Here is a 97885-nt window from a genome sequence, read left to right on the forward strand (position 1 = left end):
GCGGCCCCGGTGCGAGACACGGCACCGGGGCCGTTGCCGTTGCTGCCGGTGCCGGTGCCGGTGCCGGTGCCGGTGCCGGTGCTGGTGCCGTGTCGCCCGGTGTGACCGACCGCACCGAGGCGAGTGCCGTTAGTGCCCGTGCTGTGTCTGCCTGGGGGCAACCCCCAGACCCCCGGCCGGGTGTGACCGACCGCACCGAGGCGAGTGCCGTTAGTGCCCGTTAACCTGCCTGCATGACCGTGAATCTCGAAGTCGCCGAGGGCGTCGGCACCCTGCGCCTGGACCGCCCCCCGATGAACGCGCTGGACGTCGCCACGCAGGACCGGCTGAAGGAGCTCGCCGAGGAGGCGTCCCGCAGGGACGACGTGCGCGCCGTGGTGCTCTACGGCGGGGAGAAGGTGTTCGCCGCCGGCGCGGACATCAAGGAGATGCAGGCCATGGACCACACCGCGATGGTCCTGCGCTCCCGCGCCCTGCAGGAGTCGTTCACGGCGGTGGCCCGCATCCCCAAGCCGGTGGTGGCGGCCGTGACGGGATACGCGCTGGGCGGCGGCTGCGAACTCGCCCTGTGCGCCGACTACCGGATCGCCGCCGACAACGCCAAGCTCGGCCAGCCGGAGATCCTGCTCGGGCTGATCCCGGGCGCGGGCGGCACCCAGCGTCTGGCCCGCCTGATCGGCCCCTCCAAGGCCAAGGACCTGATCTTCACCGGCCGCATGGTCAAGGCGGACGAGGCGCTGACGCTGGGTCTGGTGGACCGGGTCGTGCCGGCCGCCGACGTCTACACCGAGGCGCACGCGTGGGCCGCGAAGCTCGCGCAGGGGCCGGCGCTCGCGCTGCGCGCCGCCAAGGAGTCGGTCGACACCGGACTGGAGACGGACATCGAGACCGGGCTCGCGGTCGAACGGAACTGGTTCGCGGGCCTGTTCGCCACCGAGGACCGCGAGCGCGGGATGCGCAGCTTCGTGGAGGAGGGGCCGGGCAAGGCCAAGTTCCTCTGAGCCCGCCGGGACCGCTGATCCGCCGGCGGGCTCTGTGAAACCGCCCACAGACCCTTGCAATTGACGGGATGTCTCATCCGGGCCCCTCGGCGGGACGGTTTGTGGGAGCCTTGACGCACCCTTAAGCCTGCCTTGTCGAGGGGGACCGTCGATTGTCTCCAGGTGAGCAGTCACCGCAGGCCGGACCGGCTGCGGGCGGTTCCGAACCGCCCGCGGCACATGTCGGAGGACCTGCCCGGGGCGAGTCATTCCCGAGGGTGTATTCCTCGGGAACGGCCCCGGGGGCCGTTCCGGACGGCCATCATGGGGCCATGGCGGGGCTGGAGGGCATCGGGCAGCCGCGGGGACAAGGCCGTGCGACCACAGGGCGGTGGTCGCCTGCGGTGGAGGACGAACAGGGACTCAAGGCGCTGGAGCTGTACGGCGATCCGACCGACGCGGAGGTCCCGCTGCCGTCCCGCCCGGAGTCCGCGGCGACCGCCCGCCGCCTCGCCCAGGTCGTGGTCCTGCGTCACTGGGGCCTCACCCCCCGGATGGCGGAGGACGCCGTCCTGCTCGTCTCCGAACTCGTCGGCAACGCCGTGCGCCACACCGGTGCCCGCGTCTTCGGCCTGCGGATGCGCCGCCGCCGGGGCTGGATCCGCATCGAGGTCCGCGACCCGTCCCGCGGCCTGCCCTGTCTCCTGCCCGTCCAGGAGATGGACATCAGCGGCCGGGGCCTGTTCCTCGTCGACAAGCTCTCCGACCGCTGGGGCGTCGACCTGCTGCCGCGGGGCAAGACGACGTGGTTCGAGATGAGGGTGACGGACCGGTGATCCCCGGTGCGACCCGCACCGGACGCCAATCGGACTAATCAGCTGTTTTCCGGTCGGATCCGCCTTAAATGGTGCGGTGACCACGACCGATCGTCGCACCGCGCTGCGGACCGGCGCCGGGCTCGTCGCCGGTGGCGTGCTCGCCGCCGGATGCTCCGCCGCCGGCGCGGCCGCCCACCCCGCCCCCACCGCCGCCGCCCCCACAGCCCGCCCCTCCACCCGCCCCCCGGCCCCCGGCCCGCGTCACTACGCCGGCCGGCCCGCCCAGCTCACCCACGGCCCCCGCACCCGACCCCGCGTCGCCCTCACCTTCCACGGCCAGGGCGACCCCGCCCTCGCCCGCGCCCTGCTCACCGAGGCCGAGCAGCACGGCGCCCACGTCACCGTCCTCGCCGTCGGCAGCTGGCTCGACGAACACCCCTCCCTCGCCCGCCGCATCCTCGACGGCGGCCACGACCTCGGCAACCACACCCAGCGCCACCTGGCCGTCAACACCATGACGCAGGCCGACGCCCGCGCCGAGATCACCGCCTGCGCCGACCGGCTCAGGCGCCTCACCGGCTCCATCGGCACCTGGTTCCGTCCCTCGCGCGCGCCCCGCGCCTCCCCGCTCGTCCTGCGCCTGGCCCGCGAGGCGGGATACCCGCACGTGCTGTCGTACGACGTCGACTCCCTGGACTACACCCGGCCCGGACCCGACGCCGTCACCCGCAAGGTCCTCGGCGAGATCCGCAACGGATCCGTGGTGAGCCTGCACTTCGGCCACCCGGACACCGTCGCCGCGCTCCCCGCCCTACTGGACGAACTCGACCGCCGCGGTCTGGCCGCGGTGACCACCACGGAGCTGTTCAGCTGATGCACCGCACCCTCGCCCAGCGCGCCCTGCTCGCCGCCGCCGCGCTCGCCGCCCTCGCCGCCTGCGGCGGCCCCGCCCGCCCCCGTGCCGAGGAGGCCGCCCACAGCAGCGCCGCCGTCCGGCCCGCCCCGCCGAAGGCGGCGGCGGTCCAGGGCCTGCCCGGCATGCCGCCCGTCCTCGACCCGCACGACGTGTACGCGGCCGACCGCCCGAACCGGCTCTCCCCGGTGGTCCGGGACTTCCCGTCCCGCGTCTACGTCCCCAACACCAACTCCGACACCGTCTCCGTGATCGACCCGAAGACCTACCGGGTGATCGAGACGATCCCGGTCGGCACCCAGCCCCAGCACGTCGTCCCGTCCTGGGACCTGAAGACGCTGTGGGTCAACAACGACAAGGGCAACACCCTCACCCCGATCGACCCGAGGACCGGAAAGGCCAGCCGCACGGTCGACGTGCACGACCCGTACAACCTCTACTTCACCCCCGACGGCCGCTACGCCGTCGTCATGGCCTCCCTCGACCGCGAACTGGTCTTCCGCGACGCGCACACCATGAAACGCGTCAAGACCGTCCCGGTCAGCTGCTACGGCGTCAACCACGCCGACTTCTCCCTCGACGGCCGCTACTTCATCGTCTCCTGCGAGTTCAGCGGCGAACTGCTGAAGGTCGACACGGCGAAGATGAAGGTGGTCGGGCAGCAGCGGCTCCCGCACCACGGCGCGATGCCGCAGGACGTCAAGGTCTCGCCGGACGGCAAGAAGTTCTACATCGCCGACATGACCACCGACGGCATGTGGGTCCTCGACGGCGACAAGTTCACGACGCCGGCCTTCCTGCCCACCGGCAAGGGCTGCCACGGCCTGTACGTCAGCCGCGACTCGCGCGAGATGTACGTCTCCAACCGCGGCGAGGGCTCCGTCTCCGTCTTCGACTTCCGGCAGCAGCGGGTCACCAGGAAGTGGCACCTGCCGGACGGCGGCAGCCCCGACATGGGCGGTGTCTCCGCCGACGGCAAGGTGCTGTGGCTGTCCGGCCGCTACCACTCCGAGGTGTACGCCATCGACACCCGCACCGGCCACCTGCTGGCCCGCGTCAAGGTCGGCAGCGGCCCGCACGGCCTCGCCGTGTACCCGCAGCCGGGCCGCTACTCGCTCGGCCACACCGGCATCTTCCGCTGACCCGACGGCGGATCACGGCCGCGGATCACCGCGGCGGATCACGGCCGCGGATCACCGCAGCAGCGCCTCCGAGCCCACGGGACGGTAGCCGGCCGCCTGGAACGCCCGCAGCGAGCGGGCGTTCCCCGCCGCGATCTGCGCCCACACCGGCTCACCCCCGCCCAGATGCCGGGCCGCCGTCGCCAGGGCGCGCCCCAGCCCGCGGTGCCGTACGCCCTCGTCCACCTCCACGGCTGCCTCCAGCCGCCCCGCGACCCCCCGCCCCAGCACGAGCACGCCCCCGTCCGCCGCCCACACCCGGACGCCGTCGCGCCTGCGGCGGGAGGTCACCACCCGCGGATGGTCCGGGTCGGCGATCTCGGTGAGCGCGAGCGGCGGCCCGCCCGGCAGGGCGGAGCCCACCGTCAGCACGTCGACCGTGTCCGCCGTGCGGCCCGTGCGGTCCATGAACGCGGTCAGGAAGCGGGCGTTCATCGTCGCGGCGAGCGCGTCGCAGTCGGTCTCCCGCAGGGCCCGGCGCACCCACCGCGGGTCCTCGTCCGTGAAGACCACGGAGTGCGCGGTGAAGGCGATGACCCCGGCGTCGCGGGGCGAGGGCTGCGGCAGGACCGTCGTCCGCCCGTCCGCCGGCGGGAAGAGACCCCGCGCCGCCGCGTCCAGCATGTCCCGCAATGTCTCCGCCATTCGACCGCTCCTCCAGTCTCCGCCCGCTCCCGGGTGGTCCCCGCACCGCGCACTCACCGCGCCCGTTAGTCTGACCTGCGGCAGAACGCCGGAAGACACGAGAAACGTAACAAGAGGGGTGGATCGGTGGCGGACATCGAAGAGGCGCGCAAGGAGTTCCAGCGGATCGACAGCGACGGCGACGGGTTCATCACCGCCGCCGAGCTGAAGACCGCGCTCGCCCAGGGGGGCGACTGGAACGTCACCGAGTCGGTCGCCGAGGCGATCATCAAGACCCGTGACCTCAACGGCGACAAGGTCCTGTCGTTCGACGAGTTCTGGACGTACCTGAACAAGTGACGTGAGCGCGGACGCGAAAGGGGCCGGCTCGCCGCCGCGACGGTCGACCGGCCCCTTCGTCGTACCCGCCCGTCCGGCCGCCCGTCCGGCCCGGTGTGCGGAATAGCCGTCGCTCCGGGAGGGTTGGTGGTGCTCACGGGCACGACACCACCCCCGGAAGGGCGACCGGCATGAAGATCGGCATCATCGGCGCGGGCAACATCGGCGGCAACCTGACCCGGCGGCTCACCGCACTCGGGCACGACGTCTCCGTCGCCAACTCCCGCGGACCGCACACCCTCACCGCGCTGGCCGAGGAGACCGGCGCGACGCCCGTCCGCGTCGAGGAGGCGGCGCGCGGGGCCGGGATCGTCGTCGTGACGATCCCCCTCAAGGCGATCCCGGACCTGCCGTCCGGCCTGTTCGACGAGGCCGCGGACGGCGTCGCCGTGATCGACACCGGCAACTACTACCCGCAGCGCGACGGCCGGATCGCGGAGATCGTGGACGACGGCGTCACCGAGAGCCGCTGGACGGAACGCCACCTCGGACACCCGGTGATCAAGGCGTTCAACGGCACCTACGCCCAGGACATCCTCGACCGGCCCCTCCCGGCCGGAGACCCGGACCGCATGGCGCTCCCGGTCGCGGGCGACGACGAGGCGGCCAAGCGGAAGGTCAGGGCCCTGATCGACGAGCTCGGCTTCGACACCGTCGACGCGGGCGGCCTGGACGACTCCTGGCGTCAGCAGCCCGGCACGCCGGTGTACGGCCTGCGGGCCGGCGTCGAGGAGGTCACCAAGGGCCTGGCGGAGGCGTCCCCGGAACGCCCGGCCGACTTCCGCGCGTAGCGCCCGTCCGGCGGATCGGGTCGGAGGAGACCGGCGGGGCCCTGCAGCCCGGGTGAGCGGGGCCTGGTGCGTCCGGGTGCAAGGCGGGGGAGGGCGTCGACGCGATGGGGGTCCCCCGCTGGGGGAAGGCGTGCGGGACGCCGTGTCTCCGGCATGATCCGCCGGACAGGCCCCTGGGGCCCCGGCCCGCCGGGCGGGCCGGGGCGCCTCACACGATGTGGAGGGGCCGGTGCGGCCCGTCCGGCAGTTCGACGGTGATCGGGTCTCCGGGCCGCACCACGCCCCCGGCGGCCACGACGCCCATGATCCCGGCCTTGAACCGGACGCTCCCGTCCGCGCCCCGCTCGACGACCTGCTTCAGCAGGCCCTTGTGGAAGCCGTCGATCTGCGCGCACGGATTGCGCAGCCCGGTCACCTCGACGACGGCGTCCTCCCCGAGGCGCAGCCGGGTACCCGTGGGCAGCGCCGGCAGATCGATCCCGCGGGTGGTGACGTTCTCCCCGAGCTGCCCGGCCGCGACCTCGAACCCGGCCGCGCGGACCTCGTCGAACAGTTCCTCGTGCATCAGGTGCACCTGCCGCAGGTTCGGCTGCGAGGGATCCTTCCGCATCCGGGACCGGTGCTTCACCGTCTCCCCGGCGTGTACGTCCCCCTCGACCCCGAGCCCGGCGAGCAGCGTGATGCTCTCCCGGTTCGGCTTGGTGAACGAGTACACCCCGTTCCGGCTGACCGCCCCCACCGTTCCGTCCACGTCGGCTCCCCTCTGCCCCGCGGCGGCCGTCCGCCGCAGGTCACGACCCTACTCGCCAGGCCGGTCCGCTCCCGCGGGACGGGTGCCCGTCACGCGCCGCCCGCCCACTCCCGCAGCGCGTCCTTCGTGGCGAAGGCGGCGACGTCCTTGTCGTGCGGTGTGCCGGCGTACTGGTGGAAGCGCCACTTGGCCTTGATGCGCGGCTCGCCCGCGGTGACGTAGTCGGCGATCCACAGGCCGTCGCCCGCGTACGACGTGGTGTCGATGTTCAGCCAGAAGTTCCGGTTGCAGTAGAGCAGGACCCGGTGGTGCGGCCGCAGCGCCTTCACCTTGCGTATGAAGGAGTCCTTCTGCGCGTTGGACGCGTGCGTGCCGTCGCCGGTGGTCTCCCAGTCGACGGCGAGGATGTCGCCCGCCTTCTCGGGGGCGTGCTTGACGAAGTACTCGGCCTGGGCCTGCAGGTTGCCGGGCCACAGGAAGTGGTAGAAGCCGACGACCAGACCGGCGTCCCGGGCCCGCTTCGTCTGGGCGGCGAGCCTGGGGTTGACGTACGAACGGCCCTCCGTCGCCTTGACGAAGGCGAAGGAGAGACCGTCCGTGTTGAAGGACGAGGACTGATACGCACTCACGTCGATACCGCGCAGCATCGGGGGACTCCCGTAATTTCCGTCGGCGGGACAGGAGTTGTACCCCGTACCTGAACCGTCAACCGCCCGCCCCCGCGTGTCGGCCGCGGGGGCCGGCTCCGGCGCCCTCAGCACTCGATGATGTTCACCGCGAGCCCGCCCCGCGCCGTCTCCTTGTACTTCACCGACATGTCGGCGCCGGTGTCCTTCATCGTCTTGATGACCTTGTCCAGGGACACCTTGTGCGAGCCGTCGCCGCGCATCGCCATCCGGGCGGCCGTGACCGCCTTGACCGCGGCCATGCCGTTGCGTTCGATGCAGGGGATCTGGACCAGGCCGCCGACCGGGTCGCAGGTGAGGCCGAGGTTGTGCTCCATGCCGATCTCCGCGGCGTTCTCGACTTGTTCGGGCGATCCGCCGAGCACCTCCGCCAGCGCGCCCGCCGCCATCGAGCAGGCGGAGCCGACCTCGCCCTGGCAGCCGACCTCGGCGCCGGAGATGGAGGCGTTCTCCTTGAACAGCATGCCGATCGCGCCGGCCGCGAGCAGGAAGCGGACCACGCCGTCCTCGTCGGCGCCGGGCACGAAGTTCATGTAGTAGTGCAGGACTGCGGGGATGATGCCCGCCGCGCCGTTCGTGGGGGCGGTGACCACCCGCCCGCCGGCCGCGTTCTCCTCGTTCACCGCCATCGCGTAGAGCGTGATCCACTCCATCGCGTGCGCCAGCGGCTCGCCCTCGGCGCGCAGCTGGCGGGCCGAGACGGCGGCGCGGCGGCGCACCTTCAGGCCGCCCGGCAGGATGCCCTCGCGGGACATGCCCCGCGACACGCACTCCCGCATCACCCGCCAGATCTCCAGCAGCCCGGTCCGGATCTCCTCCTCGGTGCGCCAGGACCGCTCGTTCTCCAGCATCAGGGCGGAGATCGACAGGCCCGTCTCCTTGGTCAGGCGCAGCAGTTCGTCGCCCGTGCGGAACGGGTACTTCAGGACCGTGTCGTCCAGCTTGATGCGGTCCGCGCCGACCGCGTCCTCGTCGACGACGAAGCCGCCGCCCACCGAGTAGTACGTCTTCGACAGCAGTTCGGCGCCCGAGGCGTCGCGGGCCCGCAGGATCATGCCGTTGGCGTGGTACGGCAGCGCCTTGCGGCGGTGCAGCACCAGGTCGTCGTCGAAGGAGAACGGGATCTCGTGCTCGCCGAGCAGCCGCAGCCGGCCCGACTCCCTGATGTCCGCCACCCGCTGGTCCGCCGTCTCCACCTCCACCGTGCGCGGGGATTCGCCCTCCAGGCCCAGCAGCACCGCCTTCGGGGTGCCGTGGCCGTGGCCGGTCGCGCCCAGGGAGCCGTACAGCTCGCCGCGCACGGACGCGACGGCCTCCAGCAGGCCCTCGTTGCGCAGCCGGCGGGCGAACATGCGGGCCGCGCGCATCGGGCCGACCGTGTGGGAGCTGGACGGGCCGATGCCGATCGAGAACAGGTCGAAGACCGAGACGGCCACGGTGACTCCTCGGGAACGGGGCTGTGGGAGGTGCGGGAAGGTGTTCGCGCGGCGCCCCACTCGCCTACGAGTGTGCGGGGCACCGAGCGGAAAGGAACCACGGGTCCGGGCGCCTTTCCGGACGGGTGCCCGGAAAGGTGCCCGGAAGGGCCTACTTGTTCAGACCGGGGTACAGCGGGTGCTTGTCCGCCAGCGCCTTCACCCGGGCCTTCAGCGCTTCCGCGTCGTAGGACGGCTTCAGCGCCTGCGCGATGACGTCCGCCACCTCGGCGAAGTCCTCGGCCCCGAAACCGCGGGTGGCCAGCGCGGGCGTGCCGATGCGCAGGCCCGAGGTGACCATCGGCGGGCGCGGGTCGTTCGGGACGGCGTTGCGGTTGACCGTGATGCCGACCTCGTGCAGCCGGTCCTCGGCCTGCTGCCCGTCCAGCTCGGACTCGCGCAGGTCGACCAGGATCAGGTGCACGTCCGTACCGCCGGACAGCACGTTCACCCCGGCCTCGCGGGCGTCCGCCGCCGTCAGCCGCTCGGCGAGGATCCGCGCGCCCTCCACCGTACGGCGCTGGCGCTCCTTGAACTCCTCGCTCGCCGCGACCTTGAAGGACACCGCCTTGGCCGCGATCACGTGCTCCAGGGGGCCGCCCTGGAAGCCCGGGAAGACGGAGGAGTTGAGCTTCTTCGCGAAGTCCTTCTTCGCGAGGATGATGCCGCCGCGCGGCCCGCCCAGCGTCTTGTGCGTGGTGGAGGTGACGACGTCCGCGTGCTCGACCGGGTTCGGGTGCAGACCGGCGGCGACCAGACCGGCGAAGTGGGCCATGTCGACCCACAGGTACGCCCCGGCCTCGTCCGCGATCCGGCGGAACTCGGCGAAGTCCAACTGCCGCGGGTACGCCGACCAGCCCGCGATGATCACCTTGGGCCGGTGCTCCTTGGCCAGCCGCTCGACCTCGGCCATGTCGACCAGCCCGGTCGCGGGGTCCACGTGGTAGGCCACCACGTGGAACTGCTTGCCGGAGAAGTTCAGCCGCATCCCGTGGGTCAGGTGACCGCCGTGCGCGAGGTCCAGGCCGAGGATGGTGTCCCCGGGCTGGGCCAGCGCGAACAGGGCGGCCTGGTTGGCGGAGGCGCCCGAGTGCGGCTGGACGTTGGCGTACTCGGCGCCGAACAGGTCCTTGACCCGGTCGATGGCGATCTGCTCGGCGACGTCGACGTGCTCGCAGCCGCCGTAGTAGCGGCGGCCGGGGTAGCCCTCGGCGTACTTGTTGGTGAGGACCGAGCCCTGCGCCTCCATGACCGCGAGCGGAGCGAAGTTCTCCGAGGCGATCATCTCGAGCGTGGACTGCTGGCGGTGCAGCTCGGCGTCGACCGCGGCGGCGACCTCCGGGTCGAGCTCGTGCAGGGGCGTGTTCAGTACGGACATGACGGGGACGACTCCTCAGCCGGTGGTGTGGGCGGCGTACTCGTCGGCGGAGAGCAGGTCGGACGGCTCCTCGGTGACGCGCACCTTGAACAGCCAGCCGCCCTCGAAGGGGGCCGAGTTCACCAGCGACGGGTCGTCGACGACATCCTCGTTGATCTCCGTGATCTCACCGGTCACGGGGGAGTACAGGTCGGACACGGACTTGGTCGACTCCAGCTCGCCGCAGGACTCGCCCGCGGTCACCGTGGAGCCGACCTCGGGGAGCTGGGCGTAGACGACGTCGCCGAGCGCGTTGGCCGCGAACTCGGTGATGCCGACCGTCGCGACGCCGTCCTCGGCGGCCGACAGCCACTCGTGCTCCTTGCTGTAACGCAGCTGCTGCGGGTTGCTCATGGCCTGAATTCTCCTGTACGCGGGGAACTGCTGGTGAGTGGGGGACTGCGAAGAACGTGCGTGAGCAGGCGCGATGTGCGCCGTGTCACGCGCGTGCGGCTACGACGGTGGCACTCGCGCGGTTACGACGGTGTCACTTCTGCCGCTTGTAGAAGGGCAGCGCCACGACCTCGTACGGTTCGTGGGTGCCCCGGATGTCCACACCGACCCCGGGGGTGCCCGGCGCCGCGTGCGCGGCGTCCACGTACGCCATGGCGATCGGCTTGCCCAGCGTGGGGGAGGGGGCGCCGGAGGTGACCTCGCCGATCACCTCGCCGCCGGTGACGACCGGGTAACCGGCGCGCGGGACGCGGCGGCCCTCGGCGACCAGGCCGACGAGGACCCGCGGCGGCTCGGCGGCGGCGCGGTCGGCGGCCTCCTGAAGGGCCGCCCGCCCCACGAAGTCGCCCTCCTTGCCGAACTTCACGACCCGGCCGAGCCCGGCGTCGAAGGGCGTCACCGACGTGCTCAGCTCGTGCCCGTACAGCGGCATGCCGGCCTCCAGGCGCAGCGTGTCGCGGCAGGACAGGCCGCAGGGGACCAGTCCGGCGGGCGCGCCCGCCTCGGTCAGCGCCTGCCACACCTTCTCCGCGTCGGACGGGGCGACGAACAGCTCGAAGCCGTCCTCACCGGTGTAGCCGGTGCGCGCGATCAGGGCCGGCACGCCCGCGACCGTGCCGGGCAGGCCCGCGTAGTACTTCAGACCGTCGAGGTCGGCGTCCGTGAGGGACTTCAGGATGCCGGGGGACTCGGGGCCCTGGACGGCGATCAGCGCGTAGGCGTCCCGGTCGTCGCGGACCTCGGCGTCGAAGCCGGCGGAGCGCTCGATCAGGGCGTCCAGCACGACCTGGGCGTTGGAGGCGTTGGCCACGACCAGGTAGTCGGTCTCGGCCAGCCGGTAGACGATCAGGTCGTCGAGGATGCCGCCGTCCTCGCGGCAGATCATGGTGTAGCGGGCCCGGCCCGTCCGCACGCCGCCGATGTCGCCCACCAGGGCGTGGTCGAGCAGGGCGGCGGCCTGCGGGCCGGTGACGGCGATCTCGCCCATGTGGGAGAGGTCGAACAGGCCCGCCCGGGTGCGTACGGCGTTGTGCTCGTCGCGCTCGGAGCCGTAGCGCAGCGGCATGTCCCAGCCGGCGAAGTCGGTCATCGTCGCGCCGAGCGAGCGGTGCAGGGCGTCGAGGGCTGTGTGACGGAGTTCGGTACTGCTCATCGGGCGGTCGTCTCCCAGGGCGATGGGGGTCCCCCCATGCGAGCGAAGCCGAGCATGGGGGAAGCGAGGTCGTTCCTCCCCATCTGTCATCGGAACCTGAGAGGTTCGCCATGACCAGGGACGGGATCACGGCTTGCACCTTGGGTGGAGCCGCTGGTGGACAGCGGCCCGCTTTTCAGATGTGCCTCGCCCGCGCGGTAACGGTGCCTGAGAGATTCAAGGGAGGGACTTGCTCCTTCGGCGTCCCGGTGAGGCGCACGTGGCGACGCGAAACATGGCGACGCGTACGTGCTGCCGGGAACTCTCCCGCGCGGATTCAAACGGCCGGTATGCAGTTGGCGGGCACATCATCGCACGCCTCGCCGGATGGTGGGCGGTCGGCTACTTGTGACAGGCCTGTGGCCGTAAACGTATCGAACCGGGAGACAGTGTGGATTACCTTCTTTTTACATTCGGTGGGGAGAAGTTCTCTGACCCCCGCAGGGAGGACGATCACGGTGACAAGGCCCACGGCGTATGCGACGACCTCGGCTCTCGCGCTGCCCGACCAGCCCGCGGCTCCGGCCCGCGAGCGGTACGCTGCCCGGCCCGCGCCGGTCGTCCGCGACCTGCGCGAGCGGTCCGGCCGCAGCCCGCACGCCCTGCTGTTCGGTTCCCGCGACGTCGTCGTGGTCACCGGACTGCCCGGCAGCGGCAAGTCCACTCTGATGAAGCGGGCGGTGGTGGGCGTCCGCATCGACTCCCAGGACGCCCGCGACCGCTGGGAGCGCCGCATGCCCCGCTTCCTGCCCTACGCCGTCTACCGCCCCCTGGTCCGCTTCGCCCACTACGCGGGACTGCGCCGCGCCCTGCGCTCCGGCGAGGGCGTCGTCGTGCACGACTGCGGCACGCAGGCGTGGGTGCGCGGCTGGCTCTCCCGGGAGGCCCGCCGCCGCGGCGGCACCCTCCACCTGCTCCTGCTCGACGTCGCGCCCCAGGCCGCGCTGGAGGGCCAGCGCGAGCGGGGCCGCGGCGTCTCCCGCTACGCCTTCGCCCGGCACCGCGCGGCCGTGTCCCGCCTGCTCCGCTCGGTGGAGCGCGGCGATCTGCCCGACGGCTGCGGCTCGGCGATCCTCCTGGACCGCCCCGCCTCCGGCGTCCTCCGCAGAATCGCCTTCACCGGCTGACCACCGCCCCGGCCACCCGCCGCGCCCGGTCACCCGCCGCGGCGTGTGCGTCCGCCGCCGGACGCCACCCGCCGCGGTGCGGTGCGCACGCCCACCGCACCGCGCACCACCGCACCGCGCACCACGGCACCGCGCACCATGTCGTGCGCCCACCCGGCATCACGCGCCCGGCCCCTTCGGCGGTGTCGCCGAACCGGAGCGTTCGGTGACTCGGCCGGCTCCCGGGGCTCAGGGACGGATTCGGCCGGTCTCGCGGCCGGCCCCGGCGGCATGGCGACCGGCCTCCGGCCGTGCTGCCGGACCACCTCCGGCCGGCCCGGAAGGCAAGCACGGGCCGACTGCCGGACCGCCGGCAGCGGCACGCCACTGGCCTCCACCGTCCCGGCACCAGTTCCCCGCAGTCCTGCGGGCGGCCTCGGGCGGTGTGGCCGACGGCTTTCCCGGAGCGCTGCGACCGGCCGGCCGGACCTGCGGGACCGGCCTCCGCCGGCATGGCGACCGGCCTCCGGACGTCGCCGGACCGTCCCCGGCCGACCGGGGGTGCGTGCTCGGGTGGGTTGCCGGGCCGACGGCATCGGCATGCAACCGGTCCCGTCGGTTTCGCGGCCGGTCTCCGGCGGTACTGCCGGGCCGCCCCCGCCCGACCGGGGCGCGAGCACGGGTGGGTTGCCGGGCAGTCGGCAACCGCGACCGCCCGCACCGGCATCGCACCACCCGTCGGCGCCGGTATCGCACCGCCTGTCGGCGCCGGTATTGCACCGCCTGTCGGCACCGGCAGCCCGTCGGCGCCGGTATCGCACCACCTGTCGGCACCGGCGACCCGTTCGGCACCGGCATCGCACCACCCGTCGGCACCGGCGACCCGCCGGGGCCGCCCGAGCCGTCGACCGCGGTGCCGGCGCCGGCACCGCACCCCCCCCGCCGGCACCGGATCGTCGGCCGTCGCAGGCCCGCGTCGGCAGGCCGGTCGTACAGCCCGCAGCCGACGGGGGCTCATGGGCCGACCGCTCGGCGGGCTTCACCCGTTAGCCTTTTCAGCCACAGCAGGTTCCAAGCAGGCGGTAGGCAGATGGACTTCCCGGCGGCGGGCTTCCCCGCGGACATACCGGCACAGGCGCACCCCCATCCGCACGGCGGATGGCCCGGCAACGAGCTGGAGGAGGTGCTCTCCGCCTCCCTCGGCGTGCCCACCGCAGGCGGGCGGATCGTCGAGGTGCTGGGGCGCAGCTTCGTGTGGGTGCCGCTGCCCAACGGCGGCGGCCCGGACAGCGGGCCCCTCGACCTGCCCACCCTGGAGATCGACGGACAGGCGTACGTGCCGGTCTTCAGCTCGGAGGAGCAGTTCCGCCAGGTCGTCGGCAACCACATGTCGTACACCATCGCGCCGGCCGTCGAGTTCGCCCGCGGCCTGCCGCCGCAGGTCGGCATCGCCGTGAACCCGGACGGCGTGGTCGGCATCCCGCTCCCGCCGGCCGCGGTGGCCGAGCTGTGCCGCGCCGGCCGCACCCCGCTGGACGGCCCCGGCGCCGGCGGCCGCGTCCGCCTCTTCGAACCGGACTGGCAGGACGACCCGGTCGACTTCCTCACCGCGGCCGCCGCGGAGTTCGCCGGCACCGGCGTCGTCACCACGGCCCGCCGGTGCCTGGCCGCGATCGAGACGGCGGACCCGGCGATGTTCGTGGGCGTGGAGCTGTCCCAGTGGGAGGGCGACTTCAGGGCGCTGCCCCTGGAGGCCCTCGGCCGGGCGCTGGCCAAGGTCCCCACCCGGTGGCCGGTGAACCTGGTCCTGCTGGACGTGACCGACGACCCGGTCGCGGTCTGGATGCGCGACCAGGTCCGGCCGTTCTACACGCGGGATCACCTGTAACCGCTGCCGCACGGGCAGCCCGCCCGCGGGGACGGGGAAGACCGCGCGACCGGCCACGGCGAACACGTACTCGCCGCCGGTCGCGGGGCCCCGACCCCCCGGGCGCTTAAGCTGGTTTCATATCCGCAGCAACTTTCAGGAGGGGCGGTACAGGTGAGCGCCAGCGGCACCACGACCGGCCAGGTCGAGCACATGCTGCGCCAGGTGACGCCCGGGCGCTACGACGCCTACGAGGCGCTGCTCAGGGCGCTCGCCACCCCGTCCTCCGGCCAGGTCTGGATGCTGCTCTGGCACGGCCAGGCCGGATCCCCCGACGCCCAGTACGGGAACATGGAGGTCGACGGCTTCAGCTACGCCCCCTGTGTGACCTCCGCGCAGGAGCTGTCGGCCAGTGGCTGGAACCGATCGTACGAGGTCGTCGACGGGCTCGACGTGGCCCGCACCCTGTACCCCGACCACTACGGCCTCTGGCTCAACCCGCACGCCCCCGGCGGCGGCGTCGGCATCCCCTGGCTCGACCTGCGCCGCATCGCCACCGGCCTCGACCGCCAGCCGGCGGGCCCGCTGCGCCTGTCGGAGCCCGGGATCGAGATCCCGCAGTTCTACGCGCTGCTCGCGCAGAACGCCCACCGTACCCCGGCGGTCCGCTCGCTGCGCCGCGCCTGGGTGCAGCCCGCGCTCGGGGCGCCGTACCTCGCCATCGGCCTGGACGTGTACGACACCTCGCCGCCCGCGGTGGACTCGGTGCGGGCGATGATGCAGCAGTCCATCGGGGCGGTGCCGGAGGGGCTGCCGGTGTCGACCGTGGCGATGTCCGACAGCCACGACCCGGTCGCGATGTGGCTGCGGGCGAACGCCCGCCCCTTCTACGACCGCGAGGCGCACGCGGCCCCCGCGCAGGCCCCGGCGGCCGGATACGGCTATCCGCCGGCCCACGGCGCATACTGAGACGACCGCACAGCGCGCCCGCAGGGGGTGCTGTTCTTCGCGCGTAGATGGCGGCGTAAGATCCTCCCGTGTCCCATATAGTCACACCCGTCCCTGTCCGACCCTCGCTACCCACTGTCCGGATAACGGAACCCTCCAGCCCGCATCACGTTTACGCATCCATTCACCGTCAAGTCTGGCAACAGATCGCCAAAGCGTTGAAGACTCCCGCTCCAGGGGCCTTCGCCCCTGTGTACGACGGACTGAAGACGCCGCTACAGCGGCAAGTGCGGGCCGGCTACCGCCGGTTGAGAGGGGTCCCTGCCAGATGACGGCACCATTGCACGAGCCGACCGCGGAAGCGGCCCCGAGCGCGGCCGAGGAAGCGGCGGTTGCCAGCGCCGGAGCGAAGGCCGTACAGGGGCGCTCCCTGGGCCGGATCGCCTGGGAGCGCCTGAAGCGGGACAAGCTCGCCCTCACGGGCGGCGTCGTCGTGCTCGTCCTCATCGCGCTCGCCCTGCTCGCGCCGGTGATCACCAGCCTGCTCGGTCAGGACCCGGACGCCTACCACGAGAGTCTGATCGACCCGCTGTTCGGCACCCCCAAGGGCTCGCTGGGCGGCATCAGCGGCGAGCACCTGCTGGGCGTCGAGCCGGTCAACGGCCGTGACATCCTCGCCCGCATCCTCTACGGCGCCCGGGTCTCGCTCCTGGTCGGCTTCCTGTCCGCCGTGGTCGCCGTCGTCCTCGGCACCGTGCTGGGCATCCTCGCCGGCTTCTTCGGCGGCTGGGTCGACTCCCTGATCAGCCGCGTGATGGACGGCCTGCTGGCCTTCCCGCAGCTGCTGTTCACCATCGCCCTGGTCTCCGTCATGCCGTCCAACATGCTGGGCCTGACCGGCTCCAGCGTGCGCGTCTTCGTGATGATCCTGGTCATCGGCTTCTTCGGCTGGCCCTACATCGGACGTGTGGTGCGCGGTCAGACGCTCTCGATGCGCGAGCGCGAGTACGTCGAGGCCGCCCGGTCGCTGGGCGCGGGGCGGTTCTACATCCTGTTCAAGGAGCTGCTGCCCAACCTGGTCGCCCCGATCATCGTGTACACGACGATGATGATCCCCACGAACATCCTCACCGAGGCGGCCCTCAGCTTCCTGGGCGTCGGCGTCAAGCCGCCCACGTCCTCGTGGGGACAGATGCTCTCCAGCGCGATCGACTACTACGAGTCGGACCCCATGTACATGGTGGTCCCGGGCGTGGCGATCTTCATCACCGTCCTCGCCTTCAACCTCTTCGGCGACGGCGTGCGCGACGCGCTGGACCCCAAGGGCTCCCGCTGAACTGCCGTACCGCAAAGCGTCCCGTGGCACCTGCACGGGGTCTCTCATCAAATCCGGAGGATCCGAGATCGTGACTACCCAACGCACCTCAGGGCGGCGTAAGCAGGCTTTGGCCGCTGCTGCCGCGGTCGCCGCGCTGCTGACCACGGCAGCGTGCGGCGGCGGCGACGACGACAGCAACGGTGGTGGGTCGAAGACCGGTGCGGCCGGCTTCGACGCCGCCAACAACAAGGTCGCCCAGGCGTCGCTCGCCAAGAAGGGTGGCACGCTGAAGTTCGGTGGCGCCCAGGACGCCGACTCGTGGGACACCACGCGTGGTTACTACGGCTTCATGTGGAACTTCGCCCGCTACTACAGCCGTCAGCTGGTCACGGGCAAGACCGAGCCCGGCAAGGCCGGCGCCGAGCTGACCCCGGACCTCGCGGACGGCCTCGCCAAGGTCACCGACGACGGCAAGACCTACACGTACCACCTGCGTGACGGCATCACGTGGGAGGACGGCAAGCCGATCACGTCCAAGGACATCAAGTACGGCATAGAGCGCGTGTGGGCGCAGGACGTGCTGTCCGGCGGTCCGACCTACCTGAAGGACTTCCTGGACCCGAAGGGCACGTACAAGGGCCCGTACAAGGACACGTCCAAGGACAAGCTGGGTCTGAAGGCGATCGAGACGCCCGACGACAAGACGATCGTCTTCCACCTGCCGAAGGCCAACTCGGACTTCGAGGAGGTGCTGGCCCTGGTCTCGGCGTCCCCGGTCCGCCAGGACAAGGACACCAAGTCCAAGTACGCGCTGCACCCGTTCTCCTCGGGCCCGTACAAGTTCGCGTCGTACAGCCCGGGCAAGAACCTGACGCTGGTCCGCAACCCCGAGTGGAAGCAGGCCTCGGACCCGGTCCGCAAGGCGTACCCGGACAAGATCACGGTCACCTTCTTCTCGGACGCCAACCAGCTCGACCAGCGTCTGCTCAACGGTGACCTGGACCTGGACATCAACCAGACCGGCATGTCGCCGCAGGGCCGCACCACCGCCCTGAAGCAGCACAAGGCCAACCTGGACAACCCGGTCTCCGGCTACATCCGTTACGCGGTCTTCCCGCAGAACGTGAAGCCGTTCGACAACATCCACTGCCGCAAGGCCGTGATCTACGGCGCCGACCACGTGTCGCTGCAGACCGCCCGTGGTGGCCCGGTCGCCGGTGGTGACATCGGCACCAACATGCTGCCGCCGTCCGTCCCGGGTGCCGAGGGCCAGAAGTACGACCCGTACGAGCTCGCCGGCGCCAACAAGAACGGCAACGCCGCCAAGGCCAAGGAAGAGCTGAAGGCCTGCGGCAAGCCGAACGGCTTCTCCACCACCATCGCGGTCCGCAACAACAAGCCGGTCGAGGTGGCCACCGCCCAGTCGATGCAGGCGTCGCTGAAGAAGGTCGGCATCAACGCCCAGATCGACCAGTACGACGGCTCGCAGACCACCGGCATCATCGGCAGCCCTTCGAACGTGAAGAAGAAGGGCTACGGCATCATCATCATGGGCTGGGGTCCGGACTTCCCGACCGTCCAGGGCTTCGGTCTGCCGCTGTGGGACAGCAAGTACATCGCGCCGAGCGGTAACAACAACTTCGCCCTGATCAACGACAAGACGATCGACGGCCTGTTCGACCAGTACGTCACCACGCTGGACGACGCCGGCAAGACCAAGATCGCCACGGAGATCAACCACAAGGTCATGGAGGGCGGTTACTACCTGCCCTTCGTCTTCGAGAAGTTCATCAACTGGCGCTCGGACAACCTGGCGAACGTCTACACGTCGGACAACTACAGCGGCATGTACGACTTCGTCAACCTCGGTCTGAAGTCCGCGAAGTAAACCCGGTACACCCGCCGTACGGCACGAAAGGCAGGTGAAGGCCGGCGCGGCGTGACCGCGGGTCACCTGGGGAAACCTCCCACGCCCATAAGGCAGTGTGGGGGAGACCGCAGGTGGCCCGCGGTCCGCGGCGGGCCGTTAGCTGTGCTCGCTTACCTCATCAGGCGGCTCTTCGCCGCCGCAGTGATGCTCGTGGTCATCATCATGGTGGTCTTCGGCATCTTCTTCCTCGTCCCCAAGTGGGCGGGCGTGGACATCGCCACGAGCTTCGTGGGCAAGCAGGCCGACCCGGCCGCCGTCGAAGCGGTGCGGCAGAAGCTCGGACTCGGCGACCCGATCTACTCCCAGGTCTGGGAGTTCTTCAAGGGCATCTTCGTCGGCCGCACCTACTCGGGCGGCGGCGACGTCACCCAGTGCGCCGCGCCGTGCTTCGGCTACTCCTTCCGCAGCGAGCAGTCGGTCTGGCCGGTGCTCACCGACCGCTTCCCGGTGACCCTGGGTCTCGCGCTCGGTGCCGCCGTGCTGTGGCTGGTCTTCGGCGTCGCGGCGGGTGTGCTCTCCGCCCTGAAGCGGGGCACCGTCTGGGACCGCGGCGCGATGGTCATCGCGCTGTCGGGTGTCTCCCTGCCCATCTACTTCACCGGCATGATCTCGCTGGCGATCTTCGCCTACGGGCTGAACTGGATCGACGCCCAGTACGTGCCGCTCGACCAGAACTTCGGCGGCTGGTTCGGCGGCATGATCCTCCCCTGGATCACCCTCGCGTTCCTGTACGCGGCCATGTACGCCCGGATCACCCGCGCCACCATGCTGGAGATCCTCGGCGAGGACTACATCCGCACCGCCCGCGCGAAGGGGCTCAAGGAGCAGGTCGTCATCCGCAAGCACGCCATGCGCTCGACGATGACGCCGATCCTGACGATGCTCGGCATGGACCTCGGCGCCCTGATCGGCGGCGCCATCCTGACCGAGTCGACGTTCAACCTGCCCGGTCTCGGCCGCGAAGTGCTCACCGCCATCAAGAACCAGGACCTGCCCATCATCCTGGGCGTCACCCTGATCACTTCCCTCGCGGTGCTGATCGCCAACCTCGTGGTGGACATCCTGTACGCCGTGATCGACCCCCGAGTGAGGCTCGCATGACCGAACTCAGCAAGACCGGAGCAGCCGTGGGCGAGCCCACCTCCGCCTCGCCGGCCCCGACGTCCTTCCTGGAGGTGCGCGACCTCAAGGTGCACTTCCCGACGGACGACGGTCTGGTCAAGTCCGTCGACGGGCTCACCTTCCACCTGGAGAAGGGCAAGACCCTCGGCATCGTGGGCGAGTCCGGCTCCGGCAAGTCGGTGACCTCGCTCGGCATCATGGGCCTGCACACCGCCGGCCAGTACGGCAAGCGCAAGGCGCAGATCTCCGGCGAGATCTGGCTGGACGGCACCGAGCTGCTGTCCGCCGATCCCGAGTACGTGCGCAAGCTGCGCGGCCGCGAGATGGCGATGATCTTCCAGGACCCGCTGTCGGCGCTGCACCCGTACTACACGATCGGGCAGCAGATCGTGGAGGCGTACCGCATCCACCACGACGTCGACAAGAAGACCGCCCGGCGCCGTGCGATCGAGATGCTCGACCGGGTCGGCATCCCGCAGCCGGACAAGCGGGTGGACAGCTACCCGCACGAGTTCTCCGGCGGCATGCGCCAGCGCGCGATGATCGCGATGTCGCTGGTCAACAACCCCGAGCTGCTGATCGCGGACGAGCCGACGACCGCCCTGGACGTGACCGTCCAGGCGCAGATCCTCGACCTGATCCGCGACCTGCAGAAGGAGTTCGGCTCCGCGGTCATCGTCATCACCCACGACCTGGGCGTCGTCGCCGAACTGGCCGACGACATCCTGGTGATGTACGGCGGCCGCTGCGTCGAGCGGGGCCCGGCGGACAAGGTCTTCTACGAGCCCCGCCACCCCTACACCTGGGGCCTGCTCGGCTCGATGCCGCGTCTGGACCGTGAGCAGCAGGACCGGCTGGTCCCGGTCAAGGGGGCGCCGCCCTCCCTGATCAACCTGCCGTCCGGCTGCGCCTTCCATCCGCGCTGCCCGTACGCGGACGTACCGAAGGACAACACCACCCGCACGGTCCGCCCCGAGCTGACCGAGGTCGGCAGCCAGCACTGGGCCGCCTGCCACATGACCAAGGAGCAGCGGGAGCGCATCTGGATCGAAGAGATTGCGCCGAAGCTGTGAGCGAGGACAAAGCAGTGAGCATCCCTGCGCAGAGCGAAGGCGCCGTGGCCACCGCGGAGAACGCCGCCCCCGGCGAGACCCTGCTGAAGGTGACCGGGCTGCAGAAGCACTTCCCGATCAAGAAGGGCCTGCTCCAGCGGCAGGTCGGCGCCGTGCACGCGGTCGACGGCCTCGACTTCGAGGTCAAGTCCGGCGAGACGCTCGGTGTCGTGGGCGAGTCCGGCTGCGGCAAGTCGACCATGGGCCGACTGATCACCCGGCTGCTGGAGCCGACCGGCGGCCGGATCGAGTTCGAGGGCCGGGACATCACGCACCTCGGGGTGAGCGGCATGCGCCCGATGCGCCGTGACGTGCAGATGATCTTCCAGGACCCGTACTCGTCGCTGAACCCGCGCCACACCATCGGCACCATCATCGGCGCCCCCTTCAAGCTCCAGGGCGTCACGCCCGAGGGCGGCATCAAGAAGGAGGTCCAGCGGCTGCTGTCGGTGGTCGGTCTCAACCCCGAGCACTACAACCGCTACCCGCACGAGTTCTCCGGCGGCCAGCGCCAGCGCATCGGCATCGCCCGCGCGCTCGCGCTGAAGCCGAAGCTGGTCGTGGCCGACGAGCCGGTCTCCGCGCTCGACGTGTCGATCCAGGCCCAGGTCGTCAACCTGCTCGACGACCTCCAGGAGGAACTGGGCCTGACGTACGTGATCATCGCGCACGACCTGTCGGTCGTCCGGCACGTCTCGGACCGGATCGCGGTGATGTACCTCGGCAAGATCGTCGAGCTGGCCGACCGGGACGCGTTGTACCGGGCGCCGATGCACCCGTACACCAAGGCGCTGATGTCGGCGGTGCCGATCCCGGACCCCAGGCGCAAGAACGCCAAGAGCGAGCGCATCCTGCTCCGGGGCGACGTGCCGTCGCCGATCTCCCCGCCGAGCGGCTGCCGCTTCCACACCCGGTGCTGGAAGGCGACGGAGATCTGCCGGACGACCGAGCCGCCGCTGCTGGAGCTGAAGCCCGGCCAGCAGGTGGCCTGCCACCACCCGGAGAACTTCGAGGACCAGGCCCCGCAGGACACCGTGCTGCTGACCGCCGCGAAGGAGGCGGCGGAGCTGGTGTCCGACGAGGTGCTGGCGGAGTCGGCGGCGACGTCGGCCGCGGTGGCCGCGGAGGTCGCGGAGGCCGAGGCCGAGGCGGGCGCGGAGGCCAGTGCGGAGACCGGCGCGGAGGCCGAGGCCGGCGACGCCGCGGAGGGCACCGACGGACAGGACCCGCTCAAGAAGTAACCTCCGAGGCAGCGCTCGAAGCAGCCAAACCCTCAGCGAGCCCCCGCCTTGCATTGCAAGGCGGGGGTTTGTTTCTGGGTGAGAATGGAAGGGTGCTTCAGCAACTGTTCAGCCCTTCCGTCCAGCACACGCTCGACGTCGTCGGCATCTTCGTGTTCGCCATATCCGGCGCGCTGCTGGCCGTGCGCAAGAACTTCGACGTCTTCGGCATCGCCGTCCTCGCCGAGGTCACCGCGCTGGGCGGCGGGCTGTTCCGGGACCTGGTCATCGGGGCCGTGCCGCCGGCCGCCTTCACCGACCTCGGGTACTTCATCACCCCGCTGTTCGCGGCCCTCCTGGTCTTCTTCCTGCACCCGCAGGTGGAGCGCATCCAGTCCGCGGTCAACGTCTTCGACGCGGCCGGCCTCGGCCTGTTCTGCGTCGCCGGGACGACGAAGGCGTACGACTACGGGCTGGGCCTCACCTCCTCGGCCGCCCTGGGCCTGGCCACCGCCGTCGGCGGCGGCGTGCTGCGGGACGTGCTCGCCAACGAGGTGCCCTCGCTGCTGCGCTGGGACCGTGACCTGTACGCGGTCCCGGCGATCGTCGGCGCGGCCATGGTCGCCCTGTGCATCCGCTACGACGCCGTCACCCCGGTCACCACCGGGCTCGCGGTGGTGACCGCCTTCGTGCTGCGGCTGCTCGCGATGCGGTTCCACTGGCGGGCCCCGCGCGCCTGGAACCGGCGTTCGACGGTACGGGAGGAGGAGCCGGCCGCGCAGTGACCCCGCTCGAACAAAAGCTACCGCTTAGTATCTGCTTGTTGTAATGTTCACCCATGCCAGAAGCAGCCGCCGCACCTGCCGCGCGGGCCACCATCGGGGACAGCGAGTTCGACCGGGACACCGCGCTGACCCGTCGCGCCCCCGGCGTCTACGACATCGACCTCTCCGCCGGCTGGACGATCATCAACGCCGTCAACGGCGGCTATCTGCTGGCTGTCCTGGGCCGCGCGCTCGCGGACGCCCTGCCGCACTCCGACCCGTTCACCATCTCCGCCCACTACCTGACCGCCTCCCAGCCGGGCCCGGCGGTGGTGCGCACGGAGATCGTGCGCACCGGCCGGACGCTGTCGACCGGCCAGGCGTCGCTGCTGCAGTACGACGAGCGGGGCGCCGAGGTCGAGCGGATCCGCGTCCTGGCCTCCTACGGCGACCTGGGCAACCTCCCCGACGACGTCCGCACGACCGCCCGGCCGCCCGCGATGCCGCCGATGGACCAGTGCTTCGGCCCGGAGGACGGCCCGGCGCCCGTCTCCGGCAGCTCGGCCATCGCCGACCGCCTGATGCTCAAGCTGGACCCGTCCACCCTGGGCTGGGCGCTCGGCGCCCCCTCCGGCAAGGGCGAGATGCGGGCCTGGTTCGGCCTCGCCGACGGCCGCGACGCCGACCCCCTCTCGCTGCTCCTCGCGGTGGACGCGCTGCCGCCCACCGCGTTCGAACTCGGCCTGTCCGGCTGGGTGCCGACGGTCGAGCTGACGGTCCACGTCCGCTGCCGCCCCGCCCCCGGGCCGGTGCGCGTGGCGATCAGCACCCGCAACCTGGCCGGCGGCTTCCTGGAGGAGGACGCCGAGGTCTGGGACAGCGCGGACCGGCTGGTCGCCCAGTCCCGCCAGCTCGCCCGGGTCAGACTCGGCTGAACGGCGTCCGGCCCAGCCAGGCCGCCAGTTCGCCGTAGACGTCGGCCCCCTCGGGGGTCGGCCGCGCCGAGCCGAACGGTCCGTCCGCGTCGCGCCGGGGGTCGGCCAGGACGCGGCGGGCGACGGAGAGCGCGAACGCGCCCAGCTCCGGGTCGAGCGGGAGCGGGCGGCCGAGTGCCTCGGACAGGTCCCAGGTGTGCGTCACCAGCTCCATCGTGTAACCCGACAGGGCCGCTGCGCCGGGTACCTCGCCCCACGGCACCCGCACCGGCGCCTGCATCCGGGCGTCGTCCGCCCAGGCCCGCAGCGCGCGGGCGCGGACCTCCTCGAAGGCGTCCGCCCACCCGTCGTCGGCGACGTCGGCGGACGGGTGCACGGCGAGCCCGTCGCCGCCCTCGCCGGCCACCGCCATGCGCAGGGTGCCGCCGACGACGTGACCGAGCAGGGCGCGCACGTCGTACTCGGCGCACGGCGTCGGAGCGGCCAGCTGCTCCGGCCGGACGGTCCTGATCAGCTCGGCGGCCTGCTCGGTGGCGCGGGCGTAGACGGGGCGGGGGTCGATGGCGTTCATGGCCGGGCCTTTCTGTTCTGCTGTCCTTGCCCCCAGGTTCGCCCGATAACCTGACATCTTCCGTCAACATTTGCCGCGGGTCTCCGGCGGAGGGATCCTGACCCTGTGAAGTCCGGCCGTCTGCTGTCGATCCTGCTGCTCCTGCAGACCCGCGGCCGCGTCCCCGCCCGCGAGCTCGCCGACCGGCTCGAGGTGTCGGTGCGGACCGTCTACCGCGACGTCGAGGCCCTGTCGGCCGCCGGCGTGCCCGTCTACGCCGAACGCGGGCGGCACGGCGGCATCGAGCTGCTGGCCGGGTTCCGCACGGACGTCACGGGACTGACCGCCGACGAGTCCCGCGCGCTGTTCATCCTGGCCGCGCAGGGCGCGCACGCGGCGCTCGGCCTGGACGAGGCCCTCGGTTCGGCGCTGCGCAAGGTGATGGCCGCCCTGCCCGCGCCGCACCGCCCGGCCGCGGAGGAGACCAGCCGCCGCATCCTGGTCGACGCCACCCGCTGGAAGGGCGGCCCGCGACGGGCCGTGGACCTCCAGGTGCCGCAGGACGCGGTCTTCGCCGACCGCAGGCTCCGGCTGCGCTACCGGCACAGCGGCGAGCGGGAGACGCGGACGTACACCGTCGACCCCTACGGCCTCGTCTCCAAGGCCGGCGTCTGGTACCTGGTCGCCGACCGGCGGGCGAGACCGCGGCTGTTCCGCGCCGATCGGGTGCGGTCGGCGACCGTCCTGGACGATCCCGTCAGGCGACGGCCCGGCGTCGAACTCGCCGACGCCTGGGAGGTGTTGCGCCGCCAGGTCGAGGAGCGGACGGGCGGGCTCGACGTCACCGTCCGGGTCAGGCGCGAGCGGCTGGACATGTTCCTGCGCCTGAACGCCGGGCACCTGGCCGCACTCCCCGACGACGCCGGCACCGGCGAGTGGGTCACCGTGCGCCTGTCGTACGGCGTCGTCCGCGAGGCGCGCCAACTGCTGCCGTACGCCGACCAGGTGGAGGTCCTCTCGCCGCCGGAGGTGCGCGAGGAGCTGGCGGCCGCGGCCGCCTCCGTCATGAGGCTGTACCGGCCGGCGGCCGTGGGCGGACCGTGAAGCGGCCGGTGGGCGGCGCGCCTTGAGGTCCGCTTCACCCGATTGACAGCCCGGGGACAGGCCGGCCCCAACAAGCGCCTAACCGCGGTTGGTTGAGTACCCGCCTCAGGACTTCCTCATTCTCCCCCGGAGCTGTCCCTCATGAAGCGTGTGCGTCTCGTCCCCGCGGTCGCCCTGCTGGCGTTCTCGCCGCTGGCCCTGGTGGCCTGCGGCTCGGACGGCTCGTCGTCCTCCTCCGGCAGCGGCGCCTCCGCCCAGCAGTCATGTCAGCCGCCGTCGGGCGCGCCGGGCGGCCGGCCCTCGGGGATGCCGAGCGGTGTTCCGTCGGGCGCCCCGACGGGCAAGGCGACCGACCGGCCCTCCGGCGCGCCGTCGGGGATGCCGAGCGGTGCGCCCAGCGGCGGCCCCGGTGCGGGCCAGGGCGGCCCCGGCGGGGGCCAGGGCGGCTGCGGCGGTCCCGGCGGTGGCGGCGCGATGCCCAGCGGCGCCCCGAGCCGGAGCGCGACCGGGAGCTGACCCGGCGTCGTACGGCAGGGGCGGCACCCGTACGTCGGGTGCCGCCCCGCTCGCTGTCCGGGCTCAGTCCAGCCAGTGGTCCCGGCCGACGGTGATCAGCCGCAGCTGCCGGGTGGCGCGCCGGGTCACGCGGTCGCGCTCCTCCGGCGGGGCCTCCAGCGCCTGGAGGAACAGCGAGGCCGTGATCAGCATCTGGTCGACGTACAGATGGGCCAGCATGAGCAGGTCGTCGTCGCTCCAGCCCGCGCACTGGGGGTCCTTGGCCAGTTCGGTCTTCACCTCCTCGGCGAACCGCTCCAGTTGCTCGCGGATCGCCTCCCGCACCGGCTGCACCCCGCCGTGCCGCTCGCGGGCGATGAAACGGACGTGAGCGGGGTACGCGTCGACATGGCGGGCGATCAACTCCACGGCCCGCGCGATGCGTTGATCGATGTCGTCGGCCGCGGACACCGTCGCCCGGATCATCGGGTGCAGGCTGCCCAGCGCCTCCTCGACCAGGGCCACGCCCAGATCCGCCGTCGAGCGGAAGTGGCGGTAGAAGGCCGTCGGGGCGACGCCGACGGCGCGGGTGACCTCACGCAGGCCCAGGCTGCTCAGGCTCTGCTCCTCCAGCAGGGCGAGCGCCGCGTCCAGGAGTGCCTGCCGGGTCTTCTGCTTCTGGGCCTGCCGGATGCCGAGGGTGTGACTCATGCCATGCAGTTAACAACTGTTCTCCGGAATTTGAAAGGCATGGAACACGCTAGACTCGGTAGTCAGTGAACAACTGTTACTACAATCGTTCACCGAGATGTCATCGAGTGGCGTCCCCGGACGCCCCGGAGGGGGATCGAATCTCATGCTGTTCCTCGTCGCCGCGTTCATGCTGCTCGGCGTCGTGCTGGGCACCGTCGCCCACGCGCCGCTGACCGTCAGTGCCGTCGCGGCCGCCGGCATCGCCGTCTGGCTCGGCGTCTTCGCCGTCCGCGAGCGCCACAACCGCCGCCGGACCTCGGCCCACTGACGTCCGCACCGACGACCGTCCGCACCGACCCACAGGAGCTGAGCACCATGCACCTCACCGCCCCGGCCACCGCACGCCGCACCGAGCCCCGCTCGCCCGCCCGCGACGCCGACGGCATGGCCGTCGCGTCCTTCATCCTCGGCCTGCTCGGCCTGCTCGTGCTGAACGTCTTCCTCGGCCCCGTCGCCATCGTGCTCGCGGCCGTCGCCCTCTGGCGCGGCACCACCCGCCGCGGCCGCGCCTACCTGGGACTGACCCTCGGCGTGGCCGACCTGGTCGTCCTGCTGATCGCCATGGAGATCTCCAACACCGTCTCCTGGAGCCTGTGACCGGGGGAGCCCGGGGGAGCCCGGCACCGCCACACGGCCGACGCCCCCAGGACGACGGGGCACGGCCGAAAACACGGCCCTGCCGCGCCTGCCACGCCTGCCGCGGCCGACGGCCCGTGAGGAGGGCCCCGTAGAATCGGGGCATCATGGCTTACCTCGACCACGCCGCGACCACCCCGATGCTGCCCGAGGCAGTCGAGGCACTCGCCGCGCACCTGAGCGTCACGGGCAACGCCTCCTCCCTGCACGCCTCCGGCCGCAGGGCCCGCCGCACGGTCGAGGAGGCCCGCGAGACCCTCGCGGAAGCGCTCGGCGCCCGCCCCAGCGAGGTCGTCTTCACCTCCGGCGGCACCGAGGCCGACAATCTCGCCGTCAAGGGCCTGTACTGGTCGCGCCGCGCCGCCGACCCGGCCCGCACCCGCATCCTGAGCAGCCCCGTCGAGCACCACGCCGTCCTGGACGCCGTCCACTGGCTCGGCGAGCACGAGGGCGCCACGGTCGAGTACCTGCCGGTCGACTCCTACGGCCGGGTCCACCCCGAGGCCCTGCGCGAGGCGATCGCCCGCGATCCGGCCGACGTGGCCCTGGCCACCGTGATGTGGGCGAACAACGAGATCGGCACCGTCCTGCCGGTCCGTGAACTCGCCGAGGTGGCCCGCGAGTTCGGCATCCCGCTGCACGCCGACGCGGTCCAGGCCGTCGGCCAGGTACCGGTCGACTTCGCCGCCTCGGGGCTCGCCGCGATGACGGTCTCGGGCCACAAGATCGGCGGCCCGTACGGCATCGGCGCGCTGCTCCTCGGCCGCGAGCACAGCCCCGTGCCCGTCCTGCACGGCGGCGGACAGGAACGGCACGTGCGCTCCGGCACCCTGGACGTCCCCGCGATCGCCTCCTTCGCGGTCGCCGGACGGCTGGCCGCCGAGCAGCGCGAGTGGTTCGAACGCGAGATCGGCGCCCTGCGCGACAGCCTGATCGAAGCCGTCCGCGACGCCGTCCCGGACGCCATCCTCGGCGGCGACCCGGTCGACCGGCTCCCGGCCAACGCCCACTTCACCTTCCCGGGCTGCGAGGGCGACTCCCTGCTGCTGCTCCTGGACGCCCAGGGCATCGAGTGCTCCACGGGCTCCGCCTGCACCGCGGGCGTCGCCCAGCCCAGTCACGTCCTGCTGGCCACCGGAGCCGAACCGGCCCTGGCCCGCGGCACCCTGCGCTTCTCCCTCGGCCACACCTCCACCAAGGCCGACGTCGAGGCGGTCGCGAAGGCGATCGGCCCGGCGGTGGAACGCGCCCGCGCGGCGGGCCTGACCTGAACGCTCCGCGGCGGGTGCCGGGTGGCTGTGCCGCGGCCGTCCGCGGGGCCGTCGTAGCCGGTCGCGCAGTTCCCCACGCCCCTTCACAGGCGTGGTCATCCCGCAGCGGACTCCGCCCGGCCTGCACAGCGCCGCGTCACGCCTGTCAGTGATCGCAGCGGCTCGCGGCGCTGCTGATCGGGTCCCGGATCAGGCCCGCGCGCGCCGTACGAGCCGCATGTACCGGTCCCAGTCCCAGTGCGGGCCCGGGTCGGTGTGGTCCGTGCCGGGCACCTCCACATGCCCGATGACGTGCTGCCGGTCCACCGGTATGCCGTACCGCCCGCATATCCCCGCCGTCAGGCGGGCCGAGGCGGCGTACATCGCGTCGGTGAAGTTCTCCGGTCGGTCCACGAAGCCCTCGTGCTCGATGCCGACGCTGCGTTCGTTGTACGCCCGGTTGCCCGCGTGGAACGCCACGTCCAGCTCGCGGATCATCTGCGTGATCCGGCCGTCCCGGCGCACGATGTAGTGGGCCGCGGCCTGGTGGCCGGGATCCTGGAAGACCTTCACCGCGCTGCCGTAGCTGCCCTGGGTGACATGGATGACCACGCGGTCGATCCGGTAGTCGTCCGGCCGGTCCGCCCACCGGAAGTTCGCCGGGGAGGCCGCCACCCAGCGCGCGCCCCGGAAGTCCACCGCGCCCTCCACCCGCGGCCTGCGCACCCCCGGCAGCCGCCACCACAGGTGCGCCAGCTCCTCGCGCGCCAGCGCGACCGTGCCCACGGCGGCCGCCGCCCCGCCCACGAGCAGGGCCCGCCGGCCGATCCGCCGGTCCCCGTCGCTCTTCCTCGTCCCCGCCTCGACCCCCATGTGATCCACAACGGATACTCGCGAGCTCCGGTTCCCGCGGGCCCGTACCCTTGAGGGGCTATGACTGACACCCCGCAGCGCCCCCTCCGCGTCCTCGCCGCCATGTCCGGCGGAGTGGACTCCGCCGTCGCCGCCGCCCGCGCCGCGGAGGCCGGCCACGACGTGACCGGCGTCCACCTCGCGCTCTCCGCGAACCCGCAGTCGTTCCGCACCGGCGCGCGGGGCTGCTGCACCATCGAGGACTCGCGCGACGCCCGCCGCGCCGCCGACGTCATCGGCATCCCGTTCTACGTCTGGGACCTCGCCGACCGCTTCCGCGAGGACGTGGTCGAGGACTTCGTCGCCGAGTACGAGGCCGGCCGCACCCCCAACCCGTGCCTGCGCTGCAACGAGAAGATCAAGTTCGCCGCCCTGCTCGACAAGGCGCTGGCGCTGGGCTTCGACGCGGTGTGCACCGGCCACTACGCCAAGGTGATCCTCAACGAGGACGGCACGCGCGAGCTGCACCGCGCCTCCGACCTGGCCAAGGACCAGTCGTACGTCCTCGGCGTGCTCGACGACCGGCAGCTCGCCCACGCCCTGTTCCCGCTCGGCGACACGGTCACCACCAAGGACGAGATCCGCGCCGAGGCCGAGCGCCGCGGCCTCGCCGTCGCCAAGAAGCCCGACTCGCACGACATCTGCTTCATCGCCGACGGCGACACCCAGGGCTTCCTGGCCCGGCGGCTGGGCCGGGCCGAGGGCGACATCGTCGACGAGTCCGGCGCGAAGCTCGGCACGCACGACGGGGCGTACGGCTTCACCATCGGCCAGCGCAAGGGCCTGCGCATCGGCACCCCGGCGCCCGACGGCAAGCCGCGCTACGTGCTGGACATCTCGCCCGTGAACAACACCGTCACCGTCGGCCCGGCCGAGGCCCTGGACGTCTCCGCGCTCACCGCGATCCGCCCCCGCTGGTGCGGAGCGGCCCCCACCGGCCCCGGCACCTACACCGCCCAGCTGCGCGCCCACGGCGGCGAGACCGAGGTGCGGGCGGAGCCGGTCGACGGCCGCCTGGAGGTCACCTTCACCGAACCGGTCCGCGGCGTGGCCCCGGGCCAGGCCATCGTCCTCTACGACGGCACCCGCGTGGTCGGCTCCGCCACCATCGCCTCCACCACCCGCACGACGGCTTCCGTCGGCTAGCCGCGCCGTCCCGGGACGCCGGTGCCGCGGACGCAGTACGAGGCTTACCTCGTGGCGCGGACGGAGCTGGGTTACACGGCTGGGAGTAATTCGGTCAACGTGGGGTGACGAGCCCTGGCGCATTCGGCGGGTCGTTTCAGGCTATGACGTGCGAATTATTCGCACGTCGGAGCCAACGCCTCCGGCAAGAGCTACGGCCTGGACGTCCTGCGCTTCATGTGGGTCTGCAGCAGTTTCATGGCCAGGTCGTGGCCGTAGTGACTGGCCATGTCGACGGGGGTGCGGCCGTCTGGATCTGCGAGCTCGGGATCGGCCCCGAAGGCCAGCAACACGGCCGTGGTGTGCACAGTCAGCGGCTGCCCGCTCTGCAAGGAACCATCACCCTCGACATCGATCGCGTGCGTCAGCAACGTCATGTTGCCGAAGACCTCATCGGGATCGGAGCCGGCGGTCAGCAACCGGGCCAGCGCCTCGGCGTCCTCCTGCTCGACCGCTTGATGCGCGGGTGTCCAGTAGTCGCTCACCAAGGCATTCAACCGTCCCCCACAGCACGACTGCCAGCGACCATTCGCGCCATCGGTCGTGTGATTCCAGTAGAGGGTCTTGCGGCAGCTACTGGCTGACGGATGCCGATGCTGTGGCCCCGGACCGTATCGCGTCGACGAACGAGGAGAATGCCGTCCGGCCGACGGAGAAGCCACGGGCAGGATGGACGCTGTGCCGTATCGCCACCCGTGCGTCATCACGGAACGCGATCTCGACGCAGGCGTTGCCGGACGCCTCCGAGAACGAGGACTTGAACCACTTCAACTCAGACAAAGAGGGCACCTCTTACAGGTCTCCGATGATTTCAAGGATGACGTCCCTCGATTTCCTCGGATTCAACGCCACCCGTTCGACCAAGTCCAGGCGGGTCCGGAAGTTGGCCAGATGGGTGGGTGAGTCGAAGAAGACGGCGCCGATGGGAGAGTCCACCTGCACGGTGTCCAGGTGGGCGTTGGGTGCCGAGGCGTACATCACGGTGTCTCCGGCCATGGGGAAGCCCTCGGCCGTGAAGGGGATGACCAGTAGTCGGACGTTGTCGCGTTCGCTCTCCTCGAGCAGTCGGTTCAACTGTGCCTTGGCGACGTGGCGTCCTCCGATCCGCATCCGTAGGGCCGCCTCATGGACGTGACCCACGTACGGCACGCCGGGGCTGTTCGCGATCACGCTGTGCCGGCCGAGCCGCTGCGCTACCCGCAGTTCCACTTCCAGGCGGGGGAGTGCCGGGAAGAACAGGTCGAAGAGAGCGCGGGCGTGATCCTCCGTCTGGAAGATTCCTGGAATGTGGGCGGTCTGAAGGGTTCTGAGGCTGGTGGCGTGGTACTCCAACTCCGCTACATCGAGGAAGTCCGGTGGGATCTTTCCCCGGTACTCGTCCCACCATCCTTTGGGGCGTCCGCCGGTCATCGCGGCCAGGGCGTCGACCAGGTCGGGGTCGTTGCACTCGTAGATGCTCGCGAGTCGCCGTAGCCGTTCCTCGCTGATGCCGAACCGGCCCGACTCGATGTTCGAGATCATCGTGCGGTCGACGCCGAGCCGCGTCGCGGCCGCGGGTGCGGCCATGCCGGCGGCTTCGCGCAGCCGCCGTAGTTCGGCTCCGAACCGGCGCTGACGGATGCTCGGCTGGTGCCGTGGTGCCATGAACAACTCCTCGCTCGCGCGCACAGTTTGCCGATCTCCTGGTCTCGGCGTCCATCGAAACTCAAGGTAAAACCCGTTCAGGTGAAGTCGGTAGCACGTGTTTTAGTCGAGGCGCTAGCGTGTGGTCCACGCCACCACTGCATCCCCCAGCGGAAGCGCACCGCCCACCCCACTCCCGTCCCGGGCCCGACGGGAAGAAGGGACCGGCGGCAGGCCACCGCCGGGTGTCGGGGCCCGGGTCCGCGGCGTGGACCGGGATGCGCGTGGCGCCGTATGGGACAGCACCGACAAACCCGACGAACCGAAACCGTGACCGTCGCACCGCGAACACGCACACGTGCACGCACAAGGAGGTGACGCGTGAAGAACGCGGAAGCGGAACACGAGCCGATCCCTGAACTGCCGGGCCCGGACGACCATGTCCTCCCCGCTCCACCCCTCATCCCGTTCGCCGAACCCTGGGAGTGCGAGCTGTACGTCCCGCGTGACCCGCGCGGGCCGGCCGTCGCCCGTACGACGCTCAAGGCCGTGCTCGGCGCGCACGGGCTGGAGGAGTTCACCTACCGGGCGGAACTGCTGACCTCCGAGTTGACCACCAACGCCGTCCGGTACTCCCTCGGCCCCGCCACCGTGCGACTGCGCTGGACGAACCCCGTGCGGGTCAGCGTCATGGACACCTGCCCGGTGTTTCCCCTGCCGTTGGCGCAGGGCGGACCGCACGCGGAGGGCGGGCGGGGGCTGCTGATCCTCGATCTGCTGGCCGACGCCTGGGGCGGATGCAGCCTGGGCGAGTCGCTGTTCGGCGTGGGCGGCAAGACCGTCTGGTTCGAGTTGGTGCTCGGCGGGGGTGACCCGCCGCCCGGCGGCGGGAGCGGCGACGGCAGCGCACCGAAGCCGCCCGAACTGCCGGTGCTCGCGGCCTGAGCGCCGGTGCTCGGGACCGTGCGGACGGCCCCGCGCCATAGGCCTGACCGCGGCCACCTCGATCGGTCGTCCGCCGCGGCCGGCCCGACGGCACCGGCGTGGGACACCCTGCCGGAGTCGGGTGTCCCACGGGGCCGGACGCGCGCGCACCGGCCAGTGCGGATAAGGGCCGGAGCCTCGCGCTAATCCCCGTCGGCGGGCGCGGCCGTGGAGAAGAACTCCGCCAGGACCGGGCCGAGTTCGTGCGGGTCCACCATGTGGGTCTGGCCCGCCAGTTCGCGGTACACGCCCTGCGGCACGTTGTCGGTGACCGCCCGGGCGGCCCGGCGCATCCAGTCCGGGCTCGCGTCGCCCGCGATGGAGAGCACCGGGACCGGGACCGAGGCCAGCAGTTCCTCGGGGACCAGCCCGTCGCCCATCACCGCGTTGTCGTAGGCCAGGCTGGGGGCGAGCGTCTCCATGCCCGGCCACATGGGGGACCGGCGGGCGCCCTGGATCATGGCCTCGGCCAGGCCGGTGGCCCTGAGGAACAGCTCGACCGCGTCCCCGCGGCGGCCCTGGGCCAGCGCCTCGGTGAGGCGTTCGGTGTACTCGGCGCGCTCCTCGGCCCCGCCCTCGTACACGGCGAACGGCACCTCGTACACCGCCGCCGCGCGCACCGGCAGCCCGCTCGCCGCCGCCCGCAGGACCAGGGCGCCGCCCGACGACATGCCGTACAGCGCGGCCTGCCCGCCGACCGCCTCGATCAGCGCGGCGAGGTCCTCCACCTCACGGGCCACCGCGTAGGGCCGCGTGTCACCGCTCTCGCCACGGCCCCGGCGGTCGTAGACGACCACGCTGAAGCGGTCCTCCAGGAACGGGGCGAGGGGCGCCACGGTGGCGCCCGTCGACATCGCGCCGCTCACCAGGATCACCGCGGGTCCCCGTCCGGTCCGCCGGTACGCGATGGGGGTACCGTCGCCTGAAATGGTCTTCTTGTCCATGTCTGACGAGACTGCCGCACCGCGGGCGATTCCTCGCGGTCAACCGCCTACGACACTTCCACTTCGTAGAAGCAGAGGTGGTCCTTGATCTCGCTCACCTCCGGCTTGGGGTCCGGATACGCCCACACGAGGTCCGCCGCGCCGGGCAGCGACCAGTAGGAGGCCGTGCCCTTGAACGGGCAGTGGGTGTGGGTGCCGGACGGGGTCAGCAGGTCGAGGCGGACGTCCTCGGCGGGGATGTAGTACCGCGGCGGACAGCCCGTCTCACTCAGGACCAGGGCCCGGGAGGTCTCCGCGAGGACCTGGTCGCCGTGCACCGCGCGCACGCGCTGGTCGGCTTGCTCGATGGTGATCTTGTGTCCTTCGGTCATACCGGAAAAGCGCTCGCGGACGCCCGGTTCTTCCCGCGTACGGTGACCCTCATGCGAATCTGCGTCTTTCTCTCCGCCGCCGACCTCCACGACCGTTACACCCGCCCCGCCCGCGAGTTCGCCGTCCTGCTGGGCAAGGGCGGGCACACCCTGGTGTGGGGCGGTTCGGACGTCGGTCTGATGAAGGTGGTCGCCGACGGCGTACAGGAGGCGGGAGGCAGGCTGTGCGGGGTCTCCGTGGGCTTCCTGGCGGCGAAGGCACGCACCGGCGCCGACGAGATGGTCATCGCCGCGGACCTCTCCGAGCGCAAGAGACTGCTGCTGGAGAAGTCGGACGCCGTGGTGATCATGGTCGGGGGCACCGGAACCCTCGACGAGGCCACCGAGATCCTGGAGCTCAAGAAGCACGGCCACACCCAGAAGCCGGTCGTCCTGCTCAACACGGCCGGCTTCTACGACGGTCTGAAGGAACAGTTCCGGCGCATGGAGGACGAGGGATTCCTGCCGCGCCCACTGGCCGACCTGGTGTTCTTCGCCGAGGAGCCGGCCGGGGCGCTGGCCTACCTGGAGGAGAGCGGCGGGCTGCGATGATGTGGCCATGGCTACACATGTGATCACCGGGGCGGGCTCCGGCATCGGCGCGGCCGTCGCCCGCCGCCTGCACGCGCGCGGGGACGACCTCGTGCTGCACGCGCGCGACGCGGGCCGCGCGAAGGAACTGGCGGCGCTCTTCCCCGGCGCGCGGACGCTCGTCGGCGACCTGGCCGACCCGGACCGGCTGTCCTGGGCCTTCTCCCACCAGTCGCTCCCGGACCGCGTGGACGGCCTGCTGCACATCGCGGGCGTCGTCGACCTCGGCCCGGTCGGCGAGCTGACCCCCAAGGCGTGGCGCCACCAGCTCGACGTCAACCTGATCGCCCCCGCCGAGCTGACCCGCCTGCTGCTGCCCCAGCTCCGCGCCGCCCGCGGCCACGTCGTCTTCGTCAACTCCGGCGCCGGCCTGACCGCCCACGCCGACTGGTCCGCGTACGCCGCCTCCAAGCACGGCCTGAAGGCGCTCGCCGACGCGCTGCGCCACGAGGAGCACGCGAACGGCGTCCGCGTCACCTCCGTCTACCCCGGCCGCACCGCCAGCCCCATGCAGGCCAAGGTCCACCAGCAGGAGGGCAAGGAGTACGACCCCTCGAAGTGGATCGACCCGGAGTCGGTCGCCACGACGATCCTGATGGCCCTCGACCTGCCCCGGGACGCCGAGGTCAACGACCTCACGGTGCGCCCGGGGCGGTGAACCGGCGGAGATGTTCCGTAGGCTTCCCGGGTGAGTGAAAACAGCCAGGTCACCTTCGGCGCGGCCACCGGCGTCGGCTCCATGCCGGGCGGGGACGCCCGGGAGGCCGCCAAGACCGCGACCGGGACGTTCGAGGACTTCCCGTTCCTGCCCGAGCTGCCCGCCCGGGGGCCCGGCGCCGACATGATCGGCCGGACCGCCGGAATGCTCGTCGAGTTGTACGCGCGCGTGGAGCCCAGCGGGTGGCGCGTCGGCGACCGGCCCGGCCGGGACACCAAACGGGCCCGGTCCTGGCTCGGCGAGGACCTCGACGCGCTGGAGGAGTTCACCCAGGGCTACCAGGGTCCGCTGAAGGTGCAGGCCGTCGGCCCCTGGACGCTGGCCGCCGCGCTGGAGCTGAGGAACGGCGAGGCCGCGCTCTCCGACCCCGGCGCCTGCCGCGACCTGGCCGCATCCCTGGCCGAGGGCCTGCGGCTGCACCTCCAGGAGGTACGGCGCCGGGTGCCCGGCGCGCACCTCGTGCTCCAGCTCGACGAGCCGTCCCTGACCGCCGTGCTGCGCGGACAGGTCAGGACCGCCAGCGGATACCGCACCCACCGGGCCGTCGACCGGCAGATCGTCGAGGCCACGCTCCGCGACCTCGTCGGGGTGCACGGCGACGGCCCCGTCGTGGTCCACTCGTGCGCACCGGACGTCCCGTTCGCGCTGCTGCGCCGGGCGGGCGCGGCGGCCGTCTCCTTCGACTTCTCACTCCTCACCGAGCGTGACGACGACGCGATCGGAGAGGCGGTGGAAGGGGGCACCCGGCTGTTCGCCGGGATCGTGCCCGGCACGGACACCGCATTGTCGGACCCGGCCGGTAGCGTCATGGGGGTCAGGACGCTGTGGCGCAGGCTGGGGCTGCGACCGGGACTCCTCGCGGAGACGGTCACGCTCACCCCGGCGTGCGGACTCGCGGGCGCCTCCCCCGGGTACGCGCGGGCGGCGCTCGCCCACTGCGTCCGGGCGGCGAGATCCCTCGCGGACAACCCAGAGTAACGGGAGGACAACACGGTGGCCGGCGACAAGCAAGCGGAGACGACGGTGCCCGCCGAGGCGCGGGAGAAGCACGCCCAGCTCGCTGAGCAGATCGAGGAGCACCGCCTCCGGTACTACGGGAAGGACGACCCGGTCATCAGCGACGCGGAGTTCGACGAACTCATGCGCTCCCTGGAGGCCATGGAGGAGCAGTACCCGGAGCTGCGCACGCCGGACTCGCCGACGCAGAAGGTCGCGGTCGAGTTCGAGACCGACCTCGCCAAGGTCGAACACCGCTCGCGCATGCTCTCCCTCGACAACGTCTTCGACGACGCCGGGCTCGCCGCCTGGGCCGAGCGCGTCCAGCGCGACGTCGGCACCCCCGACCACCACTTCCTGTGCGAGCTCAAGGTCGACGGCCTCGCGGTGAACCTGACCTACGAGGACGGCCGCCTGGTGCGCGCCGCCACCCGCGGCACCGGGCGGATCGGCGAGGACATCACGCCCAACGTGATGACGATCGCGGAGATCCCGCACCGGCTGAAGGGCGAGCGGGTCCCGCGGTTCGTCGAGATCCGCGGCGAGGTCTACTTCCCCATGGAGGCGTTCCAGGACCTCAACACCCGCCGGGTGGCGGCCGGCGAGAAGCCCTACGCCAACCCCCGCAACTCCGCCTCCGGTTCGCTGCGCCAGAAGGACCCGAAGGTCACCGCGACGCTCCCGCTGCACATGGTCGTCCACGGCATCGGCGTCCTGGAGGGCTTCGACGGCCCCTCCCGCCTGTCCGGGGTGTACGACCTGCTCAAGACGTGGGGCCTGCCCACCTCCCCGCACAACAGGGTGGTCGACGACCTCGACGGCGTAAGGGAGTTCATCGCCCACTACGGCGAGCACCGGCACTCCGTGGCGCACGAGATCGACGGAGTGGTCGTCAAGCTCGACGAGATCCCGCTGCAGGGACGGCTCGGCTCCACCTCGCGCGCGCCGCGCTGGGCCATCGCCTACAAGTACGCGCCGGAAGAGGTCAACACCAGGCTCGTCAACATCCGGGTGGGCGTGGGCCGCACGGGCCGGGTCACGCCGTACGCCCAGGTCGAACCGGTGACGGTGGCCGGTTCCGAGGTCGAGTTCGCGACCCTGCACAACCAGGACGTCGTCAAGGCCAAGGGCGTCCTCATCGGCGACACCGTGGTGCTGCGCAAGGCCGGTGACGTCATCCCGGAGATCCTCGGACCGGTCGTCAGCAAGCGGGACGGCAGCGAACGGGAGTTCGTGATGCCGGCCGAGTGCCCGGAGTGCGGCACGCCGCTGAGGCCGATGAAGGAGGGCGACGTCGACCTGCGCTGCCCCAACGCCCGCGGCTGCCCGGCCCAGCTGCGCGAGCGCCTGTTCTACCTGGCGGGCCGCAAGGCCCTGGACATCGAGCACTTCGGGTACGTCGCCGCGGCCGCCCTCACCCAGCCGCTGGAGCCGAAGGACCCGCCACTGAAGGACGAGGGCGACCTGTTCGGCCTCACCGTCGAACAACTGCTGCCCATCCGGGCCTACGTCCTCGACCAGGACAGCGGCCTGCCCAAGCGCGACCCGGAGACCGGCGAGGAGAAGGTCGCCACCGTCTTCGCCAACAAGGAGGGCGCCCCCCGCAAGAACGCGCTCGCCATGCTGGAGAACATCGAGGCCGCCAAGCAGCGCCCGCTCGCCCGCGTCCTCACCGGTCTGTCGATCCGTCACGTCGGCCCGGTCGCGGCCGAGGCGCTGGCCCGCGAGTTCCGCTCGATCGACCGCATCGAACAGGCCGGCGAGGAGGAGCTCGTCGCCGTGGACGGCGTGGGCGAGATCGTCGCCAAGGCCGTCAAGGAGTGGTTCGCCGAGGACTGGCACCGGGAGATCATCCGCAAGTGGAAGGCCGCCGGGGTGCGGCTGGAGGAGGAGGCCGGCGAGGACCAGGGCCCCCGCCCGCTGGAGGGCCTGACCGTCGTCGTGACCGGCACCCTGGAGCACTTCACCCGCGACGGCGCCAAAGAGGCGCTGCAGAGCCGCGGGGCGAAGGTCACCGGTTCTGTCTCGAAAAAGACGTCTTTCGTCGTTGTGGGTGACAACCCCGGATCGAAGTACGACAAGGCGATGCAGCTGAAGGTTCCCGTCCTGAACGAGGAAGGGTTCGGCGTCCTGCTCGAACAAGGGCCGGAAGCGGCGGCCGAAGTCGCGCTTTCGGCTGAGGAATAGCGGTTGAAGGCCACTCGATCGGCGCATATCAGATGCATACGGGTGGCGAGGGCGCATTCGGGCGACCGTAGGCGACCGCTGCCCGTGAAAGCCTTCTGCGGCCTACTGTTGAGAGGTGCGCCTGCCGCGCCCAGCCGCGGTCGGGGCATCCCCGCTGTCCTCGACGGGTTCGTGAGGACGCGGCAAGGGTTTTCCGACGCGGTGCCGTTGGCGGTTGTCGGGCATCGGGCCGCGGGGCGTGGGCACCGCCGGCTGTGAGAGGGACGGGAATGGAACCGACCGAGAGCGCTGCCCCGGAATCATGGCTGCGCCGGGGCCGGGTGACCGGCGACCGGTGGGCGGGCCGGCGGGGCGTGCGGCCTTCGGAGCGTCAGGGCGGGCGGGGGAGCGCCACCGGACAGTACACCGTGGCGGACGGCCGGGGCGTCCGGCAGTTCACCGCGGTGCCCGCGTCCGGACTGCCGGACGCCGACACCGAACGGCACCTGCCCTGGCCGGCGCTGCCCGCCGCGATCGTCGCGGTCGCCGGGTGCGTCCTCGGCGCCGGCTTCTACCGGGCGTTCACCGGCACCCACGCGCTCTTCCCGGACGGCCCCGTCGGCTGGTCCCTGGCGGTGCTGACCGGCGTCATCGTCGGCCACCTGGTCATGCTCGGGCGGTCCCGCTGGTGGGGCGGCACCGGCTCCGGCGCCGCGCTCACCCTCGCCGTTCTGATGCTGTACGGCTGGGTGCCCGCCGGCATGGTCAGCCTCAGCGTCGTCGTCCTGGTCGGCATCGCCCGGCGGGGCCGCTGGCGGCAGGGCGTGCTGCACGGCTCCGTGGACATCCTCGGCATCGGCGCCGGAGCCCTCGTACTGGGCGCCTTCGGACGGGTGCCGTCGGTGGAGACGCCCTCGGACCCGGACACCTGGACCCTGTACACCGCCCCCGCGGTGGTGCTGGTCGCCGTCGCCTACCTCGCCGTCACCCGCACCCTGCTGTGGTACCTGCACGTCCCCCGCGGCGGCGTGCCAACCGTCGCCCGCACCGCCCTGGTCAGGCAGGGCCTGGTCGCGGTCGCGCTGCTCGGCATCGCCCCGCTGGTCTGCGTGGTGGCCACCGCACAGCCCGTGCTGCTGCCGCTGTTCGCCATCCCGCTGATCGCCCTCGACTCCACCCTGTGGATCGCCCGCGCCCGGGCGGAGGAACAGCTGCGCGACCCGCTGACCGGGCTGCCCAACCGGCAGTGGCTGCTGGAGCGCATCTGGACCGCGCTGGACGACGCCGAACGCATCGGCGCCCGCTCCGCCCTGATGCTCATCGACCTCGACCGCTTCCGGTCGGTCAACGACACACTCGGCCACCTCGCCGGCGACCGGCTGCTGCTGCAGATCGCCGACCGGCTGCGGGTGGCGCTGCCGCGCGGGGCCGAGGCCGCGCGGCTCGGCGGCGACGAGTTCGCCGTGTTACTGCCCGTCGCCGACTCCACGACGTCCGCGACCCGGGTGGCCCGCGGCCTGGTCGCCGCGCTCAGCTCCCCGCTCGACCTCGACGGGCTCACCCTCGTCCTGGAGGCCAGCGCGGGCGTCGCCGTCTTCCCCGACCACGCCCTGGACGCCGAGGGGATGCTGCGGCGGGCCGACGTGGCGATGTACCAGGCGAAGCGGGACCGCTCGGGCGTCGAGGCGTACGAGTCCAAGCGGGACTCGAACACGCCGGACCGGCTCGGACTGCTGGGAGACCTGCGCCGCGCCCTGGACGCGCACGAGGTGCAGCTGCACTACCAGCCCAAGGTCCGCTTCGACGGCCAGGTCGCCGGGCTCGAGGCGCTGGTGCGGTGGGTCCACCCCGAGCGGGGCAAGGTGCCGCCGGACGAGTTCATAGCGATCGCCGAGTCCTCCGGGCTGATGCCGCACCTCACGGAGTACGTGCTGGAGACGGCGCTCGGGCAGGTCGCCCGGTGGCGGTCGCAGGGGCTGTTCGTGCCGGTCGCGGTGAACGTGTCCCCGCGCGACGTCCACATCCCCGGGTTCGCGGGGTCGGTGGCGGCGCGCCTGGCCCGGCACGGCGTCCCGGCGGGCGCCCTGCAGCTGGAGATCACCGAGCATGTGCTGCTGGAGGACCCGCAGCGCGCCGCCGACACGCTCGCCGCGCTGACCGGGCACGGCGTGAAGATGTCCCTGGACGACTTCGGCACCGGCTACTCCTCGCTGGTGCACCTGCGGCGGCTGCCGGTCAGCGAGCTGAAGATCGACCGTTCCTTCGTGGCGCGCCTCGCGGTGGACACGGAGGACGCGGAGATCGTCCGCTGCACGGTCGACCTCGCGCACTCCCTCGGGCTGCTCGTCGTCGCCGAGGGCGTCGAGGACGACGAGACCTGGGAGCGCCTGCGCGACCTCGGCTGTGACGCCGTACAGGGCTGGCTGGTGGCCGCCGCCATGCCGCCCGAGGAGACCACGGCCTGGCTGCGGGCGCGCGGATCCCTGGGCTGGCAGCGCCCGAAGGCCGCCCTGCCGGCCGCCGAGTGAACACCCGCCCGCCCGGCCGCTGAGGAGCGGGGCACCCGCCCGCCTGAAGAGCGAGGCCTGGAGAGCGAGGCCTGAAGCGCGGGGCCCGGCACGGTCGCCGGGGCCGAGCCGGGGCGGTGGAGGCAAACCGGTTCACGGTCACCCGCCCCCGACCCATAGGATTGGGCCAAACCACACACACTCACCCCAGAGGAACGCTGCATGCCTGGCATCACGCGCGAGGAGGTCGCCCACCTCGCCCGGCTGGCGCGTCTGGAGCTGAAGCCCGAAGAACTCGAACACTTCGCGGGACAGCTCGACGACATCATCGGCGCGGTCGCCCGCGTCAGCGAGGTCGCCGACCAAGACGTACCGCCGACCTCGCACCCGCTCCCGCTGACGAACGTCATGCGCCCGGACGAGGTCCGTCCCTCGCTCACCCCCGAGCAGGCGCTCTCCGGCGCCCCGGCCCAGGAGCAGCAGCGTTTCAAGGTGCCGCAGATCCTGGGGGAGGACTGATCCCATGACGGACATCATCAAGCTCACGGCCGCCGAGACCGCCGCGAAGATCGCCTCCGGCGAACTCACGGCCGTCGAGGTCACCGAGGCACACCTGGCCCGCATCGAGGCCGTCGACGAGAAGGTGCACGCCTTCCTGTACGTCGACCGCGAGGGCGCGCTGGCCCAGGCCCGCGCCGTCGACGAGAAGCGGGCCAACGGGGAGAAGCTCGGCCCGCTGGCCGGCGTCCCCCTCGCGCTCAAGGACATCTTCACCACCGAGGGCGTGCCCACGACCGTCGGCTCGAAGATCCTCGAGGGCTGGATCCCGCCGTACGACGCGACCCTCACCAAGAGGCTGAAGGCCGCCGACGTCGTCATCCTCGGCAAGACCAACATGGACGAGTTCGCCATGGGGTCCTCGACCGAGAACAGCGCCTTCGGGCCCACCGGCAACCCCTGGGACCTCACCAGGATCCCCGGCGGCTCCGGCGGCGGCTCCTCCGCCGCGCTCGCCTCCTTCCAGGCGCCGCTCGCCATCGGCACCGACACCGGCGGCTCCATCCGCCAGCCCGCCGCCGTCACCGGCACGGTCGGCGTGAAGCCGACGTACGGCGCGGTGTCCCGCTTCGGCATGGTCGCCTTCTCGTCCTCCCTCGACCAGGGCGGCCCCTGCGCCCGCACCGTCCTCGACGCGGCCCTGCTGCACGAGGTCATCGCCGGACACGACCCGCTCGACTCGACCTCCATCGACGCCTCGGTCCCGCCGGTCGTCGAGGCCGCCCGCAACGGCAGCGTGGCGGGCATGCGCGTCGGCGTCGTCAAGCAGTTCCGCGGCGAGGGCTACCAGGCCGGCGTCATCCAGCGCTTCGACGAGTCCGTCGCGCTGCTGAAGGAACTGGGCGCCGAGATCGTCGAGCTGGACTGCCCGTCCTTCGACCTCGCGCTGTCGGCGTACTACCTGATCGCGCCGTCCGAGTGCTCCTCCAACCTCGCCCGCTTCGACGGCCTGCGCTACGGCCTGCGGGTCGGCGACGACGGCGGGCACTCCGCCGAGGAGGTCACCTCCCTCACCCGTGAGGCGGGCTTCGGCCCCGAGGTCAAGCGCCGCATCATGCTCGGCACGTACGCCCTCTCCAGCGGGTACTACGACGCCTACTACGGCAGCGCCCAGAAGGTGCGCACGCTCATCACGCGCGACTTCGAGAAGGCCTTCGAGCAGGTCGACGTGATCGTCTCGCCGACCACGCCCACCACCGCCTTCCCCATCGGCGAGCGCGCCGACGACCCGATGGCGATGTACCTGGCCGACCTGTGCACCATCCCGACCAACCTGGCGGGCAACGCGGCCATGTCCCTGCCCTGCGGCCTCGCCCCGGAGGACAACCTCCCGGTGGGCCTGCAGATCATCGCCCCCGCGCTCAAGGACGACCGGCTGTACAAGGTCGGCGCCGCCGTCGAGGCCGCCTTCGTGGAAAAGTGGGGTCACCCGCTGCTGGAGGAGGCTCCGTCGCTGTGAGCAAGCTGTCCAAGGCCAAGGACTTCAAGAAGTCCAAGTCCGGTACCTACCTGTCGATGGCCACCACCGCGTTCGGCGCGTTCGGTGTCGCCAAGCAGATCAAGAAGGCCCGCGCCGAGCAGGACACGCTCCGGCTGATCGACGCCACCGTCTCCGCGGTCGCGATCGTCACCGGCCTCGCCATCCTGTACCGCGAACTGAAGCGGCTGGGCGACGACGACGTCCTGCTGGGCTGAGAGGGAAGTTTCACCGTGACCACCACGACCGACCTGGTGTCGTACGAGGACGCGCTGGCGTCGTACGACCCCGTCATGGGCCTCGAGGTCCATGTCGAACTCGGCACCAAGACCAAGATGTTCTGCGGGTGTTCCACCGAACTGGGCGCCGAGCCCAACTCGCAGACCTGCCCGACCTGCCTCGGCCTGCCCGGCTCGCTCCCGGTCGTCAACGCGACCGGCGTCGAGTCCGCGATCAAGATCGGCCTCGCGCTGAACTGCCAGATCGCCGAGTGGTGCCGCTTCGCCCGGAAGAACTACTTCTATCCGGACATGCCGAAGAACTTCCAGACCTCCCAGTACGACGAGCCGATCGCCTTCGACGGCTACCTCGACGTGCAGCTGGAGGACGGCGAGACCTTCCGCGTGGAGATCGAACGCGCCCACATGGAGGAGGACACCGGCAAGTCGACGCACGTCGGCGGCGCCACCGGCCGTATCCACGGCGCCTCGCACTCGCTCCTCGACTACAACCGCGCCGGCATCCCGCTCATCGAGATCGTCACCAAGCCGATCGTCGGCGCCGGCGACCGGGCTCCCGAGGTGGCCAAGGCCTACGTCCGTGAGCTGCGCGAGCTGATCAAGGCGCTGGGCGTCTCCGAGGCCCGTATGGAGATGGGCCAGATGCGCTGCGACGTGAACCTGTCGCTGATGCCGAAGGGCTCCGAGAAGTTCGGCACCCGCTCGGAGACGAAGAACGTCAACTCGCTGCGCTCCGTGGAGCGGGCGGCGCGTTACGAGATCCAGCGGCACGCGGCCGTGCTGTCCTCCGGCGGCACGATCGTCCAGGAGACCCGGCACTTCCACGAGGACACCGGGTCGACGACGTCGGGCCGGGTGAAGGAGGAGGCCGAGGACTACCGGTACTTCCCCGAGCCGGACCTGGTGCCGGTGGCGCCGTCGCGCGAGTGGGTCGAGGAGATCCGCGCCGCGCTGCCGGAGCTGCCGCTGGTGCGCCGCAACCGGCTGCGCGAGGAGTGGGGCGTCAGCGCCACCGACATGCAGGCCATCCTCAACGCCGGCGCCCTGGAGCCGATCGTCGCCACGATCGACGCGGGCGCCGACGCGGCCTCCGCGCGCAAGTGGTGGATGGGCGAACTGGCGCGCAGCGCCAACGAGTCCGGCAAGACGCTGGACGAACTGGCCATCACGCCCGAGCAGGTGGCCCGGGTCAGCGAGCTGGTGGCCTCCGGCGACCTGAACGACAAGCTGGCCCGCCAGGTCATCGAGGGCGTCCTCGCGGGTGAGGGCACCCCGGACGAGGTCGTCGACAAGCGCGGCCTGAAGGTCGTCTCCGACGAGGGCGCGCTCACCGCCGCCGTCGACGAGGCCATCGCCGGCAACCCGGGCGTCGCGGACAAGATCCGCGGCGGCAAGGTGGCCGCGGCCGGCGCCCTGGTCGGCGCCGTGATGAAGGCCACGCGCGGTCAGGCCGACGCCGCCCGCGTCAAGGAGCTGATCCTGGAGAAGCTGGGCGTCGCCGAGGGCTGAGCGGGCCCGCACCGGGACAACCGCACACGGCCCCGGAGGACCACTGGTGTCCTCCGGGGCCGTGCTGTCTCCCACGGCGCCCAGCGGCCTTCCCCGGTCCGGCCCGGTCCGGCCCGTGCCGTCCCGGCCCGACCTCCTGCGGTGTCCCGCGGCCCGTCCGCTCGGCGTGGTGTCCGGTGGGCCGTCCGCCCGGCACGGTGTCCCATGGGCCGTCCGCTCAGCCGTGGCGTCACGACGGCGGCCCGGGCCGTTCGTCCGCCCGGGCATCCCCTGGGCCGTCCGCTCAAGCGGGGAGTTCCGCAACCGTCCGCTCAGCCGGGCTGCCGCAGGGGCCGTTCACTCATCCGCGCCGGTGCGCCGGCGGCCCGGGCCGCCGGCGTCCGGTTCGCCGGGAATGTCTCGCGGGGCCGTCCGCTCAGTCGCGGCGTCCCACGACGCGGGCGAAGCCGAGCAGGCGTCCCGCGTCGGCTTTCAGGAGGTCCACCGAGTCGCGGGCCATCCGGGCCATGACCTCGTCGGTGCTCTCCTCGGCGCACACCTCGCTCCACAGCAGCCAGTCGCGCCAGCCGTCCTCCAGCCAGTCGGCCGTCTCGACGGTCACCGCGCCCGTGCGCGTCCAGTTCCGGCGCCACCAGGCGGGCGAATGGAACGCCCAGAACCCCGGATCCCAGTGCGGCGCCAGATGCCCGGGCGGCTCGGCCCCCTCGATCTCCTCCCGCAGCCCCGGCACGACGACGCCGATCCGCCCGCCCGGCTTCAGCAGCCGGGTCAGGGTGGGCAGGTAGAGGTCGTCGGTGCCGAAGTACTGGTAGGCGTCGATGCTCACGATCGCGTCGAAGGTGCCCTCGCTGAACGGCAGTTCGTGCGCCTCGGCGCGCACCGGCAGCACCCGGTCGGCGAAGCCCGCCTCGGCGATCCGGCGCGCGTTGTCGTCGGGGCCCACCCACAGATCGGCCGCGGTGACCTGGACGCCGTACTCCCGGGCGAGGAAGACGGAGGTCATGGCGCGGCCGCAGCCCAGGTCCAGCACCCGCGCGCCCGGGCGCAGGGCGTCCAGGCCGAGCGCGGGAGCCAGCCACTCCAGCAGCCACAGGGCGTGCGGGCCCATCTGGTTGTCGATGGTCCAGCGGACGTCGTAGTGACTGCTGCGCGGGAATCGGGGGTGGGCCAGCCGGCCGGCGAGGTCGTCGGTCGAGGTCTCGAGTGCGGTGTCCGACATCGGTGAACGGGCTCCTTGCGTCCGGGGGGTCCATCGCAGCGCACAGGGGTACGTCGGAGCCGGACCGATTCCTCAAAACCTTGCCCCGCATCCTGCTTTCTCACCCGTAAGAGGTACGCTCGCCCGCCATGAGCGGACGCGGTGATTCCGAGACCCAGGACGTCGTGGACCCCGCGGAGGTGGCGCGGCGGGCCCGCTGGACGGCGGCCGGGACCGGGGCGCTGCTGGCCCTCGCCGGGCTGGCCGCGTCGCTGCTCCGGCTCACCGGCGCCGTACCGGCCCTGGTCCCGGCCGCCTACGCCCTCGGTGCCGCCGTCTGTGCCGCCGCCGCGGTCCTCGGCTCCCGGGGGCCTACCCGGCGGGCGTTGTGGCTGCTGATCGCCGGGACGACGGCGATGGCGCTGGGGGACCAGTTCGACTGAGGCGACAGAGGTGTCGTTACTGTCCTGTGATCTTCCTCGCACTGCTGTGATTCGTCCCACGAGCGGCTCAAACGATCAATTTCGCCTGCAAGAGTGGTTCACACATTGCACATGCGTTCTTTGCGGGCTGTTCATGTCATGAACGTCTGTTCCCGGTCAAAGATCTCACAGACAGTCACCCTGGGAGCACGTCGTGGCAGCCCTTGCACGCTGGTGTGTCCGGCACCGCCTGGTCGCGGTGCTGATCTGGCTCCTCGCCCTCGGCGGCACGGTCGCGGCCGCCGCGGTCGCCGGCTCCGCGTACTCCAACGACTACGAGGTCTCCGGCACCGAGTCGGGCCGCGCCAACCGGCTGCTCCGGGAGAACTTCGACGGCCTGGGCGGCGACAGCGACACCGTCGTCTGGCACACCACGTCCGGCACCGTCCGCGCCGCCGACGTCGTCCAGACGATGACCAGGACCCTCGACCGGATCGGTGGCCTGCCCGGCGTCGCGTCCGTGACCAGCCCCTACGGCGCGCAGGGGGCGGGCCGCATCAGCGCCGACGGGCACACGGCGTACGCCACGATCACCTTCGCGGACCGGGCCGAGGACATCGACGCCGGCCAGGCGCGGGCCGTCGTCGCCGCGGCCGAGGCAGCCCGGACCGACGGGCTCCAGGTCGAGCTCGGCGGCAGCGCCGTCGCGCTCACCGAGCCCTCCGGCGGCCACCTCGCCGAGGCCGTCGGCGTGCTCGTCGCCGCGGTCGTGCTGTTCCTCGCCTTCGGCTCGCTCGCCGCCTCCGTGCTGCCCGTCGCCACCGCGCTGGTCGGCGTCGGCACCGCGTACGCGGGAATCGTGCTGCTCGGGCATGTCATGACGGTGGCCGACTTCGCGCCCATGCTCGGCGTGCTGATCGGCCTCGGCGTCGGCATCGACTACGCGCTGTTCATCGTCACCCGGCACCGGCGCGGACTCAAACGCGGACTGACCGTCACCGAGGCGGTCACGGACGCCGTGGCCACCACCGGACGGGCCGTGGTCTTCGCGGGCGCCACGGTTTGCATAGCCCTGCTGGGCATGCTGATCCTCCGGCTGAACTTCCTCAACGGCGTCGCGATCGCCGCCTCGCTGACCGTCGTCCTCACCGTCGCCGCCTCCGTCACCCTGCTGCCCGCCCTGCTGTCCCTCATCGGTATGCGCGCCCTCGGCCGGCGCGAACGGCGCCGGCTCACCCGGTACGGACCCGAACCCGAGCTGCCCACCGGGTTCGCCGCCCGCTGGTCGGCGCTGGTCGAGCGCCGCCCCAAGCTGCTCGGCGCCCTCGCGCTGGCCGTGATCACCGTCCTCGCGCTGCCGACGCTCTCCCTCCGCCTGGGCACCTCCGACCAGGGCAACGACCCGAAGTCGTCCACCACCCGCCACGCCTACGACCTCCTCGCCGCCGGCTTCGGCCCCGGCGTCAACGGCCCGCTCACGCTCGTCACCCGCGTCGGCGGCGCCGAGGACAAGCTCGCCCTCGACAGCCTCGACGCCACCCTGCGCGCCACCGAGGGCATCGCGTCGGTGACCCCGGTGACGTACGACGCCGCCGGCACCGCCGCCTACGTCACCGTCGTCCCGGAGTCGGCGCCGCAGTCGCAGCGGACCAGCGACCTCGTCCACCGGCTGCGCACCGAGGTCCTGCCGCGCGCCGAGACCGGCACCTCGCTCGACCTCCAGATCGGCGGCGTCACGGCGAGCTACGACGACTTCGCCGGCGTCATCGTCGGCAAGCTGCCGCTCTTCGTCGGCGTGGTCATCGGCCTGGGCTGCCTGCTCCTGCTGCTCGCCTTCCGGTCCGTCGCCATACCGGTCAAGGCCGCCGCGATGAACGTCGCCGCGGTCGCCGCCGCCTTCGGCGTCGTCGTGGCGATCTTCCAGTGGGGCTGGGGGAGCGACCTGCTGGGCCTGGGCCGCGCCGGGCCCATCGAGCCGTTCCTCCCCGTGATCATGGTGTCCGTCCTGTTCGGACTGTCCATGGACTACCAGGTCTTCCTGGTCAGCCGGATGTACGAGGAGTGGCTGGAGACCGGGGACAACCGGCGCGCCGTCCGGGTCGGGCTCGCCGAGACCGGCCGCGTGATCAAATCCGCCGCGGTCATCATGATCTCCGTCTTCCTCGCCTTCGTGCTCAGCGGCGACCGGGTGATCGCCATGTTCGGCATCGCGCTCGCCTCCGCCGTCGCCCTCGACGCCTTCGTGCTGCGCACCCTCCTCGTCCCCGCCCTGATGCACCTGCTCGGCAGCGCCAACTGGTGGCTGCCGCGCCGGCTGGACGCCCGGCTGCCCCGCATCAGCATCGAGCCGCCCGGGTGCCGCGCCGCCCATGAGAGGCTGGCCGCGGCGGGCACGGGCACGGGCACGGACGCCGAGGCGGCCGAGGTACTGGCGAAGGAGCGGGATCGGGATGTACACGATGTCCCTGGGTGACGACGGAGCCGAACTGCGGCCCCTGGAGCCGTGGCACGCCGAGGAGTTCCTGGCGCACCTGGACCGGGGCCGGGACTTCATCGGGCAGTTCATCTCCTTCGGCTCGAAGGAGACGGACCTGGCCTCCGCGCGGGCCATGCTCCAGCGGTACGCCGACCTGCGCGCCGCCGACAGCGCCTCCCTGCACGGCCTGTGGCTGGAGGACAAGCTCGTCGGCGGGGTGCTCTTCCTCAACTTCGACGCCGCGAACGGCAACTGCGAGGTCGGCTGCTGGCTGGAGCCCGCGGGCACCGGCCGCGGGCTCGTCACGCGCGCGATGCGCGTGCTCATCGACCACGCCGTCGAACGGCGCGGCATCCACCGCGTCGAGTGGGTCGCCGCCTCCGGCAACCAGGCCAGCCTGAACGTCGCCCGGCGCCTGGGGATGACCCGCGACGGGGTGCGCCGGGAGGCGCACCCCTATCGTGGAGTGCGGCACGATCTCGAGGTGTGGTCGATCCTGGCCCCCGAATGGCGCGCGGCACGCGCGCGTGCCGCCGGCAACGATCATTAAGGTACCTCTCAGAGAGCGTCCGTACGGTGCGAGGCATGGGAACGAAGACAGTGGACGAGACCGGCCCCGAGGCCAGCGAAGTGAAGCCCGGCGGCGAGACGGAGGACCTCACCCAGGCCCCCGACGCCGATGACACGACCGGCGGCGAGGACGCGGCCGGCACGACCGGCGCGGGCGACGCCGCCGGCGCCACCGGCCAGGAGGCGGGCCCCACGGGCGTCGGCCAGGGCGCGGGCGCCGTCGTCTCCGCCGCGCTGGGCGTCGTCTCGCTGACCGGCAGCTGGGTGGGAACCGTCGCCTCCGCGCGCGAGACGCTCATCGGCCAGCTGGGCACCGCGTCGAACGCGAGCGTCGCCAAGCAGATCAAGGAGGTCTACGGCGACGCCTGGCAGACCACCGCGCTGTGGGGCGGCCTCTTCGCCCTGGCCGCGCTGCTCGTCGGCGTCGTCGTCCTCGCCCGGCCGGCCTTCGGGGCCCCCGGGAAGCCGCAGGCGCCGTGGATCAAGTCGGTCGCCTGGGCGGGCGTCTCGCTCGGCGTGATCGGTCTGCTGCTGGCCGTCCTGAAGTACACCGACGTCCTGCTCGGACTGCCGTCCGCGAGCTAGGCGCATCAACCCGCGGATCCTGAGGGGTCTCAAGGGGTCTTAGGGCATCCGTGAGCGCCTTACGGACGCCCTGAGACCCCTTACGCGCGTCCGGGGCCCCGGCCGGACCCGAAGATGCGGAACTCTCCCGATGTGGCGCACCCCCCTGGGAGACGAAGGTTGAGGCATCGCACCGAGCGAAGCCGAGAACCGACATCTCCGAGGGACACGCCATGTACGAGTACGAACTGCAGCAGATCCGCACCGCCGAGCTGATCCGGCAGGCCCAGAACGAGCGGCTGGCCCGCGAGGCCGTCCGCCGCCGCCGCGCCGCCCGCCGCGAAGCCGCCGGGGGCGAGGCGCATAGTCCCGGCCCCCGCCGGCTCCGCTCCGCCCGCGCCACCACATGAGCACCCGGGCCCGGCCGGGCGGCCGTACCGGGGGCGGCCGCCCGACCGCATCCGGGGCGCCTCGGACGACGGCCGAGGCCGGATGGACGAAGTGGACGAAACCGGCCGACCGGGCGAGCGGTGCCGCGGCCGCGCGGGAACCCGGCGCCGTAGGGGACGGCGCCGGCGACCGCGGCACGGGGGCTCCGGGGGAGCGCGCGGCCGGGGCGAGTGCCGGGGCCGTCGACCGCGTGGCCGGGCGGAGGACCGGCGCCGCGGTCGACGGCTCGGGTGGCCGCGCGGCCGGGGCCTCCGCAGCGGGCGCCGCCGTCCGGAAAACCGGTGACGCGCCGTCGGACCCCCGTGCGATGCTCGGGCTCGTGGAGAACAGGTCCGTCAGTCCGGTGTTCGTCGGCCGCACCGAAGAGCTGGACGCGCTGAACGACGCGCTCGCCCGGGCGTCCGCGGGCGAACCGCAGGCGCTGCTGATCGGCGGCGAGGCCGGGGTCGGCAAGACCCGGCTCGTCGAGGAGTTCGCCACCGCCGCCGGCCGGCAGGGCGCCGTCGTCGCGCTCGGCGGCTGCGTCGAGATCGGCGCCGACGGCCTGCCCTTCGCCCCCTTCTCCAGCGCCCTGCGCGCCCTGCGCCGGGAACTGCCCGACCAGGTCGCCGCCGCGGCCGCCGGCCAGGAGGAGGAACTCGCCAGGCTCCTGCCCGAGGTCTGCGAGGCGAGCCCCGGGCGCCACGACGAGGAGGGCATGGCGCGCCTCTTCGAGCTCACCGCCCGGCTGCTGGAGCGCGTCGCGGCCGGCCACACCGTCGTCGTCGCCCTGGAGGACCTGCACTGGGCCGACGCCTCCACCCGCCACCTGCTGGCCTACCTCTTCCGCACCCTGCGCAGCGGCCGCCTCGTCGTCCTCGCCACCTACCGCGCCGACGACATCCACCGCCGCCACCCGCTGCGCCCCCTGCTCGCCGAACTCGACCGGCTGCGCACCGTCCGCCGCATCGAACTCCGCCGCTTCAACCGCGCCGAGGTCGGCCGCCAGATCGCCGGCATCCTGGCCCAGGAACCCGACCCCGCACGGGTCGACGCCATCTTCGAACGCTCCGACGGCAACGCCTTCTTCGTCGAGGAACTCGCCGTCGCCGCCCACGAAGGCTGCTGCACCGGCCTCACCGACACCCTCCGCGACCTGCTCCTGGTCCGCGTCGAGAGCCTGCCGGAGACCGCCCAGCGCGTCGTCCGGATCGTCGCCGAGGGCGGCTCCACCGTCGAGTACCGGCTGCTGGCCGCGGTCGCCCGGCTCGCCGAGGACGACCTCATCGAGGCGCTGCGGGCCGCCGTGAACGCCAACATCCTCATCGCCGCACCGGCCGGCGACGGCTACCGCTTCCGCCACTCCCTGGTCCGCGAGGCCGTCGGCGACGACCTGCTGCCCGGCGAGCGCTCCCGCCTCAACCGCCGCTACGCCGAGGCCCTCCAGGCCGACCCGACGCTGGTGCCCGCCGACGAACGCGCCACCCGCCTGGCCAGCTACTGGTACCACGCCCACGACCCCGCCAAGGCCCTCCCCGCCGTCCTGGACGCCTCCGTCGCCGCCCGCTGCCGTCACGCCTACAGCGAGCAACTGGGCCTGCTGGAGCGGGCCATGGAGCTGTGGGACACCGCCCCCGAGGACGTCCGGGAGGCGCTGCTGCTGAGCGACTACACCGAGGTCTACGCACCCTGCGGCTGCGACCCGGACACCACCCCGCTGCGCTACCTCGACCTCATGGCCGAGGCCGCCGCCGCCGGACGGCTGTGCGGGGAACGCGAACGCGCCCTGAAGATCACCAAGCGGGCGCTGCACCTGCTGGAGGAGGAGCACGACCCGCTGCGCGCCGCCTGGTTCTGGACGCAGCGCGCGGTCCTGGTGCAGAGCCAGGGCCGCGGCGACGGCTGGAAGGAACTGGCCACCGCCCAGGAACTGGTGCGCGGCCTGCCGCCCTCCGAGGTGCACGCCGAGGTGCTGGCCCAGGTGGCGGGCTGGTCGATGCTGCGCGCACCCGGCCCGCAGGCCTTCGCCGCGGCCGAACGCGCGGTGCAGTACGCGCGCATGGTGGGCGCGCGGGAGACCGAGATCAACGCACGCCTGACGCTGGGCGGCCTGATGGTCGACGCGGGCGACACCGAGGCGGGCCTCGCGGTGATGTACGAGGTGAAGGAACGGGCCGTCGAGGACGGCGTCTCCCGGGTCGCGGGCCGCGCCTACGTCAACCTGCCCTCGGAACTGGAGTCGGTGGGACGCTCCGCGGAGGCCGTGGCCCTGCTGGAGGAGGGCGTCGCCCACACCCGCCGGTTCGGGCTGCTGAACTCCGAGGCGTGGGTGTGGGCCAACCTCTCCGACTCGCTGTACTCGCTGGGCCGCTGGGACGAGACCGTCGAGGCCGCGCAGAACGCGCTGCGGCGCGGACAGAACACCAAGCCCCAGGGCGCGGGCGCCCTCAGCCTGGCCCAGGTCGCCCTGGCCCGCGGCGACACGGCCGAGGCGGCCCGCCGGCTCGCCGCCGCCGACGGATACTTCGGCACCCACGACCCCATGCCGCAGCAGTCCCTGCCGCTCGCCGCGCTCACCGTCGGCGTCGCCGCGGCCGAGGGCCGCCTGCTCGACGTCCGCGCCGCACTGCACCGCACCCTCGCCGCCGGCATCCCGCCCGGCACCCAGCGCTACGTCTGGTCCCTGCTGCGCGGCGCGGCCACCGCCGAGGCCGACGCCCGCTCCCTGCCCGCCGCGCGGCAGGGCCGTGACGAGGCCCTCGGGCGCATCGCCGACGCCGCCAGGCAGACCCCCGCCGACGCCCCGGTCTGGCTCGCCCACGAGCAGTGGGTCCGCGCCGAACTCCACCGGGCCGCGGGCCGTGACACCGCCGACGCCTGGTCGGACGTCGTCACCGCCTTCGAACGCCTGGAGCGCCCCTACGAGCTGGCCCTCGTCCGCCACCGCCTGGCCGCGGCCCTGCTCGTAACGGGCGGCGACGACGAACGCGAGCGCGCCGCGGAACTGCTCCGGCTCGCCCACGCGGTCGCCGGCCACGTCGGCGCCCGCCCGCTCGCCGACGCCGTCACCCTGCTCGCCCAGCGCGCCCGGCTCCCCCTGACCCACGTTCCGGACCCGCGTCCCGCGCCCGCCGACCCGGTCGAGGCGCTCGGCCTCACCAGCCGGGAGCGGGACGTGCTGCGCCTGGTCTCCGCCGGCCGCACCAACCGCCAGATAGCGGAGGAACTCTTCATCTCCCCGAAGACCGCCAGCGTCCATGTGTCGAACATCCTGGCCAAGCTCGACGTCTCGGGAAGGGGGGAGGCGGCGGCCGTGGCCCACCGGCTGGGACTGTTCCCCGCCGACCCGCTCGGCGCCCCGCGGTGACCGGCCGGGCGTACGCTGTCAGGACCGGCAGGGGGAGGCCCCGTGTTCAACATGTTCGAGGAACTGTTCGCGCCCGGCCGCAAACACACGCGGGACGAGCGGAAACGGCTGGAGCTGACCCGGGAGGACGTGGGTGACCAGGATCCCGGCCGCGGCCCGATAGACCTCTCGTCCGGGAAGGTCGTCGTCCGGCGGCCCGCGGAGCGGCGGACCGCCCGGGAGGACCGGGGCGAGGACCAGGATCCCCCGGAAGGTCCGTCGGAAGGTCCGTCGGAAGGGCCCTGAGGGCCTACGTCACCTTCAGTTCCAGGATCCGGTCGTCGCCGCTCCTGGGGGTGCCGCGCCCGTCCGTCTCGCTCGTCACCAGCCACAGCCTGCCGTCGCCCGCCGGGGCCACCGTCCGCAGCCGGCCGTACTCGCCCTTGAGGAACGACTGCGGCTTCGCCGACGCCGCGGTGCCGTTCAGCGGGACGCGCCACAGGCGTTCGCCCCGCAGGGACGCCATCCAGATCACGCCGTCGACCCAGGCGATGCCGCTGGGGGAGGCGTCGTCGGTGTGCCACTGCGCGATCGGGTTGCGGTACTTCGGGTCGGACGACCGGCCCTCGGCCTTCGGCCAGCCGTAGTCGCCGCCCGGCTTGATCGCGTTCAGCTCGTCCCAGGTGTCCTGGCCGAACTCCGAGGCGAACAGGCGCTGTTTCGCGTCCCACGCGAGACCCTGCACGTTGCGGTGGCCGTAGGAGTACACCGGCGAGCCCGGGAACGGGTCGCCCGGCGCCGGCTCGCCCTCCGGCGTCAGGCGCAGGATCTTGCCGCCCAGCGACTTGGTGTCCTGGGCCAGTCCCCGGTCGCCGGTCTCGCCCGTGCCCGCGTACAGCATCCCGTCCGGGCCGAAGGCGATCCGGCCGCCGTTGTGGATCATGCCCTTGGGGATGCCCCTGAAGACCGTGTCGGGGGCGCCCAGTTGCTCGCCGGACGGCTTCTTCTCGTCGTACAGCATGCGCACGATGCGGTTGTCCGAGGCCGAGGTGAAGTAGGCGTAGATCATGTGGTCGGAGGCGTAGTCGGGGGACAGCGCGATGCCCAGGAGGCCGCCCTCTCCGGCCGGGGAGACCCCGGACACCCTGCCCAGCTCGGTCTTCCCGCCCGTCCGGGTGTCGACCCGGGTGATCGTGCCCTGGTCGCGCGAGGAGACGAGGAGGCCGCCGCCCTCGGGGAGGGGCGCCAGGCCCCACGGCGTGTCCAGGCCCTCGGCGACCGTGCGCAGCACCTTGACCGAGCCCTTGGCGGGCGGGACCTGGCCGGCCGTCTGCCGCGAGGGCGAGGACGGCGCGGTCGCCGTGGCCGAGGCCGTGCCGCCGGCGCCCGGCGGCAGCCCGCCCGACCCGGAGGAGCAGCCGGCCGTGAGCAGGAGCGCGGTCGCGGCCCACATGGCCGGCACAGCTCGTCGTCGCACGTTCTTGGTCCCTTCGAGGCGGCGTGCAGCGGCAGTCCGTTCTCCTTGTCATACACCGTGCGCGCCGCACAGGTTCCCGGTCGGGTGAACCCGTACCGCCGCCGCCCCGGCCGCCGGCCGGGCCCGTACCGCTGCCGCCCGCCGGGCCCGTGCCCCGGCCACCCGCCGGGCCCGTGCCCCCGTTCAGTCCCAGGACCCCTGCGCCGGCGGCAGCCGGGTCATGTCCGCGAGGTCCTCGGCCGTGAGCCGGAGGGCGGCCGCCGCCGCGTTCTCGGCCGCCCACCGCTCCTGCTTCGTCCCCGGCACCGGGACCACGTGCCGGCCCTGCGCCAGCACCCACGCCAGCGCCACCTGCGCGGGCGTCACGTCGTCGCCGTGCCGTGCCGCGATCCGGCGCAGGCCGACCACGATCGGCTGGTTCGCCGCCATCATCTCCGCGGTGAAGCGGGGGTGGCGGGCGCGGATGTCGTCCGGTTCGAAGCCCTCGCCCGGGGTGAGCGTTCCGGTCAGGAAGCCGTTGCCGAGCGGCATCGCCGCCAGGAAGCCGACACCGCGCGCCTCGCACCACGGCAGCAGCGACTCCAGCGCCTCCGGCGACCACACCGACAGCTCGGCCTCGACCGCGCTCACCGGGAAGACCTGCTGCACCCGGTGCAACTGCCGGAGCGTGGCGTCGTGCAGCCCGCCGCCGGACCGCCGGCCGCCGCGCGCGCCCACCGCGCACAGCCCCAGCGCCCGCACCTTCCCGGCCCGGACGAGATCCGCCATCGCGCCCCAGGTCTCCTCGACCGGGACCTCGGGATCCGCGCGGTGCAGCTGGTAGAGGTCGATGACGTCCGTCTGGAGGCGTCTGAGGGAGGCGTCGCAGGCCCGCTTCACATAGCCGGGGCGGCCGTTGGCCACGATGTGCTGCTCGCCCACCAGCAGACCCACCTTCGTCGAGACGAAGGCGTCCCGGCGGCGCTCCTTCAACACCCGCCCCAGCAGCAGCTCGTTGGTGAAGGGGCCGTACATGTCGGCGGTGTCCAGGAGCGTCGAGCCCAGGTCCAGCGCCCGGTGCACCGCCCTGAGCGACTCGTCGCCCCGCTGCCGCGACCCGTTGTACGCCCAGCTCATCGGCATGCACCCGAGGCCGACGGCCCCCACCGCGAGTGGCCCCGCGCCGATCGTCCTGCGCTCCACCTGCTCGTGACCCTCCCTTTCCCGGCCCCCAACCTAACCTCTGCGCCGCCAGGAACCTGACATAGCCTCCCGGCATGACTGCTGACGTGTGGCTTCCCATCCCGCCGGACGACATCGAAGGGCTCCCCGAGGGGCCCGAATACCGCTTCTGGGACGGCGGCGAGGAGTTCCCCGCGGACCCCGCCGACTGCGTCTTCTACGTCGTCCCCTACATGAAGCCCAGCCCGGTCGGTGTGCGTCCGCTGCCCGCGATGAGCGGTGTACGGGTCGTACAGACGCTGTCGGCCGGCATCGACCACGTGGTGCCCGGGCTCGGGCACCTGCGTCCAGGCGTGCGACTGTGCAACGCGCAGGGCGTGCACGAGGCGAGCACCGGCGAGCTCACCCTCGCGCTCATCCTCGCGTCGCTGCGCGGCATCCCCGACTTCGTGCGGGCGCAGGACCGCGGGGAGTGGCTCGGCGGGTTCCGGCCCGCGCTGGCCGACCGGAGCGTCCTCATCGTCGGGTACGGCTCGATCGGGTCCGCGATCGAGGACCGGCTCGTTCCCTTCGAGGTCGCGCGGGTGGTGCGCGTCGCGCGCTCCGCACGCACCACGGAGCGCGGCCCGGTGCATCCGCTCACCGACCTGCCCGCCCTGCTGCCCGAGGCGGACGTCGTCGTCCTGTCCACGCCGCTCACCGAGACCACCCGCCACCTGGTCGACGCCGGTTTCCTGGCCCGGATGAAGGACGGCGCGCTCCTCGTCAACGTCGCCCGCGGCCCCGTCGTCGACACCAAGGCGCTGCTCACGGAGCTGGAGAGCGGCCGCATCACCGCGGCCCTCGACGTCACCGACCCCGAGCCGCTGCCCCGCGACCACCCCCTGTGGCGCGCTCCGGGCGTGCTGATCAGCCCGCACGTCGGCGGACCCACCTCCGCCTTCCTGCCCCGCGCCAAGCGCCTGCTGGTGGATCAGTTGAACCGGTTCGTGAACCGGGAGCCGCTGCGCAACGTGATCCTTACGACAGGCGCGAACGAGGCGTGACGCGGGCGGCCCGGGCGCCGCGCGCCACCGGCGCGACAGGCGCGTAATCCGCTTCCGGTACCCTCCGCAATCTCCCGGAAGCGGTGCGTGCCCGCATCGCCAGCAACTCGTCACGGAGCGTAGAGGAGCTATGTCCCTGAGTGACGGTCCTGGTGTATCGTCCCGACAGGGGCTGCGCCGCGCATCGTTCGGCGCCGGGGACGGACTTGAGACTGTGAGGGGGGCGACGGGCGATGCACGGCCTATGGACGAGCGATCCGACGCGGCGGAGCCGCCGGCGGCGACCCTGGCGCGCGGCCGCGCGCCGACGCGGTCACCACACCGGTCACGGCTGCCCGCACAGCCATCACCACCACAGGCACAACAGCCGCCGAAGGCAGGCGCATCCGGCACACCGGGAGCTCCGGGACGCGGGAGCCGAGCGGACCTGGAGGGTCCGGTGACCTCGCCGCCGCCTCCCACGACCACCGTCGACGCGGTGCCGCGGCCGCGGTGCTCCCCGGGCGCGCCGCCGCCCCGCCGGCCGGCCGCCGGCGGACCGGGCCTGGTCCGCCAGCTCGTGGTGGCCCTGGTCTGCGCGGCGTACGCCGTCGGGTCCGCCGTCGGCTGGGGATCCGACGAAGTCGCTCTGATCATGGGGGACTTCGGGCTCAGCGCCGCCGCGGCCACCGCCGCCGTGTCCTGCGGGCTGTACGCCCGCGACCGCCGCGTCCGCTTCCGGCCCGCCTGGACGCTGTTCGCCCTGTCCTCCGCCATGGCGGCCCTGGGCAACGGGGTCTGGGGGTGGTACGAGGTCGTCCTGAAACGGCCCGTGCCCAGCCCCAGTTACGCCGACCTGTTCTTCCTGTGCTTCGCGCCGCCCGCCATCGTGGGGCTGCTGGTGCTCGCCAAGCGGCCCGTGACGAAGGCGGGCTGGGTGTGCCTGGCGCTGGACGCGTGGCTGATCGGCGGTTCGCTGCTCACACTCTCCTGGAGCCTCGCACTCGCCCAGGCCGCCCGGTTCGACGGACCCAGCGTCGCCTGCGCCGCCCTGTCGCTGGCCTACCCGCTGCTGGACATCGCCCTGGTCAGCATGGTCCTCGCGCTGCACTTCAGGCGTTCCGCGGTCAACCGCACGGCGGTCAACACCGCCATCGGCGCGCTCGCCCTGACCGTGATGTGCGACGCGCTGTTCACCTCGCCGCTGCTGCACGACAGCTACCACTCCGGCCAGTTGCTCGACGCGGGCTGGTTCGCCGGCTCCCTGCTCCTCGCCTACGCCCCCTGGGCCGCGTCCGGGCGCGCGCAACAGGAGTCCGGCGACCGGGAGTCCGGCGACCGGGAGTCCGGTGGCGTGGAGACCGCCGGTCCGGAGACCGCCGGTCCGGAGACCGGCCGGCACGACTGGCACGGCGGGCACGACCGGCACGGCGAGCACGGCGAGCATGGTGGGCATTCGCACGGTGGGGCGCCCTTCCTGAGCGGGGGACGGGGCGACGGGCACGCGCCTGTGGCGCGCGAACACCCGCCGGGCGGACGTGGCGGACGGGGCGCCCCGCACCCGCACCCCGCGCCCCCGCACCCGGGCGAGCACGGCCGGTACCCCGCCGCCCGGCCGATCGCCGGCTCGCTGGCCGCCCTCACGCCCTACCTCGCCGCCGCCGTCTGCACGCTGGGCATCCTCTACAACGTGCTCAGCGGCCGCAGCGTCGACCGCGTGGTGCTCCTGACCGGCGGCACGGTCGTGCTCGCCCTCGTGGTGCGCCAGGGCATCATGCTGCTGGACAACATCACCCTCACCCAGGAACTGGCGCAGAAGGAGAACCACTTCCGCTCCCTGGTGCAGGGCTCCAGCGACGTCATCATGATCGCCGCGCCCAACGGCATCCTCCGCTACGTCTCCCCGGCCGCCGCCGGGGTCTACGGACGCCCCGCGGAGGACCTGGTGGGTACCGAACTGGCCAACCTGATCCACCCGGAGGACCTGGGCCGCGTGGTGCACGAGGCGCGCCGCTTCCTCGCCGCCAGCCCGCTCCAGGAGCCCACCACCCGCATCGAGTGCCGGTTCCGCTCCGGCGACGGGGGCTGGCTCAACGTCGAGTCCACCGTCAACCGCCACCACGGCGGCCTCATCTTCAACAGCCGGGACGTGACCGAGAGAGTGCGCCTGCAGGCGCAGTTGCAGCACAACGCCGAACACGACCCGCTCACCGACCTGCCCAACCGCGCCCTGTTCACCAAGCGCGTCCAGCAGGCCCTGTCCGGCCGCCGGTCCTCCGACCGCGGGGACGCGCTGCGCGGCACGGCCGTGCTCTTCATCGACCTCGACGGCTTCAAGGCCGTCAACGACACGATCGGGCACCAGGCCGGGGACGAACTGCTCGTCCAGGCCGCCCGCAGACTCCAGCTCTCCGTCCGGTACGGAGACACGGCCTCCCGGCTCGGCGGCGACGAGTTCGCGGCCCTGATCGTCGGCGACGGCGGCCGCGACCGCTCCGCCCGAGAACGCCACATACTGGAGCTCGCCGAGCGCCTCCGGGTCACGCTCTCCCAGCCGTACCTCATCGACAGCAACGATGTCCGGGTCAACGCCTCCATCGGGGTCGCCTTCGCCGAACCGGGACTCGGCGCGGGCGAACTGCTGCGCAACGCCGACCTCGCCATGTACCGCGCCAAGGCGGGCGGCAAGGGCCGCGTCGAGCTGTACGCGCCGCAGATGCAGCAGGACGTGGTGCGGAAGGCGGAGCTGGCCACACGGCTGCGCGCGGCCCTGCACGACGGCGAGTTCACGCTGCTGCACCAGCCGGTGGTGCGCCTGTCGGACGGCCGGATCACGGCGGTCGAGGCGCAGGCGCGCTGGCGCTCGTCCCAGGGGGTGCTGTTCACCCCGGCCGAGTTCCTGCGCGTGGCCGAGGAGAGCGACAGGACGCAGGAACTGGACCGCTGGATCCTAGAGGAGGCCGTCGCCCAGGCCGCCGAGCGCGCCGCGGCCGGCCTGCCGGTGCCGGTGGCGGTCCGGATCAGCGCCCGGCGGCTGCTGGACCGCGCGCTGCCGCTCGGCTCGATGGAGGCGCTGCTGACCCGGCACGGACTGCCGTCCGGGGCGCTGGTGATCGAGCTGTCCGACGCCGACTGCCGGGTCTCGCCGGACGAGCTGGAGCGGCGCCTGTCGTCCCTGCGGCGGCTCGGCGTCCGGATCGCGCTGGACGGCTTCGGCGGCGGCCACGGAGCGATCACGGCCCTGCGCAGGCTCCCCGTCGACGTACTGAAACTCGACCGCTGCCTGGTCGAGGGCGTCGTCGAGTCCGCGCGGCTGCACAAGATCACCAGTGGGCTGCTGCGGATCGCCGTCGATCTCGGACTGCAGTCCGTGGCCGTCGGGGTGGACCAGCCCGAGCAGGCCGTCGCCCTGCGCGCGATGGGCTGCACGCACGGACAGGGCCTGGCGTTCTCCGGTCCGCTGGAGGAGTACCGGCTGCGCAGGGCGCTCGGTTCCGGCCACTGCGCGGTGCCGCACGGACCCGCCGAGCCGGTGTTCGCGGGTGGCGTGAGAGAGACGACGGGGCGGGTGTACTCCAGCGGGGTGACGGCCGTCCTGAGGGGCTCCAGCGCCCTCCGCTCACATGATGAGACTCCTGTCCCACCGGCTTGACATGCGGTACGCGGTGGGGAGAGGGTCGGTTCCATGCGCACCCGAATTCTCGTACTTGGAAAGCGCGTCGGCTGACGCTGGTGACGTCCGGACGGACCCGGAACTCCCAGCGAACACACCCGGCGCGCTCCCCTCGCTTGCCTTATGGCACGAGGGGTTTTTTGTTGCACAGGCGCCTGTCGTGCAGCAGCCCAACACCGCCCAAACCTCGCAAAAACCCTCAGCATCGAGAAGAGAATGCCGATGACCGAGCAGGCCACCGGGGCCCACCATCCGCAGCCGCGGCCCCGATCCGGAGGACAGCACTCCGCCCCCGAGCACGTCACGGGTGCGCAGTCCCTCATCCGCTCTCTCGAGGAGGTCGGCGCCGACACGGTATTCGGCATTCCCGGTGGTGCCATCCTTCCCGCCTACGACCCGCTGATGGACTCGACCCGGGTGCGCCACGTCCTGGTCCGTCACGAGCAGGGCGCCGGCCACGCGGCCACCGGCTACGCGCAGGCCACCGGCAAGGTCGGCGTCTGCATGGCCACATCGGGGCCGGGCGCCACCAACCTGGTGACGCCGATCGCCGACGCGCACATGGACTCGGTGCCGCTGGTCGCGATCACCGGCCAGGTCGCCTCCTCGTCGATCGGCACGGACGCCTTCCAGGAGGCGGACATCGTCGGCATCACCATGCCGGTCACCAAGCACAACTTCCTGGTCACCAAGGCCGAGGACATCCCGCGGGTGATCGCGCAGGCGTTCCACATCGCCTCCACCGGCCGTCCCGGCCCGGTCCTGGTCGACATCGCCAAGGACGCCCTGCAGGCGAGGACCACCTTCTCCTGGCCACCCGTCATGGACCTGCCCGGCTACCGCCCGGTGACCAAGCCGCACGCCAAGCAGATCCGCGAGGCGGCCAAGCTGATCACCTCTGCCCGGCGGCCCGTCCTCTACGTCGGCGGCGGTGTGCTCAAGGCACACGCCACCGCCGAACTGAAGGTCCTGGCAGAACTCACCGGAGCGCCCGTCACCACCACCCTGATGGCGCTCGGCGCATTCCCCGACAGCCACCCGCTGCACGTGGGAATGCCGGGCATGCACGGTGCGGTCACCGCCGTCACCGCGCTGCAGAAGGCCGACCTGATCGTCGCCCTCGGAGCCCGCTTCGACGACCGCGTCACCGGCAAGCTGGACAGCTTCGCCCCGCACGCCAAGATCGTCCACGCCGACATCGACCCCGCCGAGATCGGCAAGAACCGCGCCGCCGACGTGCCGATCGTCGGGGACGCCCGCGAGGTCATCGCCGACCTGATCCAGGCCGTGCAGAAGGAGCACAGCGAGGGCCACAAGGGCGACTACACCGCCTGGTGGAAGGACCTGGCCCGCTGGCGCGACACCTACCCGCTCGGCTACGACCTGCCCGAGGACGGCTCGCTCTCCCCGCAGCAGGTCATCGAGCGCGTCGGCCGGCTCGCCCCCGAGGGCACGATCTTCACGGCGGGCGTCGGCCAGCACCAGATGTGGGCCGCGCACTTCATCCAGTACGAGAAGCCCGCCACCTGGCTGAACTCCGGCGGTGCGGGGACGATGGGCTACGCGGTCCCGGCCGCGATGGGCGCCAAGGCCGGCGCGCCGGACCGGACCGTCTGGGCGATCGACGGCGACGGCTGCTTCCAGATGACCAACCAGGAACTCACCACCTGCGCCCTGAACAACATCCCGATCAAGGTCGCCATCATCAACAACGGCGCCCTCGGAATGGTCCGCCAGTGGCAGACCCTGTTCTACAACCAGCGCTACTCCAACACCGTGCTGCACTCCGGCCCCGACGACATCAACCCGGACGCCAGGGGCACGCGCGTGCCGGACTTCGTGAAGCTGTCCGAGGCGATGGGCTGCGTGGGGCTGCGCTGCGAGTCCCCGGACGACCTCGACAAGGTCATCGAGGAGGCGAACGCGATCAACGACCGTCCGGTCGTCGTGGACTTCATCGTCCACGGGGACGCGATGGTCTGGCCGATGGTCGCCGCCGGCACCTCCAACGACGAGATCATGGCCGCCCGGGACGTCCGCCCCGACTTCGGCGACAACGAAGACGACTGAGCGAGAGAGACCAACGAAGACATGTCCAAGCACACGCTCTCCGTCCTGGTGGAGAACAAGCCGGGCATCCTGGCCCGGATCGCCGCCCTCTTCTCGCGCCGCGGCTTCAACATCGACTCCCTCGCGGTCGGCGTCACCGAGCACCCCGACATCTCCCGCATCACCATCGTCGTGGGGGTGGAGGAGCTGCCGCTGGAGCAGGTCACCAAGCAGCTCAACAAGCTCGTCAACGTCCTGAAGATCGTCGAGCTGGAGCCGGCGCAGGCCGTTCAGCGCGAACTCGTCCTGGTGAAGGTGCGCGCCGACAACGAGACGCGCTCCCAGATCGTCGAGATCGTCCAGCTGTTCCGCGCCAAGACCGTCGACGTCTCCCCGGAGGCCGTCACCGTCGAGGCCACCGGCTCCACCGAGAAGCTGTCCGCCATGCTCAAGATGCTCGAGCCGTTCGGCATCAAGGAGCTGGTGCAGTCCGGCACGATCGCGATCGGACGCGGCGCACGTTCGATCACCGACCGGTCGCTGCGCGCTCTCGACCGCTCGGCATGACGACGGATGCGGGCGACCGGGTGACACCGGCCGCCCGCATACCGAGACCCCGAGACTTCCCTTCCCCCCGCCGTCATACGGTGGGACGCAACACCAGCACTCAAGGAGAGAACCCAAAGTGGCCGAGCTGTTCTACGACGCCGACGCCGACCTGTCCATCATCCAGGGCCGCAAGGTCGCGGTCATCGGTTACGGCAGCCAGGGCCACGCCCACGCGCTGTCGCTGCGCGACTCGGGTGTCGACGTCCGCGTCGGTCTGCACGAGGGCTCCAGGTCCAAGGCCAAGGCCGAGGAGCAGGGCCTGCGCGTGGTGACGCCGGCGGAGGCCGCCGCCGAGGCCGACGTGATCATGATCCTGGTCCCGGACCCGATCCAGGCCCAGGTCTACGAGGAGTCCATCGCCCCGAACCTCAACGACGGCGACGCGCTGTTCTTCGGCCACGGCTTCAACATCCGCTTCGGCTTCATCAAGCCCCCGGCCGGCGTCGACGTCTGCATGGTCGCCCCGAAGGGCCCGGGCCACCTGGTGCGCCGCCAGTACGAGGAGGGCCGCGGCGTTCCCTGCATCGTCGCCGTCGAGCAGGACGCCTCGGGCAACGCCTTCGCGCTGGCGCTGTCGTACGCCAAGGGCATCGGCGGCACCCGCGCCGGCGTCATCAAGACCACCTTCACCGAGGAGACCGAGACCGACCTGTTCGGTGAGCAGGCGGTCCTGTGCGGTGGCACCGCGGCGCTGGTCAAGGCGGGCTTCGAGACGCTGACCGAGGCCGGCTACCAGCCGGAGATCGCCTACTTCGAGTGCCTGCACGAGCTGAAGCTGATCGTGGACCTCATGTACGAGGGCGGCCTGGAGAAGATGCGCTGGTCGATCTCCGAGACCGCCGAGTGGGGCGACTACGTCACCGGCCCGCGGATCATCACCGACGCCACCAAGGCCGAGATGAAGAAGGTCCTCGCCGAGATCCAGGACGGCTCCTTCGCCCAGAACTGGATGGACGAGTACCACGGCGGCCTGAAGAAGTACAACGAGTACAAGAAGCAGGACTCCGAGCACCTGCTGGAGACCACCGGCAAGCAGCTGCGCAAGCTGATGAGCTGGGTGAACGAGGAGGCGTAAGCCTCCTGGCCACGGGGCCGGAGCGGATCGCTCCGGCCCCGTTGTCCAACCCGTCCAGCCTCGGACGGGTGATCCTTCCGCGGTGGCGTGAGACGACGCTCGCGACGCCACTAGACTGCTGCACAACAAACGCGTCAGGCCCACAGCGTCGTGCGTCTTCCACGCGGCCCAAGGGCCTGTCTGACATTCCTGCCTGCCTCGCGGCGTCTCCTCGGGCGGATGACGGGAATGGCCAGACCGGCCCCAGCACCCCTCCACCGCCTGCGGCCGTCGGGACGGCCGTCCGCATCGCACATGTGAGGACCACGTGAGCTCGAAACCCGTCGTACTCATCGCTGAAGAGCTGTCGCCCGCGACCGTGGACGCACTCGGACCCGACTTCGAGATCCGGCACTGCAACGGAGCGGACCGAGCGGAGCTGCTCCCCGCCATCGCCGACGTCGACGCGATCCTGATCCGCTCCGCCACCAAGGTGGACGCCGAGGCGATCGCCGCCGCGAACAAGCTGAAGGTCGTCGCACGAGCCGGCGTCGGCCTCGACAACGTCGACGTCTCCGCCGCCACCAAGGCCGGCGTGATGGTCGTCAACGCCCCCACCTCCAACATCGTCACGGCCGCCGAGCTCGCCTGCGGCCTGCTCGTCGCCACCGCCCGCCACATCCCGCAGGCCAACGCCGCGCTGAAGAACGGCGAGTGGAAGCGCAGCAAGTACACGGGCGTGGAGCTGGCCGAGAAGACCCTCGGCGTCGTGGGCCTCGGCCGCATCGGCGCGCTGGTCGCCCAGCGCATGTCCGCCTTCGGCATGAAGGTCGTCGCCTACGACCCCTACATCCAGCCCGCGCGGGCCGCGCAGATGGGCGTCAAGGTGCTGACGCTGGACGAGCTGCTGGAGGTCTCCGACTTCATCACCGTCCACCTGCCCAAGACCCCCGAGACCCTCGGCCTGATCGGCGACGAGGCGCTGCGCAAGGTCAAGCCGAGCGTGCGCATCGTCAACGCCGCGCGCGGCGGGATCGTCGACGAGGAGGCGCTGTACTCGGCGCTGAAGGAGGGCCGCGTCGCGGGCGCCGGCCTCGACGTGTACGCCAAGGAGCCGTGCACGGACTCCCCGCTGTTCGAGTTCGACCAGGTGGTGTGCACCCCGCACCTCGGCGCGTCGACGGACGAGGCGCAGGAGAAGGCCGGCATCGCCGTCGCCCGGTCGGTGCGGCTCGCCCTCGCCGGTGAGCTGGTCCCCGACGCGGTGAACGTCCAGGGCGGCGTCATCGCCGAGGACGTCAAGCCGGGCCTGCCGCTCGCCGAGCGCCTCGGCCGGATCTTCACCGCGCTCGCGGGCGAGGTCGCGGTCCGCCTCGACGTCGAGGTGTACGGCGAGATCACCCAGCACGACGTGAAGGTGCTGGAGCTCAGCGCCCTCAAGGGCGTCTTCGAGGACGTCGTCGACGAGACCGTCTCCTACGTCAACGCCCCGCTGTTCGCGCAGGAGCGCGGCGTCGAGGTGCGCCTGACGACCAGCTCCGAGTCGGCCGACCACCGCAACGTGGTGACCGTGCGCGGCACGCTCGGCAGCGGCGAGGAGGTGTCGGTCTCCGGCACGCTGGCCGGTCCGAAGCACCTGCAGAAGATCGTCGCCGTCGGCGACTACGACGTCGACCTCGCGCTCGCCGACCACATGGTCGTCCTGCGCTACGAGGACCGTCCGGGCGTCGTCGGCACGGTGGGCCGGATCTTCGGCGAGGCGGGCATCAACATCGCCGGCATGCAGGTCGCCCGCGCGGCGGCCGGCGGCGAGGCGCTGGCCGTGCTGACCGTCGACGACACGGTGGCCGCGAGCGTGCTGGCCGAGGTCGCCGAGGAGATCGGGGCGACGTTCGCCCGGTCGGTGAACCTCGTCTGACCCGACCGGACCGCGCGGGCGCACACGAACGCCGGACGGGCCGAGGAGCATCCTCCTCGGCCCGTCCGGCGTTTTCCCGGATTCCTCAGCCCTCCTCGAGTCCGGCCTCCGCTCCGGCCTCGACCCCGGCCTCGCTCCTGGCCTTCCGCAGGGTCGCCGTCGCCAGCGCCGCCGCCCCGGCCAGCAGGACCGCCCCCGCGATCGCCGCCCCGTGCATCCCGGCGGTGAACGCCTCGCGGGCCGCCGTCGCCAGCCCCGGTACGCCGTCGGCGACCGCCAGCGCGCCGCCCAGCGTCTCGCGGGCCGCGTCCGGAGCCGCGGCCGGGATGTCGTGGCGGTAGACCGCCGTGCCGATGGAGCCGAGGACCGCCATGCCGAGCGCGCCGCCGAACTCCGCGCCGGTCTCCATCAGCGAGGACGCCGAACCCGCCCGCTCCACCGGGGCGCTGCCCATCGCCAGGTCGGTGATCTGCGAGATCACCATGACGATCCCGGAGGCCAGCACGCCGCACGCGGCCAGCAGCAGCCACATGGAGTCCGTGCCGGTGAGGACCAGCATCGCGTAACCGCCCTCGGCGATCGCGAAGCCCGCGGCGACCACGTGGGCGCGGTCGACGCCCTTCTGGACGAGCGCGGTCGCCGCCGGGGCCGCCATGCCGATCGGCACCGAGGGCAGCAGCGCCCACAGGGCCGCCTCCATCGCGCTCTTGCCGAGCACCGACTGCAGGTACTGCGTGGTGAAGAACGCCGAGCCCATCATCGCGAACGAGGCGACCAGGTTGAGGACGACGGACGGGGCGAAGCCGCGGCCGCGGAACAGGGCCGGGTCGATCAGCGGTGAGGCCGCGGTGCGCTGGCGGTGGACGAAGGCGGCCGCGAAGAGCAGGCCGACGGTGATCGAGACGACGTACCGGACGTTCCAGCCCTCGGACGGGATCTCCTTCAGGCCGTAGATGACCGGGAGCACGGCGGCCATCGACAGGGGGACGCTCGGCCAGTCGAAGCGGCCGGGGGCGGGGTCGCGCGACTCCGGCAGCAGCAGGGGACCGAGGACCAGCAGCAGCGCCATCGCGGGCAGGTTCACCAGGAAGACCGAACCCCACCAGAAGAACTGGACCAGCACGCCGCTGAGCACCGAGCCGAGCGCGACCCCGGCCGTCATCACGCCGGACCACAGCCCGATCGCCTTCGCGCGCTGGGCGGGGTCGGTGAACATCGTGCGGATCAGCGCCATCGTCGACGGCATCAGGGTCGCGCCGCCGACGCCGAGGACCGCGCGCGCCGCGATCAGCGTCCCGGCGCTGTCGGCGTACGCCGCGACCAGGGAGGCGGCGCCGAAGGCGGCCGCGCCCACCAGCAGGATCCTGCGGCGGCCGATGCGGTCGCCGAGCGAGCCCATCGTCATCAGCAGGCCGGCCAGGACGAAGGCGTAGATGTCGAAGATCCACAGCTGCTGGGTGCCGCTCGGCCGCAGATCGGCGCTGATCGCCGGGATGGCGAAGTACAGGACGGAGACGTCCATCGAGACCAGCAGCAGCGGGAGCATCAGCACGCCCAGCGCGGTCCATTCGCGGCGGCCGGCGCGCCGGCCGGCCGAAGTGGTGGCGGTGCTCGTCGAGTTCGTCATGCCGATGACTGTACGAGCGTATAAAACGCTTGTATAGTACGCTCGTATAAATCAGTCGTCTAGGACGGATGTATGGAACGGCGCTAGGGTGGGGGCATGGGACACCGTGAGGATCTGCTCGAGGGCGCCAAGCGCTGCCTGCTCGACAAGGGGTTCCTGCGCACCACGGCGCGGGACATCGTCAAGGAGTCGGGGACCAACCTGGCGTCGATCGGCTACCACTACGGGTCGAAGGACGCGCTGCTGGTGGCGGCCTACGTCTCCCTGATCGAAGGCATGGGCGACCGCTTCGACCCGGGCTGGGGCACCGGCGGTACGACGACGGCACCGGCGGGGTCGCTGGAGCGGTTCCGGGAGGTGTGGGGCAACGTCATCCGCACGCTTCCGGAGTCCCGCCCGATCTGGCTGCTCACCTTCGAACTGATCCTCCAGGGCGACCGGCTCCCGGAGGTGCGCAAGCTGCTGGTCGAGGCACAGGAGCAGGGCCGCTCCGGCATCGTGCCGCTGTTCACCGGCGTCCCCGAGGACGAGGTCGATCCGGAGACCGTCGACACCGAGGGCCGCTTCTACCAGACCCTGCTGCAGGGCCTCATGGTCCAGTGGCTCTTCGACCCCGGCTCCGCCACCGACGCCGACCGCCTGACGGAGGGCCTGCGCCGGGTGATGGAGGGCGCGGGGAAGACGCCCTGAGCGGGGCGGCCGCGGCGATCCGGCCGAGGGGAGTCGGGGCCGGGCCCGGCGGTCACAGCCGGGCCGCCTTCAGGGCCATGTGCAGCAGCAGGCGGTCCTCGCCGTCGTCCAGGTCGAGGCCGGTGAGCTGCTCCACGCGGGACAGGCGGTAGTAGAGGGTCTGGCGGTGGATGCCCAGCTCGGCGGCGGTGCGGCCGGCCTGGCCCGCGCGGTCCAGGTAGACCTCGGCGGTGCGGGCCAGCTCCCGGTGCGCGGGGGAGAGCAGGGCGTGCACGGCGGGGTCGCGGGCCACGTCCGGGGGCAGCGACGTCAGCAGGCGGAACGGCCCGATGCGCGCCCACTCGGCGACCGGGCCCAGCCGCGGCTCGGCGAGCGCCGCCCGGGCCGCCGCCGAGGCCTCCCGCCAGGCCGCGCCCAGGTCCGCGAGCCCGGTGCGCGCGGCGGCGACCCCGGCCGCCGGGCCGGAGTCCGCCCCGGCCGGCCGCCCCGCCCGTTCCAGCAGGCGGGCCGCCGCCGACGTCGCCGCGGTCAGGGCGTCGACCGAGCGCAGCCGGACCAGCAGGGCGAGGCACTGGGCCGCCGTCCCCCAGGAGACCGTGCACAACGCCGTCGCGCCCGGCACCGTCCGCACCGAGGGCGCGTCCTCCGGGTCGGCCGAGGGCCAGGGGGCCACGCACACCACCGTGTGCGGGCCGTCCGCGCGGGCGCCGAGGGCGGTGCGCAGCTCCGCCACCGCCATCTCCCGCTGCCAGCCCCGTTCGGCGGTCAGCACCGCCCGCAGTTCCCGGGTGAGGTCGGCGCCGTGCTGCGCCTCGTCCGCGAGCAGCGCGCCGATCCGGGCCGTCACCGCCATGGCCGCGTCGAGCTGCCGCCCGGTCGGCCCCGGATCGTCGTCCAGCAGCCAGACGTAGCCGAGCACGACCCCCCGGTGGCGTGCGGGCAGGCAGATGCGCCCGCGGTAGACCCCGGCCTCCGGACTGGGCGGGATGCGCACCGGGCCGGTCGCGCGGGTGATGCCGAAGCCCTCGAACCAGGTGCGCACCGCCGGGGTGGAGCGCCGGGACAGGATCGAGCGGGTGCGCACCGGGTCCAGGGCCGACGCGTCGAGGTCGCCCTCGCTGTCGTAGGCGCCGAAGGCGATCAGCTCGAAGTCCCGGTTCTCCAGCGTCGCGGGCGCGCCCAGCAGCTCGGAGATCTCGTCGACCAGCTCCTGGTAGTCGCCCTTGTGGTCCGAGGTCACCCGGGCATTGTCCCGCATGCCGGGCCAACCCTTCATACATCTGTCTGAGATCTGCGGCACGGATGCGTGACAGCTGTCGATGGCCGACGATCGGAGGGATCCTTAGGTTTCACGGTGGTACTCCGTGCCGTGCCCGCTCGCCGGGTCCGGCCCCCCTTCTGGCCTTGTTTGTGGAGGTGCCCCGTGCTGGGTCCCGTGATTCTCGCCGCGTCGCGCAGCGACCGGATGCGACGGCTGGTCTCGGCGGCCCCGGGAACCAGGCAGGTCGTCGACCGCTTCATCCCCGGCGAGACCGTCGACGACATCGTGCCGGTCATCCAGGACCTCACCGGCAAGGGCCTGGAGCTGACCATGGACGTCGTCGGCGAGGACATCACCACCCCCGGGCAGGCCGCCGCCGCCCGGGACGCGTACCTGGAGCTCGTCGACCGTCTGAAGGACCTGGAACTCGGTCCCCGGGTCGAGATGTCGGTCAAGCTGTCCATGTTCGGACAGGCGCTGGCGGACGGCCACGAGCTGGCGCTGAGCAACGTCCGGCCCGTCGTCGAGGCCGCCGCCGCGATCGGCACGACCGTGACGCTCGACGCGGAGGACCACACCACCCTCGACTCGATGTTCGCCGTCCACGACGCGCTGCGCGAGGACTTCCCGCAGACCGGCTGCGTGATCCAGGCCTACCTCTTCCGCACCGAGGACGACGCCCGCCGGCTCGCCGCGAACGGCAGCCGGGTGCGGCTGGTGAAGGGGGCGTACAAGGAGCCCGCCTCGGTCGCGCACCAGCGCAAGCACGAGATCGACAAGGCGTACGTCCGGATCCTGCGGACCCTGATGCAGGGCGAAGGATACCCGATGATCGGCTCCCACGACCCGCGCCTGATCTCCATCGCCCAGGAACTCGCCCGGCGCGCCGGGCGCAAGCTCGACGAGTACGAGTTCCAGATGCTGTACGGCATCCGCGGCGAGGAGCACCTGCGGCTGGCCGCCGAGGGCCACCGCATGCGCGTCTACACCGCCTACGGCACCGACTGGTACGGCTACTTCATGCGCCGCCTCGCGGAGAAGCCGGCCAACCTGCGCTTCTTCCTGCGCTCCACGCTCACCACGGGCTGAACCCGAACACCCGCTCACGTACAAGGAGTTACGCATCCCATGGACGCTGTGACCCAGGTCCCCACCCCCGTCAACGAGCCGGTGCACGGCTACGCCCCCGGCTCGCCCGAGCGTCAGCGCCTGGAGGCCAAGCTCAAGGAGCTGGCCGAGAACCCGGTCGACCTGCCGATGACCATCGGCGGCGAGAAGCGGATGGGCGGCGGCGAGCCCTTCCAGGTCGTCCAGCCGCACAACCACAAGGCCGTCCTCGGCACCCTCCGCCACGCCACCCGGCAGGACGCGCGCGACGCGATCGACGCGGCCCTCGCCGCCGCGCCCGCCTGGCGCGCGATGTCGTTCGACGACCGCGCGGCGATCATCCTGCGCGCCGCGGAACTGCTCGCCGGGCCCTGGCGCGAGACCATCGCCGCCTCCACCATGCTGGGCCAGTCGAAGACCGCGCAGCAGGCGGAGATCGACTCCCCGTGCGAGCTGGTCGACTTCTGGCGGTTCAACGTCCACTACGCCCGCCAGATCCTCGCCGAGCAGCCCCCGGCCAACTCCCCGGGCGTCTGGAATCGCCTGGACCACCGCCCGCTGGAGGGCTTCGTCTACGCGATCACGCCGTTCAACTTCAGCGCGATCGCGGCCAACCTGCCCACCGCCCCCGCCCTCATGGGCAACGTGGTGATCTGGAAGCCGTCCCCCACCCAGACCCACGCGGCCGTCCTGCTGATGCGGCTGCTGGAGGAGGCGGGCCTGCCCAAGGGCGTCATCAACCTCCTCACCGGCGACGGCGTCGAGGTCTCCGAGGTCGCCCTGAACCACCGTGACCTCGCGGGCATCCACTTCACCGGCTCGACCAAGACCTTCCAGTACCTGTGGAAGACGGTCGGCAACAACATCGAGAAGTACCGCTCCTACCCGCGCCTGGTCGGCGAGACCGGCGGCAAGGACTTCCTCGTCGCCCACCCGAGCGCCGACCGCGCGGTGCTGAAGACGGCGCTGACCCGCGGCGCCTTCGAGTACCAGGGCCAGAAGTGCAGCGCCACCTCGCGCGCCTACCTCCCGGCGTCGATCTGGAACTCCGGCTTCAAGGAGGAGTTCGCGGCCGAGGTCGACGGCCTGACGATGGGCGACGTCACCGACCTGTCCCACTTCATGGGCGCGGTGATCGACGAGCGGGCCTTCGCCAAGAACAAGGCGGCCATCGACCGCGCGAAGCAGGACCCCAGCTGCACGATCGTCGCGGGCGGCGGCTACGACGACTCGGTCGGCTGGTTCGTCCGCCCGACCGTCGTCGAGTGCACCGACCCGGACAACGAGGTCTTCCGCACCGAGTACTTCGGCCCGTTCCTCGCCGTGTACGTCTACGAGGACGACAAGTACGACGAGATGCTGACCCAGATGGAGTCGGTGTCCGACTACGCGCTGACCGGCTCGGTGATCGCGAACGACCGCGCGGCGGCGGCGTACACGATGGAGAAGCTGCGCTACGCGGCCGGCAACTTCTACATCAACGACAAGTCCACCGGTGCCGTCGTCGGCCAGCAGCCCTTCGGCGGCGGCCGTGCCTCCGGCACGAACGACAAGGCCGGCGCCCCGCAGAACCTGCTGCGCTGGACGCTGACCCGCGCCATCAAGGAGACGCTGGTCCCGCCGACCGACTACACCTACCCGCACATGGGCTGACGGATCGTCACACACCGGGGCCGGGGCCGGACCGCAGCGGTCCGGCCCCGGCCCCTTCCGTGCGCCTCAGCTGGGCAGTTCCGTCCGCTCCCACCACTCGTACACCGGCAGCCGGCCCTCGTCCGTTTCCGCCTGCCGTGGAGTCGCGCGGAAGTGCTCGTATCCGTTGAGCCACTCGATCTTCACGTCGTTCCCGGGCGGCGGGACCGGGACGATCCGCTGGGGCAGATCCTTCGGACCGCCCTCGAGAAGTGCCTTGTCGCTCATGACGTCACCTTCCCGTGGCCCGGCTCCGCCGTGGCGTGCGCGGAGCGGACCTCAGTCGCGTGGACGACTCCATTATCGACCCGCACCCGGCCGTTGTCGGCCGAGAGGCCGCCGTCCGGCTCACGGGCGGCCGGGCACCAGCACCACCGCGCCCCCGGCGTCGCCCGCCGCGCACAGCTCCTGGGCCTTCGCCGCCTCGGCGAACGGCAGCACGGCCGCCACGTGGACGCGCACGCGGCCGTCCGCCAGGAGACCGGCGGCCTTGGCGAGGCGTTCCCCGGAGGGCTCCGCCCGGACCACGGCGAAGCGCATGCCGCGGGCCTCCACGTCCTCCGGGGCGAGTCCCGGGTCGCCGGGGACCGCGCACACCAGCAGACCGTTCGGGCGCAGGGTCCCCAGGGCGCGTGGGCCGTCGTCGCCGCCCACCAGGTCCAGGGCCACGTCGATGTCGTGCACGACGGCGGCCAGGTCGGCGTCGGCCGGGTCGAGGAGTTCGTCGGCGCCCAGGTCGCGCACCAGGCCGTGCCGGTCGGTGCGGGCGGTGGCGACGACGTACGCGCCCTCCGCCCTGGCCAGCTGGACCGCCACGTCCCCCGCTCCGCCGTCGGCCGCGTGGATCAGCACCCGGGTGCCCGGGCCGGCCCGGCCGATGTCGATCAGGGCCTGCCAGGCGGTGAGCGCCGCCGTCGGGGCCCCGGCCGCGTGCACGTGGTCCAGCGTCGCGGGCTTCGGGGCGAGGTGACCGGCCGGCACGGTGACGTGGGTGGCGCAGCCGCCGTCGTCGATCCTGCCGAACACCTCGTCGCCGGGGCCGAACCGGGTGACGTCCGCTCCGGCCGCCGTCACCACGCCGGAGACGTCGAGGCCCGCCGTGCAGGGCGGTTCCGCGTACTCCAGGGCCGCTCCGGAACGCGCCGCCGGGGCCGCCGGGACGACGCCCGCGGCCAGCACCCGCAGCAGCACCTCGTCCGCCGCGGGCGCCGGCCGCTCCTCGGGCCGGTGATGTGGCGTGCTCATCTCTCCATCCTGACTCCGCCGGCCGGCCTCGGACATCCCGGCACGGCGGGGCGCGCGCCGGCCACCGGGCCGTGAGGACGAAAGCGCAGGTCGCAGCGGTGTGACCCGATCCACTGTCTCAGATAGTAGGAAGTCCGAGTAATTGTGGAGACAGACCGGGGCCGCTCCCTTAGCTTTGTAGGAGCCGAACGTATCGCTCGACCAAGCGAATGGCGGTCGTGAGCCGGGCCCCGTGCAGGCAACCCCTGCGGCACCGCTCCCCGCCCTACCCGGCGTCTCGCATCCCCATCTCCATCTCCCGCACTCCCGTATGCCGAAGGAGTCGATTTCCCATGGCCGAGACGACCGCCCGCCGCCGAGTCCGTCGCATCTCCCGTACGAGTGAGTCCGAGCGCAAGAACGCCGCAGCCGCCCTCCAGCGCGCCCTCGACCGCAGGGACAACGGCGGCGCGACCGGCCACTGAGCCGCCACCCGCGGCGCGGACCGAGCCGCCACGCGGCGCGGATCGAGCCGCCACGCGGCGCGGACCGAGCCGCCGCCCGCGGCGCGGACTCACGCCCCGCGCCGCACCTCGAAGTGGTCGATGCGCTTGCCGCTGTCCGTGAGCGCCGACACCCTGAGCCGGGGCGCCGCGCCGCTCACCGCCTCCACCGAGAGCAGCGAGAAGCCCCGGTAGCGCACCCGCGACCACTCCACGGTCTCCGCCTCCGCGGCCCGCGACTTCGTCCACCGGAAGGTGTCGACCGGGTCGTGGCGGGTGAGGTGCCCCTCGTAGCTCTCCTTGACGCCCGGCGGGAAGCCGTACAGGTCCCTGCCGCCGCCGCCCGCCGTGACGTACACGGTCCCGTCCCGCGTCGGGTCGGTCGACGCGCCGACGGGCACCGCCCTGCCGACGTCGCCGTTCCTGATCGCGTCGGTCCGTTCGTAGACGTGGTTGTGGCCGTTGATCACCAGGTCCACCTGGTGCTCGGCGAACAGCGGCAGCCACTCGGCGCGCACCCCGCCGTCGGAGGCGTGCGTGGAGGTCGAGTAGGCGCAGTGGTGGAAGAAGACGACGATGAAGTCGACGTCCTTCGCCGCCCGCAGCTCACCCAGCTTCGCGTCCAGCCACCTCGTCTGCCGGCCGCCGGTGTAGCCGAGGTTGGCGGGGATCTCGTACGACACGTCGTTGGCGTCCAGCGCGACGAAGCCGACGTTGCCGTAGGTGAAGGCGTACACGCCCGGCGCCGTGCGCGGGTCGAAGCCGCTGTCGGGCAGGGAGAAGCGGGCGAGCTGGCCGCCGTAGCCGTCCGGCGAGTACCAGGCCTCCATGTCGTGGTTGCCGGTCGTCACCATCCACGGCACCGACCGTGCCACCGGCTCGTTCTGCTTGAGGAACAGGTCCCAGAAGGCGGGGTCGTACCCGTCGCTCTGCCGGCCGCGTCCGTTGACGTCCGCGTAGCAGATGTCGCCCGCGTGGAGGTGGAAGGCGGGCTTCTGGCGCAGCACCACGTGGTCGTTGGCGGCCGCCGCCCGGCTGACGCCCTGGTCGCCGAACGCCGTGAACACGAACGTCTCGGGACGCGCGGGCGCCGTGCGGAAGGCGCCGATCGTCGAGCGGTGGCCCGGGGAGGCGGGGTCGAAGCCGTCGTGACCGACGCCGTAGTAGTACGTCGTGCCGGGGCGCAGGCCGTCCAGGGCGGCGTGCAGGTAGGACTGCTCCAGGGCCGGGCGCACGCCGGTCACCCCCGGGGTGTGCAGCGCGCGGACCTCGGCCGCGGTCTTCCGGCCCAGATCGTCGGGCCTCGTCCCGACGCGCACGTACGGCCTGCGCACCGCCAGCGGCACCTGCCAGGAGACGCGCATCTGCGTCTTCGGGTCCGCGCCGAAGGCGAGGTGGCGGCCGAACGGGGAGACGGCGGAGCCGTGGACCAGGGAAGCCGCCGGCGACGGGACCGCGGCCGTGCCGCCCGGCGCCGCACCCCGCGACGCCGGGCCGCCGCAGCCGGTCAGCAGCCCGCCCGCCACCGCGCCGGCCGTCACCAGCGTGCGGCGCCGGCTCAGCCCGGTGCGCAGGTACTCGTACTGCTCGGCCATGCTCATCCGGCTCGCGAGCCGTGGCGGGATGCCGACATCGGGAAGGTCCATGGCGGTGAACTTCCCAGCAAACCCCAACGCTCGCCACACATCGGGATGAACGGGCGGCGACGCGTCGGTGCCGCCGCCCGCGCCGCTGTCCGCATGACGGACACCCGGTGTCATCCCATGGGACGAGGAGTAGGGTGCCCGCATGTCTCGCAGCATCAATCTCGCAGTGATCCCCGGTGACGGCATCGGCCAGGAGGTCGTGGCCGAAGGCCTGAAGGTCCTCTCCGCCGTCCTTCCGCAGGATGTGAAGCTGGAGACCCAGGAGTACGACTTCGGCGCCAAGCGCTACCACGCCACCGGTGAGACCCTCACCGACGCCGACCTCGACGCCCTGAAGCGGCACGACGCCATTCTCCTCGGCGCGATCGGCGACCCGAGCGTCCCCTCCGGCGTCCTGGAGCGCGGCTTCCTGCTCAAGCTCCGCTTCGCCTTCGACCACCACGTCAACCTGCGTCCGTCGAAGCTCCTGCCGGGTGTCGCCACCCCGCTGGCCGGCCAGCCGCAGATCGACTTCGTCGTGGTCCGCGAGGGCACCGAGGGCCCGTACACCGGCAACGGCGGCACCATCCGCAAGGGCACGCCGCACGAGGTCGCCACCGAGGTCTCCGTCAACACGGCCTTCGGTGTCGAGCGCGTGGTCCGCGACGCCTTCGCCCGCGCCCAGGCCCGCCCGCGCAAGAAGCTCGCGCTGATCCACAAGAACAACGTGCTGACCTTCGCGGGTCACCTGTGGACGAACGTCTTCAACGCGGTGGCTAAGGAGTTCCCCGACGTCACCACCGAGTACATGCACGTGGACGCGGCGACCATCTACCTGGTCACGCAGCCCGAGCGGTTCGACGTGATCGTCACCGACAACCTCTTCGGCGACATCATCACCGACCTCGCCGCGGCCGTCTCCGGCGGCATCGGCGTCGCCGCGAGCGGCAACATCAACCCCAGCGGCGAGTTCCCCTCGATGTTCGAGCCGGTCCACGGTTCCGCGCCCGACATCGCCGGCCAGGGCAAGGCCGACCCCACCGCCACGGTCCTGTCCGTCGCCCTGCTGCTGCGCCACCTCGGCCACGAGGCCGAGGCCGCCCGCATCGAGGAGGCGGTCTCCGCCGACCTCGCCGAGCGCACCGGCAAGCCCGCCCGCTCCACCGCCGAGATCGGCGACGCGCTGGCCGTACGAGTAGCCGGCTGACCCCCGCCGCGCTCCTCGGAACACTCGAAGCCGCCGGGTCACTCGCACCCGGCGGCTTTCCTGCGTCCCCGCCGGGTGCCACCATCATCCCCTGGGCCGCATTCACGCCGTTCCTTCCACGGATCCCCGTTTTGCGATAATCGGACGGGGCCGCGGAATGAGGGAATGCTCGGACGTCCTAGCACTGGCCACTGGCAGTCACGGGCGTGAGGCGGCCTGTCACTACACAACCGGTGAAGGACAACTTCTCATGACGACGCCCACGATCGAGCTCAAGCCCTCCGCCAGCCCCCTCTCCGACGCCGAGCGCGAGGCGATCCTGGCGAACCCCGGGTTCGGCCGCCACTTCACCGACCACATGGTGACGATCAAGTGGACGGAGGGCCGCGGCTGGCACGACGGCCAGCTCGTGCCGTACGGGCCGCTCTCCCTCGACCCGGCGAACATGACCCTGCACTACGCGCAGGAGATCTTCGAGGGCCTCAAGGCCTACCGCCAGCCCGACGGCTCCGTCGCCACCTTCCGCCCCGAGATGAACGCCCGCCGCTTCCAGCGCTCCGCGCACCGCCTCGGCATGCCCGAGCTGCCGGTCGAGACGTTCATCGAGGCCTGCGACGTCCTGGTCCAGCAGGACAAGGCGTGGGTGCCCGCGCACGGTGGCGAGGAGTCGCTCTACCTGCGCCCGTTCATGATCGCCACCGAGGTCGGCCTGGGCGTCAAGCCCGCCAACGAGTACCTCTTCCTGGTCATCGCCTCCCCGGCCGGCGCCTACTTCCCCGGTGGCGTCAAGCCCGTCACCATCTGGCTCTCCGAGGACCGCGTCCGCGCCGTCCCCGGCGGCACCGGCGACGCCAAGACCGGCGGCAACTACGCCGCCTCCCTCCTCGCCCAGGCCGAGGCCGCCGCCAAGGGCTGCGACCAGGTCTGCTACCTCGACGCGGTCGAGCACAAGTGGGTCGAGGAACTCGGCGGCATGAACCTGTACTTCGTCTACGGCGACCGGATCGTCACGCCGACCCTCACCGGCTCCATCCTGGAGGGCGTCACCCGCGACTCCCTGCTCACCGTCGCCCGCGACCTCGGCTACACCGCCGAGGAAGGCCGCGTCTCCATCGACCAGTGGCAGCACGACGCCGCGAACGGCACGCTGACCGAGGTCTTCTCCTGCGGCACGGCCGCCGTCATCACCCCGGTCGGCACGGTCAAGCGCGAGGGCGCCGAGTGGCAGCAGGCGGGCGGCGAGCCCGGCGAGGTCACGCTGAAGCTGCGCCGGGCACTGCTGGACATCCAGCGGGGCATCGCCGAGGACGAGCACGGCTGGATGCACAAGCTGGGCTGACCTGAGCGTCGGCACGAAGGGCGCCTCCTGCCGGGAGGCGCCCTTCTTCGTCGCTGGTTTGAGCATCGCTCAAACTTCAAGACTCTCGACCGTCGTCGATTCTTTCCTTCTCGCGCTCTCATGGTTAGAGTGAAGCTCTAATCGAGAGGACGAGGAGGTGTCCCGGCGTGCGGTTGACCCCCACCGAACGCGACCGGCTGCTGCTCTTCGGCGCCGCCGAACTGGCCCGCGCCCGCCGGGCCCGCGGCCTCAGGCTCAACGTCCCGGAGGCGACCGCGCTGATCGCCGACACCGTGTGCGAGGCCGCCCGGGACGGCGCCCGGCTCGCCGAGGCGATCGAGCGGGCCCGGTCCGTCCTCGGGCCGGACGACGTGCTGCCCGGTGTCGCGGACGTCGTCACCGAGGTGCACGTCGAGGCCGTCTTCGACGACGGCTCCCGGCTCGCGGTGGTCGGCGACCCGATCGGCGGCGGGCTGGGGGAGCGGGCCCCGGGCGCACTGCTGCCCGGCCCCGGACCCGGACCCGGGCACGCCGAGCCCGAGGCGGTCGTCCGGCTCACGGTCACCAACACCGCGACCGTGCCGGTCTCCGTCACCTCCCACTTCCACTTCTTCGAGGTCAACCCGCGCCTCGACTTCGCCCGCGCGACCGCCTACGGGATGCGGCTCGCGGTGCCCGCCGGGTCGTCGGTCCGCTTCGGGCCGGGGGAGAGCGTCGAGGTGGGGCTGGTGCCGATCGGCGGCGAGCGGATCGCGATCGGGTTCGCGGGACTCGTCGACGGCGCCCTGGACGCGCCCGGAGCCAAGGAAGAGGCCCTGCGCAGGGCCGCCGCCTGCGGATATCTGGGAGCGGACGCGTGAACCCGTACGAGTACGCCGCCACCCACGGCCCGCGGGCCGGCGACCGCATCCGGCTCGGCGACTCGGGGCTGGTGATCCGCGTCGAGTCCGACGCCCAGCGCCCCGGCGACGAGTTCCTCGCCGGGTTCGGCAAGACGGCCCGCGACGGGCTGCACCTCAAGGCCGCCGCCGTCCGCGACACCTGCGACGTCGTCATCAGCAACGTCGTCGTGATCGACGCCGTGCAGGGCATCCGCAAGGTGTCCATCGGGATCCGCGAGGGCCGGATCCACTCCATCGGGCGGGCCGGCAACCCCGACACCCTCGACGGCGTCGACGTCGTCGTCGGCACCGGCACCTCGATCGTGTCCGGCGAGGGGCTCATCGCCACCGCGGGCGCCGTCGACACCCACGTCCACCTGCTCTCGCCGCGGATCATGGAGGCCTCGCTGGCGTCCGGCGTGACCACGATCATCGGGCAGGAGTTCGGCCCGGTGTGGGGCGTCGGCGTCAACTCGCCGTGGGCGCTGCGGCACGCCTTCGGCGCCTTCGACGCCTGGCCGGTCAACATCGGCTTCCTCGCCCGGGGTTCGTCGTCCGGCCCGGCGCCCCTGGTGGAGGCGCTGGCCGAGGGCGGCGCGTGCGGGTTCAAGGTCCACGAGGACATGGGCGCCCACACCCGGGCGCTGGACACCGCGCTGCGCGTCGCCGAGCAGTACGACGTCCAGGTGGCCCTGCACAGCGACGGGCTGAACGAGTGCCTGTCGGTGGAGGACACCCTGCGGGTGCTGGAGGGCCGCACCGTGCACGCCTTCCACATCGAGGGCTGCGGCGGCGGACACGTGCCGAACGTGCTGAAGATGGCCGGTGTCGCCAACGTCATCGGCTCCTCCACCAACCCGACCCTGCCCTTCGGCCGGGACGCCGTCGCCGAGCACTACGGCATGATCGTCTCCGTCCACGACCTCAAGCCCGACCTGCCCGGCGACGCCGCCCTGGCCCGGGACCGCATCCGGGCCGGCACCATGGGCGCCGAGGACGTGCTGCACGACCTGGGCGCCATCGGCATCACCTCCTCCGACGCGCAGGGCATGGGCCGGGCGGGGGAGACGGTCCGCCGCACCTTCGCCATGGCCGGGAAGATGAAGGCCCAGGCCGGCGCCCCGGACGACGGCCACGACAACGAGCGCGTGCTGCGCTACATCGCCAAGCTGACCGTCAACCCGGCCATCGCGCACGGGCTTTCGCACGAGGTCGGCTCCATCGAGGTCGGCAAGCTGGCGGACATCGTGCTGTGGCGGCCGGAGTTCTTCGGCGCCAAGCCGCAACTGGTGCTCAAGGCCGGCTTCCCCGCCTACGGCGTGACCGGCGACCCCAACGCGGCCACCGACACCTGCGAACCCCTCGTCCTCGGACCGCAGTTCGGGGCGTACGGGGCCACGCCCGCCGAGATCTCCGTCGCGTTCGTCGCGCAGGCCGCCCTCGACCGGGGCGGCGACACCATGCCGACGCGCAGACGCCGGGTCGCCGTCCGCGGCACGCGCGGCATCGGCCCGGCCGACCTGCGCCTGAACTGCCGTACCGGAACGGTCGACGTCGATCCGCGCACCGGGCTGGTCACCCTCGACGGCGAGCCGGTCCGCTCCGACCCCGCCGACTCGGTCGGTCTCAACCGCCTGTACTTCCTGTGAGGAACACCCATGTCCGCAGCCGCCGACGGCTTCCGCATGCCCCCCGAGTGGGCCCCGCACGAGCGCACCTGGATGGCGTGGCCGGGCCCCAACCCGACCTTCCACGACCCCGAGGCCCTCGCCGCCTCCCGCATCGCCTGGGCGTCCGTCGCCCGTGCGGTACGCCGCTTCGAGCCGGTGACGGTGGTGTGCGGCCCCGGACAGTCGGAGCAGGCGCGGGCGCTGCTCGGCCCCGGCGTCGACACCGTCGAGCGGGAACTCGACGACGCGTGGATGCGTGACATCGGCCCCACCTTCCTCACCGACGGGCGCGAACTGGCCGCCGTCGACTGGACGTTCAACGGCTGGGGCGCCCAGGGCTGGGCCCGCTGGGAACACGACGCGAAGATCGCCGCGTACGTCGCCGACCTCGCGGGGGCCCGGACGTACACCTCGGAGCTGGTCAACGAGGGCGGCGCGATCCACGTCGACGGCGAGGGCACGGTGCTGCTGACCGAGACCGTGCAGCTCGGCCCCGAGCGCAACCCGCACTGGACGCGCGAGCGGGTCGAGGCGGAGATCCACGCCCAGCTCGGCACCCGCAGGGCGATCTGGCTGCCGCGCGGCCTGACCGGCGACTACCCTCCCCCACTGCCCGAAAGGCGTGGGGGGACCCCCGACGGCTACGGCACCCTCGGCCACGTCGACATCGTCGCCGCGTTCGCCCGGCCCGGCGTCGTGGTCGCGCACCACCAGCCGGACCCGGCGCACCCCGATCACGAGGTGACCAAGGAGGTCATCGGCATCCTGAAGTCCGCCACCGACGCCCGCGGCCGCCGCCTGGAGGTGGTCGAGGTCCCCGCCCCGACCGTCCTGGAGGCCGACGGCCGCTGGGCCGACTGGTCCTACATCAACCACTACCTGTGCAACGGCGGCGTCGTCCTGTGCGGCTTCGACGACCCGCGCGACGAGATCGCGGCGGGCATCTTCCGCCGACTGTTCCCGGAACGGACGGTGACCCTGGTGGACGCCCGTACGATCTTCTCCGGAGGCGGTGGCATCCACTGCATCACCCAGCAGCAGCCGAGGATCTAGGAGCAGACGGATGGCCGGTGCGCGTAGGAACGCGCCGCCGCGCGAGGAGGTCCTCGCCGCAGCCATGGGCATGATCGCGGAACGCGGTCTGGAGAAGCTGACCATGGCGGCGCTGGGGACCGCGGTAGGGATGAGCAGCGGCCACCTGCTCTACTACTTCCACTCCAAGGACGAACTGCTCCTGCAGACCCTGGAGTGGAGCGAGGGCCGGCTCGGCGCCGAGCGCGGACGCCGGCTGGCCCGCCCCGGCACGGCCCGCGAGCGGCTCGACGCCTATGTCGACCTCTACGTGCCCGACGGCCACCGCGACCCGCACTGGACGCTGTGGCTGGAGGTGTGGAACCGCTCGCAGAACGCCGACGACGACGCCCGCGACCGCCAGGCCGCCATCGAACTCGCCTGGCACCGCGACCTCGTGGCGCTGCTCGCGGAGGGGATCTCCCGCGGCGAGTTCCGCGCCGTCGACCCCGACCGCTTCGGCACCCGCCTGCGCGCCCTGCTGGACGGGCTCTCCCTCCACGTCGCGATCGGCCTGCGCGGCACGGACCGGCGGAACGTCCTCACCCATGTGGCTGAATTCCTCGCGCAGACGCTGCTCCCGGAGCGCTGAGCGCCGCCTGCGGTGACCAGGGCGGTGCTCGCATCCTGAGACGGGCCGTAGGCGCCCGTTCGGTTTGTGCCACACTGCCCCCGTGCTCTCGTTCGCCATGATTATTGGCAGCAGGCGCGCCGGTCCGCAGTGACCGCCACGTACGACCAGGTACGGGCGGACACCGTCGTCCTCGACCCGCGCGCAGACCTCTCGCACCCGCGAGGGGTTTTTCGCTTTTCTGGCCCACCTTCAGCCGGGGGCGCAGCGCGAGGGATCATTGGAGGACGGTGGAGCCGGTCATTCCGGTAAAGACCGAGATCCGACATCAGGAGCCTTGAGACCATGACCGCAACCAGCGAGCTCGACGATTCGTTCCACGTCTTCGACACCACCCTGCGTGACGGCGCGCAGCGCGAGGGCATCAACCTCACCGTCGCGGACAAGCTGGCCATCGCACGGCACCTGGACGACTTCGGCGTGGGCTTCATCGAGGGCGGCTGGCCCGGCGCCAACCCGCGGGACACCGAGTTCTTCGCCCGCGCCCGGCAGGAGATCGACTTCAAGCACGCCCGGCTCGTCGCGTTCGGCGCCACCCGCCGCGCCGGCGCCAAGGCGGCCGAGGATCCGCAGGTCAAGGCGCTCCTGGACTCGGGCGCCGAGGTGATCACACTCGTCGCGAAGTCCCACGACCGGCACGTCGAGCTGGCGCTGCGCACCACGCTCGAGGAGAACCTGGAGATGGTCCGCGACACGGTCTCCCACCTGCGCGAGCAGGGCCGCAGGGTCTTCGTGGACTGCGAGCACTTCTTCGACGGCTACCGCGCGAACCCCGAGTACGCCAAGTCGGTCGTACGGGCCGCGGCGGAGGCGGGCGCGGACGTGGTGGTGCTGTGCGACACCAACGGCGGCATGCTCCCGGCGCAGATCCAGGCGGTGGTCTCCACGGTGCTGGCCGACACCGGCGCCCGGCTCGGCATCCACGCCCAGGACGACACGGGCTGCGCGGTCGCCAACACCCTCGCCGCCGTCGACGCGGGCGCCACCCACGTCCAGTGCACGGCGAACGGCTACGGCGAACGCGTCGGCAACGCCAACCTCTTCCCGGTCGTCGCCGCCCTGGAGCTGAAGTACGGCAAGAAGGTCCTGCCGGAGGGCCGGCTGCGCGAGATGACCCGCATCTCGCACGCCATCGCCGAGGTGGTGAACCTCACCCCCTCCACCCACCAGCCCTACGTCGGCGTCTCCGCCTTCGCGCACAAGGCCGGCCTGCACGCCTCCGCGATCAAGGTCGACCCGGACCTGTACCAGCACATCGACCCCGAGCAGGTCGGCAACACCATGCGGATGCTGGTCTCCGACATGGCCGGCCGCGCCTCCGTCGAGCTCAAGGGCAAGGAACTCGGCATCGACCTCGGCGGCGACCGCGAACTGGTCGGCCGGGTCGTCGAGCGGGTCAAGGAACGCGAACTCAAGGGCTACACGTACGAGGCTGCCGACGCCTCCTTCGAACTGCTGCTGCGCGGCGAGGTCGAGGGCAAGCCGCTGAAGTACTTCGAGGTCGAGTCCTGGCGGGCGATCGTCGAGGACCGCCCCGACGGCACCCACGCCAACGAGGCCACCGTCAAGCTGTGGGCCAAGAGCGAGCGCATCGTCGCCACCGCGGAGGGCAACGGCCCGGTCAACGCCCTCGACCGCGCCCTGCGCGTCGCCCTGGAGAAGATCTACCCCCAGCTCGCCAAGCTCGACCTGGTCGACTACAAGGTCCGCATCCTGGAGGGCGTGCACGGCACCCAGTCCACGACCCGTGTGCTGATCTCCACCTCCGACGGCGCGGGGGAGTGGTCCACGGTGGGCGTGGCCGACAACGTCATCGCCGCCTCCTGGCAGGCACTGGAGGACGCGTACACCTACGGTCTGCTGCGGGCGGGCGTGGCGCCGGCCCAGTAGTCCCGCCGCCGCCCGGGCTCCGGCGAGTTCCGCGGACTCGCCGGGGCAACGCCCCACTCGCCGGAGCCCGGGCGAACCCTGCCGTACCGGGGACGGCGAGGGCGACAAGGCCGGCGCGACGTCTTGACGGGTCGGCGGGGCGCCAGTTAACTCACGGCGTGAGCTAAGCCATGAGTGAACTTCCGAGAGCCGAGGGAAGGTCCATGCCGAGAACCGCCCTGCTCGTCTCCACCGCGTTGCTCGCCGCCATGCTGCCGCTGTCCGCGGCCCGCGCGGCCGACGACCCCGGCCCCGCCCCGGTGGCCGTCGACCGCTTCGAGGGCGAGGTGCCCTTCGCCGCCCAGCCCGCGGAGGGCATCTTCACCTGGGGCGGCGACAGCGACGACCCGCCCACGCTCGCCCTGGAGGAACGCGCCGACGCCCCCGAGGGCGCCAAGGTCCTCTCCGGCAGCTACGACATCAGCGGCTACGGCGGCTTCACGCACGACTTCGCCGCCGACGCGCCCGCCCACGACTGGTCCGCCCACCAGGGCGTCCGCTTCTGGTGGGAAGGCCGGGGCAGCGGGAAGAAGATCGCCTTCGAGATCAAGGACGGCGGCGCCCACGGCGAGGCCTCCGAGCTGTGGACGACCTCCTTCACCGACGACTTCACCGGCTGGAAGCGGATCGAGCTCCCGTTCACCGACTTCGCCTACCGCACCGACTACCAGCCCGTCGGCGGCATCGACCACGTCCTGGGCCTGACGCAGATGTGGGGGTACGCCGTCACGCTCCCCACCGGTGTCAAGGGCACCTTCGCCATGGACGGCGTCGAGCTGTACGGCAGGGCCGACCAGTCGCTGCGCGCCGCCGTCACCACCGACTCCGCCGTGTACCCGGTGCGGGAGGGCAGCGCCGCGGCCGTGCGGGTCACCGTCTCCACCACCGGCGCCGTGCCGCTGGAGGAACCGGTGACGGTCGCCTACACCACCGCCGGCGGCACCGCCGAACCCGGCAGGGACTACACCCCGGTCGAGGGCACCGTCGCCTTCCCGGCCGGCACCGCCTCCGGCGCCGTGCGGACCGTCCGGGTCCCCACCCTGAAGGACGGCACCGCCGAGGCCGCCGAGACGATCCCGCTCCGGCTCACGGTGACCGGCGCGAAGCCGCCCGCCGAGACCCCGCAGGTCGTCGTCGACGCCCACGGACTGCCGTACCTCGACAGCAGACTGCCGGTCCGCGAACGGGTCGCCGACCTGGTGGGCCGCATGTCCCTCGAGGAGAAGGCCGGCCAGATGACCCAGGCCGAGCGCGGCGCGCTGACCGACCAGGGCGACATCGCCGGGTACGACCTCGGCTCGCTGCTGTCGGGCGGCGGCTCGACCCCCACGCCCAACACCCCCGAGGCCTGGGCGAAGATGATCGACGGCTTCCAGCTGCGCGCGCGGGCCACCCGCTTCCAGATCCCGCTGATCTACGGCGTCGACGCGGTGCACGGGCACAACAACCTGGCCGGCGCCACGGTCATGCCGCACAACATCGGCCTCGGCGCGACCCGCGACCCCCGGCTCGTCGAGAAGACCGGCGCCGTGACGGCGTCCGAGGTCCGCGCGACCGGCGTCCCCTGGGACTTCGCCCCCTGCCTCTGCGTGACCCGCGACGAGCGCTGGGGCCGTTCCTACGAGTCCTTCGGCGAGGACCCGGCCCTCGTGAAGTCCCTGGAGACGATCATCCAGGGCCTCCAAGGAGCGCCGAGCGGACGGCAGTTGAAGGAGAACGACAAGGTCCTCGCCACCGCCAAGCACTTCGTCGGCGACGGCGGCACCGCGTACGGCTCCTCCACCACCGGCACCTACACCATCGACCAGGGCGTCACCAGGGTCACCCGGCAGGAGCTGGAGGCCGTCCACCTGGCACCGTACGAGGCCGCCGTCGACCGGGGCGTCGGCTCGGTCATGCCCTCGTACTCCTCGCTGGACCTCGTCGGCGACGGGCGGGGCCCGGTGAAGATGCACGCCCGCGCCGACATGATCAACGGCGTGCTCAAGGGCCGCATGGGCTTCGACGGCTTCGTCATCAGCGACTGGAACGCCATCGACCAGCTGCCCGGCGACTACGCCTCCCAGGTGCGCACCGCGGTCGACGCGGGCGTCGACATGATGATGGTCCCCTACGGCTACAAGGACTTCCGCACCACGCTGGTCGACGAGGCGAAGGCCGGCCGGATCGGCGAGCGGCGGATCGACGACGCCGTCTCCCGCATCCTCACCCAGAAATTCAAGCTCGGCCTGTTCGAGCACCCGTACGCCGACACGCGGGGCGCCTCCCGGATCGGCTCCGCCGCGCACCGGGCGGTGGCCCGGCAGGCGGCCGCCGAGTCGCAGGTGCTGCTGAAGAACGCCGGCGGCGTGCTCCCGCTGCGGAAGCACCAGAAGGTGTACGTCGCCGGATCGAACGCCGACGACCTCGGCAACCAGACCGGCGGCTGGACCATCACCTGGCAGGGCGCGTCCGGCACCCACACCGACGGCACCACCGTGCTCCAGGGGATGCGCGCGGCCGGCGGCGACGTCACGTACTCGAAGGACGCCTCCGCGCCCACGGCCGGCTACGACGTCGGCGTGGTCGTCGTCGGCGAGACCCCCTACGCCGAGGGCGTCGGGGATGTCGGCAACGGCAACGACCTGGAGCTGACGGCCGCCGACAAGGCCGCCGTGGACAAGGTGTGCGCCGCCATGAAGTGCGCGGTGCTGATCGTCTCCGGGCGCCCGCAGCTGATCGGCGACCGGCTCGGGGAGATCGACGCCCTGGTCGCCTCCTGGCTGCCGGGCACCGAGGGCGCCGGGGTCGCCGACGTCCTCTACGGCCGCCGCCCCTTCACCGGCCGGCTCCCGGTCACCTGGCCCCGGTCGGAGGCGCAGCTGCCGATCAACGTCGGCGACACCTCGTACGACCCGCAGTACCCCTACGGCTGGGGCCTGACGACGCTGACGAAGGCGCCGGACGGCGGGGCGGGCACCCTGCGGGCGCTCGCGACGGCCGCCGCGGCCGCCGAGCGGGCCGGGGCCGGCCGGACCGGACGCGCGCTGGTCGACAAGGCGCGGCTGATCGTCCAGCGGAAGGTGGGGCAGCACATCACGGCGGAGGTCGCGAAACCCTTCGCCGACGCCGACCACCTGTCGCTGACCGGCCGGTACGGGGCGGCCGTGCAGCGCCTGGCGACGGCCTGGCGAGCCGCCTCCTGAGGAGGCCCGCCACCTGACTGAATGCGCACCTTTGGGAGGCTTCGGGGGCTTCGGGTAGCTTCGAACCATGAAGGCCGTCACACGGACCCGAAGCCTCCCGGCGCTGCTGCTCGCGCTGGTGCTGGCCGCTTTGACCGTGACAGCGCCCCGGGCCGAGGCCGCCACCGACGTCTCGGTGATCGCCGCGGCCCTGCGCCAGGGCCCGGTGTACGTCGATCCGGCCGCCTCCGCCCAGCTCTCCGCGGGCGACGCCGACGCGTTGGCCCGGCGGATCAAGGACGCCGGCAAGCCGCTGTTCATCGCGGTCCTGCCCGCGGACCACCCCACCCGGAACCTGTTCGCGGACCTGCGCACCGCCACGGGCGTCACGGGCCTGTACGGCATCCGGCTGGGCGACCGGTTCGACGCCCGCGCCGACTCCTCGGTGATGTCCGTCCCCGCCCGGCAGAACCTCGTCGCCAGTGTGCAGGGCGAGGATGCCAAGACGCAGCTGAACGACTTCGCGGACCGCGCCCTCGCCGGCATGGGCGGCTCGGCGCCCGCGAGCTGGGGGTCGCCCTCCGACGGCGGCGGCGTCCCGGTCACCGGGCTGATCGTCGGGGGCGCGGTGCTGGTGGCCGGCGGCGCGGGCGTGTACACCCTCGCCCGGCGGAACCGGCGCCGCCGGGCCGAGGAGCAGCGGGCCGCGCTGGAGAAGCTCCGGGTCGTCGTCGACGAGGACATCACGGCCTTCGGCGAGGAACTGGACCGCCTCGACTTCCATCCGGCCGAGTCCGGCGCCGACGACGCCATGCGCGCCGACTACGAACGCGCGCTGGACGCCTACGAACAGGCCAAGACGGCGATGGCCGCCGCGGCGAGACCCGAGGACGTCCGCGCCGTCACCCGGGCGCTGGAGGACGGCCGCTTCTCGCTCGCGCAGCTCGCCGCCCGCCGGGAGCACCGGCCGCTGCCCGAGCGCCGGCCGCCCTGCTTCTTCGACCCGCGCCACGGCCCGTCCGTCGCCGACGCCGTCTGGACGCCCGCGGCCGGCGCGCCGCGCGAGGTGCCGGTCTGCGCCGCCGACCGGGCCCGCCTGGCCGACGGCCGCGATCCCGCGGTCCGCGAGGTGGACACCCAGTACGGCCGCCGCCCGTACTGGGACGCCGGCCCCGCCTACGGCCCCTGGGCGGGCGGTTACTTCGGCGGCGGCCTGCTGCCCGCCCTGCTCGTCGGCACCATGCTCGGCAGCATGATGGCGACCCCGTCCTACGCGGCCGACTACGGCTCCGGCTACGGCGACTTCGGCGGCTACGAGGGCGGCGACGTCTCAGGCCCCGACTTCGACCCCGGCGACTTCGGAGGCGGCTTCGACAGCGGCGGCGACTTCGGCGGAGGCTTCTGACCCCCCACCCGGGCTCACGCCCGCGTCCGGGGCGGGCCCGTGTCCGCGCCCGCGTGAGCCCCGGGACCGGTCCGACGCCTGGTCTGCGCTCCGACCCGCGTCCGCGCCCGCGACTGGCCCCGTGCCCACGGCCACGCCCGCACCGGGCTTGCGTCTGGATCTGGACGAGCGCCCGCGCGAGGGCCGGGCCGGCGCCAGGCCCGTGCCCGCGCCCGCGATTGGGCCCGTGCCCAAGGCGCGGGTTCGCCTGAGCGGCGGGGGCGGCACCGACGCCTGGCCCGCGCCGGGCTCACGGCTGTGCCCGGGACGAGCGCCGGCGCCCGGCCCACCGCTCGGCCGAGGTCCGCGTCCGGGCCCCGTGCCTGGTCCCTGCCCCCGCACCGGGTCGGCCGCGCCCGCACGAGCCCCTGTGCGCGGACCTGCACCCGCCCCCGCGAACGAGCCCGGGGGCCGGACCGACGCCCGGCTTGCGCTCCGGCCCGCGTCTGCGTCCGGGCGGGGCGTGCGCCTGTGCCCGTACGAGCACGGGCCGGGCCGACGCCTTGCCCGCGCCAGTGTCCGCGATTGGGCCCGTGCCCACGGCGCGCGTTCGCATGAGCGGCGAGGGCAGCGCCGAGGTCTGGCCCGTGCCGGGCTCACGGCCGCGCCCGGGACGAGCGCCGGCGCCCGGCCCACCGCTCGGCCGAGGTCCGCCGCTCGGCCGAGGTCGGCGTCCGGGTCCCGTGCCTGGTCCCTGCCCCCGCACCGGGTCGGCCGCGCCCGCACGAGCGCCCGTGCCCGCGCTCACGCCCGGTCCTGCGCCCGCCCCCGCGAACGAGGCCCGGGGCCGGACCGACGCCCGGCTTGCGCTCCGGCGCGCGTCCGCGTCCGGGCTCGCACCCGTGCCCGCGTTCGCGGTCGGGCCGGGTCCGTGTCCGCGCCCGCGTGAGGCCCGGGACCGGGCCGACGCCTGGTCTGCGCTCCGGCCCGCGCCCGCGTCCGCGCCCGCGGCGCGCGTTCGCATGAGCGGCGGGGGCAGCGCCGAGGTCTGGCCCGTGCCGGGCTCACGGCCGCGCCCGGGACGAGCGCCGGCGTCCGGCCGGCCGCTCGGCCGAGGTCCGCGTCCGGGTCCCGTGCCTGGGGTCCGCGCCGCGGTCGCACCGGGCCGACCGTGCCCGCATGGCCCGGGCGCCCGCGCTCACGCCGGTGCCCGGGCCGGGGCCTGCGCCGGTGCCCGCACAGAGTCCGGGGCCGCGTCCGGGTACGGGCGAGCGCCCGTCCTCGGCACGGGGAGTGGAGGGCGGGCGCGCTCGGGAGGCGGCGTCGGGGTGGACGCGCTCAGGGCGTCACGCGGACTTGATCGCCGAGATGTCGAAGTTCAGCTTGATCTTGTCGGAGACCAGCACGCCGCCCGTCTCCAGCGCCGCGTTCCAGGTCAGGCCCCACTCGGAGCGCAGGATCTCCGCCTTGCCCTCGAAACCGACGCGCTCGTTGCCGAAGGGGTCCTTCGCGGCGCCGTTGAACTCGAGGTCGATGGTGAGCGGCTTGGTGACGCCGAGGATCGTGAGGTCGCCGGTGATGCGGTAGTCGTCGCCGCCCAGGGCCTGCGCCTCGGTCGAACGGAAGGTCATCGTCGGGAACTCCTCCGTCTTGAAGAAGTCCGCGCTCTTCAGGTGGCCGTCGCGGTCCGCGGAGCCGGTGTCGATGCTCTCCATCGTGACGTCGATGGACGCCGTCGACTTGGCCGGGTCCGAGCCGTCGAGGTGCAGCGTGCCGCTGAAGTCGAGGAACTTGCCCTTGACGTTGGTGACCATGGCGTGGCGGGCGACGAAACCGAGCGTGCTGTGCGCCGGGTCGATGGTGTAGTCGCCGGTCAGCGCGGCGAGGTCGGGGTTGACGGCGGCGGGCGCCGCGCCGGCGGTCTCGTCGGAGTCGGTGGTCTTGCGGCCGAAGATGCCCATGGTGTGCTCCAAAGAAAGTGGGGAGATGTTGAATCTTCAATGAGGTTCAACATGGACGACCGTAGACCTATTCCGTTCAAGTTTCAACCTCTTCTCCCTGCGATCACGGGGCGCCCTCTGGCGGACGCGCGTAGAAGTCGGGCACCATCTCCTGGCACCACCTGCACAGCCGCCCCACAGACACACGGTCCCCGGACCGTCGACGGTCCCCCGCAGGAAGGTCCCCCATGAAGATCAGGTCCACCCTGACCGCGCTCGCGCTCGTCGTCGCCCCCGGCGTCGCGGTCGTCGGCACCGCCACCGACGCCTTCGCGGTCACCAAGATCAGTCACGCCACCGCGACCTCGATGTTCCGCGAGGTCGGCATCACCTGGTCCTCCTCCGGCAACTGCTCCGACCGCTACAACTCCACCTGCACGTCCTTCGAGCAGCTCAACCTCGCCACCGCGCAGGGAGCGCAGACCCTCAAGCGCGCCAGCGGCTGCGGCCTGAACATCACCGGCGGTACCGAGACCGGCCACGCCTCCGGCACCTACTCGCACTGGAACGGCTACAAGCTCGACTACGGCAAGAACACCTGCGTGACGAGCTACATCAAGAACAACTTCACCTACATCGGCCTGCGCGGCGACGGCGCCCCGCAGTACAAGTCCGGCTCCGGCAACATCTACGCCGACGAGGGCAACCACTGGGACGTCCTGTACTACAACTGCGGCGGCTGCTGAGCCGTGCCCCACGGGGAGCTCCGGACGGCGGCACCGCCCGGAGCTCCCCGGCCGCATCCGTTCCCCGTACCGCCGGCCGAGGTGACACACGCACATGGGCACGACTCCGACGCGCCGCGCCTTCCTGTCCGCCGCGGCCCTCGCGGCCACGTCCTTCGGCTCCGGCGCCGGACCCGCCCGCGCCGCCGCCGAAGCGGAAGCCGACCCCGGTGCCGAACCTGGTGCCGACCCCGGTGCCGACCCCGGTGTCGACCCCCGCGCCGAACCCGGCGCCGACCCCTACGACACCCTCCGCCGCCGCTGGCTCGCCATCGCCCTCGGAACCGGCTACGACCCCGCCGCCGAGCCGTACGCCTCGCGCCTGGCCGAGACCGGCGAACTGGCCCGGCGCTTCCAGGCCGGCATGGCCCCGGCCGCCGGCTCCCTCTGGCCGGGCCATCCGTTCGACCTGCCGTCCGGGATCACCCTCAGCTACAGCCGCCTGTGGACGATGACCCAGGCCTTCCTCCAGCCGGGCACCGGCCGCACCGGCGACCAGGAACTCCTCGCGGACGTCCGGCGCGGCCTGGACCACCTCTCGGCGACCGTCTACAACCCCTCCACCACCCGCTACGGCAACTGGTGGGAGTGGCAGATCGGCAGCCCCCGCCTCCTCATGGACATCACCGCGGCCCTCTACGAACAGCTCACCGACGCGCGGATCGCCGCGGCCTGCGCGGCCGTCGACCACTTCGTCCCCGACACGATGTTCGGCGACCACTCCGGCACGTCGACCGGCGCCAACCGCGTCGACCTGTGCCGCTCCGTCGCCCTGCGCGGCATCCTGGGCCGCGACCCGGCCGGCATCGCCCTCGCCCGCGACGCGCTGTCGCCGGTGTTCCCGTACGTCACCCGGGGGGACGGGCTGTACCCGGACGGGTCGTTCGTCCAGCACACCTGGGTCGCCTACTCGGGGACCTACGGGCAGGTCATGCTCGACGGCCTCGGCCGCCTCTTCGCGCTGCTCGCCGGAAGCGAGTGGGAGGTGACCGACCCGAACCGGCAGATCGTCCTCGACGCCGTCGAGCACGCCTACGCGCCCCTGATCCACGACGGGCTGGTGATGGACAGCGTCAACGGCCGCGCCGTCAGCCGGGGTCTCCTCAAGAGCGACGAACGGCACGTCCTGCGCGGCGACCACTTCCACGGGCGCGGCGTCATCGCGGCCGTGGCCCTGCTGGCCGCCGCGGCGAGCCCGGCCGAACGCGACCGCTGGCACGCGCTCGTCAAGGGCTGGATCGAACGGGACACCGTGTCGCCGGTCCTGACCGCGCCCCAGTTCCAGGTGGCCGACCTGGCACGGCTGCACGCCATCGCCGACGCGCCCGTCGAGGCGGCCGCCGAACCCGTCGGCCACCGGCTCTTCGCGGCCATGGACCGGGCCGTGCACCGCCGCCCCGGCTTCACGGCGAACCTCGCCATGGCCAGCGACCGCATCGCGCACTACGAGTGCGGCAACGGCGAGAACCCGCGCGGCTGGCACACCGGCGCCGGAATGCTCTACTGGTGGGCCGACGGCCCGAGCGACCAGTACACGGACTGGTTCTGGCCGACGGTGGACTGCTACCGCCTGCCCGGTACGACGGTCTCCACCGGACGCCTGCCCGACCGGGCCGGCGGCGAGTGGGGAGCGCCCAGGCCGGACGTGCGCTGGGTCGGCGGCACGACCGACGGCGAGTTCGCGGCCGTCGGCCAGCACCTGAAGGGCCTCGGCTCGACGCTCGAGGCCCGCAAGTCCTGGTTCTTCCTCGCCGACGCGGTGGTCTGCCTGGGCGCGGGCATCACCTGCGCCGACGGCGTCCCGGTCGAGACGGTGGTGGACAACCGCAACCTGGGCGAGGGCGGCACCCAGGCCTTCACACGCGGCCCCGGCTGGGCCCACCTGGAAGGCCACGGCGGCTGGCTGGTCCCGGAGGGCGGACTGCTGACCCTGCGCGAGGACCGCACCGGCGCCTGGTCCGACATCAACACCACGTCCACCACCGAGCGGCGCACCCGCCGCTGGCAGACCCTCTGGCTGGACCACGGCACCGACCCGGTCGACGCCACGTACCGGTACGTCCTGCTGCCCGGCGCCTCCCGCCGGACGGTCGCGGCCCGCGCCGCCGGCCGCGACCGCCCGGCGGTCCTCGCGAACGACCGCGCCCGCCAGGCCGTGCACGCCGCCTCCCTCGGCCTGACGGCCGTCAACTTCTGGCAGGCCGGCACCGCGGGCCCGCTGACCGCCTCCGCCGGGGCGAGCGTGCTGCTGCGCCGCCGGGGCCGCACCGCCACCCTCTGCGTGAGCGAGCCGCCCCGCACGGGCGAGCCGCTGGAGATCACCTGGCACCATCCGGTGCGCGGGGTGGTGCGGGCGGACGACACCGTGGAAGTCGTCTCGACGGGCCGCCGTGCGACCCTGAGGATTACGCCGGGCGTGGCATGCGCCACCCACCGATGTGAGCTGCGTCTCACATGACCTCTTTGTGCAACCCCGACAAGCGGAACGCCCCCCGAGCAGTCAGAACGGCTGCATCCCGTCCCGGTTCTGTTCAGGGCTACCAGGAAAACGGGCCGGACACTGTACGGAGTCGACGGCTCGCTTTCCTTGGTGACCTCCGTAAGGTCACTACATGACCGTTTTGGATGAGGCGCCGAGTGAGCCGACGGACGCGCGCGGGCGGGTGGCCGAGCTGCACGAGATCCGTGCGCAGGCCCTGGCCGGGCCGAGCGAGAAGGCGACCGAGGCTCAGCATGCCAAGGGCAAGCTGACCGCCCGGGAGCGCATCGAGCTGCTGCTGGACCCGGGCACGTTCCAGGAGGTCGAGCAGCTGCGCCGGCACCGGGCGACCGGTTTCGGCCTGGAGGCGAAGAAGCCCTACACCGACGGTGTGATCACCGGCTGGGGCACCGTGGAGGGCCGTACGGTCTTCGTCTACGCCCATGACTTCCGCATCTTCGGCGGCGCGCTGGGCGAGGCCCACGCCACGAAGATCCACAAGATCATGGACATGGCCATCGCGGCCGGCGCGCCGCTGGTCTCCCTCAACGACGGCGCGGGCGCCCGTATCCAGGAGGGCGTCTCCGCGCTCGCCGGCTACGGCGGCATCTTCCAGCGCAACACCAAGGCCTCGGGCGTCATCCCGCAGATCTCGGTGATGCTGGGCCCGTGCGCGGGCGGCGCGGCCTACAGCCCCGCCCTGACGGACTTCGTGTTCATGGTCCGCGAGACCTCGCAGATGTTCATCACCGGACCCGACGTCGTCAAGGCGGTCACCGGCGAGGAGATCACCCAGAACGGCCTGGGCGGCGCCGACGTCCACGCCGAGACCTCCGGCGTGTGTCACTTCGCCTACGACGACGAGGAGACCTGCATCGCCGAGGTCCGCTACCTGCTCTCCCTCCTCCCGCAGAACAACCGGGAGAACCCGCCCCGGGTGGAGTGCACGGACCCGGCCGACCGCCGCTCCGACGTCCTGCTGGACCTGGTGCCGGCGGACGGCAACCGGCCCTACGACATGGCCAAGGTCATCGAGGAGATCGTCGACGACGGCGAGTACCTGGAGGTCCACGAGCGCTGGGCGCGCAACATCATCTGCGCGCTGGCCCGGCTGGACGGCCAGGTGGTCGGCATCGTCGCCAACCAGCCGCAGACGCTCGCGGGCGTCCTGGACATCGAGGCGTCCGAAAAAGCTGCACGCTTTGTCCAGATGTGTGACGCTTTTAACGTTCCGATCGTCACGTTCCTGGACGTGCCCGGGTTCCTCCCCGGCGTCGACCAGGAGCACGGCGGGATCATCCGGCACGGCGCCAAGCTGCTGTACGCCTACTGCAACGCGACCGTGCCCCGGATCTCCCTGATCCTGCGCAAGGCCTACGGAGGTGCGTACATCGTCATGGACAGCCAGTCCATCGGTGCCGACCTCACCTTCGCCTGGCCGACGAACGAGATCGCCGTGATGGGCGCGGAAGGCGCCGCCAACGTCATCTTCCGGCGCCAGATCGCCGAGGCCGAGGACCCCGACGCCATGCGGGCCCGCATGGTCAAGGAGTACAAGTCCGAGCTGATGCACCCCTACTACGCCGCCGAGCGCGGCCTGGTCGACGACGTCATCGACCCGGCCGAGACGCGCGAGATCCTCGTCCGCTCGCTCGCGATGCTCCAGAACAAGCACGCCGACCTGCCCTCCCGCAAGCACGGCAACCCCCCGCAGTAACCCGGCGGATCCTTCCCGGTGCCCCCGCGGAAACCTCTCTCCTGGAGACTGAGACCTATGACCACCCATGACATCCGTGTCGAGAAGGGCCACGCCGAGCCCGAGGAAGTCGCCGCCATCACGGCCGTCCTCCTGGCCCGTGCGGCCGCCCGGCCCGCCACCGCGCCGGCCCACCGCGGCCGCCCGAAGGCGGGCTGGCGCCGCCTGGAGCGCGAGCCCGGCTTCCGCGCGCCGCACAGCTGGCGCTGAGCCGTTCCACGTCACGAAGGAGGGCCCCTCTCGAAGGGCGAATTCAAGGGGTCGTCGCAACACGCGGTGAGTTGATCAAGCCGCGAGCAGTTTAGACAGACGCTCGGCTGGGGTTTCCCAGCCGAGCGTT

At 72.4% G+C, this 97885-nt stretch carries 86 protein-coding genes and 1 riboswitch; of the genes, 62 read left to right on the forward strand and 24 right to left on the reverse strand.

The window, feature by feature from the left end; genetic code table 11:
* Nucleotides 1–233: 233 nt before the first annotated feature.
* The 4 genes from ACH4ZX_RS21425 (at nucleotide 234) to ACH4ZX_RS21440 (ending at nucleotide 3853) form a co-directional block, all read left to right on the forward strand.
* On the forward strand, nucleotides 234–1001 hold the full coding sequence (locus tag ACH4ZX_RS21425; protein ID WP_351892614.1) for an enoyl-CoA hydratase-related protein: 768 nt from the start codon (nucleotides 234–236) through the stop codon (nucleotides 999–1001).
* Between the two features lie 311 nt (nucleotides 1002–1312).
* Nucleotides 1313–1816, forward strand: a complete 504-nt coding sequence (locus tag ACH4ZX_RS21430) for an ATP-binding protein (protein ID WP_398274880.1) — start codon at nucleotides 1313–1315, stop codon at nucleotides 1814–1816.
* A gap of 76 nt (nucleotides 1817–1892) precedes the next feature.
* On the forward strand, nucleotides 1893–2672 hold the full coding sequence (locus ACH4ZX_RS21435) for a polysaccharide deacetylase family protein (RefSeq protein ID WP_398274883.1): 780 nt from the start codon (nucleotides 1893–1895) through the stop codon (nucleotides 2670–2672).
* Nucleotides 2672–3853: a hypothetical protein gene (locus ACH4ZX_RS21440; RefSeq protein ID WP_398274886.1), complete on the forward strand. Its 1182-nt coding sequence runs from the start codon at nucleotides 2672–2674 to the stop codon at nucleotides 3851–3853. Before ACH4ZX_RS21435 ends, ACH4ZX_RS21440 begins: the two co-directional genes overlap by 1 nt.
* 51 nt (nucleotides 3854–3904) lie before the next feature.
* Here ACH4ZX_RS21440 and ACH4ZX_RS21445 read toward each other — a convergent pair whose 3' ends face one another.
* On the reverse strand, nucleotides 3905–4537 hold the full coding sequence (locus tag ACH4ZX_RS21445; RefSeq protein ID WP_398274889.1) for a GNAT family N-acetyltransferase: 633 nt from the start codon (nucleotides 4535–4537) through the stop codon (nucleotides 3905–3907).
* Nucleotides 4538–4663: 126 nt separating this feature from the next.
* On the opposite strand from ACH4ZX_RS21445, the gene ACH4ZX_RS21450 reads away from it, so the two are divergent.
* Both ACH4ZX_RS21450 and ACH4ZX_RS21455 read left to right on the forward strand, forming a co-directional pair.
* Nucleotides 4664–4876, forward strand: coding sequence for an EF-hand domain-containing protein (locus ACH4ZX_RS21450; protein WP_351892628.1), 213 nt, complete (start codon nucleotides 4664–4666; stop codon nucleotides 4874–4876).
* 95 nt (nucleotides 4877–4971) lie between these two features.
* Nucleotides 4972–5706: an NADPH-dependent F420 reductase gene (locus ACH4ZX_RS21455; RefSeq protein WP_398274892.1), complete on the forward strand. Its 735-nt coding sequence runs from the start codon at nucleotides 4972–4974 to the stop codon at nucleotides 5704–5706.
* 208 nt (nucleotides 5707–5914) lie between these two features.
* Here the strand turns inward: ACH4ZX_RS21455 and ACH4ZX_RS21460 are convergent, their stop codons facing one another.
* The 6 genes from ACH4ZX_RS21460 to gcvT form a co-directional block, all read right to left on the reverse strand.
* A complete protein-coding gene (locus ACH4ZX_RS21460) occupies nucleotides 5915–6457 on the reverse strand; it encodes an MOSC domain-containing protein (protein WP_398274895.1) in 543 nt (180 codons plus the stop codon).
* Nucleotides 6458–6546: 89 nt separating this feature from the next.
* Nucleotides 6547–7104, reverse strand: a complete 558-nt coding sequence (locus ACH4ZX_RS21465; RefSeq protein ID WP_398274898.1) for a glycoside hydrolase family 25 protein — start codon at nucleotides 7102–7104, stop codon at nucleotides 6547–6549.
* A 107-nt stretch (nucleotides 7105–7211) separates the two neighbouring features.
* Nucleotides 7212–8579, reverse strand: coding sequence for an L-serine ammonia-lyase (locus tag ACH4ZX_RS21470; RefSeq protein ID WP_398274901.1), 1368 nt, complete (start codon nucleotides 8577–8579; stop codon nucleotides 7212–7214).
* A gap of 151 nt (nucleotides 8580–8730) precedes the next feature.
* A complete protein-coding gene (gene glyA / locus ACH4ZX_RS21475) occupies nucleotides 8731–9996 on the reverse strand; it encodes a serine hydroxymethyltransferase (RefSeq protein WP_398274904.1) in 1266 nt (421 codons plus the stop codon).
* 15 nt (nucleotides 9997–10011) lie between these two features.
* Nucleotides 10012–10389: a glycine cleavage system protein GcvH gene (gene gcvH / locus ACH4ZX_RS21480; RefSeq protein WP_398274907.1), complete on the reverse strand. Its 378-nt coding sequence runs from the start codon at nucleotides 10387–10389 to the stop codon at nucleotides 10012–10014.
* Nucleotides 10390–10522: 133 nt separating this feature from the next.
* The gene (gene gcvT, locus ACH4ZX_RS21485; protein WP_398274910.1) at nucleotides 10523–11641 is read right to left on the reverse strand and encodes a glycine cleavage system aminomethyltransferase GcvT; all 1119 of its coding nucleotides are present in this window, start codon (nucleotides 11639–11641) and stop codon (nucleotides 10523–10525) included.
* A 185-nt stretch (nucleotides 11642–11826) separates the two neighbouring features.
* Nucleotides 11827–11960: riboswitch (glycine riboswitch) on the reverse strand.
* Between the two features lie 178 nt (nucleotides 11961–12138).
* Here gcvT and ACH4ZX_RS21490 point away from each other — a divergent pair.
* The 10 genes from ACH4ZX_RS21490 (at nucleotide 12139) to ACH4ZX_RS21535 (ending at nucleotide 24002) form a co-directional block, all read left to right on the forward strand.
* A complete protein-coding gene (locus ACH4ZX_RS21490; protein WP_398274913.1) occupies nucleotides 12139–12807 on the forward strand; it encodes an AAA family ATPase in 669 nt (222 codons plus the stop codon).
* Between the two features lie 1069 nt (nucleotides 12808–13876).
* Nucleotides 13877–14674, forward strand: a complete 798-nt coding sequence (locus ACH4ZX_RS21495) for an enhanced serine sensitivity protein SseB (protein WP_398274916.1) — start codon at nucleotides 13877–13879, stop codon at nucleotides 14672–14674.
* Nucleotides 14675–14827: 153 nt separating this feature from the next.
* On the forward strand, nucleotides 14828–15622 hold the full coding sequence (locus ACH4ZX_RS21500; protein ID WP_398274919.1) for an enhanced serine sensitivity protein SseB C-terminal domain-containing protein: 795 nt from the start codon (nucleotides 14828–14830) through the stop codon (nucleotides 15620–15622).
* 307 nt (nucleotides 15623–15929) lie between these two features.
* Complete coding sequence (locus tag ACH4ZX_RS21505; RefSeq protein WP_398274922.1) at nucleotides 15930–16937, forward strand: ABC transporter permease; 1008 nt, start codon at nucleotides 15930–15932, stop codon at nucleotides 16935–16937.
* A gap of 70 nt (nucleotides 16938–17007) precedes the next feature.
* On the forward strand, nucleotides 17008–18807 hold the full coding sequence (locus ACH4ZX_RS21510; RefSeq protein WP_398274925.1) for an ABC transporter substrate-binding protein: 1800 nt from the start codon (nucleotides 17008–17010) through the stop codon (nucleotides 18805–18807).
* A 144-nt stretch (nucleotides 18808–18951) separates the two neighbouring features.
* Nucleotides 18952–19950 (forward strand): ABC transporter permease, encoded by a 999-nt coding sequence (locus ACH4ZX_RS21515; RefSeq protein WP_398274928.1) that lies wholly within the window; start codon nucleotides 18952–18954, stop codon nucleotides 19948–19950.
* A complete protein-coding gene (locus ACH4ZX_RS21520; protein ID WP_398274931.1) occupies nucleotides 19947–21044 on the forward strand; it encodes an ABC transporter ATP-binding protein in 1098 nt (365 codons plus the stop codon). The genes ACH4ZX_RS21515 and ACH4ZX_RS21520 overlap by 4 nt, the downstream gene beginning before the upstream one ends.
* A 14-nt stretch (nucleotides 21045–21058) precedes the next feature.
* On the forward strand, nucleotides 21059–22324 hold the full coding sequence (locus ACH4ZX_RS21525; protein ID WP_398274934.1) for an ABC transporter ATP-binding protein: 1266 nt from the start codon (nucleotides 21059–21061) through the stop codon (nucleotides 22322–22324).
* Nucleotides 22325–22416: 92 nt separating this feature from the next.
* Nucleotides 22417–23088, forward strand: coding sequence for a trimeric intracellular cation channel family protein (locus ACH4ZX_RS21530; RefSeq protein WP_398274937.1), 672 nt, complete (start codon nucleotides 22417–22419; stop codon nucleotides 23086–23088).
* 53 nt (nucleotides 23089–23141) lie between these two features.
* Nucleotides 23142–24002: a thioesterase family protein gene (locus tag ACH4ZX_RS21535; RefSeq protein ID WP_398274939.1), complete on the forward strand. Its 861-nt coding sequence runs from the start codon at nucleotides 23142–23144 to the stop codon at nucleotides 24000–24002.
* Here ACH4ZX_RS21535 and ACH4ZX_RS21540 read toward each other — a convergent pair.
* Nucleotides 23989–24573: a TIGR03086 family metal-binding protein gene (locus tag ACH4ZX_RS21540; protein ID WP_398274942.1), complete on the reverse strand. Its 585-nt coding sequence runs from the start codon at nucleotides 24571–24573 to the stop codon at nucleotides 23989–23991. The genes ACH4ZX_RS21535 and ACH4ZX_RS21540 overlap by 14 nt on opposite strands.
* Nucleotides 24574–24678: 105 nt before the next feature.
* Here ACH4ZX_RS21540 and ACH4ZX_RS21545 point away from each other — a divergent pair, with 105 nt between their 5' ends.
* Both ACH4ZX_RS21545 and ACH4ZX_RS21550 read left to right on the forward strand, forming a co-directional pair.
* The gene (locus ACH4ZX_RS21545) at nucleotides 24679–25656 is read left to right on the forward strand and encodes a helix-turn-helix transcriptional regulator (protein ID WP_398274945.1); all 978 of its coding nucleotides are present in this window, start codon (nucleotides 24679–24681) and stop codon (nucleotides 25654–25656) included.
* A 141-nt stretch (nucleotides 25657–25797) separates the two neighbouring features.
* Nucleotides 25798–26172 carry a hypothetical protein gene (locus ACH4ZX_RS21550; protein WP_398274948.1) on the forward strand — a complete coding sequence of 125 codons (375 nt, stop codon included), beginning with the start codon at nucleotides 25798–25800 and terminating at the stop codon, nucleotides 26170–26172.
* A gap of 63 nt (nucleotides 26173–26235) precedes the next feature.
* Here ACH4ZX_RS21550 and ACH4ZX_RS21555 read toward each other — a convergent pair whose 3' ends face one another.
* Nucleotides 26236–26862, reverse strand: a complete 627-nt coding sequence (locus ACH4ZX_RS21555) for a TetR family transcriptional regulator (RefSeq protein ID WP_398274951.1) — start codon at nucleotides 26860–26862, stop codon at nucleotides 26236–26238.
* Nucleotides 26863–27007: 145 nt separating this feature from the next.
* Here ACH4ZX_RS21555 and ACH4ZX_RS21560 point away from each other — a divergent pair, with 145 nt between their 5' ends.
* The 3 genes from ACH4ZX_RS21560 to ACH4ZX_RS21570 all read left to right on the forward strand — a co-directional run bounded on the left by ACH4ZX_RS21560 (nucleotide 27008) and on the right by ACH4ZX_RS21570 (nucleotide 28811).
* Complete coding sequence (locus tag ACH4ZX_RS21560) at nucleotides 27008–27172, forward strand: hypothetical protein (protein ID WP_398274954.1); 165 nt, start codon at nucleotides 27008–27010, stop codon at nucleotides 27170–27172.
* Between the two features lie 47 nt (nucleotides 27173–27219).
* Entirely contained in the window at nucleotides 27220–27501 is a 282-nt protein-coding gene (locus ACH4ZX_RS21565; RefSeq protein ID WP_398274957.1) for a DUF4190 domain-containing protein, read from the forward strand.
* A gap of 146 nt (nucleotides 27502–27647) precedes the next feature.
* Nucleotides 27648–28811: a cysteine desulfurase family protein gene (locus tag ACH4ZX_RS21570; protein WP_398274960.1), complete on the forward strand. Its 1164-nt coding sequence runs from the start codon at nucleotides 27648–27650 to the stop codon at nucleotides 28809–28811.
* A gap of 189 nt (nucleotides 28812–29000) precedes the next feature.
* Here the strand turns inward: ACH4ZX_RS21570 and ACH4ZX_RS21575 are convergent, their stop codons facing one another.
* Nucleotides 29001–29663, reverse strand: a complete 663-nt coding sequence (locus ACH4ZX_RS21575; protein WP_398274963.1) for an N-acetylmuramoyl-L-alanine amidase — start codon at nucleotides 29661–29663, stop codon at nucleotides 29001–29003.
* Between the two features lie 60 nt (nucleotides 29664–29723).
* On the opposite strand from ACH4ZX_RS21575, the gene mnmA reads away from it, so the two are divergent.
* Nucleotides 29724–30848 (forward strand): tRNA 2-thiouridine(34) synthase MnmA, encoded by a 1125-nt coding sequence (gene mnmA, locus ACH4ZX_RS21580; protein ID WP_398274966.1) that lies wholly within the window; start codon nucleotides 29724–29726, stop codon nucleotides 30846–30848.
* Nucleotides 30849–31039: 191 nt separating this feature from the next.
* Here the strand turns inward: mnmA and ACH4ZX_RS21585 are convergent, their stop codons facing one another.
* The 3 genes from ACH4ZX_RS21585 to ACH4ZX_RS21595 form a co-directional block, all read right to left on the reverse strand.
* Nucleotides 31040–31372: an ankyrin repeat domain-containing protein gene (locus ACH4ZX_RS21585; protein WP_398274969.1), complete on the reverse strand. Its 333-nt coding sequence runs from the start codon at nucleotides 31370–31372 to the stop codon at nucleotides 31040–31042.
* An 88-nt stretch (nucleotides 31373–31460) separates the two neighbouring features.
* On the reverse strand, nucleotides 31461–31676 hold the full coding sequence (locus ACH4ZX_RS21590; RefSeq protein ID WP_398274972.1) for a DUF397 domain-containing protein: 216 nt from the start codon (nucleotides 31674–31676) through the stop codon (nucleotides 31461–31463).
* A 3-nt stretch (nucleotides 31677–31679) separates the two neighbouring features.
* Nucleotides 31680–32531, reverse strand: a complete 852-nt coding sequence (locus tag ACH4ZX_RS21595; RefSeq protein WP_398274975.1) for a helix-turn-helix domain-containing protein — start codon at nucleotides 32529–32531, stop codon at nucleotides 31680–31682.
* Nucleotides 32532–32891: 360 nt separating this feature from the next.
* On the opposite strand from ACH4ZX_RS21595, the gene ACH4ZX_RS21600 reads away from it, so the two are divergent.
* The gene (locus ACH4ZX_RS21600) at nucleotides 32892–33455 is read left to right on the forward strand and encodes an ATP-binding protein (RefSeq protein ID WP_398274978.1); all 564 of its coding nucleotides are present in this window, start codon (nucleotides 32892–32894) and stop codon (nucleotides 33453–33455) included.
* Nucleotides 33456–33637: 182 nt separating this feature from the next.
* Here ACH4ZX_RS21600 and ACH4ZX_RS21605 read toward each other — a convergent pair whose 3' ends face one another.
* Nucleotides 33638–34438: an alpha/beta fold hydrolase gene (locus ACH4ZX_RS21605; RefSeq protein ID WP_398274981.1), complete on the reverse strand. Its 801-nt coding sequence runs from the start codon at nucleotides 34436–34438 to the stop codon at nucleotides 33638–33640.
* A gap of 47 nt (nucleotides 34439–34485) precedes the next feature.
* Complete coding sequence (locus ACH4ZX_RS21610; protein ID WP_360756171.1) at nucleotides 34486–34809, reverse strand: DUF427 domain-containing protein; 324 nt, start codon at nucleotides 34807–34809, stop codon at nucleotides 34486–34488.
* 51 nt (nucleotides 34810–34860) lie between these two features.
* Here ACH4ZX_RS21610 and ACH4ZX_RS21615 point away from each other — a divergent pair, with 51 nt between their 5' ends.
* The 9 genes from ACH4ZX_RS21615 (at nucleotide 34861) to gatB (ending at nucleotide 45609) form a co-directional block, all read left to right on the forward strand.
* On the forward strand, nucleotides 34861–35400 hold the full coding sequence (locus ACH4ZX_RS21615; RefSeq protein WP_398274984.1) for a TIGR00730 family Rossman fold protein: 540 nt from the start codon (nucleotides 34861–34863) through the stop codon (nucleotides 35398–35400).
* A gap of 7 nt (nucleotides 35401–35407) precedes the next feature.
* The gene (locus tag ACH4ZX_RS21620) at nucleotides 35408–36097 is read left to right on the forward strand and encodes an SDR family oxidoreductase (protein WP_398274987.1); all 690 of its coding nucleotides are present in this window, start codon (nucleotides 35408–35410) and stop codon (nucleotides 36095–36097) included.
* A 30-nt stretch (nucleotides 36098–36127) separates the two neighbouring features.
* Nucleotides 36128–37135, forward strand: coding sequence for a methionine synthase (locus tag ACH4ZX_RS21625; RefSeq protein ID WP_398274990.1), 1008 nt, complete (start codon nucleotides 36128–36130; stop codon nucleotides 37133–37135).
* 15 nt (nucleotides 37136–37150) lie between these two features.
* Nucleotides 37151–39340 (forward strand): NAD-dependent DNA ligase LigA, encoded by a 2190-nt coding sequence (ligA, locus tag ACH4ZX_RS21630; protein WP_398274993.1) that lies wholly within the window; start codon nucleotides 37151–37153, stop codon nucleotides 39338–39340.
* 269 nt (nucleotides 39341–39609) lie between these two features.
* Nucleotides 39610–41847 carry a putative bifunctional diguanylate cyclase/phosphodiesterase gene (locus ACH4ZX_RS21635; protein ID WP_398274996.1) on the forward strand — a complete coding sequence of 746 codons (2238 nt, stop codon included), beginning with the start codon at nucleotides 39610–39612 and terminating at the stop codon, nucleotides 41845–41847.
* Nucleotides 41848–42048: 201 nt separating this feature from the next.
* Entirely contained in the window at nucleotides 42049–42345 is a 297-nt protein-coding gene (gene gatC / locus ACH4ZX_RS21640) for an Asp-tRNA(Asn)/Glu-tRNA(Gln) amidotransferase subunit GatC (protein WP_030231941.1), read from the forward strand.
* Nucleotides 42346–42349: 4 nt separating this feature from the next.
* On the forward strand, nucleotides 42350–43843 hold the full coding sequence (gatA, locus tag ACH4ZX_RS21645; RefSeq protein ID WP_398275000.1) for an Asp-tRNA(Asn)/Glu-tRNA(Gln) amidotransferase subunit GatA: 1494 nt from the start codon (nucleotides 42350–42352) through the stop codon (nucleotides 43841–43843).
* Nucleotides 43840–44079, forward strand: coding sequence for a hypothetical protein (locus ACH4ZX_RS21650; protein WP_351892698.1), 240 nt, complete (start codon nucleotides 43840–43842; stop codon nucleotides 44077–44079). The genes gatA and ACH4ZX_RS21650 overlap by 4 nt, the downstream gene beginning before the upstream one ends.
* 15 nt (nucleotides 44080–44094) lie before the next feature.
* Nucleotides 44095–45609 (forward strand): Asp-tRNA(Asn)/Glu-tRNA(Gln) amidotransferase subunit GatB, encoded by a 1515-nt coding sequence (gene gatB / locus ACH4ZX_RS21655; protein WP_398275004.1) that lies wholly within the window; start codon nucleotides 44095–44097, stop codon nucleotides 45607–45609.
* A 415-nt stretch (nucleotides 45610–46024) separates the two neighbouring features.
* On the opposite strand, the gene ACH4ZX_RS21660 is transcribed toward gatB, so the two are convergent.
* Nucleotides 46025–46828, reverse strand: coding sequence for an SAM-dependent methyltransferase (locus tag ACH4ZX_RS21660; protein ID WP_398275007.1), 804 nt, complete (start codon nucleotides 46826–46828; stop codon nucleotides 46025–46027).
* Between the two features lie 128 nt (nucleotides 46829–46956).
* Here ACH4ZX_RS21660 and ACH4ZX_RS21665 point away from each other — a divergent pair, with 128 nt between their 5' ends.
* The 7 genes from ACH4ZX_RS21665 (at nucleotide 46957) to ACH4ZX_RS21695 (ending at nucleotide 54920) form a co-directional block, all read left to right on the forward strand.
* Entirely contained in the window at nucleotides 46957–47250 is a 294-nt protein-coding gene (locus ACH4ZX_RS21665; protein ID WP_398275010.1) for a hypothetical protein, read from the forward strand.
* Between the two features lie 193 nt (nucleotides 47251–47443).
* Nucleotides 47444–49702 (forward strand): MMPL family transporter, encoded by a 2259-nt coding sequence (locus ACH4ZX_RS21670; protein WP_398275013.1) that lies wholly within the window; start codon nucleotides 47444–47446, stop codon nucleotides 49700–49702.
* Nucleotides 49680–50255 carry a GNAT family N-acetyltransferase gene (locus ACH4ZX_RS21675; RefSeq protein ID WP_398275016.1) on the forward strand — a complete coding sequence of 192 codons (576 nt, stop codon included), beginning with the start codon at nucleotides 49680–49682 and terminating at the stop codon, nucleotides 50253–50255. Before ACH4ZX_RS21670 ends, ACH4ZX_RS21675 begins: the two co-directional genes overlap by 23 nt.
* Before the next feature lie 35 nt (nucleotides 50256–50290).
* Entirely contained in the window at nucleotides 50291–50860 is a 570-nt protein-coding gene (locus ACH4ZX_RS21680; RefSeq protein WP_398275019.1) for a hypothetical protein, read from the forward strand.
* Between the two features lie 212 nt (nucleotides 50861–51072).
* The gene (locus tag ACH4ZX_RS21685; protein WP_398275022.1) at nucleotides 51073–51249 is read left to right on the forward strand and encodes a hypothetical protein; all 177 of its coding nucleotides are present in this window, start codon (nucleotides 51073–51075) and stop codon (nucleotides 51247–51249) included.
* Nucleotides 51250–51596: 347 nt separating this feature from the next.
* Nucleotides 51597–54635 carry an AAA family ATPase gene (locus tag ACH4ZX_RS21690; protein WP_398275025.1) on the forward strand — a complete coding sequence of 1013 codons (3039 nt, stop codon included), beginning with the start codon at nucleotides 51597–51599 and terminating at the stop codon, nucleotides 54633–54635.
* 42 nt (nucleotides 54636–54677) lie between these two features.
* Entirely contained in the window at nucleotides 54678–54920 is a 243-nt protein-coding gene (locus ACH4ZX_RS21695; RefSeq protein ID WP_398275028.1) for a DUF6191 domain-containing protein, read from the forward strand.
* Between the two features lie 4 nt (nucleotides 54921–54924).
* Here ACH4ZX_RS21695 and ACH4ZX_RS21700 read toward each other — a convergent pair whose 3' ends face one another.
* Together ACH4ZX_RS21700 and ACH4ZX_RS21705 are read right to left on the reverse strand one after the other, a co-directional pair.
* The gene (locus ACH4ZX_RS21700) at nucleotides 54925–56067 is read right to left on the reverse strand and encodes a PQQ-dependent sugar dehydrogenase (RefSeq protein ID WP_398275122.1); all 1143 of its coding nucleotides are present in this window, start codon (nucleotides 56065–56067) and stop codon (nucleotides 54925–54927) included.
* Nucleotides 56068–56274: 207 nt separating this feature from the next.
* Nucleotides 56275–57273 (reverse strand): aldo/keto reductase, encoded by a 999-nt coding sequence (locus tag ACH4ZX_RS21705; RefSeq protein ID WP_398275031.1) that lies wholly within the window; start codon nucleotides 57271–57273, stop codon nucleotides 56275–56277.
* A gap of 74 nt (nucleotides 57274–57347) precedes the next feature.
* Here ACH4ZX_RS21705 and ACH4ZX_RS21710 point away from each other — a divergent pair, with 74 nt between their 5' ends.
* The 6 genes from ACH4ZX_RS21710 (at nucleotide 57348) to serA (ending at nucleotide 67580) form a co-directional block, all read left to right on the forward strand.
* Nucleotides 57348–58298, forward strand: coding sequence for a 2-hydroxyacid dehydrogenase (locus tag ACH4ZX_RS21710; RefSeq protein WP_398275034.1), 951 nt, complete (start codon nucleotides 57348–57350; stop codon nucleotides 58296–58298).
* Nucleotides 58299–58737: 439 nt separating this feature from the next.
* Nucleotides 58738–61929, forward strand: a complete 3192-nt coding sequence (locus ACH4ZX_RS21715; RefSeq protein WP_398275037.1) for a putative bifunctional diguanylate cyclase/phosphodiesterase — start codon at nucleotides 58738–58740, stop codon at nucleotides 61927–61929.
* 243 nt (nucleotides 61930–62172) lie between these two features.
* The gene (locus ACH4ZX_RS21720) at nucleotides 62173–64020 is read left to right on the forward strand and encodes an acetolactate synthase large subunit (protein WP_398275040.1); all 1848 of its coding nucleotides are present in this window, start codon (nucleotides 62173–62175) and stop codon (nucleotides 64018–64020) included.
* A 21-nt stretch (nucleotides 64021–64041) separates the two neighbouring features.
* Nucleotides 64042–64566, forward strand: a complete 525-nt coding sequence (ilvN, locus tag ACH4ZX_RS21725; protein WP_324789713.1) for an acetolactate synthase small subunit — start codon at nucleotides 64042–64044, stop codon at nucleotides 64564–64566.
* A 118-nt stretch (nucleotides 64567–64684) separates the two neighbouring features.
* A complete protein-coding gene (ilvC, locus tag ACH4ZX_RS21730; RefSeq protein ID WP_398275044.1) occupies nucleotides 64685–65683 on the forward strand; it encodes a ketol-acid reductoisomerase in 999 nt (332 codons plus the stop codon).
* Nucleotides 65684–65990: 307 nt separating this feature from the next.
* Nucleotides 65991–67580, forward strand: coding sequence for a phosphoglycerate dehydrogenase (serA, locus tag ACH4ZX_RS21735; protein WP_398275047.1), 1590 nt, complete (start codon nucleotides 65991–65993; stop codon nucleotides 67578–67580).
* Nucleotides 67581–67665: 85 nt separating this feature from the next.
* Here the strand turns inward: serA and ACH4ZX_RS21740 are convergent, their stop codons facing one another.
* A complete protein-coding gene (locus tag ACH4ZX_RS21740) occupies nucleotides 67666–69207 on the reverse strand; it encodes an MFS transporter (protein WP_398275050.1) in 1542 nt (513 codons plus the stop codon).
* Between the two features lie 96 nt (nucleotides 69208–69303).
* On the opposite strand from ACH4ZX_RS21740, the gene ACH4ZX_RS21745 reads away from it, so the two are divergent.
* On the forward strand, nucleotides 69304–69897 hold the full coding sequence (locus ACH4ZX_RS21745) for a TetR/AcrR family transcriptional regulator (protein WP_398275053.1): 594 nt from the start codon (nucleotides 69304–69306) through the stop codon (nucleotides 69895–69897).
* Between the two features lie 52 nt (nucleotides 69898–69949).
* Here the strand turns inward: ACH4ZX_RS21745 and ACH4ZX_RS21750 are convergent, their stop codons facing one another.
* A complete protein-coding gene (locus ACH4ZX_RS21750; protein WP_398275056.1) occupies nucleotides 69950–71155 on the reverse strand; it encodes a PucR family transcriptional regulator in 1206 nt (401 codons plus the stop codon).
* Nucleotides 71156–71320: 165 nt separating this feature from the next.
* Between ACH4ZX_RS21750 and ACH4ZX_RS21755 the strand changes: the two genes are divergently transcribed.
* Together ACH4ZX_RS21755 and pruA are read left to right on the forward strand one after the other, a co-directional pair.
* Nucleotides 71321–72247 (forward strand): proline dehydrogenase family protein, encoded by a 927-nt coding sequence (locus tag ACH4ZX_RS21755; protein ID WP_398275059.1) that lies wholly within the window; start codon nucleotides 71321–71323, stop codon nucleotides 72245–72247.
* Between the two features lie 39 nt (nucleotides 72248–72286).
* On the forward strand, nucleotides 72287–73918 hold the full coding sequence (gene pruA, locus ACH4ZX_RS21760; RefSeq protein WP_398275062.1) for an L-glutamate gamma-semialdehyde dehydrogenase: 1632 nt from the start codon (nucleotides 72287–72289) through the stop codon (nucleotides 73916–73918).
* 66 nt (nucleotides 73919–73984) lie between these two features.
* On the opposite strand, the gene ACH4ZX_RS21765 is transcribed toward pruA, so the two are convergent.
* Nucleotides 73985–74185, reverse strand: coding sequence for a DUF5988 family protein (locus ACH4ZX_RS21765; protein ID WP_398275065.1), 201 nt, complete (start codon nucleotides 74183–74185; stop codon nucleotides 73985–73987).
* A 120-nt stretch (nucleotides 74186–74305) separates the two neighbouring features.
* Nucleotides 74306–75202: an NADP-dependent oxidoreductase gene (locus ACH4ZX_RS21770; protein ID WP_398275068.1), complete on the reverse strand. Its 897-nt coding sequence runs from the start codon at nucleotides 75200–75202 to the stop codon at nucleotides 74306–74308.
* A gap of 332 nt (nucleotides 75203–75534) precedes the next feature.
* On the opposite strand from ACH4ZX_RS21770, the gene ACH4ZX_RS21775 reads away from it, so the two are divergent.
* Nucleotides 75535–75666 (forward strand): hypothetical protein, encoded by a 132-nt coding sequence (locus ACH4ZX_RS21775; protein WP_360749637.1) that lies wholly within the window; start codon nucleotides 75535–75537, stop codon nucleotides 75664–75666.
* A gap of 89 nt (nucleotides 75667–75755) precedes the next feature.
* Here the strand turns inward: ACH4ZX_RS21775 and ACH4ZX_RS21780 are convergent, their stop codons facing one another.
* Nucleotides 75756–77330, reverse strand: a complete 1575-nt coding sequence (locus tag ACH4ZX_RS21780) for a fibronectin type III domain-containing protein (RefSeq protein WP_398275071.1) — start codon at nucleotides 77328–77330, stop codon at nucleotides 75756–75758.
* A gap of 142 nt (nucleotides 77331–77472) precedes the next feature.
* Between ACH4ZX_RS21780 and ACH4ZX_RS21785 the strand changes: the two genes are divergently transcribed.
* From ACH4ZX_RS21785 to ACH4ZX_RS21825, 9 genes are all read left to right on the forward strand, one after another.
* On the forward strand, nucleotides 77473–78516 hold the full coding sequence (locus ACH4ZX_RS21785) for a 3-isopropylmalate dehydrogenase (protein ID WP_398275074.1): 1044 nt from the start codon (nucleotides 77473–77475) through the stop codon (nucleotides 78514–78516).
* A 250-nt stretch (nucleotides 78517–78766) separates the two neighbouring features.
* Entirely contained in the window at nucleotides 78767–79855 is a 1089-nt protein-coding gene (locus ACH4ZX_RS21790) for a branched-chain amino acid aminotransferase (protein WP_398275077.1), read from the forward strand.
* A 167-nt stretch (nucleotides 79856–80022) separates the two neighbouring features.
* The gene (gene ureA / locus ACH4ZX_RS21795) at nucleotides 80023–80715 is read left to right on the forward strand and encodes an urease subunit gamma (RefSeq protein WP_398275080.1); all 693 of its coding nucleotides are present in this window, start codon (nucleotides 80023–80025) and stop codon (nucleotides 80713–80715) included.
* Complete coding sequence (locus ACH4ZX_RS21800; RefSeq protein WP_398275083.1) at nucleotides 80712–82385, forward strand: urease subunit alpha; 1674 nt, start codon at nucleotides 80712–80714, stop codon at nucleotides 82383–82385. The genes ureA and ACH4ZX_RS21800 overlap by 4 nt, the downstream gene beginning before the upstream one ends.
* Before the next feature lie 9 nt (nucleotides 82386–82394).
* Complete coding sequence (locus tag ACH4ZX_RS21805; RefSeq protein WP_398275086.1) at nucleotides 82395–83459, forward strand: agmatine/peptidylarginine deiminase; 1065 nt, start codon at nucleotides 82395–82397, stop codon at nucleotides 83457–83459.
* 10 nt (nucleotides 83460–83469) lie between these two features.
* Complete coding sequence (locus ACH4ZX_RS21810; protein ID WP_398275089.1) at nucleotides 83470–84069, forward strand: TetR/AcrR family transcriptional regulator; 600 nt, start codon at nucleotides 83470–83472, stop codon at nucleotides 84067–84069.
* Between the two features lie 324 nt (nucleotides 84070–84393).
* Nucleotides 84394–85998 (forward strand): citramalate synthase, encoded by a 1605-nt coding sequence (gene cimA, locus ACH4ZX_RS21815; RefSeq protein ID WP_398275092.1) that lies wholly within the window; start codon nucleotides 84394–84396, stop codon nucleotides 85996–85998.
* 203 nt (nucleotides 85999–86201) lie between these two features.
* The gene (locus ACH4ZX_RS21820; protein WP_398275095.1) at nucleotides 86202–89222 is read left to right on the forward strand and encodes a glycoside hydrolase family 3 protein; all 3021 of its coding nucleotides are present in this window, start codon (nucleotides 86202–86204) and stop codon (nucleotides 89220–89222) included.
* Nucleotides 89223–89289: 67 nt separating this feature from the next.
* A complete protein-coding gene (locus ACH4ZX_RS21825; protein ID WP_398275098.1) occupies nucleotides 89290–90606 on the forward strand; it encodes a hypothetical protein in 1317 nt (438 codons plus the stop codon).
* Between the two features lie 1325 nt (nucleotides 90607–91931).
* Here the strand turns inward: ACH4ZX_RS21825 and ACH4ZX_RS21830 are convergent.
* Nucleotides 91932–92546 (reverse strand): YceI family protein, encoded by a 615-nt coding sequence (locus tag ACH4ZX_RS21830; RefSeq protein WP_398275101.1) that lies wholly within the window; start codon nucleotides 92544–92546, stop codon nucleotides 91932–91934.
* 227 nt (nucleotides 92547–92773) lie between these two features.
* Here ACH4ZX_RS21830 and ACH4ZX_RS21835 point away from each other — a divergent pair, with 227 nt between their 5' ends.
* The 4 genes from ACH4ZX_RS21835 (at nucleotide 92774) to ACH4ZX_RS21850 (ending at nucleotide 97755) form a co-directional block, all read left to right on the forward strand.
* Nucleotides 92774–93271 carry a hypothetical protein gene (locus tag ACH4ZX_RS21835; RefSeq protein ID WP_398275104.1) on the forward strand — a complete coding sequence of 166 codons (498 nt, stop codon included), beginning with the start codon at nucleotides 92774–92776 and terminating at the stop codon, nucleotides 93269–93271.
* A 94-nt stretch (nucleotides 93272–93365) separates the two neighbouring features.
* Nucleotides 93366–95768 (forward strand): polysaccharide lyase 8 family protein, encoded by a 2403-nt coding sequence (locus ACH4ZX_RS21840; protein ID WP_398275107.1) that lies wholly within the window; start codon nucleotides 93366–93368, stop codon nucleotides 95766–95768.
* A gap of 154 nt (nucleotides 95769–95922) precedes the next feature.
* Nucleotides 95923–97506, forward strand: coding sequence for an acyl-CoA carboxylase subunit beta (locus ACH4ZX_RS21845; protein WP_398275110.1), 1584 nt, complete (start codon nucleotides 95923–95925; stop codon nucleotides 97504–97506).
* A 57-nt stretch (nucleotides 97507–97563) separates the two neighbouring features.
* Nucleotides 97564–97755 carry an acyl-CoA carboxylase subunit epsilon gene (locus ACH4ZX_RS21850; RefSeq protein WP_351897845.1) on the forward strand — a complete coding sequence of 64 codons (192 nt, stop codon included), beginning with the start codon at nucleotides 97564–97566 and terminating at the stop codon, nucleotides 97753–97755.
* The last annotated feature ends 130 nt before the right edge of the window (nucleotides 97756–97885 follow it).

Source organism: Streptomyces sp. NPDC020490 (assembly GCF_044335305.1).
GTDB lineage: Bacteria > Actinomycetota > Actinomycetes > Streptomycetales > Streptomycetaceae > Streptomyces.

Bases quoted from the DNA above. Each gene is read 5' to 3' on its own strand.
- ACH4ZX_RS21745 (WP_398275053.1), top strand. From the start codon at position 69,304: ATGGGACACCGTGAGGATCTGCTCGAGGGCGCCAAGCGCTGCCTGCTC.
- ACH4ZX_RS21610 (WP_360756171.1), bottom strand. From the start codon at position 34,809: ATGACCGAAGGACACAAGATCACCATCGAGCAAGCCGACCAGCGCGTG.
- ACH4ZX_RS21660 (WP_398275007.1), bottom strand. From the start codon at position 46,828: ATGTCGGACACCGCACTCGAGACCTCGACCGACGACCTCGCCGGCCGG.
- ACH4ZX_RS21720 (WP_398275040.1), top strand. From the start codon at position 62,173: ATGACCGAGCAGGCCACCGGGGCCCACCATCCGCAGCCGCGGCCCCGA.
- ACH4ZX_RS21825 (WP_398275098.1), top strand. From the start codon at position 89,290: ATGAAGGCCGTCACACGGACCCGAAGCCTCCCGGCGCTGCTGCTCGCG.
- ACH4ZX_RS21690 (WP_398275025.1), top strand. From the start codon at position 51,597: ATGCTCGGGCTCGTGGAGAACAGGTCCGTCAGTCCGGTGTTCGTCGGC.
- ACH4ZX_RS21430 (WP_398274880.1), top strand. From the start codon at position 1,313: ATGGCGGGGCTGGAGGGCATCGGGCAGCCGCGGGGACAAGGCCGTGCG.
- ACH4ZX_RS21560 (WP_398274954.1), top strand. From the start codon at position 27,008: ATGCTGTTCCTCGTCGCCGCGTTCATGCTGCTCGGCGTCGTGCTGGGC.
- ACH4ZX_RS21840 (WP_398275107.1), top strand. From the start codon at position 93,366: ATGGGCACGACTCCGACGCGCCGCGCCTTCCTGTCCGCCGCGGCCCTC.
- ACH4ZX_RS21520 (WP_398274931.1), top strand. From the start codon at position 19,947: ATGACCGAACTCAGCAAGACCGGAGCAGCCGTGGGCGAGCCCACCTCC.
- ACH4ZX_RS21550 (WP_398274948.1), top strand. From the start codon at position 25,798: ATGAAGCGTGTGCGTCTCGTCCCCGCGGTCGCCCTGCTGGCGTTCTCG.
- ACH4ZX_RS21635 (WP_398274996.1), top strand. From the start codon at position 39,610: ATGGAACCGACCGAGAGCGCTGCCCCGGAATCATGGCTGCGCCGGGGC.
- ACH4ZX_RS21775 (WP_360749637.1), top strand. From the start codon at position 75,535: ATGGCCGAGACGACCGCCCGCCGCCGAGTCCGTCGCATCTCCCGTACG.
- ACH4ZX_RS21845 (WP_398275110.1), top strand. From the start codon at position 95,923: ATGACCGTTTTGGATGAGGCGCCGAGTGAGCCGACGGACGCGCGCGGG.
- ACH4ZX_RS21750 (WP_398275056.1), bottom strand. From the start codon at position 71,155: ATGCGGGACAATGCCCGGGTGACCTCGGACCACAAGGGCGACTACCAG.
- ACH4ZX_RS21770 (WP_398275068.1), bottom strand. From the start codon at position 75,202: ATGAGCACGCCACATCACCGGCCCGAGGAGCGGCCGGCGCCCGCGGCG.
- ACH4ZX_RS21835 (WP_398275104.1), top strand. From the start codon at position 92,774: ATGAAGATCAGGTCCACCCTGACCGCGCTCGCGCTCGTCGTCGCCCCC.
- ACH4ZX_RS21465 (WP_398274898.1), bottom strand. From the start codon at position 7,104: ATGCTGCGCGGTATCGACGTGAGTGCGTATCAGTCCTCGTCCTTCAAC.
- ACH4ZX_RS21805 (WP_398275086.1), top strand. From the start codon at position 82,395: ATGTCCGCAGCCGCCGACGGCTTCCGCATGCCCCCCGAGTGGGCCCCG.
- ACH4ZX_RS21765 (WP_398275065.1), bottom strand. From the start codon at position 74,185: ATGAGCGACAAGGCACTTCTCGAGGGCGGTCCGAAGGATCTGCCCCAG.
- ACH4ZX_RS21425 (WP_351892614.1), top strand. From the start codon at position 234: ATGACCGTGAATCTCGAAGTCGCCGAGGGCGTCGGCACCCTGCGCCTG.
- ACH4ZX_RS21495 (WP_398274916.1), top strand. From the start codon at position 13,877: ATGGACTTCCCGGCGGCGGGCTTCCCCGCGGACATACCGGCACAGGCG.
- ACH4ZX_RS21780 (WP_398275071.1), bottom strand. From the start codon at position 77,330: ATGGACCTTCCCGATGTCGGCATCCCGCCACGGCTCGCGAGCCGGATG.
- ACH4ZX_RS21440 (WP_398274886.1), top strand. From the start codon at position 2,672: ATGCACCGCACCCTCGCCCAGCGCGCCCTGCTCGCCGCCGCCGCGCTC.
- ACH4ZX_RS21540 (WP_398274942.1), bottom strand. From the start codon at position 24,573: ATGAACGCCATCGACCCCCGCCCCGTCTACGCCCGCGCCACCGAGCAG.
- gcvT (WP_398274910.1), bottom strand. From the start codon at position 11,641: ATGAGCAGTACCGAACTCCGTCACACAGCCCTCGACGCCCTGCACCGC.
- ACH4ZX_RS21575 (WP_398274963.1), bottom strand. From the start codon at position 29,663: ATGGGGGTCGAGGCGGGGACGAGGAAGAGCGACGGGGACCGGCGGATC.
- ACH4ZX_RS21505 (WP_398274922.1), top strand. From the start codon at position 15,930: ATGACGGCACCATTGCACGAGCCGACCGCGGAAGCGGCCCCGAGCGCG.
- mnmA (WP_398274966.1), top strand. From the start codon at position 29,724: ATGACTGACACCCCGCAGCGCCCCCTCCGCGTCCTCGCCGCCATGTCC.
- ACH4ZX_RS21445 (WP_398274889.1), bottom strand. From the start codon at position 4,537: ATGGCGGAGACATTGCGGGACATGCTGGACGCGGCGGCGCGGGGTCTC.
- ACH4ZX_RS21810 (WP_398275089.1), top strand. From the start codon at position 83,470: ATGGCCGGTGCGCGTAGGAACGCGCCGCCGCGCGAGGAGGTCCTCGCC.
- ACH4ZX_RS21605 (WP_398274981.1), bottom strand. From the start codon at position 34,438: ATGGACAAGAAGACCATTTCAGGCGACGGTACCCCCATCGCGTACCGG.
- ACH4ZX_RS21535 (WP_398274939.1), top strand. From the start codon at position 23,142: ATGCCAGAAGCAGCCGCCGCACCTGCCGCGCGGGCCACCATCGGGGAC.
- ACH4ZX_RS21570 (WP_398274960.1), top strand. From the start codon at position 27,648: ATGGCTTACCTCGACCACGCCGCGACCACCCCGATGCTGCCCGAGGCA.
- gatA (WP_398275000.1), top strand. From the start codon at position 42,350: ATGACGGACATCATCAAGCTCACGGCCGCCGAGACCGCCGCGAAGATC.
- ACH4ZX_RS21595 (WP_398274975.1), bottom strand. From the start codon at position 32,531: ATGGCACCACGGCACCAGCCGAGCATCCGTCAGCGCCGGTTCGGAGCC.
- ACH4ZX_RS21620 (WP_398274987.1), top strand. From the start codon at position 35,408: ATGGCTACACATGTGATCACCGGGGCGGGCTCCGGCATCGGCGCGGCC.
- ACH4ZX_RS21820 (WP_398275095.1), top strand. From the start codon at position 86,202: ATGCCGAGAACCGCCCTGCTCGTCTCCACCGCGTTGCTCGCCGCCATG.
- ACH4ZX_RS21785 (WP_398275074.1), top strand. From the start codon at position 77,473: ATGTCTCGCAGCATCAATCTCGCAGTGATCCCCGGTGACGGCATCGGC.
- gatC (WP_030231941.1), top strand. From the start codon at position 42,049: ATGCCTGGCATCACGCGCGAGGAGGTCGCCCACCTCGCCCGGCTGGCG.
- ACH4ZX_RS21565 (WP_398274957.1), top strand. From the start codon at position 27,220: ATGCACCTCACCGCCCCGGCCACCGCACGCCGCACCGAGCCCCGCTCG.
- glyA (WP_398274904.1), bottom strand. From the start codon at position 9,996: ATGTCCGTACTGAACACGCCCCTGCACGAGCTCGACCCGGAGGTCGCC.
- ACH4ZX_RS21850 (WP_351897845.1), top strand. From the start codon at position 97,564: ATGACCACCCATGACATCCGTGTCGAGAAGGGCCACGCCGAGCCCGAG.
- gcvH (WP_398274907.1), bottom strand. From the start codon at position 10,389: ATGAGCAACCCGCAGCAGCTGCGTTACAGCAAGGAGCACGAGTGGCTG.
- cimA (WP_398275092.1), top strand. From the start codon at position 84,394: ATGACCGCAACCAGCGAGCTCGACGATTCGTTCCACGTCTTCGACACC.
- ACH4ZX_RS21740 (WP_398275050.1), bottom strand. From the start codon at position 69,207: ATGACGAACTCGACGAGCACCGCCACCACTTCGGCCGGCCGGCGCGCC.
- pruA (WP_398275062.1), top strand. From the start codon at position 72,287: ATGGACGCTGTGACCCAGGTCCCCACCCCCGTCAACGAGCCGGTGCAC.
- ACH4ZX_RS21665 (WP_398275010.1), top strand. From the start codon at position 46,957: ATGAGCGGACGCGGTGATTCCGAGACCCAGGACGTCGTGGACCCCGCG.
- ACH4ZX_RS21555 (WP_398274951.1), bottom strand. From the start codon at position 26,862: ATGAGTCACACCCTCGGCATCCGGCAGGCCCAGAAGCAGAAGACCCGG.
- ACH4ZX_RS21830 (WP_398275101.1), bottom strand. From the start codon at position 92,546: ATGGGCATCTTCGGCCGCAAGACCACCGACTCCGACGAGACCGCCGGC.
- ilvN (WP_324789713.1), top strand. From the start codon at position 64,042: ATGTCCAAGCACACGCTCTCCGTCCTGGTGGAGAACAAGCCGGGCATC.
- ACH4ZX_RS21675 (WP_398275016.1), top strand. From the start codon at position 49,680: ATGTACACGATGTCCCTGGGTGACGACGGAGCCGAACTGCGGCCCCTG.
- ACH4ZX_RS21700 (WP_398275122.1), bottom strand. From the start codon at position 56,067: ATGTGGGCCGCGACCGCGCTCCTGCTCACGGCCGGCTGCTCCTCCGGG.
- ACH4ZX_RS21615 (WP_398274984.1), top strand. From the start codon at position 34,861: ATGCGAATCTGCGTCTTTCTCTCCGCCGCCGACCTCCACGACCGTTAC.
- ACH4ZX_RS21710 (WP_398275034.1), top strand. From the start codon at position 57,348: ATGACTGCTGACGTGTGGCTTCCCATCCCGCCGGACGACATCGAAGGG.
- ACH4ZX_RS21680 (WP_398275019.1), top strand. From the start codon at position 50,291: ATGGGAACGAAGACAGTGGACGAGACCGGCCCCGAGGCCAGCGAAGTG.
- ACH4ZX_RS21790 (WP_398275077.1), top strand. From the start codon at position 78,767: ATGACGACGCCCACGATCGAGCTCAAGCCCTCCGCCAGCCCCCTCTCC.
- ACH4ZX_RS21685 (WP_398275022.1), top strand. From the start codon at position 51,073: ATGTACGAGTACGAACTGCAGCAGATCCGCACCGCCGAGCTGATCCGG.